General features: G+C 43.9%; 107 protein-coding genes and 5 pseudogenes (2 of these 112 cut by a window edge). 76 read left to right on the top strand and 36 right to left on the bottom strand.

What is annotated here, in order from left to right:
* Positions 1-58: the 5' end (the start) of a DUF2798 domain-containing protein gene (locus tag QWZ05_RS20680; protein ID WP_290300427.1), read on the bottom strand. Its footprint begins 434 nt before the window's first position; the window shows 58 of its 492 coding nt (coding positions 1-58); it begins with the start codon at positions 56-58; its stop codon lies beyond the left edge, outside the window.
* Between the two features lie 820 nt (positions 59-878).
* Between QWZ05_RS20680 and QWZ05_RS20675 the strand changes: the two genes are divergently transcribed.
* Complete coding sequence (locus tag QWZ05_RS20675; RefSeq protein WP_290300425.1) at positions 879-3,725, top strand: Ig-like domain-containing protein; 2,847 nt, start codon at positions 879-881, stop codon at positions 3,723-3,725.
* Between the two features lie 278 nt (positions 3,726-4,003).
* Positions 4,004-7,321 carry an Ig-like domain-containing protein gene (locus QWZ05_RS20670; RefSeq protein WP_290300423.1) on the top strand — a complete coding sequence of 1,106 codons (3,318 nt, stop codon included), beginning with the start codon at positions 4,004-4,006 and terminating at the stop codon, positions 7,319-7,321.
* A 219-nt stretch (positions 7,322-7,540) separates the two neighbouring features.
* Here QWZ05_RS20670 and QWZ05_RS20665 read toward each other — a convergent pair whose 3' ends face one another.
* On the bottom strand, positions 7,541-8,548 hold the full coding sequence (locus tag QWZ05_RS20665; protein WP_290300422.1) for a helix-turn-helix domain-containing protein: 1,008 nt from the start codon (positions 8,546-8,548) through the stop codon (positions 7,541-7,543).
* A gap of 89 nt (positions 8,549-8,637) precedes the next feature.
* On the bottom strand, positions 8,638-9,333 hold the full coding sequence (locus tag QWZ05_RS20660) for a pirin family protein (RefSeq protein WP_264877630.1): 696 nt from the start codon (positions 9,331-9,333) through the stop codon (positions 8,638-8,640).
* A gap of 226 nt (positions 9,334-9,559) precedes the next feature.
* Here QWZ05_RS20660 and QWZ05_RS20655 point away from each other — a divergent pair, with 226 nt between their 5' ends.
* The 3 genes from QWZ05_RS20655 to QWZ05_RS20645 all read left to right on the top strand — a co-directional run bounded on the left by QWZ05_RS20655 (position 9,560) and on the right by QWZ05_RS20645 (position 12,783).
* Complete coding sequence (locus tag QWZ05_RS20655) at positions 9,560-10,045, top strand: type II secretion system protein (RefSeq protein WP_290300420.1); 486 nt, start codon at positions 9,560-9,562, stop codon at positions 10,043-10,045.
* Between the two features lie 136 nt (positions 10,046-10,181).
* Complete coding sequence (locus tag QWZ05_RS20650; protein ID WP_264877628.1) at positions 10,182-11,558, top strand: DUF1254 domain-containing protein; 1,377 nt, start codon at positions 10,182-10,184, stop codon at positions 11,556-11,558.
* Between the two features lie 61 nt (positions 11,559-11,619).
* Positions 11,620-12,783 carry an OmpP1/FadL family transporter gene (locus QWZ05_RS20645; RefSeq protein WP_290300418.1) on the top strand — a complete coding sequence of 388 codons (1,164 nt, stop codon included), beginning with the start codon at positions 11,620-11,622 and terminating at the stop codon, positions 12,781-12,783.
* Between the two features lie 114 nt (positions 12,784-12,897).
* Here the strand turns inward: QWZ05_RS20645 and QWZ05_RS20640 are convergent, their stop codons facing one another.
* A complete protein-coding gene (locus QWZ05_RS20640) occupies positions 12,898-13,680 on the bottom strand; it encodes a hypothetical protein (RefSeq protein ID WP_264877626.1) in 783 nt (260 codons plus the stop codon).
* Positions 13,681-13,734: 54 nt separating this feature from the next.
* Positions 13,735-15,156, bottom strand: coding sequence for a DUF1254 domain-containing protein (locus QWZ05_RS20635; protein ID WP_290300415.1), 1,422 nt, complete (start codon positions 15,154-15,156; stop codon positions 13,735-13,737).
* Between the two features lie 226 nt (positions 15,157-15,382).
* On the opposite strand from QWZ05_RS20635, the pseudogene QWZ05_RS20630 reads away from it, so the two are divergent.
* Both QWZ05_RS20630 and QWZ05_RS22405 read left to right on the top strand, forming a co-directional pair.
* Positions 15,383-16,066, top strand: a pseudogene (locus QWZ05_RS20630) (endonuclease); the annotation flags it as partial.
* Positions 16,043-16,318, top strand: a complete 276-nt coding sequence (locus QWZ05_RS22405; RefSeq protein WP_435433663.1) for a sunset domain-containing protein — start codon at positions 16,043-16,045, stop codon at positions 16,316-16,318. The pseudogene QWZ05_RS20630 and the gene QWZ05_RS22405, both read left to right, overlap by 24 nt.
* A 63-nt stretch (positions 16,319-16,381) precedes the next feature.
* Here the strand turns inward: QWZ05_RS22405 and QWZ05_RS20625 are convergent, their stop codons facing one another.
* Complete coding sequence (locus tag QWZ05_RS20625; RefSeq protein WP_264877663.1) at positions 16,382-16,609, bottom strand: PTS sugar transporter subunit IIB; 228 nt, start codon at positions 16,607-16,609, stop codon at positions 16,382-16,384.
* A gap of 393 nt (positions 16,610-17,002) precedes the next feature.
* Here QWZ05_RS20625 and QWZ05_RS20620 point away from each other — a divergent pair, with 393 nt between their 5' ends.
* From QWZ05_RS20620 to QWZ05_RS20570, 11 genes are all read left to right on the top strand, one after another.
* Positions 17,003-18,499 (top strand): DUF1800 family protein, encoded by a 1,497-nt coding sequence (locus QWZ05_RS20620; protein ID WP_290300411.1) that lies wholly within the window; start codon positions 17,003-17,005, stop codon positions 18,497-18,499.
* A 5-nt stretch (positions 18,500-18,504) separates the two neighbouring features.
* Complete coding sequence (locus tag QWZ05_RS20615) at positions 18,505-20,262, top strand: DUF1501 domain-containing protein (protein WP_290300409.1); 1,758 nt, start codon at positions 18,505-18,507, stop codon at positions 20,260-20,262.
* Positions 20,263-20,571: 309 nt separating this feature from the next.
* Entirely contained in the window at positions 20,572-20,859 is a 288-nt protein-coding gene (locus QWZ05_RS20610) for a hypothetical protein (RefSeq protein WP_264877621.1), read from the top strand.
* Positions 20,860-21,363: 504 nt separating this feature from the next.
* Positions 21,364-22,737: a YjiH family protein gene (locus tag QWZ05_RS20605; protein WP_264877620.1), complete on the top strand. Its 1,374-nt coding sequence runs from the start codon at positions 21,364-21,366 to the stop codon at positions 22,735-22,737.
* Positions 22,738-23,090: 353 nt separating this feature from the next.
* A complete protein-coding gene (locus tag QWZ05_RS20600; protein ID WP_290300405.1) occupies positions 23,091-23,633 on the top strand; it encodes a helix-turn-helix transcriptional regulator in 543 nt (180 codons plus the stop codon).
* Positions 23,634-23,758: 125 nt separating this feature from the next.
* The gene (locus QWZ05_RS20595; protein WP_264877618.1) at positions 23,759-24,385 is read left to right on the top strand and encodes a spore coat protein U domain-containing protein; all 627 of its coding nucleotides are present in this window, start codon (positions 23,759-23,761) and stop codon (positions 24,383-24,385) included.
* A gap of 96 nt (positions 24,386-24,481) precedes the next feature.
* On the top strand, positions 24,482-25,156 hold the full coding sequence (locus tag QWZ05_RS20590; protein ID WP_290300402.1) for a fimbria/pilus periplasmic chaperone: 675 nt from the start codon (positions 24,482-24,484) through the stop codon (positions 25,154-25,156).
* 8 nt (positions 25,157-25,164) lie between these two features.
* Positions 25,165-27,606, top strand: a complete 2,442-nt coding sequence (locus tag QWZ05_RS20585; RefSeq protein WP_290300399.1) for a fimbria/pilus outer membrane usher protein — start codon at positions 25,165-25,167, stop codon at positions 27,604-27,606.
* A complete protein-coding gene (locus QWZ05_RS20580) occupies positions 27,575-28,450 on the top strand; it encodes a hypothetical protein (RefSeq protein ID WP_290300398.1) in 876 nt (291 codons plus the stop codon). The genes QWZ05_RS20585 and QWZ05_RS20580 overlap by 32 nt, the downstream gene beginning before the upstream one ends.
* A 243-nt stretch (positions 28,451-28,693) precedes the next feature.
* Entirely contained in the window at positions 28,694-28,975 is a 282-nt protein-coding gene (locus QWZ05_RS20575) for a hypothetical protein (protein ID WP_264877614.1), read from the top strand.
* A 10-nt stretch (positions 28,976-28,985) separates the two neighbouring features.
* Entirely contained in the window at positions 28,986-29,888 is a 903-nt protein-coding gene (locus QWZ05_RS20570) for a hypothetical protein (RefSeq protein WP_264877613.1), read from the top strand.
* Positions 29,889-29,953: 65 nt separating this feature from the next.
* On the opposite strand, the gene QWZ05_RS20565 is transcribed toward QWZ05_RS20570, so the two are convergent.
* Entirely contained in the window at positions 29,954-30,457 is a 504-nt protein-coding gene (locus QWZ05_RS20565; protein ID WP_290300395.1) for a hypothetical protein, read from the bottom strand.
* A 165-nt stretch (positions 30,458-30,622) separates the two neighbouring features.
* Between QWZ05_RS20565 and QWZ05_RS20560 the strand changes: the two genes are divergently transcribed.
* Together QWZ05_RS20560 and QWZ05_RS20555 are read left to right on the top strand one after the other, a co-directional pair.
* Entirely contained in the window at positions 30,623-32,509 is a 1,887-nt protein-coding gene (locus QWZ05_RS20560) for a methyl-accepting chemotaxis protein (RefSeq protein ID WP_290300846.1), read from the top strand.
* A 401-nt stretch (positions 32,510-32,910) separates the two neighbouring features.
* The gene (locus QWZ05_RS20555; RefSeq protein ID WP_264877611.1) at positions 32,911-33,363 is read left to right on the top strand and encodes an exoribonuclease R; all 453 of its coding nucleotides are present in this window, start codon (positions 32,911-32,913) and stop codon (positions 33,361-33,363) included.
* A gap of 65 nt (positions 33,364-33,428) precedes the next feature.
* Here the strand turns inward: QWZ05_RS20555 and QWZ05_RS20550 are convergent, their stop codons facing one another.
* The gene (locus QWZ05_RS20550; RefSeq protein ID WP_290300393.1) at positions 33,429-33,776 is read right to left on the bottom strand and encodes an NADH:ubiquinone oxidoreductase; all 348 of its coding nucleotides are present in this window, start codon (positions 33,774-33,776) and stop codon (positions 33,429-33,431) included.
* 398 nt (positions 33,777-34,174) lie between these two features.
* Between QWZ05_RS20550 and QWZ05_RS20545 the strand changes: the two genes are divergently transcribed.
* The 4 genes from QWZ05_RS20545 to QWZ05_RS20530 all read left to right on the top strand — a co-directional run bounded on the left by QWZ05_RS20545 (position 34,175) and on the right by QWZ05_RS20530 (position 37,692).
* Complete coding sequence (locus tag QWZ05_RS20545) at positions 34,175-34,360, top strand: hypothetical protein (protein WP_264877609.1); 186 nt, start codon at positions 34,175-34,177, stop codon at positions 34,358-34,360.
* Positions 34,361-34,515: 155 nt separating this feature from the next.
* A complete protein-coding gene (locus QWZ05_RS20540) occupies positions 34,516-35,367 on the top strand; it encodes a polysaccharide lyase family 7 protein (protein WP_264877608.1) in 852 nt (283 codons plus the stop codon).
* Positions 35,368-35,453: 86 nt separating this feature from the next.
* Positions 35,454-36,437: a polysaccharide lyase family 7 protein gene (locus QWZ05_RS20535; RefSeq protein ID WP_264877607.1), complete on the top strand. Its 984-nt coding sequence runs from the start codon at positions 35,454-35,456 to the stop codon at positions 36,435-36,437.
* 142 nt (positions 36,438-36,579) lie between these two features.
* The gene (locus QWZ05_RS20530) at positions 36,580-37,692 is read left to right on the top strand and encodes an OmpP1/FadL family transporter (protein ID WP_290300390.1); all 1,113 of its coding nucleotides are present in this window, start codon (positions 36,580-36,582) and stop codon (positions 37,690-37,692) included.
* Between the two features lie 60 nt (positions 37,693-37,752).
* Here the strand turns inward: QWZ05_RS20530 and QWZ05_RS20525 are convergent, their stop codons facing one another.
* Complete coding sequence (locus QWZ05_RS20525; RefSeq protein WP_290300388.1) at positions 37,753-39,294, bottom strand: bifunctional GNAT family N-acetyltransferase/carbon-nitrogen hydrolase family protein; 1,542 nt, start codon at positions 39,292-39,294, stop codon at positions 37,753-37,755.
* A 147-nt stretch (positions 39,295-39,441) separates the two neighbouring features.
* Here QWZ05_RS20525 and ggt point away from each other — a divergent pair, with 147 nt between their 5' ends.
* Positions 39,442-41,187 carry a gamma-glutamyltransferase gene (gene ggt / locus QWZ05_RS20520; protein WP_290300387.1) on the top strand — a complete coding sequence of 582 codons (1,746 nt, stop codon included), beginning with the start codon at positions 39,442-39,444 and terminating at the stop codon, positions 41,185-41,187.
* An 18-nt stretch (positions 41,188-41,205) separates the two neighbouring features.
* Here ggt and QWZ05_RS20515 read toward each other — a convergent pair whose 3' ends face one another.
* The gene (locus tag QWZ05_RS20515) at positions 41,206-41,943 is read right to left on the bottom strand and encodes an alpha/beta fold hydrolase (RefSeq protein ID WP_264877601.1); all 738 of its coding nucleotides are present in this window, start codon (positions 41,941-41,943) and stop codon (positions 41,206-41,208) included.
* A gap of 249 nt (positions 41,944-42,192) precedes the next feature.
* On the opposite strand from QWZ05_RS20515, the gene QWZ05_RS20510 reads away from it, so the two are divergent.
* Positions 42,193-43,059: an aspartate/glutamate racemase family protein gene (locus QWZ05_RS20510; protein ID WP_264877600.1), complete on the top strand. Its 867-nt coding sequence runs from the start codon at positions 42,193-42,195 to the stop codon at positions 43,057-43,059.
* 171 nt (positions 43,060-43,230) lie between these two features.
* Complete coding sequence (locus tag QWZ05_RS20505) at positions 43,231-43,449, top strand: hypothetical protein (RefSeq protein ID WP_264877598.1); 219 nt, start codon at positions 43,231-43,233, stop codon at positions 43,447-43,449.
* Between the two features lie 90 nt (positions 43,450-43,539).
* On the opposite strand, the gene QWZ05_RS20500 is transcribed toward QWZ05_RS20505, so the two are convergent.
* The 4 genes from QWZ05_RS20500 to QWZ05_RS20485 all read right to left on the bottom strand — a co-directional run bounded on the left by QWZ05_RS20500 (position 43,540) and on the right by QWZ05_RS20485 (position 46,770).
* The gene (locus tag QWZ05_RS20500; RefSeq protein WP_264877596.1) at positions 43,540-43,938 is read right to left on the bottom strand and encodes a glycine zipper family protein; all 399 of its coding nucleotides are present in this window, start codon (positions 43,936-43,938) and stop codon (positions 43,540-43,542) included.
* 141 nt (positions 43,939-44,079) lie between these two features.
* The gene (locus QWZ05_RS20495) at positions 44,080-45,453 is read right to left on the bottom strand and encodes a Na+/H+ antiporter NhaC family protein (RefSeq protein ID WP_264877595.1); all 1,374 of its coding nucleotides are present in this window, start codon (positions 45,451-45,453) and stop codon (positions 44,080-44,082) included.
* Between the two features lie 114 nt (positions 45,454-45,567).
* Positions 45,568-45,834 carry a hypothetical protein gene (locus tag QWZ05_RS20490; protein WP_264877594.1) on the bottom strand — a complete coding sequence of 89 codons (267 nt, stop codon included), beginning with the start codon at positions 45,832-45,834 and terminating at the stop codon, positions 45,568-45,570.
* Between the two features lie 3 nt (positions 45,835-45,837).
* On the bottom strand, positions 45,838-46,770 hold the full coding sequence (locus QWZ05_RS20485) for a LysR family transcriptional regulator (protein WP_290300382.1): 933 nt from the start codon (positions 46,768-46,770) through the stop codon (positions 45,838-45,840).
* 127 nt (positions 46,771-46,897) lie between these two features.
* Between QWZ05_RS20485 and QWZ05_RS22325 the strand changes: the two are divergent.
* The 3 genes and pseudogenes from QWZ05_RS22325 to QWZ05_RS20475 form a co-directional block, all read left to right on the top strand.
* Positions 46,898-47,233 (top strand): annotated as a pseudogene (locus QWZ05_RS22325) (DUF1254 domain-containing protein); the annotation flags it as partial.
* 387 nt (positions 47,234-47,620) lie between these two features.
* On the top strand, positions 47,621-47,929 hold the full coding sequence (locus QWZ05_RS22320; RefSeq protein ID WP_307726640.1) for a hypothetical protein: 309 nt from the start codon (positions 47,621-47,623) through the stop codon (positions 47,927-47,929).
* A 205-nt stretch (positions 47,930-48,134) separates the two neighbouring features.
* Positions 48,135-48,479, top strand: coding sequence for a DUF3332 domain-containing protein (locus QWZ05_RS20475; RefSeq protein ID WP_264877591.1), 345 nt, complete (start codon positions 48,135-48,137; stop codon positions 48,477-48,479).
* Positions 48,480-48,514: 35 nt separating this feature from the next.
* On the opposite strand, the gene QWZ05_RS20470 is transcribed toward QWZ05_RS20475, so the two are convergent.
* The 4 genes from QWZ05_RS20470 to QWZ05_RS20455 form a co-directional block, all read right to left on the bottom strand.
* Entirely contained in the window at positions 48,515-49,087 is a 573-nt protein-coding gene (locus tag QWZ05_RS20470; protein WP_264877590.1) for a thioesterase family protein, read from the bottom strand.
* A 95-nt stretch (positions 49,088-49,182) separates the two neighbouring features.
* Positions 49,183-50,061 (bottom strand): DMT family transporter, encoded by an 879-nt coding sequence (locus tag QWZ05_RS20465; protein WP_290300379.1) that lies wholly within the window; start codon positions 50,059-50,061, stop codon positions 49,183-49,185.
* A 99-nt stretch (positions 50,062-50,160) separates the two neighbouring features.
* Positions 50,161-51,330 (bottom strand): MerR family transcriptional regulator, encoded by a 1,170-nt coding sequence (locus tag QWZ05_RS20460; protein ID WP_290300377.1) that lies wholly within the window; start codon positions 51,328-51,330, stop codon positions 50,161-50,163.
* Between the two features lie 80 nt (positions 51,331-51,410).
* Positions 51,411-52,883, bottom strand: a complete 1,473-nt coding sequence (locus QWZ05_RS20455; protein WP_290300375.1) for a protein adenylyltransferase SelO — start codon at positions 52,881-52,883, stop codon at positions 51,411-51,413.
* A 289-nt stretch (positions 52,884-53,172) separates the two neighbouring features.
* On the opposite strand from QWZ05_RS20455, the gene QWZ05_RS20450 reads away from it, so the two are divergent.
* The 3 genes from QWZ05_RS20450 (at position 53,173) to QWZ05_RS20440 (ending at position 56,028) form a co-directional block, all read left to right on the top strand.
* Positions 53,173-53,763: a GNAT family N-acetyltransferase gene (locus tag QWZ05_RS20450; RefSeq protein WP_264877587.1), complete on the top strand. Its 591-nt coding sequence runs from the start codon at positions 53,173-53,175 to the stop codon at positions 53,761-53,763.
* A 220-nt stretch (positions 53,764-53,983) separates the two neighbouring features.
* Positions 53,984-55,399: a coniferyl aldehyde dehydrogenase gene (locus QWZ05_RS20445; protein ID WP_290300373.1), complete on the top strand. Its 1,416-nt coding sequence runs from the start codon at positions 53,984-53,986 to the stop codon at positions 55,397-55,399.
* Positions 55,400-55,635: 236 nt separating this feature from the next.
* Positions 55,636-56,028 (top strand): C40 family peptidase, encoded by a 393-nt coding sequence (locus QWZ05_RS20440; RefSeq protein WP_290300371.1) that lies wholly within the window; start codon positions 55,636-55,638, stop codon positions 56,026-56,028.
* 36 nt (positions 56,029-56,064) lie between these two features.
* Here the strand turns inward: QWZ05_RS20440 and QWZ05_RS20435 are convergent, their stop codons facing one another.
* On the bottom strand, positions 56,065-56,865 hold the full coding sequence (locus QWZ05_RS20435; protein ID WP_264877585.1) for a siderophore-interacting protein: 801 nt from the start codon (positions 56,863-56,865) through the stop codon (positions 56,065-56,067).
* A gap of 91 nt (positions 56,866-56,956) precedes the next feature.
* Here QWZ05_RS20435 and QWZ05_RS20430 point away from each other — a divergent pair, with 91 nt between their 5' ends.
* Entirely contained in the window at positions 56,957-57,379 is a 423-nt protein-coding gene (locus tag QWZ05_RS20430; RefSeq protein ID WP_264877584.1) for a MarR family winged helix-turn-helix transcriptional regulator, read from the top strand.
* A gap of 93 nt (positions 57,380-57,472) precedes the next feature.
* On the opposite strand, the gene QWZ05_RS20425 is transcribed toward QWZ05_RS20430, so the two are convergent.
* The 4 genes and pseudogenes from QWZ05_RS20425 to QWZ05_RS20410 form a co-directional block, all read right to left on the bottom strand.
* Complete coding sequence (locus QWZ05_RS20425; RefSeq protein WP_290300368.1) at positions 57,473-58,489, bottom strand: DUF1254 domain-containing protein; 1,017 nt, start codon at positions 58,487-58,489, stop codon at positions 57,473-57,475.
* Positions 58,490-58,642: 153 nt separating this feature from the next.
* Entirely contained in the window at positions 58,643-59,419 is a 777-nt protein-coding gene (locus tag QWZ05_RS20420; RefSeq protein WP_290300366.1) for a TSUP family transporter, read from the bottom strand.
* Between the two features lie 155 nt (positions 59,420-59,574).
* Positions 59,575-59,802 carry a hypothetical protein gene (locus QWZ05_RS20415; RefSeq protein ID WP_289961390.1) on the bottom strand — a complete coding sequence of 76 codons (228 nt, stop codon included), beginning with the start codon at positions 59,800-59,802 and terminating at the stop codon, positions 59,575-59,577.
* Positions 59,803-60,374: 572 nt separating this feature from the next.
* Positions 60,375-61,232 (bottom strand): annotated as a pseudogene (locus QWZ05_RS20410) (nuclear transport factor 2 family protein); the annotation flags it as partial.
* 98 nt (positions 61,233-61,330) lie between these two features.
* On the opposite strand from QWZ05_RS20410, the gene QWZ05_RS20405 reads away from it, so the two are divergent.
* From QWZ05_RS20405 to fdxB, 12 genes are all read left to right on the top strand, one after another.
* The gene (locus QWZ05_RS20405) at positions 61,331-62,368 is read left to right on the top strand and encodes a LysR family transcriptional regulator (protein ID WP_290300363.1); all 1,038 of its coding nucleotides are present in this window, start codon (positions 61,331-61,333) and stop codon (positions 62,366-62,368) included.
* Positions 62,369-62,477: 109 nt separating this feature from the next.
* A complete protein-coding gene (locus QWZ05_RS20400) occupies positions 62,478-62,882 on the top strand; it encodes a hypothetical protein (protein WP_264877577.1) in 405 nt (134 codons plus the stop codon).
* An 85-nt stretch (positions 62,883-62,967) separates the two neighbouring features.
* Positions 62,968-64,020: a hypothetical protein gene (locus QWZ05_RS20395; RefSeq protein ID WP_264877576.1), complete on the top strand. Its 1,053-nt coding sequence runs from the start codon at positions 62,968-62,970 to the stop codon at positions 64,018-64,020.
* Between the two features lie 190 nt (positions 64,021-64,210).
* Positions 64,211-65,092 carry a nitrogenase iron protein gene (gene nifH, locus QWZ05_RS20390; RefSeq protein WP_264877575.1) on the top strand — a complete coding sequence of 294 codons (882 nt, stop codon included), beginning with the start codon at positions 64,211-64,213 and terminating at the stop codon, positions 65,090-65,092.
* 48 nt (positions 65,093-65,140) lie between these two features.
* Positions 65,141-66,613 carry a nitrogenase molybdenum-iron protein alpha chain gene (gene nifD, locus QWZ05_RS20385; protein WP_264877574.1) on the top strand — a complete coding sequence of 491 codons (1,473 nt, stop codon included), beginning with the start codon at positions 65,141-65,143 and terminating at the stop codon, positions 66,611-66,613.
* Between the two features lie 68 nt (positions 66,614-66,681).
* Positions 66,682-68,253 (top strand): nitrogenase molybdenum-iron protein subunit beta, encoded by a 1,572-nt coding sequence (gene nifK, locus QWZ05_RS20380; RefSeq protein WP_264877573.1) that lies wholly within the window; start codon positions 66,682-66,684, stop codon positions 68,251-68,253.
* 57 nt (positions 68,254-68,310) lie between these two features.
* Positions 68,311-68,532 (top strand): putative nitrogen fixation protein NifT, encoded by a 222-nt coding sequence (nifT, locus tag QWZ05_RS20375; protein ID WP_264877572.1) that lies wholly within the window; start codon positions 68,311-68,313, stop codon positions 68,530-68,532.
* An 8-nt stretch (positions 68,533-68,540) separates the two neighbouring features.
* The gene (locus tag QWZ05_RS20370) at positions 68,541-69,197 is read left to right on the top strand and encodes a NifB/NifX family molybdenum-iron cluster-binding protein (RefSeq protein WP_290300358.1); all 657 of its coding nucleotides are present in this window, start codon (positions 68,541-68,543) and stop codon (positions 69,195-69,197) included.
* Between the two features lie 185 nt (positions 69,198-69,382).
* Positions 69,383-70,828 (top strand): nitrogenase iron-molybdenum cofactor biosynthesis protein NifE, encoded by a 1,446-nt coding sequence (gene nifE / locus QWZ05_RS20365; protein WP_264877570.1) that lies wholly within the window; start codon positions 69,383-69,385, stop codon positions 70,826-70,828.
* 3 nt (positions 70,829-70,831) lie between these two features.
* The gene (nifN, locus tag QWZ05_RS20360) at positions 70,832-72,187 is read left to right on the top strand and encodes a nitrogenase iron-molybdenum cofactor biosynthesis protein NifN (protein WP_264877569.1); all 1,356 of its coding nucleotides are present in this window, start codon (positions 70,832-70,834) and stop codon (positions 72,185-72,187) included.
* Positions 72,174-72,656, top strand: coding sequence for a NifB/NifX family molybdenum-iron cluster-binding protein (locus tag QWZ05_RS20355; protein WP_264877567.1), 483 nt, complete (start codon positions 72,174-72,176; stop codon positions 72,654-72,656). Before nifN ends, QWZ05_RS20355 begins: the two co-directional genes overlap by 14 nt.
* Positions 72,657-72,658: 2 nt before the next feature.
* Positions 72,659-72,925, top strand: a complete 267-nt coding sequence (gene fdxB / locus QWZ05_RS20350) for a ferredoxin III, nif-specific (RefSeq protein ID WP_264877566.1) — start codon at positions 72,659-72,661, stop codon at positions 72,923-72,925.
* Between the two features lie 41 nt (positions 72,926-72,966).
* Here the strand turns inward: fdxB and QWZ05_RS20345 are convergent, their stop codons facing one another.
* On the bottom strand, positions 72,967-74,178 hold the full coding sequence (locus tag QWZ05_RS20345; RefSeq protein ID WP_290300355.1) for an IS256 family transposase: 1,212 nt from the start codon (positions 74,176-74,178) through the stop codon (positions 72,967-72,969).
* 522 nt (positions 74,179-74,700) lie between these two features.
* Here QWZ05_RS20345 and QWZ05_RS20340 point away from each other — a divergent pair.
* A complete protein-coding gene (locus QWZ05_RS20340) occupies positions 74,701-75,660 on the top strand; it encodes a WD40/YVTN/BNR-like repeat-containing protein (protein WP_290300353.1) in 960 nt (319 codons plus the stop codon).
* Between the two features lie 285 nt (positions 75,661-75,945).
* Positions 75,946-77,487 carry a hypothetical protein gene (locus QWZ05_RS20335; protein WP_290300351.1) on the top strand — a complete coding sequence of 514 codons (1,542 nt, stop codon included), beginning with the start codon at positions 75,946-75,948 and terminating at the stop codon, positions 77,485-77,487.
* A 34-nt stretch (positions 77,488-77,521) separates the two neighbouring features.
* Here QWZ05_RS20335 and QWZ05_RS20330 read toward each other — a convergent pair.
* Positions 77,522-77,833, bottom strand: a pseudogene (locus tag QWZ05_RS20330) (integrase core domain-containing protein); the annotation flags it as partial.
* 418 nt (positions 77,834-78,251) lie between these two features.
* On the opposite strand from QWZ05_RS20330, the gene nifU reads away from it, so the two are divergent.
* The 9 genes from nifU to modC are packed head-to-tail and all read left to right on the top strand — an operon-like array spanning position 78,252 to position 85,671.
* Positions 78,252-79,106, top strand: a complete 855-nt coding sequence (gene nifU / locus QWZ05_RS20325) for a Fe-S cluster assembly protein NifU (protein WP_290300349.1) — start codon at positions 78,252-78,254, stop codon at positions 79,104-79,106.
* Positions 79,099-80,319, top strand: coding sequence for a cysteine desulfurase NifS (gene nifS, locus QWZ05_RS20320; RefSeq protein WP_290300347.1), 1,221 nt, complete (start codon positions 79,099-79,101; stop codon positions 80,317-80,319). Before nifU ends, nifS begins: the two co-directional genes overlap by 8 nt.
* A gap of 12 nt (positions 80,320-80,331) precedes the next feature.
* On the top strand, positions 80,332-81,486 hold the full coding sequence (nifV, locus tag QWZ05_RS20315; RefSeq protein ID WP_290300345.1) for a homocitrate synthase: 1,155 nt from the start codon (positions 80,332-80,334) through the stop codon (positions 81,484-81,486).
* Positions 81,477-81,764, top strand: a complete 288-nt coding sequence (locus QWZ05_RS20310; protein WP_290300343.1) for a hypothetical protein — start codon at positions 81,477-81,479, stop codon at positions 81,762-81,764. The genes nifV and QWZ05_RS20310 overlap by 10 nt, the downstream gene beginning before the upstream one ends.
* The gene (locus QWZ05_RS20305; protein ID WP_264877558.1) at positions 81,757-82,236 is read left to right on the top strand and encodes a nitrogen fixation protein NifZ; all 480 of its coding nucleotides are present in this window, start codon (positions 81,757-81,759) and stop codon (positions 82,234-82,236) included. Before QWZ05_RS20310 ends, QWZ05_RS20305 begins: the two co-directional genes overlap by 8 nt.
* 36 nt (positions 82,237-82,272) lie before the next feature.
* Positions 82,273-83,112: a peptidylprolyl isomerase gene (locus tag QWZ05_RS20300; protein ID WP_290300342.1), complete on the top strand. Its 840-nt coding sequence runs from the start codon at positions 82,273-82,275 to the stop codon at positions 83,110-83,112.
* Positions 83,113-83,151: 39 nt separating this feature from the next.
* Positions 83,152-83,916 carry a molybdate ABC transporter substrate-binding protein gene (gene modA, locus QWZ05_RS20295; protein WP_290300340.1) on the top strand — a complete coding sequence of 255 codons (765 nt, stop codon included), beginning with the start codon at positions 83,152-83,154 and terminating at the stop codon, positions 83,914-83,916.
* Between the two features lie 10 nt (positions 83,917-83,926).
* Complete coding sequence (gene modB / locus QWZ05_RS20290; RefSeq protein ID WP_290300338.1) at positions 83,927-84,601, top strand: molybdate ABC transporter permease subunit; 675 nt, start codon at positions 83,927-83,929, stop codon at positions 84,599-84,601.
* A complete protein-coding gene (gene modC, locus QWZ05_RS20285) occupies positions 84,601-85,671 on the top strand; it encodes a molybdenum ABC transporter ATP-binding protein (RefSeq protein WP_290300336.1) in 1,071 nt (356 codons plus the stop codon). The genes modB and modC overlap by 1 nt, the downstream gene beginning before the upstream one ends.
* Before the next feature lie 125 nt (positions 85,672-85,796).
* On the opposite strand, the gene QWZ05_RS20280 is transcribed toward modC, so the two are convergent.
* From QWZ05_RS20280 to nifL, 5 genes are all read right to left on the bottom strand, one after another.
* On the bottom strand, positions 85,797-86,309 hold the full coding sequence (locus QWZ05_RS20280) for a nitrogen fixation protein NifQ (RefSeq protein ID WP_290300334.1): 513 nt from the start codon (positions 86,307-86,309) through the stop codon (positions 85,797-85,799).
* A complete protein-coding gene (locus tag QWZ05_RS20275) occupies positions 86,296-86,568 on the bottom strand; it encodes a 4Fe-4S dicluster domain-containing protein (protein WP_264877551.1) in 273 nt (90 codons plus the stop codon). The genes QWZ05_RS20280 and QWZ05_RS20275 overlap by 14 nt, the downstream gene beginning before the upstream one ends.
* A gap of 6 nt (positions 86,569-86,574) precedes the next feature.
* The gene (gene nifB / locus QWZ05_RS20270) at positions 86,575-87,840 is read right to left on the bottom strand and encodes a nitrogenase cofactor biosynthesis protein NifB (protein ID WP_290300331.1); all 1,266 of its coding nucleotides are present in this window, start codon (positions 87,838-87,840) and stop codon (positions 86,575-86,577) included.
* Positions 87,841-87,994: 154 nt separating this feature from the next.
* The gene (nifA, locus tag QWZ05_RS20265; protein ID WP_264877549.1) at positions 87,995-89,599 is read right to left on the bottom strand and encodes a nif-specific transcriptional activator NifA; all 1,605 of its coding nucleotides are present in this window, start codon (positions 89,597-89,599) and stop codon (positions 87,995-87,997) included.
* A complete protein-coding gene (gene nifL / locus QWZ05_RS20260; RefSeq protein WP_290300328.1) occupies positions 89,599-91,077 on the bottom strand; it encodes a nitrogen fixation negative regulator NifL in 1,479 nt (492 codons plus the stop codon). The genes nifA and nifL overlap by 1 nt, the downstream gene beginning before the upstream one ends.
* Before the next feature lie 277 nt (positions 91,078-91,354).
* On the opposite strand from nifL, the gene rsxA reads away from it, so the two are divergent.
* The 10 genes from rsxA to QWZ05_RS20210 all read left to right on the top strand — a co-directional run bounded on the left by rsxA (position 91,355) and on the right by QWZ05_RS20210 (position 100,104).
* Entirely contained in the window at positions 91,355-91,927 is a 573-nt protein-coding gene (gene rsxA, locus QWZ05_RS20255; RefSeq protein ID WP_264877547.1) for an electron transport complex subunit RsxA, read from the top strand.
* Between the two features lie 24 nt (positions 91,928-91,951).
* Entirely contained in the window at positions 91,952-92,473 is a 522-nt protein-coding gene (locus QWZ05_RS20250; protein ID WP_264877546.1) for an RnfABCDGE type electron transport complex subunit B, read from the top strand.
* Positions 92,474-92,476: 3 nt separating this feature from the next.
* On the top strand, positions 92,477-93,979 hold the full coding sequence (gene rsxC, locus QWZ05_RS20245; protein ID WP_290300327.1) for an electron transport complex subunit RsxC: 1,503 nt from the start codon (positions 92,477-92,479) through the stop codon (positions 93,977-93,979).
* Complete coding sequence (locus QWZ05_RS20240) at positions 93,976-94,959, top strand: RnfABCDGE type electron transport complex subunit D (protein WP_290300326.1); 984 nt, start codon at positions 93,976-93,978, stop codon at positions 94,957-94,959. The genes rsxC and QWZ05_RS20240 overlap by 4 nt, the downstream gene beginning before the upstream one ends.
* A 1-nt stretch (position 94,960) precedes the next feature.
* Entirely contained in the window at positions 94,961-95,602 is a 642-nt protein-coding gene (locus QWZ05_RS20235; protein WP_290300325.1) for an RnfABCDGE type electron transport complex subunit G, read from the top strand.
* Positions 95,595-96,281 (top strand): electron transport complex subunit E, encoded by a 687-nt coding sequence (locus tag QWZ05_RS20230; RefSeq protein ID WP_290300323.1) that lies wholly within the window; start codon positions 95,595-95,597, stop codon positions 96,279-96,281. The genes QWZ05_RS20235 and QWZ05_RS20230 overlap by 8 nt, the downstream gene beginning before the upstream one ends.
* Positions 96,271-96,513, top strand: coding sequence for an RnfH family protein (locus QWZ05_RS20225; protein WP_264877541.1), 243 nt, complete (start codon positions 96,271-96,273; stop codon positions 96,511-96,513). The genes QWZ05_RS20230 and QWZ05_RS20225 overlap by 11 nt, the downstream gene beginning before the upstream one ends.
* Positions 96,514-96,702: 189 nt before the next feature.
* Complete coding sequence (locus tag QWZ05_RS20220; RefSeq protein WP_290300321.1) at positions 96,703-97,236, top strand: flavodoxin; 534 nt, start codon at positions 96,703-96,705, stop codon at positions 97,234-97,236.
* A gap of 230 nt (positions 97,237-97,466) precedes the next feature.
* Positions 97,467-98,942 carry an NAD-dependent succinate-semialdehyde dehydrogenase gene (locus QWZ05_RS20215; RefSeq protein WP_290300319.1) on the top strand — a complete coding sequence of 492 codons (1,476 nt, stop codon included), beginning with the start codon at positions 97,467-97,469 and terminating at the stop codon, positions 98,940-98,942.
* 184 nt (positions 98,943-99,126) lie between these two features.
* Positions 99,127-100,104, top strand: coding sequence for a bile acid:sodium symporter family protein (locus QWZ05_RS20210; RefSeq protein WP_290300317.1), 978 nt, complete (start codon positions 99,127-99,129; stop codon positions 100,102-100,104).
* 169 nt (positions 100,105-100,273) lie between these two features.
* On the opposite strand, the gene QWZ05_RS20205 is transcribed toward QWZ05_RS20210, so the two are convergent.
* On the bottom strand, positions 100,274-100,723 hold the full coding sequence (locus QWZ05_RS20205; RefSeq protein ID WP_290300314.1) for a tellurite resistance TerB family protein: 450 nt from the start codon (positions 100,721-100,723) through the stop codon (positions 100,274-100,276).
* A gap of 185 nt (positions 100,724-100,908) precedes the next feature.
* On the opposite strand from QWZ05_RS20205, the gene QWZ05_RS20200 reads away from it, so the two are divergent.
* Complete coding sequence (locus tag QWZ05_RS20200; protein ID WP_290300312.1) at positions 100,909-101,433, top strand: glycine zipper 2TM domain-containing protein; 525 nt, start codon at positions 100,909-100,911, stop codon at positions 101,431-101,433.
* Between the two features lie 82 nt (positions 101,434-101,515).
* On the opposite strand, the gene QWZ05_RS20195 is transcribed toward QWZ05_RS20200, so the two are convergent.
* The 4 genes from QWZ05_RS20195 to QWZ05_RS20180 all read right to left on the bottom strand — a co-directional run bounded on the left by QWZ05_RS20195 (position 101,516) and on the right by QWZ05_RS20180 (position 105,838).
* Positions 101,516-102,820, bottom strand: a complete 1,305-nt coding sequence (locus QWZ05_RS20195; protein WP_290300309.1) for a TRAP transporter large permease — start codon at positions 102,818-102,820, stop codon at positions 101,516-101,518.
* Between the two features lie 5 nt (positions 102,821-102,825).
* Entirely contained in the window at positions 102,826-103,323 is a 498-nt protein-coding gene (locus tag QWZ05_RS20190) for a TRAP transporter small permease (protein ID WP_290300307.1), read from the bottom strand.
* A 76-nt stretch (positions 103,324-103,399) separates the two neighbouring features.
* Positions 103,400-104,359: a TRAP transporter substrate-binding protein gene (locus QWZ05_RS20185; protein ID WP_289961342.1), complete on the bottom strand. Its 960-nt coding sequence runs from the start codon at positions 104,357-104,359 to the stop codon at positions 103,400-103,402.
* A gap of 495 nt (positions 104,360-104,854) precedes the next feature.
* A complete protein-coding gene (locus QWZ05_RS20180) occupies positions 104,855-105,838 on the bottom strand; it encodes a zinc-dependent alcohol dehydrogenase family protein (protein WP_290300304.1) in 984 nt (327 codons plus the stop codon).
* A gap of 260 nt (positions 105,839-106,098) precedes the next feature.
* On the opposite strand from QWZ05_RS20180, the gene QWZ05_RS20175 reads away from it, so the two are divergent.
* Both QWZ05_RS20175 and QWZ05_RS20170 read left to right on the top strand, forming a co-directional pair.
* Complete coding sequence (locus tag QWZ05_RS20175) at positions 106,099-106,419, top strand: hypothetical protein (protein ID WP_264877526.1); 321 nt, start codon at positions 106,099-106,101, stop codon at positions 106,417-106,419.
* Between the two features lie 126 nt (positions 106,420-106,545).
* Positions 106,546-106,906, top strand: a pseudogene (locus tag QWZ05_RS20170) (transposase domain-containing protein); the annotation flags it as partial.
* A 47-nt stretch (positions 106,907-106,953) separates the two neighbouring features.
* On the opposite strand, the gene QWZ05_RS20165 reads toward QWZ05_RS20170, so the two are convergent.
* Complete coding sequence (locus tag QWZ05_RS20165; protein ID WP_290300303.1) at positions 106,954-107,628, bottom strand: hypothetical protein; 675 nt, start codon at positions 107,626-107,628, stop codon at positions 106,954-106,956.
* A 524-nt stretch (positions 107,629-108,152) separates the two neighbouring features.
* Here QWZ05_RS20165 and QWZ05_RS20160 point away from each other — a divergent pair.
* The 6 genes from QWZ05_RS20160 to QWZ05_RS20135 form a co-directional block, all read left to right on the top strand.
* Positions 108,153-109,103: a hypothetical protein gene (locus QWZ05_RS20160; protein WP_290300301.1), complete on the top strand. Its 951-nt coding sequence runs from the start codon at positions 108,153-108,155 to the stop codon at positions 109,101-109,103.
* A 910-nt stretch (positions 109,104-110,013) separates the two neighbouring features.
* A complete protein-coding gene (locus QWZ05_RS20155) occupies positions 110,014-112,050 on the top strand; it encodes a hypothetical protein (protein WP_290300299.1) in 2,037 nt (678 codons plus the stop codon).
* Between the two features lie 2 nt (positions 112,051-112,052).
* Positions 112,053-112,763: an OmpA family protein gene (locus tag QWZ05_RS20150; protein ID WP_290300297.1), complete on the top strand. Its 711-nt coding sequence runs from the start codon at positions 112,053-112,055 to the stop codon at positions 112,761-112,763.
* Between the two features lies 1 nt (position 112,764).
* On the top strand, positions 112,765-113,850 hold the full coding sequence (locus QWZ05_RS20145) for an HNH endonuclease (RefSeq protein WP_290300294.1): 1,086 nt from the start codon (positions 112,765-112,767) through the stop codon (positions 113,848-113,850).
* Positions 113,850-114,194: a hypothetical protein gene (locus QWZ05_RS20140; protein ID WP_239921122.1), complete on the top strand. Its 345-nt coding sequence runs from the start codon at positions 113,850-113,852 to the stop codon at positions 114,192-114,194. Before QWZ05_RS20145 ends, QWZ05_RS20140 begins: the two co-directional genes overlap by 1 nt.
* Before the next feature lie 2 nt (positions 114,195-114,196).
* Positions 114,197-115,343 carry the 5' portion of a chemotaxis protein gene (locus tag QWZ05_RS20135; RefSeq protein ID WP_290300291.1) on the top strand. 920 nt of this gene lie beyond the right edge of the window, so 1,147 of the gene's 2,067 nt are visible here — the first part of the coding sequence; it begins with the start codon at positions 114,197-114,199; its stop codon lies beyond the right edge, outside the window.

Genomic DNA, 115,343 nt, shown 5'->3' with positions numbered 1-115,343 from the left:
GGACTGGTGTCTTATTCGGCGCCTCACTTGACGGTGATGGCATAGTTACTTCATTCATAGTCAAAGTTCGCCTCTTATTTAGTTGATATTGTCTACTATAGTTATTGTGGTTGTTATTGTCAACTAAATCCATGTTGGTTTGATCTTGTTGAAGAAACCACAAAGGTAAAAAGGCGATGTTTGTAGGGCTTTTCTGGTGTAAGACTGACCTTGGCGACTTAACAGGATAGCTGAGCAGAAGGCTATTTATGCCGGAGAATAAAACGCTGGATTACACTTCAAATTATCACTCAAAAATATACGGGAACTTATTATTGGGTTAGAGCTAAATAGCATATGCGTTCATGATTTGAAATATCTAGATTTGTATGAGTGTAAATTATTGATAGTGTTTATCTTGAATGGAAATCTTGCAAGCTACAATCTATTGCTTAAATGTTTTAGTGTCGTATCTTATTGCTAATTAATTTCCTTTCTTGCTTTATTGGTGGAGATTTAAATTATTTTATTCACCACGATAAACGCTCTTCTTTTTTACCATTGGTTTGTTAAGTTGCTGTTTTTACGCATTGTTATATAAGTAACAGAGAGAAATTGTGGCACAGATCACGCTAACGCGCGTCGAGGATGAACCAGCATCACATTTTGATTCTTTAAATCATCCAATTTATTGTGGTTAAATATTTTTATCGTTGAGTGCATATTAATACACTATGTGTTTGCAAATGCTATATGTGCGTAAATGACGGCTGTCTAAATTAATAAATAATTAATAAATTCTTTTTCGGTTAGATTTGGTGAGTTATTTGGTTACTAACCTATCTTCAGGTTGTTCTGAACTCATCAAACTCAATTTATACATACATTTGGAGTAAAATATGCGCAAGCTAAGTAAGTTGAGCAAAGCATTGTTAATTGCTGGCTTTAGTATGTCTCCACTGGCGATTGCCGTAGCGGATTCGGTAGAGATCGGTGTAGAGGCAAGTGAAAGCCAGTGGTGGAGTACTTACAAAGTTGAGTTCACAAACTCAGATTCAGGTTCGATTGAACTGAGGGATGCCTTTGTTGAATTTGTTCTGCCATCAAAGACAAACAGCGTGCAGTGGAGTGGTGTTGGCCTGAGTTATGCCAATACGATATTAACACATGAAACCACCTCTGAGGGTGTATTGCACCGTGTTGAGTTTGGTTTTGATGAAGGCAACTGGGTAAACAGCGAGCTTCTGTCTGGTAACAGCTTCGCACTTACTTTTGGTTATGATGGTCAAGTAGACAATCTAGAGGCTTTTGAGCAGAGCATTAAATTTAACGGTGAAGGCGGTGAAACACCAGCTCCGACACCAGGTATCGAACTGTCCATCATTGCCCCAAGCAATGGGCAAACTTTGACAGCCAATGAAGCGACTATGATTGAAACATCAATCAAGGGAGAGGCTGCGACGAAAGTAGAGTTCTGGGTCAGTAACAGCAAACTGGGCACTCATCAAGTTCACGAAGAAGAGACTCATTACTCACAATCTTGGACTCCAAATGAGCTCGGTGATACAACGATTACGGTAATTGTGTTCGATGAAGACAATAAGCAATTAGAGCAGCAGTCAGTCTCTGTTCTAGTTGAACCTGAACAAGATTTTGAAGCACCAGAAGTTCGGTTTATCACACCAGGAGAGGGTGATGTCTTTAAGAAGACCGAAACGATTTCTATCTCGGTAGATGCATCGGATGTGGATGGTGATTTAGCAACAGTTGTCGTTAAAGCCAACAATGTTATGGTTTGTGAATTCGATGATGAGGATGTTGCTCCGTTTAACTGTGATTGGCAGTCAACACAAGCAGGTAGTGTGACATTAGATGCTGTGGCAACAGATGAGCAAAATCTGTCTGCTACAGCGAGTGTGCAAATCACCGTAACCGAAACCAGTAATAGTTGTGGTGATGTAGCTCAATATCAAGATGGCATTAACTACCAGTTAGGTGATCGAGTTTCAAACATAGGTGAGGTTTTCTCATGTACACAACCAGGTTGGTGTGGTGATCCAGTATGGACGCCAGGCACTGGCCATCCAAATTACCCAGAAGCATGGAAAGATGCATGGCAGACTGAGGGGGTTTGTGATCCAAATGAGTTACCAGAAGTCGATTTGATCAGCCCAGCTAATGGTGATCGTCTCTCTCCAAATCAAGCGTTTGAAGTGATTGTTGAAGCTTCAGATGCAGACGGTGAAATTGTTAAAGTAGAAGCCCTCCTAAATGGTGATGTTGTTAAAACAGTCACTGAGCCAACAGAGGGTAATACCTACAAACTAGAGATCCCTGCTCAAGTCGAAGGCGCATACGAGCTTGTGACAGTTGCTTATGATGATAAAAATGCATCATCGGCGACTAAGCCGATCACGCTTGCGGTGACTGACAAGGATTTAGCTATTGGTCTAACTTCACCCGTTGATGGTTCTTCTTTCACCCAAGGCCGGAGTATCAAGCTTACTGCAGAAGCACATAGCTTTGTCGGTGAGATGAAGTCTGTAACCTTTATGGTGAATGATGAAGCGTTAGCGACTGTTGATGAAGCGCCGTTTGAATATGATTGGATTGGTGCACAAATTGGCACACATGAAATCATTGCTGCAGGAACGAATACAGAGGGCGATACTCAACAAACGCCCGTATCGACAATTAAGGTTACAGAGCCAAAAGAAGACCTAGACTTACGAAACAATCCAGATCGTAATGTAACTTACTTAACTTCTTGGGGTATCACAGATATTGAAGATCTGCATAACTCTCAGGGAGACGCGTACTTCTTATCATTTGGTGGTTGGGATGCTAACGGTAATGCATTCGTCACGGATAGCATGATTGAACCACACTACGAGCCTAGTTGGATGGCTCCAGGTTATCAATCATGGACAACACTTAAGCACAAACATCCAAATAAAACGATAATGATCGCTTTTGGTGGTGCAACTCATGAGAGTATTTGGTCCCACATGGGTACTGATGCTCAACGTGAGGCCATTGCAGATAGCCTAATTGATATGATGAACACACCATATCCAGTGTATTTGAAAAACCTCAAACCAGAAGAGATGGTTGGTGAATGCTTGGAGACAGATTACCAAGGCAACTGTGATTATACTAAATATCAACTCGCAGGCTATGTGAGCATTGACGGTGTAGACTTTGACTATGAAACAACACCTCGTTTAACAGAACAAGATAATCGTAATCTTGAAGCATTGATTGAAAAAATTCGTGCCAAAATTGGTATGAGTAAGATTATCTCGCTAACGACTTATCACGTAGGCGCAGATCCTGTTGAGTGTGAAAATCCAGCGGTCTTTGAGAATTGCTCATTCATCGAGGATGATCGCTCAGCCCACCACGGTGAAGTCATTTCACTTCTACAAAACACCAAAGATACCGTCGACTTCTTCAACGTGATGGCATACGACGCGGGTGAAAACTTCCTCTATGACGTTGCGATGGCGAATTACGCAGAGCATGTTGGTGACCCAACTAAGGTCGTTTTGGGGGCAACTATCAATAGCCAATGGAAGCCTGGCGGCAGCTTCGTTGAAACACGTGAGAACAACATTGAGCGTGCTCGTTGGCAGAAAGAACAAGGTTACGGAGGTTTCTTTATCTGGACTCTTGGTTCGAATAACCAAGGCCTGAGTATGCAAGAGCAAGTAGAGTATTTTAATGAGATGATCTCTTATAACTAATTAAAATTATTCAAAATAAAGAACCTAAAAATAGTTTAAACCATCATCATTAGCCTCGGCTTTCTATGTTGATAATATTGAGTGATGGTTTTTCTAGTTTTAAACAGTCAGCGATTAGGCTTCCAAGCAAGTACCCCATGAATCAGTGTTAGCTACGGTGAAGTGAATATGAGCAAGTCTGGTATAGACAAATGGTTAAGGCAGCTGACGCCAGAACAAAAAGAGACCCAAGAACTTAAAGCGGATGAATATAAAAATGACATTAAGGAAAAATTATAATGCGTAAAGTTAGACGATTAACTGCGGCCATTGCTGGTATCTTACTCAGCAGTCAATTGTACGCAGCGGAACCCTATGACAGCGGCAAAGCATACTCTGGCGGGACTCAAGTTACACTGAATGGCAAACTCTATGAAGCCAAATGGTATGCAAATCCAGGTCAAAGACCAGATGCGGAATACGCTAACGAATGGGATAGTCCGTGGAAGTTGGTTGGTGACTCTGAACCAGGTCCAGGTCCAGGTCCCGAGCCAGGCGATGTGATCCCATTTATCCCGGGTGAGACTCGAGTTAATAATGGCGATATGGTGATTTTCAATGGTGAGTGTTTTATCGCGAAAAATAACCCTGGCACATGGGAAACCCCAGTAGCAAACTCATATTTCTGGGATATTACTGAGTGTCCAGATGATGGAGAGAAGCCAGAGCTGCCACCTGAAATTGATTTATCGCTTCTTTCTCCAACGTCAGGTCAGATCGTTCAAGTTGGAGAGTCTTTGACAATTCAGGCTAAAGTGACTGGTCAAGGTGCTGAAACCGTCGAGTTCTGGGTCAACAACACTAAATTAGTGGAGCAAAAATTCGACTCAAGTAAAGAAATCTATACTCAAAACTGGTCTTCTGGTGTTGCTGGTCAGAAGCCAGTTACAGTGCGAGTGGTGGATACAAATGGCAAAACCATTGAAGAGCAATCCGTAACAATTAAGGTTGAAGCTGAGAATATTGACCCTGGTGAGCCTGTACTTGAGGTATCGATCCTTGCTCCGACCGCGGGTCAGGTTGTGAAAGTTGACGAGACCATCGCAATCCAAGCGGAGATTAAAGGGGAAGGGGCAGACCAAGTCGAGTTTTGGGTCGATAATGATAAAGTGCTAGTACAGCCATTTTCGCCTGAGCAGACGTTGTATACTCAAGATTGGCTCGCAGCCTCAGAAGGCCAGAAGACGGTTCGTGTGCTTGTTGTGGATGAGCATGGGCAAGAGATAGAGCAACAGTCAGTAAAAATTACCGTTGAAGAAGATCAAATTTTACCACCACCTGGTGATATTTGTGACGAATACAATGTGTACCCGAATTGGACTCAAGGTAACCATGCGCTGGGTGGCGACATCATGGTTCATGATAATGTTGCGTATAAGGCCAAATGGTGGACGTCATCTACGCCAGGAAGTGATGAATCTTGGGAATTACACCTAAACTGTGATGACACTGATCCAGGTACGCCTCCAGGGACAACGCCAAATCTAGAGTTACCAAATCCACTCGATCCATTGCGCCTTGAGGTTCAAGGTTGGCCGAATGAATTTGTTGTGGCCAGTCCATCAACTTCTGCCCCTGCAACACTGAGTATTGACACGATTGATGCAGAGGCACTGTCTGACACAGCTGAACTTACTAAAGCTTTTGTTGAGATGATTAACCAAGCTGAAGAGGCGGATTCAGAGTCGATCATTATTCGCAGTGATGTACTTGATATGCTCAATAGCGGCGAAGAATTGGGCGTCATCACAGTGAAGCAAGCTTTGATCGAAGCTGTGGATGAAACAGGAAGCCGAATTGATTTTGATGATATCCAAGCACTCACTGATGATGCGCAGGGCTGGACACAAGCTTACCAGCTAATTCTTTCGACATTGGCACCAGATACGACTATTGGCTGGCAGTTAAGTATCGGTGAGTTTGTGTATGAGACTTATTCTGGTCGCCGCGCAGTATGGAATTCTGCGTCGGGTGAGACTGCTGAGCTGTTGCAAAAACTTGAACTTTTCAATGCAGAGTCTGAGAGTAAAGCAAACTTTATTGCCTTTACGAAATCAGGCGAAACACCTGCACTAAGTGCAGAGCAATGGCACAATGCATTGGAGTACGTCAAGCAAGTCTCTGACTTCGTTCGCATTCCAGTGATGCTGAATGACATGCCTACCGATCAAACATCTCAATACTTCATGGGTGAGAGAGCAGGCGAAAGACAGATCCGTAAAGCCGCGCATAGCAACGTTTTTGCATTACTCTTTGATACAGATAGCGCGGAATTGGACGCTAAGATAGAGAGCTACCAAGAGGCAAAAGTCCCTCTTTACTACAATGGTGAAGATCTTTATGAAGGACCTTTGACTACTATTGAAGAGCTCAACCAACAGCTAATTGCTGCTGAAGATGTGATGAACAATGAGGCATTCTTGTTCCAAGCCCCAGATCTCTCTTGGATCCCATCGACGGTATATAAGTGGAGTGATTTCTTAGATGGTCTCAATGCTATGCATAACGTGGGTGTGGCAGACAACAAGTTCTGGCTTATCGATGAAAATGCCGATGAAGAGACCAACATCAAATATGCTAAAGTAGCGATAGCTGCTTTCCTAGCACAAAGTATGCAAGAGACGATTCGTTACAATGCGTGTGATGAAAATAACTGGGATGAAATTCGTTGGGGGGCTCCAACCAACTATCCAATGTCAGCGAGTTGTGGCCAGTTAGGGCAGAAGTATGCTGATTATGGTTTCAACCCAGTCAGTGGCTTAGACCATGCTTACTCTTGCCCACGTAATGATAAGATGGAAGTCACAGCTATGACCCATGCTAAATGGTATGGCGCTCCCGCTCCAATTTTCGCTGCACCAGATGCGGTTTTGGAAGAGCAAGGCTTGTTAGTCAATGGTCATGTTGGCCGTTGGGATGTCTCTAGCCCATGGTGCAACCCTGCTGAACAACCAGAAGAATTTGATGGTTCAAAACAAGCTTGGGAACGTGAAGAGTGTCAAATCTACGAAGATCAAAAGTCGGGTCAATTTATCTGGGATGGCAGTAGCCAAGAAAGTGTCCAAGGCTGTGGCTGGTGGGGACGTGGTGTAATCCAAACTACAGGTCGTCAGAACTTTGGTACGCTTAACCACTACTTGGGACGCTCGCATATCGATCCAGATACGATTGGTCAAACCATCGATGGTGTAACGGTAGAGGCGCCACCGGAGAATCCACTGTACTCAGATCTTGATTTTTGTTCAAACCCTGGGCTTATCTGCAGCTCAGAGGAGAACAAAGAGATCAAATGGATTGCAGGTTTGTTTTACTGGACGACCTCGGTACAAGACTACCCAGATGAAAGTGGTAACTACCCAGGTTGGGATTATCACAATGAGCTGAAGAGCTATGTCGATGGAGGTATGATTGGTACCCAATTTATCGATGACGTATCTGGTATCGTCAACCGTGGCTGTCCAGATTTGACGTGTGAGACAGGTGAGGTGCACAATGTGGAAGAGCGCAGAGCCAACTTTGTGAAAGTACTCCAACTATTAGGACTCAACCCTCAATAATTGACTCTCAATTGTTGTCTTATAAAGCCAGTCAGGTCTGTTGACTGGCTATTTTAGGATAGGGTATGCGATATATTAAAAAGTCGGCAACAGCTGAAAACTTGAAAGCTATCATTCAGCACTACCGCACTGATTACATTGCAGGGTCTGCTGTTGCTGTAATTATCTAAAAAAGGGTGTGACAATGTCACACCCTTTTTTAGATACGTGCTCAGAATGTTAACGGCTAAGATTTAATACTGTTCTACGATAGATCTTAGGTGTTAAGCCGCTAATCCGTTTAAAAGCCCGGGAAAAGTGCGCGATATCAGAAAAACCAAGCTGGGTAGAGATATGCGTTAGTGTTTGCTCCTGCTCCATCATTTCCACTGCCGCAGTAAACACCAAATTATCTTTAATGTTTCTAAAATTGGTTTTCTCTTCCTTCAAGCGTCTTTGAAGTGTTCGTGGACTCATTTTCAACAGGCCTGCAGCATATTCCAGAGTGACATCCTGCTGTTTAATATACGGGAGTAGAGCAGTGAAGACACGATCAGTAAAGTTGGAATGCCAAGTGACCAGTGGTGGCTTGTTTGCAGAGTCGTCTCTCGTAATGTTAGGCGTCATTTCAAGAATGTGTTCCTCGATTAAAACTTCAATGCGATGGTTGGAGACAATATACTGTGGAGAGCCTCCAATTACCGCACGGTGTAAAGCAATATCATGAGACTGTACTTTGATGTACTTCGGTTGCCAGTCAGTTTTGGTCATCGTTCGGATAAGTTCAATGATATACATTATTGCGTAGACTTCAGACCAGACAAACGGCAGTGAGTCTTCATAGTGGCGCATACACCAATACCAACTTCGACCGTGTTGAGTTTCCAGCCCAACGTTAGCTGCGGTTGAATCGTATTGATAAACCTGTTTCGTGAGTTCTAGTGCATCGCGAATGGTTGCGCATTGCGAAAACTCATAGATCAGTCTAGGGATTGCTTTCAGACGAATTGCGGTTTTGAGTAGCTCGTTAAACTGAGTCATTCCTAACTGGTTACCCAATAGGTAAATCAGTTTTTTAACGGGTGCTTGTGGTACAAACTCTTGGTCTAAATCAAACAAATCAGCAGGTAGTCCCGACTCTTTTATGGCCGAGTGAGCATCCTGGTGATACTCACGAAAAAGCTCGAGCAAGATACGAGCATAGCCCGACTTAATTAAAGGAGCGATAGGGTCTTGATGCTGAGTCATATTGTGTTAACCATGATAAGCGTCTGAATTAATATACTATTTAGACTAGTCTAACGATGACGTTTGATCTACCGTTGTCGCCCCTGCAACTACGGTAGATCAAATACAAGTGCCAGCACGGTTTGCTGGGAGTTGTTTAGCACTTTAATACTTTGTTGGTCAGTTACTTTTAGACCATCACCTGGCATAAGTTTATGACCCTCTACGTCCAACACACCTTCTATCTGGTGTACGTAGAGAGAGCGCTGGTGGTCAAGGTCAAGGGTTAACTCTTGTTGAGGTAACAAAACCAATTGATGCAATGATGCATCTTGATAAATCTGAAAGCTCTGATTCTCACCACTCGGTGTTGCTATGGTGGTGACTCCCGGATTTTTACCGAAATTCTCTTGCTGATAACGAGGCTCAGAGTTAATTCGGTTAGGTTCAACCCAGATTTGCAGAAAGCGCAACGGTTCGGTGGACGATGCGTTAAATTCGCTATGATAGATACCCGAGCCCGCAGACATCAGTTGAAACTCACCAGCCTTAATAGTTTTGGTATTACCCTCGCTGTCTTTGTGTTCTATCGTGCCTTCTAATATGAAGCTGATGATCTCCATATTTCGGTGACCATGGGTCTCAAAGCCTGCATGGGGCGCAACGATATCATCATTGATAACTCTCAATGCTGAAAAGCCCATGTTATCAGGGTCATAATAACTACCGAACGAAAAGCTGTGTTTGCTTTCAAGCCAACTAAATGAGGCCAAACCGCGATCTTCGGATTTTCGTACACTTAACATTGGTAATGTCCTCGACTGTTTGTTTGACCTTAGATTAATTAATGCTCATGACTAGGTTAAGCAGAACGATTTGAGGGAATTGTTCAAAAATCTTGAATGACAATGAGGCAGGAGCTCGCTTTCCCTCTATTGATGATATAAATGTAAATATCTGTTAACATTTGACGGCATCATTGGGTATCTAATGAGTACACAAATTCGATTTAGCAAAGGATTCACAAGAGAAATGGAAAAACAGCGCGGTTTTACGCTCATCGAGCTGATTGTCATTATTACAATTTTGGCCATTCTTTCAGTTGTAGCATTACCACGGTTTCTGAACCTGCAAAAAGACAGTCGTGAGAGAGTGATCGAGCAAATTGAGGTTAGTGTTGAAACCGCCAACGATCTCATCAATATGAAAGCACAATTGCCGAGTTATTCGACACAGGCAGTACCTAATCGTGATGATTTGCTAGATATAGACCTTGATGGTGATGGCGTGTTTGATATCCGCTTGAAGTGGGGGTTTTTAGACAACACTGATATTCAAAAGCGTATCACATTGGACGATAGCTTTGTGATCGAAGAAGAGGGTTATGAAAAAACCTATGTCGGATATGACTTTGACCAGGATGGGCAGGCAAGTGATGACCGCTGTTATTTTTTGTACACCCAAGCAGAGAGCTCTACAACACCACCAGTTTATAGCCGAGAGCTGACCGGTTGTTAGATATTGTAGCTGTATTAATTTACACAAAGCAGTATTAAGAATCGTAATAAACGATATAGAAACTGTTCGATTTTCGCAGCCTCAGTGCTCCGATACCCTTGTGACTGTTCTTAAATCACTCATAAGGGTATCGAACATGAACAAATCCATTCTTGCTCTTTCTATTCTTTCCACCGTAGCACTCCCATTATCTGCACAAATGACACCGTCAGCTGAAGAGGAGTTGGCATACAATTTGGGCTTACAAGCGTTTATCTATGGTACTGGACCTTTGACTGTTGCTGCTGTGCGTCAAACCTCAACGTCCGTTGACACTCCAATGGATAATGCAATGGCACCCCTTAACCAAATGGGGAAGACACGTCAGTTGTCTGGGCCTCAAGATCGTATTGTCCCTACAGTTAACAACGACACACTGTATTCTCAGGCGCATTATGATCTCGATTTATCTGGGCCAATGGTGATAGAGATGCCGGAAACGAATGATCGCTATTATATCGTACAGTTGCTGGATGCCTACTCTGACTCCATTACTGATCTGCATGCAGGGAATATGGGACGCTCAGGCAGTAAAGTACTTTTGGTCAATAAAGACTGGAACGGTGAAGTACCAGAAGGTATTGATCATGTGGTTGAGTCAAGAACACCAATGGTTTGGTTGATTCATCGAACTGGCGTGTTTGGTCCGAAAGATATTGAAGAGGCCATCAATGTAAATGAAGCGTTTGTGACCTACCCAGTATCCGAACTCGGTAAAAAACGAGAGTCTCTGAAGCTGGCTAAATCTACAGGACGTATTCCCGCAATGGCTAGGCCATCAGGCCTTGATTGGTATGCGGTTATCGATCATGAGTTGCGCAAAAATCCATTACCAGAAGCCCAAGCAATGGTGGAGCAGTTTGAGTATATTGGGATTGGCGGTGATACGCCTTTTGATCCAGACACCTTAAGTGAAGCCCAAAAGAGGGGCATGCTCCGTGCTTTGGACTCTGCGCAGCTGATTATTCAATATGCAGGGCGCGATATTGGTACAACCAACAATGGTTGGTCGATGATGTTTAAAGGTGGCAAATATGGTAACGATTACTTAAGCCGTGCCAGTATCAATCTTCGTGCGGCAGGCCTCAATGTACCTGAACGCGCACTATATCCAAACCGCTACACCGACAGTGAAGGCATACAGCTCAACGGTGCCAATGAATATCGAATGGTCATGCCAGCAGATGCACCCGCAAAAGCTTTTTGGTCGTTGACCATGTATGACGCGAAACACTTGTTCATGGTTGAAAATGAGATTGATCGTTACTCTGTGTCTACCAACCGAAAAGATGAGCTGATTTACGCTGAGGACGGCACGCTCCCAATCTGTATTCAACATGAAAAACCAGGTGATGAAAGTTGCAACTGGCTTCCAGCACCAAAAGATGATTTTTACTTACACCTACGTCTCTATGAGCCAACGCAATCAGTATTGAGTAATCAATATCCGTTGCCGCAAGTGATAAAACAGTAATGCCTTTTATGCGCCTTATCGAGGCGCTCATTTTTATTAAAAGAAACATCTGGAGAGTGCAATGGCACCCGTCTACTTTCGAAACTGCGCAGTTGCGTGTGCAGTTATTTCTCAATATGGATTTGCAGCAGGAACATTAGTTTCTGAGATGAGTCACCTTAATGTCGGCACGGCTGGTGCGGGTACAGCTGCGCTAGCTCAAGGAGCTTCGACAGCGTATGCGAACCCAGCAGCAATGGGGTTGTTAAAAGAAAAACATTTTGCCCTTAACTTGGCGACGATGGCGCTTGATATTCAATACAGTGATAACCGAAATGAGCTCATGGATAGTGATAATGCAGGAGGCGTGCAGCCATATGGCTCAATATATTCAGTCACTCCGTTAGGCAATCGCTTTGCGTTAGGTATTGCTCTCGCCGCAACAGGTGGTAGCGGATTAGATTATGGTAATGAGTATGCTGGGCGATTAGGCTTAAATGACCTGTCACTAAGTGTAATGCAGCTTAACCCCTCGTTAAGCTACCGTTTGAATGAAAAGTGGCATATTGGGCTTGGTGTACAAATTGATAGAGCGCAGTTTGAGCAGAGTTTTTTAGCCAATCAAGCTGAAATTGAGTCGAGCTCTTATGCGTTTGGTTACAATATAGGCGCGACGTATCAAATCGACAAAGCCCAACGCTTAGGTGTAACCTACCGCTCGAAGATGGAGCATCAACTTGATGGCAAACTAAGCCTTTTGAACCAAGAGGGTGAGACAAGTATAGGGTTACTTAATGCCGCGCGTATGGAGGTGTCAGGCCTCCATCATTGGGTAGAGCCCTTCACTCTATTGTGGAGTATTGGTCAGGAGTACTGGAGCGAGAATGAGGCGACAGTGATTGAGTTTGGTCATCGAACGGTGACTAAAACCAGACAGTTTGATGATGTGTGGTTTGCCTCGCTGGGTGGCCAAGTTGCCTTGAGCGACAGGCTTTCCTTGGAAATGGGGGTAGGGTATGTAAGCTCACCTTTGGATGACCCAAGCTTACAATCGTCGGATCTGCCAGTAGATAGCCAAATGAAGTATAGCGCAGGGGCGCAATATCGATTATCTAGAACGACTGACCTTAAGGCCTATTACAGTTATGTCGATTACGGTAGCCCTAAGATCGACAAAGGCTTGATGAACGGCAGTTTTGATAATCATAACCAGTTCTTCGGCGTTGAAATCGACTATAAGTTCTGATCAAAAAAGAGGGCACCAGAGGATAAACTCCGTGTGCCCCTGTTAAATAGCAGTACCAATCGGACAGGTAATTATTAAAGCGCAAACACAAAGGACTTCGCTGTGGTTAATTGTCTACAGCTGGTAGTTGAACTCAATTCGATGGTCTCCATCAGAGAAATCGGTGTTTTCTGTCCAGTTTGCAAAATAACGGACATTGGCTCTCGGTGTAATTTGATACGAGACAGCAAACTCATGTGTTAACACACTGTCGACATTCTCAAAGCCATGCTCCTTGTATGTGTCTGAACCCGATAAAGTGGTCATATACATTGGGTTGTAGTTGATCCAGATATTGTCGGAGAGCTCAATTTTTGTGTAAGTACCTACCAAACCAAATGTGCCAGGAAACGAATAACCACTGACAATATCACCGTCATCGCCCATCACGTTATTACCAAATGCGACGCCAGCACCCGCAAGAGGGTAGAGCTGTAAAGGCCCTATTTTGGGTAGTGCTTGGATAAAGCTGTAGGAAGCAGAGCCAAACTCACTGTTTAGGTCATAGCTTAGATCGAGCTGCGTACCGCGACCGTTTTTGAGGTTAGCGCTGAAGTTTCTTAGGCGAAATGAATCGACACTGTCATTCAGGCGGCTTTCATCGTTATGCCAGCCAAAGGTTTCTCCACCGATACCTTTTATCTCGAGCACGTTCATACCCGCCACATTGTCTTTACCAGTATCGTAGGTTTTGCCTACCTTCAGATTTAGACCTTTGTCGGTAATGCCACCACCTACTTGAGTGAACACGGCTAGTGGGTCAGACATATCTTGAACTTCGTTGCTTTCAGCATAAGCAGCTTGAACAGACAATAGACATGCTGCTCCAATTGATGAAAAATAGAGAGATTTATTCATGATTTACCTTCGATTTTTATGCTGGCGCAGGAGTCACGCCAGCATGAATAGGGGTTATTGAGCTTGTAGACCAGGCACTGTCCAGTCCATGTTAAGAACCTCTTTCCCAGGAATATAAAGGCGTGTTAGAACGTAGAATCGGCCATCGGGGGTAGGTAGCCAATTGTCTTTCATCGCTGCGTCTTTAGGCGCTTGATGAGAAAGGTGCAGCGTGAAAGAGCCATCACGGTTTTTCTCAAGATCAGAGAGATTATTGATGTTGTAGCGCTTGATAGGATTATCCACTAGCATCTTTGTTTTAGCGTCGTAAACCGTCACTGACCAAAACGCGCCTACAGGCGGCTCGCCATCAAATGTCATCGTGTAGTCTTGTTCACCATTGAGAGGCTGACCGTTAGCATCCGTGGCCGCCATCGGGTAGATAGCTTCTTTAGGACCTTGACCACCGAGATAAGGGTGAGCGATCAACGAACGCATAGAGTTGTCATCCCCAAAAGCATCGAGTGCAAAGGTGTAAACCCAGCCGTCCTTCATCTCAAGGTTGGCAGGATTCGCTTGCTGAGCCATTACGATCTGTTGTCCGTCTCTAATGGCGCGAACGAGTTCTGCTTTTGCCGCATCAGACAGGGAGTCTGAGTCGAATCCGTCTTTAGTTAGGCCAATTTTTTTAAACTGACCAGCCATCGCTTTTTGACGTTCATCGAGTGGGTTATCAGAAAGGTAAGTGGCTAATTCGTGATAAAAGCGAAGAGGATCATTGGCATCACCGGCACGAGGGGATAGTTCTGGTTGAGTAGATGTAGGTTTGCCTGAGATATATTCACTCAAAGGCGTCAGGGTGTATTCGTCTTGGACAGCATGCGCGTTGGCGTAATTGTTGTCGTCTAACACCTGAGTTCGGCCCCAAAGCCACACTTTACTTGTTGGGGCTTCAATGATGTTGAGCTCACGTGGAATATCACCATCTGCGTCCCAGCCTGGTGGCACAATGAGGAATTGCTTTTCAAGGCTACCGGTTTCGCGTGTACCGACATACTGGAAAAGGTTATGCCACATATCAAACATGTTGATCACGTAGTAACGATCGGAAACTTCAGGGACTTCTAGTACAAAGGGTTCTTGGCTTAAATCCAATACTGCACTTGAGTATAAGGTGTCACGGTTTGCCGTTGGCATATCGGTGTCTGCTGGGGTGCTCAATCTTCGAGCATGACCAAATTCGTTAAGCGGTGCTCGATAGCTGGTGTCAGCTTGCGGTTTTGATACATCAGTATACTGACGACTGATTTGCTCCATACGAACTAATGTGGAGCCCCATAGATAAGCACTCAAACCTAAGTTGTAAGTTTCACTGTGCAGCGCCTGCTGGATAGGTGTTATCGGGGTGTTTCCAGTGCTTGCTAACGCATTCGGAACCGTGATGCTGGTGGCTAGCGCGATTGAAAGTGCGAGGGTAGTTATTGGGCGAGTATTCATAGGTACCTCCTTTAGTTTGAGGTCAATATACTGAAAACTCGATTTAGGGTGTTTTATAGCGTCTATTAAGAATTTTAATACGCTTAAAATCAGAAAATAGAACCGTGAAGCTAGTCGCAAATACTAAACTGCTATATCATTCGCTCTATCAATAGAGCAGTGAGTGCTCGAGCCCAAATTCAGGGTGAAATTAGAGCTAGAAGCTCGTTATGTATTAGGTTGTTACATGTCTTTTCGATGGTTTTTGTCCGTTTCTTTTCTGATCTTTGCCTCTGGTTTGCATGCGGCACCAAACAATTTCAGTCATGCTAAAGTTCTGGCGAAACAGAACGTCTATTTCGACCAAACGCAAAACGGGACGTTCTATTGTGGATGTCAGTATGAGTTTACCGGGCGCAGTGGCGGCAGAGTGGATTTGCAAAGTTGTGGTTATGAAGTTCGCAAGAATGAAACACGAGCACAACGTATCGAATGGGAACACATTGTTCCAGCATCAAACTTCGGACGTGCACGCCAGTGCTGGCAAGACGGTGGTCGTAAAAACTGTGTGCGCAATGACCCTGTATTTGCAGTGATGGAAGCGGACATGCATAACTTAACCCCCTCGATTGGTGAAGTTAATGGCGATCGCTCAAACTTTAATTTCAGTCAGTTTAATCAACGCGCCAGTCTGTACGGACAATGTGAATTCAAGGTCGATTTTAAAAATCGTCTCGCCGAACCGAGGGATGAGGTGAAGGGCCAGATTGCACGCGTCTATTTCTATATGTTTGACCGGTACGGCTTAAACATGTCGACGTCACAACAGCGGATCTTAATGCAATGGCATAACCGTTTTCCTGTTTCACCATGGGAAGTGGAGCGAGATAAACGAATCGCGCAACAGATGGGTCACAGTAACCCTTTTGTTACCGGTGAACGAGTGTGGAAGTTGGGGCATCAGAATAGCCGAGAAGGGCTAATGGATGCTTACAGAGCCCAAAGTGTTCCGATGAACTTCAACGTACGTTTTGTTAGAGGGAATAAAAACTCAAAGGTGTATCATCTACCGGAAGGTTGCCCAAGCTATAATCAAATTAGCGAAAAAAACATCGCTCTATTTAGCTCAGAGCAGAAGGCAATTGAGGCGGGTTATCGCCGAGCAGGCAACTGCCGTAACTAATCTAGAGTCAATTAAAGCTGAGTGCTACGGCTTGCAGAAAGTGATGGATATTGATCGTAACTTTTAGTTCAAAGAGACGAGCCTCGATTCGATGACTTGAGAATAGAGGTTAGCTTTGAAACCATAAACAATATGCACGTTTTTTTCATCTAGCACTATCACACCGTATGCTCCTGTCTGCTGCAATTGTTGGCGATCGACGAACTCAGTTGTAATCAGCTCCAACCTTAATCGTGATGCACAAGCATCAGTCTCCAGAATATTCTCGACGCCACCAATGGCTTCGAGAATCGATTCTACCTGCTGCTCGATATCAACTGTTTGAGTAGTTCAATAAGCATGAATGTTAATTTCTTTGTAGATTTGGTTAGAGATATTAAACCAAACGCAAATCTATCATCACGCACTCACAGTGCGATGTGTGAAAACTACATAATAATGACCCTATCTTAATGTAAAATTAACATTTCATATACTTGTTAATATTTAAAATTCTTGGTTTACATTTTGTTACTAGAGTATTTTTGCTAGCTATTTGTGATGTTAAGTCAATAGTTTACGGTGATTTTGCGGTTAGTTGTATGATTATTGGAAGCGTGACGACGACATCATGATATAACCATTAATCGATAGGTGTTTATCAGTATATTTCCCTGCGAAACCTAAAGTTAGCAAGGAAAACGTATGCAGACGTTAAACAATAAGAGAGTTCAACAACTCCTATTACAAGCCACTATGGGCTTTAAAAGCAGTGATGTCGAAAGAGTACAAGAAGAGGGCAGTATTGAATCTTGGATAGATTCTCAAGTCGAACACTGGCGCACCTCACTCGTCAATCGTCAAAATGAGATGCAGAAGCTGCACGATGAAGAGAAGTGGACAGATGTCCACTTTAATGTTGCGTATACCGACATGCTGATCAACAGAAACGATATTCTTAGGCATCGTGTTAGTTATGTCCTGACTCAACTCTTCGTAGTAAGCAAAAATGACCCCGAATTAAAACGTGGTGAGCGACGTATCGCGTTTTCGCAATACTATGACATCCTCTCACAGCATTGTTTTGGTGATTTTGAAGCGCTTCTTTTCCATATGGCGACATCACCCGTTATGGGACAATATTTAACTTATCTCAACAACGATCATATTGAGGGCGTAGCGCCTGATGAGAATTTTGCACGTGAGTTAATGCAGCTGTTCACCATCGGCCCAGCGATGTTGAACAACGATGGAACCATCATGACAGATGATTTAGGTCGTCCAGTGCCGTCTTACTCTCAACAAGATATAGAAGAGGGGGCGAAAGTGATGACAGGATGGGGGCTACATAATGATGATTGGCTCAGGCCAATGCGTGAGAAAGACGATGCACACAATCTCGATAAGAAAACAATTTTAGGTAAAGAGATCTATGCTGGTGGCAGCGCCGAAGAAGACTTAAAATCCTATATTCGAATCTTGTGTGAGCACGATAATATCGCTCCTTTCGTTGCAAAGTTCTTTATTCAAAAAATGGTGTCATCGAACCCGTCGAAAGACTTTGTGCAACGAGTGAGTAATGCGTTTCGAAGCAGCGATTTGAATATGACTGTATTGCTCAAAGCCATATTAACTGATCACGAAGCAAGTTATAGTCGTGAAGATGCCACCGATGGGCTCATACGTGATCCACTGATTGTGCTTTCACACGCCTTTCGTGCGCTTAACCTCACCCTGAAACCACAATACGCCATGTTACCGAATGCCTATTCTTGGCATGACAGAAGAACCATTATGCATGGACCAAGCGTATTTTATTACTATCAGCCAGAAGAGGCGCCTAACGATCCTCGTTTCACAGGCTTAGCAGCTCCCGAGTTCAAACTTTATAACTGGGATGACATCTACCACTACTTCCGACAAGTGACCGATCTAGCGGTACGCCTTGAGTCTCAAAGTGGTTCCAGTGCATATATGAATCGACCGGCCATTGAACGTCATTTCGCAGATAAAGACAATACCAATAGCATTCACAATTTAATCAATGAGCTAGATAAGCATTTGTTTGCAAAGTCGATGAGCGAAAAGACCAAGGACATTATTTATGAATTTGTTTCACGAGCAAATCGAAATAACGACAATGTGTTGCGTGCGCTTATTACGCAACTCATTCTATCACCAGAATTTATGACTCAGGGGTAACAGCTATGAAGCTTTCAAGACGATCTTTTCTTAAAGGCGGCGTATCGGCTGCGGGTGTAACAGCGCTTAATTTAACAAGTCCAGCCGCACATGCGTTGACCTCGCGCTGTGACAATACGATGCCTTATAAGGCCCTAGTCGGTATTAATTTAGGTGGTGGTAATGATGGATTTAACTGCTTTGTACCAAAAAATAGTGCCAAGTACGATGATTATAAGACGCTGCGCACATCACTAGCTTTTGAGCGAAATGAATTATTGGAATTGAACCTAAGTGATCAGCAATTGGAGCTCGCTCTTTCACCAGAGATAGAAGCGATCAAATGGCTGTTTGATGAAGGGAAAGGGCTACCCGTTTTGAACGTAGGCCCTTTGATGAAAGAGAGAACAGAAAATGTCGATATTGATACCTTGAAGCCAGTACATATTTTCTCTCACAATCATCAAAGTGCAGTGACTCAGACACATACGGCAGACACCATCACCAACCAAGGTTGGGGGGGGTTATCAGCACATTTACTAGAAAATGCATTTAGTTTAGAAGAGCTTACCCCTATTTTCGAAATGGGCTCTCAAACGGTTTGGACTAACAGTATTCCAAAATCCGCAAACCGTATCGGTACGAAAATGCCAAATGATATGCCGTTGAAAGATCTTGGTTCAGAGCTTTATGACGCATTTCGCCGAGACTACATGACACAAGGTTCGATCTATAAAGAATACTATGCTGAGCAATGCTATGAAGCCCAAGATAAGTTCGATGAGTTCGAGCAAATTTTTGCTGACACCCGAGATTTTGGTTTCGACGAAGATTCTTCAATAGGTCAGCAGTTACGTGTCATCTTATTATTATTACTTAATAGAGATAAATTCCAACAGCCTGCACAATTTTTCTCTGCCACACTTGGTGGATTTGACACTCACAGTGCACAAAAAGTAAACCAAGGTGAACTACTTAGAGAGCTAGCCTCACAGCTCTCTGTATTCTATCAGCGTCTTGATGAGTTTGGTCTAACAGAGTCAGTGACTACGTTTACTTTCTCGGAGTTTGGCCGCACGCTAGAGCCGAATGGCTCAGGGACAGACCACGGTTGGGGTAACTGTCATTTTGTGCTGGGTGGAGATGTACACGGAGGGCGAATTCTCGGTGATTGGCCAAACCTTGCTCCAGGGAGCGATGATTTGCTGAGCCGTGGACGTGTCGTGCCAACGATGAGTGTCGATCTATTTCATGCATCACTGCTGAAGTGGATGGGGGTGCATGAGACAGGTTTAGAGACACTGTTTCCCTCTTTGAAGGATTTTGATCAAAAGTCTCTGCCAATATTCCGCAATTGTGACTCCGGTAATGACTCAAAACTTACCATTTCTGGTGCGACAGCTAGTGGAGAAAATGCCAATGGAATTGACAAAATCGAACATGGAATCGATGGTGACTTCAATACTAAATGGTCAGCGAAAGGGGTAGGTACAATTTACACCGTTGAGTTGAATAAACAATCAACAGTTCATGCACTGAAGTTTGCGCAGGCACAAGGCGATGTACGCAAATATTTCATCGATATTGAAACGAGTATAGATGGCAGTCACTATGAATATCTTATGGCAGTGACAACCGAAGGTATTAGTAGTGATCTGGTTGAATATTCTGTTGGGTCGGTTGAAGCTAAATATATTCGCTTCATTTGTAATGGTAACACCGATACAAATATTTCTCTGCGAGAATGGAATAACTTCCGACACATCGAGGTGTGGGGCAGGTAGCTAGAGCTGAATACTGTAAAACAGAGTCGATATTTCGGCTCTGTTTTTTTTAAAGTCGCAAAGCTTCAGCGAAACTAAATTGAATCAATAGCATTAATTACCAAAGTCTACCAAGTTTTCCTAGGTCAAAAAGCGTCAAATCTTCTCAAGCCTGATTGCGCGCAAACCTGTGTTTGTTATTGTTCAAAAGCGGTTTATCTTGTTTAGGCCACGTAATAACCTAGCCCACTTGTTAAATTTGCCGACCATTGGATGCCGAAATATGCAATCAAAATGGACTGGTAATATACGGGTTATCAAGAATCGATTATGAGGCTAATTGTAGTCATCGCCTTGCTCATTTTTGTCACTGGAGCATGGTTTTTAAACCGCGGAATGTTGTTTGCTAAGTCTATTGCTTACATCACGATATGGAACGAATACAAACATCTCGGCAAAACTCCCCAACCAGATGTTGTGAACTCTGAAGTGCGTAAGCTCTGGCAAGATAAACCAGCTAAAGATGCAATGATAAAAAACGCAGAACAAGCTCGCCGCAAAGGGCACTCTACGTCAGAAGTGATTAAGGCTGCACGTTATATCGGCTGTAGCCAATAAGATACTAAGCATCCGCCACTCGTATGTAAACTATGAGTTGAACATTTTATCCAAATACCAAGTGAAACTCTGGCTCAAGAAGTTTTCTTATTCTATAACTTGCCTTTATAGTCAAACTGACAAGCGTCTATTATCTGCCCCCCTTCAACCTTCGTTGAGTAGGCATTATAAATGCCTATTCCGATGCACACTGTCTGTGACTCTACCAACTATCCTGATGATAGACCTTTGTGTCAAAAGGTCACGTTGCTGAAACATGATGCAGAATACGGTTTAGATATTTCGCTGTGATGCATCTACTAGATTATCCACGACAGAACCTGCTACTGAGTGTATGAAACCTAGTGTGTCACACTGAGATAGCGGGTAGGGTTGGTTTTAAATTCACTAATTTTGCATATTTACCGGCTAAAACTATTGACTAATGAGTTGACTGAATTACAATGCACTCAAAGTGAAATTAAATGCTAGTTTTAAGCATAAATAGTCATCATGAGGTTGTAGATGAGCGATACACTAACAATAGAGACAAAACAGAACACAACGAGAAATGTTCTGATGTTTGCCATTCCATCCCTACTTGGGTTGTTCTTTTTCTTGGCGCCGTTAAGCATTGATGGCAATTTTACTTTCCCACTTGCTTTGATGGCAAAGGGTGTAAAGGCTGTTCTTGGCGATGCGATCTTACCAACGGTAACTGCGATCATCTGCTTCTCGGCGTTGGTTACTTTGGTTGCAAATGTGATTAGACCGAAGTTTGTAAACAACTCAGAGCTACTGACTCGTTTGTTTGTATTATCCCCAATATGGGTTGTGGTTAGAGTGCTTGGTGCGGTGTTCACTTTGCTGGCTCTCCATCAAGTGGGCCCGGAGTTTATTTGGAGTGGCGACACTGGTGGTCTAGTACTAAACGATTTGCTACCTTCATTGTTCGTGACTTTTTTCTTCGCAGGCCTGCTTCTCCCTTTGTTACTCAACTTTGGCTTGCTTGAACTGCTTGGTACGTTGCTGAGCAAACTGATGCGCCCAGTATTTCGTCTTCCTGGTAGAGCAGCGATTGACTGCATGTCATCATGGTTAGGCGACGGTACGGTTGGCGTACTGCTGACAAGTAAGCAATATGAGCAGAAAAAATATACCGCAAGAGAAGCAGCAGTAGTCGCAACGATGTTCTCACCGGTTGGTATCTCATTTTCACTGGTGGTTTTGACGCAGGTTGGTCTTGAAAACTATTTCGTACCTTTCTATCTAACGATCTGTTTATCTGGAGTGATTGCGGCAATGGTGATTCAGTTCTTGCCGCCATTGAGCTACAAAGCTGACACATACATCGATGGAACCAAGCCAGAGTTAAATGATGAGCTTGTTCCTGACGGGCAATCAACAGTAGGTTACGGCTATCAACTTGCGATCGCACGAGCAAGTAAAGTTAAAAGTCTCTCAGCAGTTGCTAAAGAAGGCTTACATAGTGCGCTGGACATGATGTTTGGAGTGTTGCCAGTGGTGATGGCTGTGGGTACCGTTGGTCTAGTTATCGCAGAAACGACGCCACTATTTACTTGGCTTGGTGCACCATTCGTTCCTGTGCTCGATCTTCTTAATCTACCAGAAGCAGCAGCGGCGGCTGAAACGGTGATGGTTGGCTTTACCGATATGTATGTACCCTCAATCATTGCAGCATCAACGATTGATAGTGACTTAACCAAGTTTGTTGTGGCGGCACTTTCAATTACGCAGTTAATCTTTATGTCTGAGACCGGCGCGGTAATTTTATCAAGTAAGATCCCGGTAAACATTCTAGAGCTAATGGCGATTTTTGTATTGCGTACGCTGGTAACACTGCCAATTATTGCGCTGTGTGGTCATCTGATTTTCTAAATCACTTTCATTACAACTCAGCCCTTAACAAACACTTAGGGCTGAGTTAGTTTCAAACCGCTCAAAATCAATTCAATCCGTAAAACTACTGCATCAAAATTGACCTAGATTAACAGTTCAATAAATGAACAATCAAAGTCACTCAAAAGTATGATCCCACCGACATATAGAGCCTGCCTTTTAGCCTACTGTTTGACATATCTTGTTACATTTATAGGCATGAATGCAGAAGGTGGTGAGATCATATGGCAAATTTCTATCCAAGACTTTCAACTATCACGATACTTTCTACGAATCGCTCTTATTCTCGAGTAATTGCTGAGCTCCTTGTACTCGCTATTCCGGGAATAAATGTGCAAACGGACAGTTCTTATTCGAATCTTGATTTTTCATCTGATCAACTTTGTGTACTGCTTGATGTTCAAACCATGCCAAACCCTGTACGACACGGAATACGTCCAAAAGATTTCAAGGCCAATTGGATCGCCGTCAATATCAAACCGCATGATGCAAACTCCATGCAGTGGGTAGAGGAGGGCTATTCTGGAATCATCCACTCAGGTTTAGGGTTAGAGTTGCTGCCTAGAGCTGTGTCTGTGGTTCTGTCTGGTGATGTTTGGTATCCAAGGGCATTGCTGACTGAGATTGTCAAACGTTATCAAGATCAGGGTCTCTGCCCGGATATGATGGCGACCAAACTTGCTGATGAATATGCACTAACCCGTAAAGAACATGAAGTGTGCAAGCTGATGCTGCATGGTTTAAGCAATACGCAAATTGCCAATAAATCGAATGTCAGTATTAACACAGTCAAGACGCATACATCTAAGGTGTTGAATAAACTACGTATACACTCTAGACATGAACTGATGTCTTTGGCGATAAGTGGGGACTAGTCACCCGTATATCACCCTATAAATAGACAATTTGTCATCCTTGCTAGTGAGGTCTGACCAGTAATTAGCCCCTACTATAACAGTGCAAGACAAGAGTCATGCAATAATAAAACGAGGGATTGATTATGAAAAAACTAGTACTAGCAACAGTCGTCGCTTCTGTCGCATGTGGTGCAGCAGCAGATCCTAAATTCCATAAAGCCATCAATTTTGCCGCTTTATCTGATTATGATACTAAGACCATTGAAGTGTCAGGTGTCGTGCCTCAACGCTGCCTATTGCGTATTGGTAAATACGGCACAGTGAAGCTTGATGAAGTACTTCAAAATGCCAAAATGTCAGCAGATGACGTATCCGCTAACATGAACGAAAAAGTGCGTATCGCTAACTTACGTGCTTGGTGTAACTATGGTAAGAGCTTAGACATTTCATTCTCTTCTGAGAATGGTGGATTGCAGCGCGATCGCGGTCATCAAAAAATTGCTTATAACCTATCTACAGACGCAATGGCCTCTGTATTTAGTACTGGGCAAGCTCAGAATGTAACAGCATTTTCAGTTAATGGTTGGGACGCAGGTCAGAAACACCTAACTAACACTTTGGAAAGAATTCCACTTTACATTCAACCAGAGAAAGCAGGCTTTGCTACAGCCGGTACTTACAGCGATACGATTACAGTAACGTTGGAAGCAGCATGTAATTGTGGTGGTAATGGCGGCCATGGCGGTGGTCATGGTGGTGGCGGTCACTAATGCCGTGACTATTCGTTAGTTGTGAAGGTATGTGCTCAAGTCACATACCTTCATCATAAATGTGATTTCAATGGTGTTGCTTCTAAGGACAGAATAATGAAAAGAACGAATGTGCTACTTCTTATGATTCTCACTTCATTTTTTGCTAATGCTTACGAAGTGAGCCCCATTTATCAATTACTTGAGACTGTTGGGGATAAGTCTCAGTCAACTTATACCATCAAGAACATTGAACATGAAGATATCGTGGTGGAAGTGTTCGTTTATGGGGTGGAAATTATCAATGGTGAAGAGCTACTCACTTCAGCGGATAAAGAATTTCTAGTGCTTCCCCCTCAAGCAAAGGTTAAAGCGGGTGGGTATCAAAAATTTAGAATACGTTACCTTTCAGCCCAAGCATTAGATCAAACTAAACCATATCGAGTTATTTTCAAACAGATAAAACTGAACAAGCCATTGCAGGATGTTAGCGAAGTGGAAATGCTTATTGATTTTTCTACGCTCGCGTACGTTTCCCCTCCAAAGACAGAAGCAAAACCCATCGCTTGGATTGAAAATGATCAGTTGGTCATCCGAAACCAAGGTCAGCGGGTGCTAGATCTCGGACAGATGACGTTCGAATTTAAAACAGAGAAAGGCAATGAATCTACAACGTGGGAACGATTTGCTAATCAAGCTGGGTTATATCTACTTCCTGGTTATAACGCCATCTTAAGCCTTGATGGTGAGCTGTCAAATGCACAAGCTGTTGAGATAGATTATCAGCCTTAGGAGGCGATATGAGAACGTCATGGATCAAGTTAAAAAGTATCGTTTTGGTGCTGTCTATGATCTTCTCAGCACCTTCAAAGCTTGCTGCGCAAGAGTGGTTATTTCCGTTGCCACTCTATTTGGGGACATTACCACTAGGGGATGTTCAGGCGTACTCTGATGGCGTTGAAGTCTCTGCCATATCAAAACCATCGATTGAACCAATGCTTCAACAGATTTTAACCGAAGCGGCATACAGAAGATTTGAGCACCTAGGTGAAAAAATGACGGTTGAGCAACTAGATGCAATAGGTGTTAACGTTGTTATGAATGCATCTGACTTGAGCTTAATCATGTCGATTGATAGCGAGGCCGCTCGCGAGCAACAGATCTCATTTAACAATGAATATCAAAAACCAATATACAGCCAAGCGGGATTTTTAGCATGGCATAACATCTTCAATTTTTCGACAGACTATCAAGCCAACGACAGTTATGACAACAGTGATAACTATCTAGGTGAGTGGATAACCAGCGGTAATATTGGCGGCGTTAGAGGATTAAATTTTGAAACTTCTGGCTATGCTTCAACGGGATCATTGACGGATTCTTCTTTTTACCGAGGCGATGCAAAACTTTATGTGGATAACCCAGATAGGCCGTGGCGTGTTTCAATGGGAGATGTTAGCTTGCAAAGCATTGGCCATATTCCAAGTGTTGAGTTGGGAGGTTTAGCTTGGGAGCGTCTATACAGTGAAATACAGCCGACTCGCAATATACAAAACGGCGGCACACAAGCCATAACCCTGAATGAAAGTGCGGAATTAGAGGTGTATGTCAATGATATCTTCGTTTCAGAGTTTCGTCTTCCACCAGGCCGTTACCTACTCGACGACCTTCCACTGGATGCAGGTAGTAATGATATTCGTATTGAAATCCGTTATGTATCAGGACGTACAGATACCATCGTTTATAGTCAGTTTTTTAATGCTCGGCTACTTCGCGAGGGCATATCAGACTTTGGGGTGTATGCTGGGCTCGTGTCTTCAATAGAGGATGACAAGTATGAATATGATCAAAATCAAACGGTGGGTAGTGCGTTCTATGAATATGGTGTAACAGATTATCTCACTGTGGGTGCAAATGGGGTCTATCATCCGGATGGAAATCGAGCGGGTGCCGTCGTTACTTTAGGCACTGATTGGGGCAATATCGGTTTAAGAGCATCTTCTAGCTACAACAAACAACAAAGTGAGCAAGGCGGCATTGTGAGCCTTGATTATGCGCATCAAATATGGGGTGCTGATAGTTATGGATTACCCAACTTTCGCTTAAGTGCTGAATATCAAACAGATTACAATGCAATACCTTGGGGTGATGTAGAACTAGACTCTGGTTACAGCGTCACTTCTAGTTATCTGTTCGATCTCTCATTGAATACCGATCTAAACTTCAATGGCTCTTATGAGAGTTTCGATGGCAATGAGGATAAGTGGTATGTTTCCGGTGAACTCGGTTGGCAATTGGATGATTGGAGTATATCGGGTGGCGTCGAGCACGAAGAAGACCCTAATGAAGACCTGTCGGATACGCGTTTTATCTTCTCAGTCGCATGGAGTTGGTCGTCAGAAACGTCCGACCACAGTGCGAACGTATCATACAGTTCGACGACAGAGAAGTTGCGTGCGCGCTACCAGAAGTCCTCTAATGAGTTTGTTGGCAGTTATGGCTATCGACTTACTGCCGAGGGTGACGAAGATACCCAAACTTACAGTGGGTTAACGAATTACGTCGGAAATCGTTTTAATGCTGAGGCGGAATATGGCTTCACCCATGAGGAAGACAATAACAGTCATGACGTCTCGGCACGAATAAGTACAGCACTTTCTGTCGTGGATAGCAATGTTGGCTGGGGGCGTCCATATTCAGGCTCAGTTGCCATCATCAATGTTCACCGCTCTTTAGACGCTGATGTGTATGTTAATGCGCTAGCGGACGATGAGCCGGAATCCATCTCGACAAGGGCGATAAGTAACCTCGCGAGCTTGGATGGTGGTCATGTTGAAGCTGAAGTGTTTGTTTCATCACCTGATGCACCAATCGGATATAACTTGGGCCCAAGTGCACACAGTGTTACTGCTGGCAGTGTGACTGGGCATGTCATTCAAGTTGGCTCAGAAGCTTCGAAAACCATTATCGGTACTTTTACTGACTCTGAAGGCGTACCGATAGAGTTGCAGCAAGGGCGGGTTGAGAATGAAGACATGACGGTCTCATTTTTTACCAATAAAGCGGGTCGCTTTGTACTTGAAGGGATCGCAGCAGGAGACTATCAAGTGTGGTTGGATGGATTTGATGAGCCTGTTGGCATACTCACAATTCAAGACGACGATACTAATTTAGTTTACCTACCCACAATTAAATTGGAGGGGGTGGAACATGATGATGAATTACCTAAAGACCTTATTTAACCTAATTACATGGGCAATAATATTACTGGCGATTCCGGCGGTGACTTCAGCATCTGAATGTGATGGCAATTGGACTATCAATATCGATACGTTAGGGGTGGAGTACCGCGAAGATAAATCCGGCTATATCCCTGCTTACATCAATTTAAGTCGTGATATTAGAAATTGTCGCTACCCATATCTATCACTCTCTATCGATGGTAAGAAACTAAGTCAAGTGCAATCAACACGGGCGAAACTTGATGTAGAGTTTCTAGACCGTAATTTTAGGCATCTCAACTATGTCGTTAATGAAGGTTATCGCCTAAAGCTTGAAAACTCTGCACAAACCAAGTTTTGGATAAAGCTTAGAGACGCACGTATGGCACCTTCTTCAAACTACGCAGCAAATGTTAATGCGACACTGAAGCTAAGTGGCAAGCCGGATGAAAAAACCACGCGTTTGAACCTCTTTATCCCGCCATTTGTGTTCTTTGTGTTAGACCCTATTCGCTCGCAAAATATACGAGGGTTAGGTGATCACTACGCAATGGACCTAGGTACTTTAAACAAAGGGGATGAACACAAGGCCTTCTTCTATCTACTGTCCAACGCCAATGTCGATGTCACCGTTGAACGTGAGTATGGAGAGCTAAAACACAACAAGAAACGTAATGTCGCTATCGATTATCAGCTTTGGTTCGATGGCAAACCAGTAAATAATAAGCTGAATTATTCAATTCAAAACCAGCGAATGCTGATGCTCGATCATATCCCGATGCGCTTGGTCGTCGGAGAGACCGATTTTGCCTATGCGGGTACGTACAGAGATGTGATTCGAGTTGAGGTGAAAGCGCGGTATTAGTATTGAACTGCAACAAAAGCACTCGCATATCCGAGTGCTTTTTTAGTTTATATTGCCAAAATATAAACAAAACAACGAAGTAAAAGCTGCATTCAACATGTGCTACATGCAAATGATGTAATACAAGATATTATTTGTGAGACCACTTCCAGCAAATTTTTGTCTCAAGGTTGAGATGTTGCCTTGATGTAAGTTATTTTTTTCTAGCACTTTGCGTGCAAGTAATCATTAAGAGGTAAATCAATGAAATACGTAGGATTAGGTATGCTCATTGTTCTGCTTGCTGGTTGTGGAAGTGACTCTGGTGATAGCCCTATAGGAGACAATGTTGTTTCTGGTGATGACTTTAAAAAGGACTCAGAAACGGTTGTTGACTCAGATACGGGTATTACATATGAGCAAATCATCGTGGACGCAAACTCCGACACCACAATTAGTTTAAAAGACAGTGAAGTCTTTTCTTTAACATCAGGCGATGAGTATTCTGAAAAGCTTGTTGTTCAAGGGAATCTAACAATAAAATAAAGGATTTATAATGAATAAAAATATTATTGCGTTGGCTATTCTATCAACCGTCAGTACAGGGGTTTTCGCTAGTAATGCTGTTTTAAATGTTGAAGGTCAGATTCAGATCAACGGTGTGACAGTAATTGGTTCTGATGGCAAAGTGGCTGCTAGTGCACTGCCTGAAAGTAATACTGTGGTTATCGATTTGGATACTTACTCGGCAGCTAATGGTAAATACACGTTTGAATATTATCGTGACCGTTACATGACAGATGATGGTTCAGGCTGGGTTACGTTTGAAACAGTGTGTACCGAGACAGATAACTTCATTTCTGATACAGAGTACGAGTTTAGTTCAAAGTGTGTCGATCAAGATGGTTTCGTGTCAATGAATTATTCAGAGATCTGGAAAGATAATGGAGACGGTACCGAGACAATAACCTGGGTAAATACCTATGAAGGTCAAGAAACTCGAGAGTCTCAGGTTAGAAAAATTGATGTATTATCTGAATATGCATCACAAGTAGTTTTAGGTCAGACAACTGCTTATAGTGAACATGCAACGATACTTGAAGATGAGGGTATATGGTACGAAGCCGGAGATAATTGGTTCTTTGCTCGTACAAAGTCGGTTGTTTCCCTAATCGAATCTGTTACTTTGGGCGAGAATACATTTAACGATTGTATATTGGTTCAGCGCGATGGGTACTGGAATGGTGCATCATCTTTGGACATACATTGTGCAAACATTGGTCTTGTTGCAAAAACAATAGACCGTGAGTATGCGATGGAATACAAGTTAGTCAGTTATGAACAAGCGCAGTCCAACACTGTTCGTGCACAGTCATTGAACGAAGGTGTGTATTCTAAAGAAGTCTTAAGTGAACGAGCGCGAAATCATTCAGCAAAACAGCTAAACGCTAATAAGTAATTTAACTTATGGGAGTAATACAGAGGCTTGAGCTAAGTCTCTGTATTGACGTTTTAATATCACTCTTACCGCCAGTCATCATCAAAACTACTTGAAAAACTATCATCATCAAACATCGATGAAGTGTCATCTGTCGACATAAAATCATCTTCAAAAGGGTCTGAAAGCGAGCTTTCAAAAGGGTCATCTGAGTTGTCGAAACCGTATGGATTTCCTTGCACATCGAGGCCGCCAATTCCGCCAACCATAGGTAGGCCGGTTGCTGGGTTGATAGAATTGTCATCGTCAAAAGACAGGGTTTCTGTATCGAGTGAGTTTGAAACTTCATCCTCGTCATTAAATATTGAAGAACTTAATGTTGAGTACAGACTTGATGACTGTTGAGATGGTGAGTTTAGATCAACACTATTGTCATCTGGCAAAGTTGAGTCTATTCCAGCTTGTTCGCCGCCATTCAAGTTCCCTAGATTAGCGAGAAACAATCCAGCGAGGCCACCGACAAACGCCCCTCCGATGCCAAGTAAAGAGCCCAATGCAACACCGATGATCACTGCGACGAGACTTCCCATAATGACCCCTTCTGATTCACAGCCTTATCTTTAGCCAATTATAGACCGAGTTGATGTAAAGTTTCTTTGAAACAATTTAATACAAATACCGTTGAAGTCGTTTTGTTAAGGTGTGGTATAAGACCGCGATAACACTATTGAATACATTTGTTGGCTAAAATTCATATGCTAAATAACCTCTCTTTCAAGAACAAACTGGCAATCTCTGCCAGCCTTTCGCTTATTTTAGGTATTGCCGTGTTGGAAGTGGTTAACTTTCAGAATGCGATCCATAACCTTAATCAGACTACGACTGAACAAATAAGAAACAGTATTGGTGCCTATAACCGATATGTGGCGGATTGGTTTGCTTCAAAAGGTCGAGCTCTAGAAGCATTACCTGCAACAACCGACTCAAGGACAGCGCAAAGTCATTTGGAACAAGTTCGGGATTCGGGCGATTTTGACAATGTCTTTTTAGCCTTTAGCGATGGCTCTCAAGTGAATGCTAATGGTGTACAACTGCCTGTTGGTAACAACGACCCGAGAGAGTGGGGGTGGTATATCAACGCAGAGTTAGCGCCAACCAGTGTGTTTATCGATGAGCCAACAGTAGCTGCAGCAACAGGGGCAAATGTTGTTTCGATGGGAAAATGGGTAACAATCGCTGATGGCCATGCGGTGATTGGTGCGGATGTTGAAATTCAAGATATTGTTCAAGGCTTGCAGGGTATCGACTTACCGATTGAGGGGGAGGCGTTTATTTCGAACACTAAAGGGAATGTCTTTGTACATAACGATACCTCTTTGTTGAATCAATCCGTACGAAAGTTAGGACTCAATTACCAGACGATTTCACATATTTCTCAAACCTCTGGACACAGATTACTTGAAAATGAGATGGGTCAACAGTTGGTCGTGGTGCAAGCCATCCCCAATACAGAGCTCTTTACCGTGGTTATCTTGGATCATCAAACGCTTCTTGCACCTTTGAAAGCATCATTAAGCAAACAGATACTGGCGATATTACTTGTTATTGCGGGATGTATTGCAGTGTTCAATGTCGTATGCGCACGCCTTCTAAAACCATTGAAAAATGTGGAAACGGCTCTCAAAGAAATAGCAAGTGGTGAAGGGGATCTAACGCAGCGTTTGAAAGTAGAATCTAACGATGAAATTGGTCAAGTAGCAAAACGCTTTAACCAGTTTATGGACACGCTTCAGGTCATTATTCAACATGTGAGAAATGAAGCGGATATCTTGTCTCACAACTCGATTGATAGTTCATCACGAGCGAGCGATGCGGCCAACGTGCTCTCCGCCCAACAGCAAGAAGTCGCTATGATTGCCACCGCTGTCACTCAGATGTCTTCTGCGACGAAAGAAATAGCACTGCATGCAGATAGCACCGCAGAGGCTGCGTTGTCATCGACTGAAAATACGCAAAGTGGTCAACAGCTAGTGGTGCAAACAAAAGAATCAATTCACAACTTAGCACAAGAGTTGGAAGAGGCGAATCGAGTGATTTCTGACCTTGATGTGTATGCCAATGACATCTCAAATGTATTATTGACGATTAGAGAAATTGCAGAGCAAACAAACCTGCTTGCACTCAACGCAGCGATAGAAGCAGCTCGCGCTGGTTCACAAGGGCGTGGTTTTTCGGTTGTTGCTGATGAAGTGAGAGTTTTGTCTCAACGTACCCATAGTTCAACTGAAGAGATAAAAGCGACAATTGAAACATTACAAAAGACCACCAAAAAGGCGGTTGGTTTAATGGGTTCAAGCTCTCAGCTTGCCGATAACTCGGTTAAACACGCAGAGGATGCATCTTTTGCGATTAGTGATATCAAGGGAAGTGTTGAGTTAATCAGCGATATGGCTACCCAAATCGCCACCGCGGCACAAGAGCAAAGCCAAGTTACGCAAGACATCAACCAAAATGTTCACACTCTAAAAATGGGGACAGATAACTTGGCCAATGTCGCGACCAACGCACTGAATGAATCGAAAGAGTTGACTCAACAATCAAAAGCACTCAGCCAAAAGGTTGGGGTGTTTAAGTTGGGCTAGATACTTTCGTGTGATTGGGCACCATTATCGTGTGTTTCATTGTGATAAGCTTAAAGTCCGCAATGAAATACCGATGGGTGAATGATGTTGAAAAGAAGACTTTTTGAAAGTGTTACCGATGTGCTGATCATTGTTTGTTTGCTGTTTATGATCGATTTTGTCACACGAATTTTTTCTTTTAACCTCCTTGCGATGACAGGGGATGAAGTCAAAGATATGGTCGTAACCTGCTTGGTAAGCTGGGTGTTAATCTTTTCCGGTTTGGTTCGATACCTACGTCATCTTGCACTTGGTTTTATCCGAGAGGAATGAACGGTTGATTGATCTGCGGTTCTAAATTTGACTGTGCCTTTAGTTTGTCATTAAATGCCCACAAGTTTTTTTGATTTGAGCAAACAACGATGCTTCGTGATTATACATACCCATGTCTTACTGAGATGCCACGCCATGAGTTGGAGGAGTTCGCGTTAAGAATGATCTCCCGAATGGTACCAGAAGATACGATGAGTGAGCTCTTTACATTTGAGCAAGAAGAGGTCGATAGCGAAGAGCGAATGATGTCTGCCAAGCTCGATGCGACACTGCGAATGACCGCAATCGCATTAAGTGAGATTCAGCAAGCCTTTGATGATTCGGATAACGCAAATCAAAACAGCGAACGAATGACCCGCTTAGTGTTGTGGCACTTTTACGCGGTTTCTTTCAATCTAGAGCGAGCCATCCCATTACAAACTCATTGCGAAGAAGTCGAAAAGCTACTTCCACAACGACCTCAAGATGCATTTGGCTGGGTTAAGGTACTCACAGAGCTACTGCACAGATATGCAAAGATCAGTTCAGACTTGAATGACTAGCTTTTAGAAAATGAAAAATGGGCCAGAGAGCATATGCTTTCTGGCCCATTTTTTTATTCGGATGATTACGCCATACCATCAATGCTTGGTCGCGCTTTGCGGCGGCGATACCAGTAGATCGTTGCGCCAATTGATGTGTAAAAATAGGCCATTACTGCGACTAGTGGTGATGAAGCAAGATCAGTAAGGAAAGTGACTGACAGTCCAAGCGATGTGATCATCAGTTTAGTCATTAACCCTAGGAAAAGTAGGCCGAGAGCAAACTCTGGTACTTTAGTCGGACGAAATGCCACCCAGTAGCAAGCGGTAAGTGACAGTAGCGCGATCACTGATCCAGCAGCAAAAGCATCAGCGTGTTCGATAGAAGTAAAGCCAAAAAGGGTAAGACAAACTAACGCGATAGCAATTTTCATTATAAAACCTCGAATAGGTACAACCCGCATCCATACACGAAAGTGTTATTCATTCAACGGATGTTATTGTCTATTTATTGCACATAAATGCAAGCAAAGATTTCAAAAATAGAGATCAAATTAACACCATTAGAGTGGCGGTTGAATGATTTTAACTCTTTGATAACAATGGGTGTTGATATGTTAAACAAATGATCTAGTTCAAGCTGATCTATTTGCCGCAAATCTAACGGATTAACGAAAGTTAATTGTTGCCTGTAGCTTAAATTAAGCTCTAATAAGTTATACAGAGAACAGAGTCTAGTGATTGACGCTAAATGACCTATCAACCCAGAAAGATTGATTTACCCTTCAGGTCAATTTTTGCTTCTAAATTGAAAGTTATTTAGGTCAACCCCATGAAAGATGCCCACACACACACACAAGAGCATGAAGTCGTCCATGAATGGATCAGAGAATCACGAGAAAAAGAACGACACGAAGCACGCTTAGAAGCGGAGAAACGAAAGAATACCAAGCTCACAGCGTTAGAAAATTTTCTAAGAGATTGGAAAAAGAAGCCAAATCCTGAGCTATTGAAGTAGTGATCCTAGGCAGAATCCCTGCACTCAAACTGTGTCAATACAATGTCAAACTTAGCTAAAGCGCACGAAAATCGCTAGCCGTATTTCCATTCATCAGCTTGCTATGTCTAAATCTCTCTAGATCTATAATAATACAAATAAGTTAAGGTTAACTAATGAAGAACTTTCTACCCTCTGCACTTTTACTAGCGGTTTCGTCGTCTGCTTTTGCTAACATCGAATTTTCTAACCATGATGGAACGCTTGGTGAGCCCTCAACCTACACACAATTTCAAGATATTTTAGCCACTTCTAAGTTACAAATATCTGATCCTGATGGAAAGCGCAGCAACAAAGTTGAAGTGGCTGAAAATAGTGACTTTTCCGGAATAGTTAATGACTACTTCTATGTAGATAAAGACACAGAAGCGCTGGTCTTTAAGATGAAAAATGATCATCTAAGAAATGAACTTCGTGTGCATGAAAACTTTCGTACCGATCTAGAAAATGAATTCCACACACTTTCTGCAGAGGTAGTGATTGTTGACCCTGAGCGCTCTATGCAGGAGTCTGATTCGAAGCAAGATGAAATTACTTTCTTGCAGGTTCATAACAAAGGCCTAGATCAAGCCGGTACACATAATGTGCCTCATCCGTTGTTGCGTGTTGTTTGGAAGCGAGATTCAGCCGGTATCAAGGGTCACTTTTGGGCAATAGTGAAGAACAATGCCGTTATTTGTAAGGGGCTTTATGCAGAAAAGCATGGCGACAAAGCGATGTGTCAATCTAACGAAGCTTATAAGCACTATGACCTTGGTAAAGCACCATCGAAAGACATCACAGACTTTGATATCACTGTTGGCAACAAGTTATTAGCGATTGATGTCAATGGCCAACGTTTAGTCGAGCACGATATCGATTACTGGCGTCATCTGCTGACTTTCTATAAGGCTGGAGTGTACAATCAGTTTACTCACGGTATGAGTGAAGCACACTTTTATAAGCTTGATTACACAGTGAGCGACTAAATTCACTAGATATTTAAAGGGGCTGCTCGTAAAGGCTCAACGGCGTGGCCCCGTCTTTCTATTACTCATCCTATTTGGAGATATTAATGATTAAAGCATTACCAGCGCTAGCGGTATGCAGTGTAATGATCGCGCCTGCGTTTAGTGCTGCTAACGATCAACATTCATTTGATTTTAGCCCTTGGAAAATTACTATTCCTGATAGTCAGGTTGACTATTACGGTAAAGGTAAAGCATCGACGGCAGCCGAGTTATTGCCTGTCCAGTGTCGTGATTCAAGAGAAGTGTTGGGCCATTCAAGCCGAATTTCAGGTAGCAATGATGTTGTCTATTTTGAGGTTACAGAGGGTCGTGCTCATTTTCGGGCCGATATGGGTCGTGGTGTAACAACAGAGAACTCTAACTATATTCGCAGTGAACTACGCGAACTGTTTAATGTTAAAAGCCAAGATAAGAATCCGTGCTCGACGTCTACTGATAAAACGTCGTGGTTTATAAACGATGTCTCCACTGGGACAAAAAAGCATACGTTGTCATCTACGCTCAGAATTGATGAGTACCCGGACCGTGAAGTAACAAATGAAATGCCAAAAGTAGTCGTTGGTCAAGTTCATGGTTGGCAAGTTAAGCAGGCGTTAGTGAAAGTGCAATGGGAAGGGAATGACAAACCTGTTCGCGTTATTCTCAATCAAGATTTTTTCTTAGATAACAAATCATGCAGTAGCGATTTAGCACCATCGACTGGTTGTGAACAATGGCCGTTTAGTGTTGAGATGGGCCTCTACGAGGCGGGTTCTGATTGGACTTATGACATTACTGTAGATGATAAAGGCATCTATCTGATGACCAATGATGCTGAAGGTGGAAACAAAGTAGAGCGAGTTCTTCCTTGGGGCGAAACATTCGAAGATCGTGATGGTCGCAATGTCACACTTTCAAATCAGTGGGTTGAAGGCTCCATCGCTTACTATTTTAAAGCTGGGATCTATCCTCAGTTTAGGCCTAATAAAAAGTTTGAAGGTCAGCTGTTTGACGTCAGTTTCTCTAAGATTGAGCTGACTCACAAATAGGATTCTTGTCGTGATTAAACAGGCGTAAGATGACTTATCCATGTCATGGAATTGTTAGTTTCTAGTTTACTCATGATAAATATGAACACAGTTTGTTTGGTGCGTGGTAGCATGCGCCAACTTTAACTCCTGGCTAACTACTATGCCTTCTTCGAAACAGTTTGTTGTCGTTTCTCTGTCTTTTATACCCAATATTATAGTTTCTAACGTCTATGCAACTGGCCTCAACTTTTGGGAGTCATCGACGACTAACAGCGCACTTGCTAGTGCTAATGGGGCAAAAGCAGTTGATGCTAGCATTCTTGCTACAGCGCCGTCGAGTATGACACAGCTAACAAACACCACGTTGACAGCCAATGTAACCCGTTATCAAGTAGATACTGACTACAGTATATTGGGCAATGAAAGCCAATATTCAAAATCAGATCCAATACCCGCGGGTTTTCTCGTTACACCGATCAATGAAAATTGGTCGTTTGGATTAGCGATGTATAGTCGCACTGCTGCTGATATATCAGTGCCGGAAATCTTTTTTATCGATGAAGTTCGTGTGCGCCCTGTAGTTGTTTCCTTTGCGCCGAGTGTGGCCTATCAGTGGGGTAATATCAGTATTGCTATGACTGCGGAATATTTATACGCGGACTATCTCTTTGAACGAAACGACTGCAATATTTTAGGGAAGTGTCATTGGGAAGAGACAAAAGGTGATACGGATGGATGGAGCGGCGCTGTCAGTGCAACCTGGCTGGTGAATGATATGCTTTCAATCGCTGCAACTCATCGTTTAGAAAGTGAGTTTGGCGACGAAAATATTGGCTTTGATTTGCCCTCCATTACCAGCGTATATGCAAGCGTGGAACTGATTGAAGGAATAAACTGGCATAGCAGCTACAGTCTATCCCGCTGGAAGGGTAAGAGTATCCAGTATGCTGATTACTCAGATTTTATTGGCTTATTAAAAGGCTCAAGACATAGCAACCGGTATGCGACATCTGTAGAGTATCGTATAGGGAATCTCAGTTTTATGGCCGGTGTGAGCTTAGATCAAGCGATTGATGCATTTGGTGGTGATGACGTGCGTTATCGACTTGGTGCAGGGTATGATTTTGGTCAAAATTTGAGAGTTGATGTCGGCGGTTTTGTAGAAAAATACGCAACCAAAGAGCTCAATGAAAAGCTTGGTTCGTACATTGCTAGTGTTAACGTCCAAAATTCCGGCTACGGTGTCAGTCTAGGTCTGACCTACCAATTTTGATGCAACATAAATAAGATTCGCTTATCAATAATGATAAGCGAATCTTATTATTGGTGTGGGTTACTTCATTAGCTTATCAGGTTTGATGAACGTCCCATAGATATCAGTGCGGCGGTGTTTGAGATTGGTAACCGAACCTTCAGTGTTGAGCTGTTTCAACTTTGTTAGGTCAACATCAGCAAAAATGATCATCTCAGTATTAGCGTTGGCTTCTGTGAGTGTCGCATCGTGAGGGAAATAGATATCGGAGGGTGAAAATACTGCAGACTGAGCATATTGAATATCGACGTTATCTACACGAGGTAAGTTGCCAACGCTGCCACCAATGGCAACATAGCACTCGTTTTCGATTGCTCGAGCTTGAGAGCAAATTCGCACACGCTGATAACCGTTTTTGGTGTCTGTCCAGAACGGCACAAAGATGATTTGAACGTCTTGCTCTGCCATCATACGACCGAGCTCAGGAAACTCACTGTCATAACAGATTAAGATACCAACTCGACCGGCATCAGTATCAAAGACTTTAACTTTATCTCCACCATCGATAACCCAATCTTTTTCTTCATGCGGCGTAATGTGAATTTTGTATTGTTCGTCTATTTGACCGTCACGATGCAGTAAGTAGGCAACATTGTAGAGCTTTCCATCTTCAAAAACAGGTACGCTGCCGGCAATAATATTGATGTTATAGGTGACAGCCATTTGAGAAAATCGAGCTTTTATATCTTCACTAAAACTAGCGAGAAAGCGTATTGCTTCAACAGAGTTTTGCCCGGATTGTAAGCCCATTAAAGGCGCGTTAAAAAACTCAGGGAATAGGGCGAAATCGGCCTTGTAATTGGAAAGCGAAGTAACGAAAAACTCAGCCTGATCCATTAAATCATCTAAATCTCTCACTGCACGCATTTGCCATTGAATAACACCAATGCGAATCAGTGTTTTTTCTATGTCATGTACTGATTGAATGTCTTCTTCATAAAAGAAGTTATCCCACTCTAACAGCGTGGCGTATCCTTTCGATGCGTCATCTTCTGGCAAATAATTACGCATTAAGCGTTTCACATCGAAATCATTCGCGAGCTGAAAGGAGAGAATGGGGTCATGTAGTTGACGTCGTTTAACTTGGTCGATGTACTCTGTCACAGAGAGTTTATCAGCGAAGTTATGGTAATTTGGAATGCGCCCGCCCGCCAATATGGCCTTGAAATTCTTATTACGGCATAGCTCTTTTCTCGCATCATAAAGGCGTCGCCCGAGGCGTAAACCTCGATAATCAGGGTGGACAAATACATCCAGACCATACATAGCGTCACCCGAACGCTGGTTCTGAATCACATTTTGTTCAGTGATGATATCGGTATAAAAGTGAGGAAGAGAAAAACGGTTGTAATCAACCTTAATAGTGAGTGCCGCACCGACAATTTTGTCGTTATCGACAATGCAGATTTGCCCATCAGGGAACTGGTGTATCAAGTCCATTATGGTGATACGAGGCCAAGCACCGCCCACATCGGGGAATACCAAATCCATCAATTCTGCTAGCTGAGGATAATCCTTGGCCTCAATTGTCCTTAAAGAGAGTTTTGGCGTGTTACTGTCCATACATAGGTGTCCTTGTTATGCACTACAGTCAGCATGGCATAAATGTGCCCCAACTGAAATGGGCAAAAGTCACTGTTTATATTCAATTTGTGTATAAACTAGTGTAGTGGCATTCAAAACATTCCGCCGAAAATCAAAGGAACGACAATGACAAAATTAACGCTTTCGATTATTTGTACTGCAATGGTGAGCTGTGCGGTAAATGCGAATCCACAAACCTCAGATTCCGTTGCCCCAGAATCCACCACTCAGGTTACAGAGAAACAAGCGGTGACCGCTAAGGAGTTTATGGTTGTTGCAGCTCATCCAGAGGCGGTAAAAGCCGGTTATGATGTACTGAAACGGGGTGGAACAGCAGTAGATGCAATGGTCACAGTACAAACCGTTCTAGGCTTGGTCGAACCCCAATCATCAGGTATCGGAGGTGGCGGTTTTGTTGTCTATTATGACGCGACCGCTGATCATCTGACAACGTTTGATGGCCGAGAAACCGCCCCACTGTCGGCAACGCCTGAGCTGTTTTTGGATGACCACGGGCAGCCGCTTAAATTCTTTGATGCTGTCGTAGGAGGCCGCTCTGTTGCGACCCCAGGGACAGTGATGTTGATGGCCTCTATGCATGAGCGTTACGGGAAGCAGGCGTGGAGCGAGCTTTTTGCTCCGGCAATAGAGTTAGCTAATAATGGCTTTGTGGTTTCTCAACGTATGGCTGCCTCAATAGAGCGTGACAAGTCGTATCTCAGTCGTTATCCAGCAACAAAAAACTACTTTATGGATGAGAACGGTGACCCGCTAAAAGAAGGACACCTCCTCATCAATGCTGCCTACGCAAACACATTAGAAGTGATTGCCACAGACGGGCAAGAAGCCTTCTATCATGGTCAGATAGCCAAAGATATTGTTAATACAGTCACTGCAGTGAAAGACAACCCCGGAAAACTATCGCTTAATGATTTTGCTACCTACAAAGTCGTCGAAAGAGATGTAGTGTGCTCACCTTACCGCCAGTTTGATATTTGCGGTATGGGGCCGCCAAGCTCAGGAGCGCTTACTGTAAGCCAAATATTGGGTATGGTTGAACACTTTGATATGGCATCGTTGGGCCCTAAAAGTGCAGAGGCGTGGCAAATTATCGGTGACGCTTCACGATTAGCGTTTGCTGACCGCGGGCGCTACATAGCCGATACTGATTACGTTCCGATGCCACAAGGGCTTCTCGAAAAAAGCTATCTCACACAAAGAGCTGACTTAATAAAACCAGGACAAGCACTTAAACAGGTTGAGCCTGGAAAGCCAAGTTGGGATAAACCTGTCGAACAAGCTGATGATCAGTCGATTGAGCTGCCTAGCACGACACACATCGTTATTGCTGACAAATATGGTAACGTTTTGTCTATGACGAGTACCGTTGAAAATGGCTTTGGGTCGAGATTGATGAGTAATGGTTTTATTCTAAACAATGAGCTGACAGATTTTTCGTTTGCGACTCATCAAGATGGCTATCCCATCGCAAACCGTGTTGAACCGGGCAAGCGCCCGCGTTCATCTATGGCTCCAACAATAGTCATGAAGGCGGGTAAACCATACATGGCAGTAGGCTCTCCTGGCGGTTCTCAAATTATTGGCTATGTGACCAAAACGCTTATCGCTCACCTTGATTGGCAACTGAATATTCAGGATGCGATAGACTATCCCAATATGGTCAACCGATTTGGTCAATTTGATATCGAGCAAGGTAGCGCCGCGGAAACCATGGAGTCAGAGCTCAAGAAACTGGGCTATGATGTGAACAAGCGTGACTTGAACTCTGGACTGCACGGGATTGTATTTACGGATGAATATATGATTGGCGGTGCAGACCCTCGCAGAGAAGGCATCGTAATGGGGGAATAATTAACGACATATTCACGGTCAATGCTCGAATTGACCATTGAGCAAAAAGTGTATGACCTGATGTATGACTTGCTCATCGTGTGGCATTGCCATATGCCCAACCTCTAACTCTATGAAATCGGTCATATTGGCCAGTTGAGTTGACTCTACGGAAACTAGCCCATCATTTGGCCCATTAAATAAGTGATTAGTGACGATATAATGCGATGTACCTGCAATGATGCCCAATGAATAATCCGGGGTAGGTAGTTGCTGAGAAAACCCTTGGTCATCACTGGTAAGAGAGCGAGGAACTTCGCCGACGATGCCCGCATACCAACGGTTCGCGTGTTTGTCAGCCAGTGGACTACCGTGATTAGGCGTTCCAATCATAACAACCCGACCCAGCTTTTGTTTTGTTGCTTGATTGTCAGGGGCATTGAGGTAGGCTCGTGATAACAATCCTCCCAAAGAGTGGCCAACGAAATGAACGTGTTTAGTCTCTTTTGCACATTGATCCACTTGGTGGTCGACACTCTCAAGAACATCCCCAAACGTCGCCCAAACTGATGAATAATCGACCATACATGCAGAGAAACCAGCGGCCATAACGCCTTGTTTGACCGCATTCATATTTCGTTCGCTTTTACTCAAGCCGTGAATAATCACTACTGTCTGATCGGCGTATTGGGTATTTATCGGTGGTGGTGTTGAACAGCCAATGAGAGCGACCAAGATAGATAATGTTGCGATACAGCGGATCAATGTTGCTCTCAATGGCAGACCTGTTTTTTGCGTAAATAGGTAATGGTTAGCTTAACAATTTACACATTGCTATAAAAGATCTTGTCACAGAACTGTCATATAACTTTTGAGGTGGATTGACACAAACAAAATTCCAGCTTTAGGCAGTTTAGATTGTGAGCAGCCCTTTTAGTGTGGATCAAGTCCATCAACGATGATTTATAGATTATCGTTTGACGTATTAAATTATCTCTCGAACACAACATAAGAGAGTAATGCGTTATGAAAAAAGTAAGATTTGGCGTAATCGGTAATATGGGTCCAGAAGCTGACGCATTGTTCCAAGACATTGTAGCGAAGATGGAAATCGAGCATGGCGCGTTAAAAGACCAAGATCACATGGGCATGATCGTGGTGAAAAACCCTGACATTCCTGATCGTTCAGAAGCGATCAATGAAGGTGGTAAAGACCCAGTGCCTGAAATGGTGAAGTCTGCGAAACTACTTGAGCAAGTGAACGTTCAGTTTGCAGTGATGACATGTAATACGGCGCACTACTTTAGAGAACGAGTGCAAGCGAAAACAGATGTGTATATCGTTGATATGTTGAAAACCACCGTAGATCGCATCAAAGCCGAAAACCCAGAATCTGTGGTAGGCATTCTATGTACTAACGGTACGTACAATTCTGGTATCTACGATACCTATTTACAGCAAGAAAATCTGGTTTTCGTTAAGCCAGACAGTTATGCGCAAGAGCATTATGTGCATAGTGCAATATATGGTGAAACGACGGGTGAAAAAACTGCTTGCGGACAGGCGATTCGAGAAACAAATGGTATTAAATCAGGCGAATTTGAACGTAACGCTGAACTGCTAAGCAAAGCAATCGAAAGGTTTCAAACACAAGGTGTGACTAGTGTGATTCTTGGTTGCACTGAGCTACCTCTCGTTCGCAATATCTTGCAGCAAAAATTCCCAGATATTCAATTTATTGACCCAATGGAAGCGGTCGCTGATCGTGTCGTATGTTTATACAAACAGGCAGAAGAGCGTACAGAAATCGATGATCGTGAAGGGCTGCTTCAAGACCCTATGGATGTACATACCGATCAGGAAATTGTTGATTACATTGTCAGCAGAGCATAGTGGATACAGATAAATGCCACTGGGATTGGTTGATAATTGAGCTAGATCAGATGAGTGGTGAATAGTCATTCATGCTGGTGAAATAATGTGCTATCAAGATAATGAGTGCTGAGTTACATAACTAGGCTTCTTCAAGCAGGGAAGCGTCATGGAAAAGGGAGACAAAGCCGTATGTACACCAAGAAATTGAATGATAAGCAGATTCGCCAAATGATGATGGAACATCCTGGCCTGTTCACCGGCATGATCTCAACACACTACCACTATGTTGATCGTGTACGCCAAGAGATGGCTCTGTATGAATATCAAGCCAATCCCTTGTCTGCCGAGCAACTTATCACTGGGTATCTATCGTTTAGAGAGCAGTGCGAGTCTATGCCCGAAGTCTAAGGGGCTTGAGTAGTGTTAAGGGGCATCTTTCAATGCCCCTTAAATTTTTATGTTACTCTAACTTCTATGTTTTCGTCACGTGACATTAAATCAGTTGAGTACACGGTATCCACGTCCAATCATGCAATTACGCATCACAGCTTGTACTTCGTAATCGTGCTCAGCCGCGTGTTCACGTTTCTCTGAACCATGTTTAAGTACACCACCAATCACCCCAATACCTGCGCCAACTTTTGCACCCTTTGAGCCACTCCCCCCAGCAATTGCGCTGCCAGCTGCGCCTAACGCCGCACCTTTTGCAGTGGATCCGACAACATCGTGCCCAAGACTATCTGTTTGTTTCATCTCTGATTGTTGACTTAATTGCTGACATTCATACAGGTCGGCGTGGTACTGAGTTTGGTCAACATTTTTGGTGTCAACGATGACGTTGGCGTATGTGGTTGCGCTAAAGAGTGCGATTGCACCGAGGATAAGTGCGGGTTTCATAGACTTCTATCCACTGTTTGATGAGAAAGTGGTGAGGTTAACGCTCTTTTATGTGGGGAATAAATCGTTTAAGCAGGATGGGATCATGCAATAAAAGTAAGGCTCCAATTGGAGCCTTACTGAGAGTCATTACGATAGGGACTATTGTTGAACTTGAGCGTCAGGTAGGATTTCAGCCTCACGCTTTCTTACGAAAATGGTGACTATTGCCGACACCGCTAATGCGAAGCAGTAATAAGAGTTTGAAATAACCATCAGTGGCGATAATCCAAATACTGAGCCAAGCAGCAGCACTTGAGCGCCGTAGGGTAGCACTCCCTGTATAACACAAGAGAAAATATCTAACATACTCGCTGCACGTTTTGGCGCTACGCCATTCTCATCGGCAAGCTCACGAGCCACACCGCCAGAAACGATAATCGCGACCGTATTGTTCGCAGTACACGTATTTACCATGGATACGAGACCTGCAATACCCAGCTCACTAGCACGACTGTTTGCTTGTGCATTGTGATTTGACCCAAACTTACGGATGGCGCGTCCAACAAGATCTGTCAGGAAGGCTAAGCCACCTTGACGACGCATTAATTCACTTAAGCCACCGATAAGCATTGAGAGCAAGAAAATTTCCTGCATGCTGCCAAAGCCAGCGTAGATGTCTTGAGCAAATTGAGTGACTGAATACGTTTCGACAGAGGTTAGGCTGACACCACCAGCAAATAGAATACCGATAGTTAATACCACAAACACATTTACGCCACAGACAGCAAGCACCAAAATAGTGAGATATGGCATGACTTTAAGCCACTCGATAGCTTCAGTTGCAGGCACTTGTGTTGCGCTGCTATTGAGGGCGAAAATAATCAGAGCCACAAACGCAGCAGGAAGCGCAATTTTTATGTTTTCTTTAAACTTATCGCGCATTTCACAGCCTTGGGAGCGAGTCGCGGCAATAGTGGTGTCTGAGATGATCGATAAGTTGTCGCCAAACATTGCGCCACTCAACACAACACCTGCTGTGAGGGGAAGGCTCATTCCCGCAGATTCAGAAATGCCGAGGGCTACGGGAGCAACCGCTGCTATTGTTCCCATTGATGTGCCCATCGCAGTCGCAATAAAGGCCGAGATAAGGAAGATTCCCGGTAAGATCAAGCTTGTTGGAATTGCAGATAATCCCAAGTTGACCGTTGCATCTACACCGCCAGAAGCTTTAGCTACTGTGGCAAATGCACCAGCAAGTAGATAGATCATACACATTGCAACGATGTCTGGATGACCAACGCCTTTTAAGAATTGTTCAATCGCGCGGTTTAGTTTCTCTTTACTGAGAAGCAAAGCGAGCACAACAGCAGGCAGAACCGCAATAGGGGCTGGCAATTGATAAAACGCGAAATCGACACCCTGAAGAGTGAGGTAAGCGCCAACACCAATAAATAGGGCAAGGAAAGCGAACAAGGGCAGTAGAGCGATAGCTGACGGGCTAATCGAAGATGATTTATTTTCTTGAGATGACATGGAACACAGTAGACATAAACAATTTGCGTGCAGACTACTTATCTTAACTGGACTTGTCAACGTCTAGACGTCTAAATGTCCGTTTTGGTATTTGTGTTTACTAAAGCGTAATGACTATTTCACGCGCATCAGTCTGTGCTTGATGACATCGAGATCAAAGATACAGACCTGCGAAGGGCGCATATTGCTTACACGATCGATCATCTCTTGATTGTAACCTTTGTTTATCATCCATTGGTATGGCGCTTCAAAACTATCTTCGTTGACGATGAACGACTCACCTTTATGTGGTCCATCGAAGACGTTTACAACCCAGACGCGACCCTGAAAATCGAGCAGCTGGTTTATAGCGGTAGTGAGTTTAGTGAGTAATCGGCGCATGATTTATAACGTCTCTATCGATAGAAATGTACGTTCAACACAGCTCTGCAGCCATGACATCTTAGGGTTGTTTCTGTGTTTGCGTCCAACTGCAATACCTATTTGACCATCGGGCATGTTTGGCATTGGCGGTAAATCGACAAAAGCAAAATCGTTTGATAATGAGTTCACAAGCAGCTTAGAGCAAGGAAAGAGTATATCGCTCTCCTTGACGATAGCCAAAAGACTATGGAGGTAGCTAGACCTTACCTTAACGTCTGCTTTTATGCCTAGGCTTTCGATCACTCGTGGAGCGAGTGGTAACAATTCATTCCAGTCTGGCACGACTAAACTCGCTAATTGTATTTCAGTCGCTAGGGTTTCATCTAACATTTTGTTTGCCAGCTTATGGCCGGAGCGACAAACCAATACGAATCCGTCTTGCGCAATACGCTTTTGATAAACTTGTTTAGAAAGGTTAAGTGGGTAGTAATTAATACCGATATCTACATCACCCGAAATAAGTTGTTCTATGGTTTGGTCTTGCCAAGCACTGATATTAATTTTGATATTTGGCGCTTCTTTTAACAGCATGTGAGTAAGGGGCGCGGAGAAAGTGTTCGCAATGAACCCATTAATCGCAATATTTACAGACGCATCAAGAGTCGCGAGGTCAAGCTCTGATCTAGGCTCTATCGCCGTCTCAAGCTGACCAAGAATGGGCAGCAGTAGTGATTTTAACTCATCAAGCCTTGCCGTGGGCTCAAGACCGTGTTGAGAGCGAATGAATAGCTCATCGTTAAAATGCTCGCGTAATTTTTGCAGTGAGCGACTAATTGAAGGTTGACTCGTGAACAAAGCTTCCGCTGCTTTACGTGTGTTTTGAGTCTCTATGAGAACCATCAGCACTTTCAATAAATTGAGGTCTAGCTTTTTGAAGTTTGGTTGCAATGACATAGGTTCCTCTGGTTCAGATATTCACATTTTGAATATCTTGATTTCAGTTACTCTATTGGAGAATAGCATAGGGGATGCCGCATAATCACTTCATCGACAAGAAATCGAAACAAAAGTGAGAACCTCCATGAAAAAGACATTGTTAACAACCCTACTAATGACATCGACGGTAGCAATTGCAGCGGACTATGACCACGCACCGGTAGGCAACGTAACTTGGGAAAACTATCATCAAGCTGAATCTGATTGGAACTTCCTTGGTCTACAAGAGAAAGTTGGGGTTAATGAGTGGTTGCATGCAGAGGCTGTATCACCTGAGGCTCAAACAGTGATTCGCTCGAATCGTGATGTGATGTACTCAACGATGATAGTGGATGTGTCGGAGGGAGCAACTTTTCATGTTCCAGCAGAGAACAACGATTACTTCCAAATTATACACATTATGGATGAAAACCACCTAGTTCACGCGGTTGTTCGCCGTGGTGAAACACTGACGTTGACAGCGGATGATTTAACAACGGGCACACACGTTCATGTACTCGCTAGAACACGAATTGCTGAATCTATTGAAGATACTAAGCGCCGACAATCACTATTATCGATCAAGGCGAACTCATCAAAGCCTTATCAAGGGAAAGGCTTCGACGCCGATGATGTTGTTGGTTATCGCTTGAAACTGATTAACAACGTAATGAAACATGGCGCACCGATTGAGGGTCTAAAAGGTTTTGGTGCAACGCTTGAAGATGTTGAAGATCATCACTTCAAGTATGTGACTGCGTTCGGCTATGCAGGTTTGCCGGCAACAACAGCACAATACTTAGAGCGAGTACCGGGACAAGGTGAAACAATGTGCCAGGAATGGACCATTCCAACACCTAATCTAGATGTTGAAGGGCGTGGTGGTTACTTCTCACTAACGACGTATGGCGCAGATGGATGGATTGATTCAGAGCGTTTCTATACTTCTGGTGAGTCGATGCGTGATAACGGTGATGGCACAGTTTCAATGACATTTAACTGCGGCAGTGGCGAAGTGTACGACTTTGAAGTGTCAGAAGGTTGGGCGGGGGTTCTGCGTCTATACGAACCAGTCAATGTGCAAGAGACACTAGATTACATGGAAACACTTCGCGGGATTCAAATTAAGCCGCTGTAAATTGAGTAACGAGTAATTGCTGAGTGCAGATTGATTTATAGCAAATGGAATTGCGCTAGGCCTTGGGTCTAGCGCTTTTCTTTGCACTCTAGAAAGCATTCCATTTGGGAATGCACGATATAACATCCACTTTATTTTTTCTTGTTTCAGAGTGCTTTAACTTCTTGCTCCCGAAACGAATTCCAATTAATCATTAAGGTATGAAATGAAATACAAACTTTTAGTAGCAGCATTAGGCACTTTGTTTCTAGCGGGTTGTGCAGGCCAAAGTATCGCCACAAAGAAAACGATGGAGCTCAACATGAAGCCAGTAGATAACCGTTACGCACGCGCAGGCTTAACAGTATTAATGTCACCGATTTACGTCCTGGCTGCTGGCGCTGACTTTTTTGTCCTAAACGGAATTGAGTTCTGGACTGGCACTAACCCAATTACAGGTCAACCTTCCATTTATGACACATCAACAGATACATGGATGGATATCAATGACAGCCTTCCTGAAGAGGTGCGTGACGCGGCGTTAAAAGAACAGGCAATCACCATTCAGTAATATTTACATTAACAGGATATCGTATAGCACGGAGGCTATACGGATGGCTGTTGCACTGTCAGCGAATCATCTAGCTCTATTGTGGTTGGAGGCCATGGTCGGTGCAATTCAGAGTCAATCCATTCTTGCACCCATTTTGGAATATCGATATGGTCGAAGCTTGAATGCGAAGCATCAATGACGTCTTGTGGTGGAACAACACCTTGATTAGATGTCACTCCAGCACGAATCAAAACTGATGAACAAGGCTGCCCTTTTACCCACATTGATTGTTCGAGATAGAGCCATTTATCATCTGTTGCCACACATTGAGTGCGCATTGTAATTTTATCGAACATTTTGACGCGTTTGCGATAACGCACAGAACTCCCCGCAACGACAAGCCCCCACCGTTGACGCTTGAGTGTTTTCATTAATCCACACTTGATGCCAAGTGCAGTGCGTCCTAAATCATACAAGGTAAGAATACGGCCATTATTCATTTCCATAAACATATCGATGTCCCAAGGGTGACAATAGAAGTCGATCTCATCTTGATGGGAGTAGGATACGCTAGGCTGCTTACGCGCATTAAACATGGTTTTGGCAAGGCGAAAGAAAGGGTACATTGAAAATTTCTCTCTTGTTAAATTATTGTTATATCGACTTTCACCTTAAGAAAATTTAGCCAATAAGGCAACCTCAAATCATAATACTGGTCCGATTACTGCTGCCACATCACTAAAATGGCTGCACAAGCAATCAAACACAAAGCGATACCTTCGTTTCTTTTTAGTTTTTGCTTTAACCAGAAGTATGAAATCAACGCCATAAACACAATTTCAATTTGTCCCAAGGTCTTGACGTAAGGTACTGCTTGTAATGCCATGGCACTAAACCATCCCAGAGAGCCCAGAACACTTGTTAAGCTTGTCATAACGATAAGTTTTGGTTTTTTCCTCATTTCATTAAGGGTGTCTCGTTCTTTAAGAGCGATATAAGAACATATCACGAGTGTTTGCAGTGTAATTACTAACAATAACACCCATGCCGCACTGTGAGGAAAGGGGGCGGATAACTCTATACTCGCTTCTCTTACCCATAGTGAGGTTAGGGCAAAGGCTGTGCTGCATAAAATCCCAAGAGCCAAAGTGACAACAGAAAGGCTTCGCCACCCAGATGAACAACTAAGAAGTAACACCGCAACTGTGCCAAGGATCACACCAACCCAACCAGTGAATGAAAGTGCTGTTCCGAAGAATATCACACCTAACAGTGCAGACATCGGTGCCTCACACTTTGCGAGGCCTGCGCCTATGGCGTAGTTTTGTTGCTTGAACAATAAAACCATCAGACCTGTAGCGACAATCTGCATGGCCGAGGCTGCCGAGACGTAAAATGCGAAAACAAGAGTAAAATTTGGGATGGTAGTAGGAAAAATTTGGTAAAGAAAGACTAGGTAGGCCAGTGCGATTGGGCTGGCAAAGATAAATCTTGATAGTGTTGTACCTGCAACACTCAAGCTTGAGCTCAATTGACTTTGAAACGCGTTTCGCCATGATTGGCATAATGCTGCGAGAACGGTAAAAGCAATCCAAGTCATTGATATGTGCATCCAATTATTACGACTAAACAATACCTTAGATTACACTATAACCAAAATAGGGAAAGCAGAAGCTTTCCCTATTGACTGAGGTTATTCTCAAACTTTCAGAATAAAAAACTCATAGCCAAACTGGTCACCCTGGTGCTGCTTGTAGATTTCAATTTCATGTTGAATATCCTTAAGCGCTTGTGAATCAGGCATTGTTGGTGTAAGTGCTTTAACTTTTTCTTCTACAGGTTGCCAATAGTTTCTCCATGACTCTTGCGCAATCGTAAAGTGGTCGAGAACTTGGTATCCCTGCTTTTGTGCTTGTGCGAGCCTTGTCTCGAGGCTTTGCATAGATGGGTACTCACTTTTCCAGAACTTAGTGAATGGTGATTGAGGGTTGTCTGTTAGCCACACGAGATCGCTAACAACAAGATAACCGCCGGCTTTAATGAACGGTTTCCACGCAGCAAGAGCGGCTTCAAACCCCATGATATATACACAACCTTCAGCCCAGAGTAGGTCAAAACTGTTCGCTGCAAACGGAAGCGAAGTCATTGATGCGCAGACAGGAGATATGCGGTCTTGAATCTGAGTCGTCGCCAATTTGCTTTTGAGCTTGTCGATGGCGACAGGTTCATTGTCTACTGCTGTAATGTGGGCACTCGTGTTGTCAGCAAGTGTCATTGTGGTCAGTCCTTTACCACTGCCGATTTCGAGAATCTTTTTCCCGGTGTTAGGAATGAGATTGAGCGCTTTAAGTGTCTCGCTATCGCTCCCTGGTCCCCAGCGTTCGAGATCTTCAAACACTGTCATAAAGTCGTTCATATATTCATCATGCGTATTCATGTCTTTCGATAACCATTTCACCCTTAGGGCGTCTTTTTCGTTAAAACCTTGTTGAAGCAACCAATCCATATGCGCATCGGGTGCGATTTGGCTCATGGATTCGTGTAATTGCTTTTGGGAGTGCTCTCCGAGTAGGCCAGAAATCAAGGTATGTGCTTGACGTTTCTGTTCAATCTCTTGGGCTAATGTATCAAGTCGGGCTTGCAGTGTGTCTCGCTCTAACGTGCCATTTAGACAGGCTTGACACTCTTTGAGTGTGAGCCCTCCTGTATGGAGTTTTTGAAGCAACAATAAACGCTGCACGTCGTCTTCACTGTATCTTCGATAGCCGTTGTCCAGCCGTTTACCTTGGATCAAGCCAATCTTTTCATAGTAGAGAAGGGTGGTGCGTGACACATTTACCCGTTTAGCCAGTTCTGAAATTAGGTACATTGTGAAGGACTTCTGCTCGCTTTGATGATGTCAGAATAAAGTATAAAGCACTAGACAGGTCAACGATTCTATTAACAAATTTACGAAGAACAACTGATTTCGATGTCTTGTGCCCAAGCGGGCGGCAGGTCAGCGTAATTGTTGTAGTCAGGGTGTTCATCAAATGGCTTTTTCAGCAACATTATTAACGTGTCTATTTCGCAGTAGTCACCTTGCTCAGCCTTGTCTATCGCGATTTGGGCAAGGTAGTTTCTTAGAATATATTTCGGGTTAACTTGGCGCATGGCGTGGCAGCGAGTATCGGTCGTGATGACCTTACCTTCACCATTAATCTCTTTTTCACAGCGACGTAGATAGCGCATTAACCACTCTTGTGCTTTTGCTCTGTCCACAAAAAGGTCAATCACAGGTTGCTCACCTAAGAGATCCAACTCACTAAGCGAGCGCATGAAGCGCGTGTAGTCTGTGTGGTGTTGATTCAGCAAATTGAACATCTCATCAAAGAGCTCGCTATCGCCTTCCAAGCACAGAGTTAACCCCAACTTTTTACGCATTTTATTGCTGAATATCGCACCCAACTTGGCTTGATATTGCTCAAGCTCGGCTTCAATTAGATGATGCTCGATTAAAGGAGAGAGGGCGTAGCCAAGTGCTGATAAGTTCCAGAAAGTGATGCTGGGCTGCATTTTAAAAGAGTAGCGCCCTTGATAATCGGAATGATTAGGGATGTAGTTATTGTCGTAGCCATCCATAAACCCGTACGGGCCATAATCAAAGGTTTGACCGAGTATCGACATATTGTCGGTGTTCATTACTCCATGGGTGAAACCGATGGCTTGCCAACTCGCTACCATCTCGACTGTCGCATCAATGATGTGTTGAAATAGGGAGAGATAAGGGTGGTTTGTGTGTTTGGCTTGAGGCCAATACCAATCTATGCACTTATCAGCAAGGAGCTTTAGGTGGTCATGCTGCTGTTGATAGAAAAAGTGTTCAAAATGACCGAATCGAATATGGGTTTGTGTGGTTCGTAGCAACATGGCACCAAACTCTGACTTTTCTCGGTAAACGACCGTATCGCCCGCAAACATGCCGAGAGCTCGAGTCGTCGGTATACCAAGTCCTACCATTGCCTCGCTGCCAAGATACTCACGAATCGTTGAACGCAAAACCGCACGGCCGTCTCCCATTCTCGAATAAGGTGTTAACCCAGCACCTTTAAGGTGTAAGTCGTGTTTAACGCCGTGTTGATCGCTAAGCTCGCCCAGCAATAGGCCGCGTCCATCCCCTAGTTCAGGATTATAAATACCAAATTGATGCCCTGCATATTTCATCGCCAGTGAAGGGTGCTTGGGAGATATCAGTTCGCCAAAAAGGTACTGTTTGAGTTCACCGCTTGGCGGGTGCCCAGGCAAGCCGAATTCTTTGGCATGCTCACTGTTCCAAGTCACCCACCGACTGTTCGCCAACGGCTGTGGGTTTAATTGAGAATAAAAGGCATCAGGAAAGTCCAAATAGCGGTGAGACAAGGTCAACGGGAAACTCATAAACATCCTTTGTTATGTTCGCTTTAAAGTCACAGTAGCACAGTTTTTTATCCTAAACATATGCTGAGGCCTAGCAGACGCTTTCAGCTGGTGGCGTCGTCTAGATTCTCTCTAGAAGGGATTTGTTACATATTCTTACAGCTGAAATCACATAAACCAATGCCGTTTCTGAACGAATTTTGACCGCCTTCACTGTCGAGAAAAAGGCCGATTGCGAGCGTGTGGAATTAGCAATAGTCTTTTTTCAAAGGTTTGTTTTTACGAGTTTTTTAATCAAAGCAGCAAAGGTGAATTTATGTTGAGTAGCTTAAAAGATCTTTATGGGCGAATATTTATCAACCATGCAAAAACACCGTTACCAACCCCTGAGTCACGGCGCAAAAAAGCGCCGATAGCAAAGGGTATTACACTGCTAGAACCTGAAGATATTAGTTGGGTTGTCAGTGAAATCATCAATGAGTCTGGGCACGGTCACTTTAATAAGCAATTTTTGTTGCCTGTTACTCATGACAACTTAAGAAAGCAGATCTTTACCACGATAGACAAGGGCTACTTTGACTTGGAGGGGGAACGCATCAACGCTGCTATCTTTGGAAAGTACATCAATGGAAAAATCGTAGGCTTCATGTGGGTGCAACAAACGACTCAACTTGAATACGAGATAGCGATGATGGGAGTCGATAGGCAGTATCGACGTCAGGGAATCGCGACTGAGTTTATGAGCAAGGTGCTCGAAGATATTGTACCTGTGACAGGTAAATCAGTGGCAAAAATCAGCCTCTATACCGCATCACAAAACATGCTGACACTAGTTAGAAGTGTTGGATTCAAGAAAGCTAAGAATCAACCAGAAAAACAACGGACTTTACTTGTTAGAACGGTGTGATTGAACCTTGTCACAGGTTTGCTCAAGGGCTTGAGTGGACCTGTGACTACCCACTACCTGCAGCTACAACGTGGTGACTGTTTTTGATAGTCTGTTTTTAATAATCTGTGATTAACACATGCGCCTTTCTGTTATTTAGCCATTTAAACTGTGCTACATTGGGAGCAATAACTCTAAATTTATGTTTGGCTTTGGAAAATAACGAGAAAGGATTGGTGCTATGAATGCGATAACAGAGATTGATACGGATTTACTGTTAAAACAATCATTTGAAGACTTACAAACGCATTTTAAAGCCGCACCATCTGTTTCTTTTGAGGACCGAGTTGAGCATTTAAAAGTAGTAAAAAAGAGTCTAATCGACCATCGCAGTGAATTAATTGCTGCGTTAAGTGAAGACTTTGGCTGTCGTACAGAATTTGATAGTTCAATAGCAGACATTATGCCCGCCGTTGCACAAGTTAACTACACGTTAAAGCACTTGAAACGCTGGCTGAAACCAAGCAAACGCAGTGCTGGGCTTATGTTTATGCCGAGTAAAGTTGCGGTGGAGTATCAACCTTTAGGCGTGATAGGTATCATCGCGCCTTGGAATTTTCCAGTGATACTCAGTGTTGGTCCTATCGTCACGGCTCTCGCAGCGGGCAATCGCGTCATGCTAAAGCTCAGTGAGTTTACCCCTAAAACCAACCAAGTAATCAAAAAACTGCTAGCGGTCTTGCCACAACATATTGTTGTGATAGAGGGAGAGGCCGATGTAGCGGCGCAATTTAGTGCTTTACCATTCGATCATTTACTCTTCACTGGCTCAACACAAGTTGGGCGTTATGTTGCTCAGGCTGCGGCGCCCAATTTGACACCGATTACGTTGGAACTTGGTGGAAAGTCGCCAGTGATTGTCGCTGACGATAGCGAACTTGATGTTGCAGTGGACGCTATCTTGTTTGGTAAGTGCCTTAATGCCGGTCAAATTTGCGTGTCTCCAGATTATGCTTTTGTGCCAGAACGAAAGGTCGAACAGTTTGTTAGCCGATTCTTCGAGCGACTTGATGCATTATACCCAGAGCTCGAACACGAAGGTGGGTATACTCAGATCATCAATCAGCGTCAATACGACCGACTGATGGGTCTCCTTAAAGATGCGAAAGAAAAAGGGGCTCAAATCACAACGAAAGAGCTGACAACGCATCAGGGTTCGCGTTTGATTGTTCCTCATCTTGTTACGGAAGTTTCTGAAGATATGGCACTAATGCAAGACGAGATATTTGGCCCTATTTTGCCAATCAAACCTTATACTGAGATGCAAGACGTACTGGACTACGTCAACAGTAAAGACCGACCATTGGCGCTGTACATTATGAGTAAAGATGAATCGTTGATTAAGCATATTGTGAGCCACACGCACAGTGGTGGAGTGGGGATCAATGAGACAGTTTTCCATGTGGGTGCAGAAGACGCGCCGTTCGGTGGTGTTGGTCCATCTGGTATGGGGCATTATCATGGTATAGAGGGCTTCCATACCTTCAGTCATGCGAAAACCGTATTTCACACTCCTGCTTGGCTCGGGCGAATTAAGCTGTTACTTAAGTCAAAAAAAACAATGATTAGCATGATGGGGCGCTTATTTATCCGGTAAAGGCATATTATTCGGAATAAATGCAATTGCAGGCTATGCTTATTGATGTCTAAATAATGAACATGGAGAGCATAGCCTTGGTTTTGAACTGTAAAGCTGGTTTGTTAAAGTCTTCAAACCGATTGAAGCGACTGATTCCGTTTAGCCTCATCCTTCTCTCCACCGCGTGCTCTTCATCGGCTCCTACGGTAAACACTACTCCTATAACGCCAGTCCAATACTCTTCGTTTACACAAATGATCGCGTTTGCCAGAAATTATCTTGGTACGGATTACAAATGGGGCGGCAATACACCTAACGGATTTGATTGCTCGGGGTTTATTAAGTATGTCTACAATGAGTTTGACATTGAAATACCACGTACGACTTCACAGTACCCTTTACTCTACGCTAATCGAGTTGATTTTGATGACGCCAAAGTTGGCGATCTGATTATTTTTACTGGCACCGACCCTAAGGTTCGTAAACCGGGACATGCTGGGATCATCACCCAAGTAGGCGAGGGGCAATTACATTTCATACACAGCTCATCCTCGAAAAAACACTATGGCGTAACAGAAACCAATTACTTTAAAAGTGGCTACCCCAAACGCTACTTATCGATTGTACGAATGAACAAGGAGTCATAATGGCAGAGCCCTTTGGCTCTGCCTTAAGGCAGGTTTTTAGTCTTTCTGGCTAAACGCTTCTGCGTCCTCTTTTTTTAGCACCTTGTGCCCATCTTCCGTGACACCGTCTTTCCAATAACTACTGAAATAGCAATGACTGCGCTCAAGCTCAAAATGGTCTGAGATATGACGACGAATCGCTCTCATTTGTGAAAACTCACAAGCGCACCAAACACCAGCTTGATTGTGCGGAAGGGAGATGGAATCAACAGCACTCCTTAGCGCAGGTTGATGTGGGCTAGCCACTAGCCAGTGCAACTGCATTCCCTTAGGAGCGTCGATTTCTCCTTCAAGTGCTTGCCTATCTGTATTATCGGATACCTGGATATAAATATCGCCGCTTGGTTTTGCTGACAACTGTGCGACGGTTGCTGAAAGCGCGGGAAGGGAAGTCATATCGGCAAACATGACATAGTGGCTGAGATCAAAAGGAACGGTGTCACTATGACCAGGGCCTCCTATTTTTATCGTGTCACCAACTTGGGCGTTTGCAGCCCATTTGCTCGCAACGCCACTCGACTGTTCGCTATCGTGAAGGACAAAATCGACATCTAACGTTTGGTTCATTGGGTCAAAATGACGAATCGTGTAGGTTCTCATTATTGGTCGCTGACCTTCACCAAGCTCGCCAATTTCAGCTGAGCCATTTTGAGAAAAGATAAGTTTAATGTAGTCACCGGTACAATCTTCCGGCATCCGAGCTAAGTCTTCACCAGAAAAGCGAATTCGAAGATAATTGTTACTGAGTTTACTCGTAGCAATAACCGTCAATGATTTAGGTACCATTTTTCTTTTCATCGTTTCTCTCCTCGTGTACACTTTATTTGTTGATTTTGTCAACTATAGTTAATTTAGATGATAATGTAAACTATTTAATGGGAGAGCGGCAGTGTCACAAGCGACGACTTTGGAAGGATTATTCGGTTTAGCGCATGCAGTTAAGCGTGAGATGCACAGTCAAATAGAGCAGTTAGGCCTTGCGATTACTCCGATGCATATGCGCGTACTAAAAGTGATAGCAAAGAAGCAGCAATGTACTGCTAATGATATCGTTCAGTTTCTACATCGCGATAAAGCTCAAGTTACAAGACTACTAAAGCTATTGTTAGATGAGGCGTTACTTGAAAAGGCACCAAACCCAGCAGACAAGCGAAGTGCCTTTCTGCATGTAACAACTAAAGGACAACAGCTTGTCGCGCAAATTGCAGAAGTTGAGCGGGCACTGATTGGTAAAATGACCAAAGATTTGTGCGACTCTGAACTTGAACAGTATCAGACCATAGCGAACAAGATGCGACAGAACCTTAGCTAGCACTATGTTTTGGTTTGAAATCACAGATGAATAAAAGAATCCCCACAAAGCGGTGACAATGTGGGGCATGAACATGGTTAGAAACTGTTTATATTACTGAATGGTGATGCCCGAGATAATTGGGTCGTCATTCGCTTCCATTATTTTCGGGTTCACGCCATAGTGACGGCTTGTGAAGGTATAGTCGTTACCTTTGGTATCGATGTTGTTGATTGCAGAATCCCCACAGTTAAAGGAAATCGTTATTGTGCCATCGGCATTTTTCTCCCAAGAGTTAGAGCTGATATGATGCACACCTTCCATCAAGTATTTGTCTCCATCATATGCAGTAACCGAGGTGAAGAATCGGTTTTCAGGATCTTCAAATGTTGTTCTGTAACAGGTATCAGCACGCATTTTTGAGCTGTTCGCATATTTATTTCCGACCATTGCTTCAGGACTAGCGCCACCCCAACCAGCTGCATTCTCAAGGTTCCACTGGTGCAAGTTTGTGACCTTGTCACTTGTTCGTGGGAACGTGTAGGTAAACTTGTCCATACTGTTTACCTCTTGGGTGTATTTCTTTACCCACTGCTCAACGTTTTCATAGTCATAAGGCTGTACTTGATAGCTCGTCGCGAAGTTGAAGTCCTTAATGTTCACTTTATCGAGACTTGTTTTTGCAGCATCGATACCGTGTTCAGTGCCAGAGCGATAGATTAAAAAGGCAAACTCTGACTCAACGGGTAATGAATATTTCCCGTCTTCAACAACATAGTGTTGACCATGACCACGCTCGGTGATGACTTGAACCGCCATGTAGTTGTCTGTTTCAGGGATAGAGAAGCTTACCTCACCGTCTACAGCTTCAACAATTGCAACGCCATAGAGTGTGTCATCATTCATTTGCACTGTCGGTGCAGCTTTACCGCGAGGTGGCAGGCCCTGCATTTTTACAAACTCGTTCGTCGCCCCTTTATTTGCCCAGTTGCGGTAGTTCCTTGCTGTTTCAGCGTGCGAAAAGTTTTCTTTTGTTACTTCGATTATGTTTGCTTGCTCCGATGCGACCGCAGAGCCAGCGAAGAGTGTGCTGGTGATTAACGCAAGTGTTGAAAATTTTAGTGCTTTCATAAAAATCTCTCTAAGTCATCTACAGTTGTGTTCACATAGACAAGCGCAACATTCAGTGTTTGTTGGCGCTCTTTGCTTGCCTTGTGAAATGATAGTAGCGACTTTATGGTATGCTTAGAAATGATACATATTCATCACTGATATGCATGAAGATTATATGAACGCTAACCATTCTGGATGCTGCTGAAGCAGCAGTTTAATCGCCATGATCATCGACATGACAACTACCAGTGGGCGAATGAACTTCTTACCCTTAGATATCACGACTTTGGCACCAAACCTTGCGCCAATAAAACCACCGACAGCCATAACAAGGCCTAGCTCCCAAACCGGTAAGCCTGCGAAAATAAAAAACAATAAAGCAGCGATGTTGGAAGTGAAGTTGAGCACTTTCGTTTTTGCGGTGGCATTAATGATAGAGAGCTGTGCAATTGCGACAAAGCAGATTGTAAAGATAGAGCCAGTACCTGGCCCAAAGAAGCCATCATAAAACCCAACGCCAGTGCCGACAGTAAAAGCAAACATGCTTTCAGAAAGCTTGGGTGTACCTCGTTCTTCGTCAACTTGTGGTGCGAACAAAAAATACAAAGAAACACCCAACAACAGCAGTGGGATAAGGCTAGTCAAAATACCGGCATCAATATACTGAACGAGCTTTGCGCCGATTGCAGAACCAACGAAGGTACACGCAATAGCAAGCCGCATCTCTTTGAGATTAACAATACCTCGACGTACAAAATAAAGTGTAGCTGAAAAGCTGCCAAACGTGCCTTGAAGCTTGTTGGTGGCAAGCGCTTGTGTAGGAGGAACACCAACAGCCAGCAGGGCTGGTAGTGTGAGAAGACCGCCACCACCTGCCATTGCATCAATAAAACCCGCAAGACCTGCAACCAAAAAGAGGATCGTTAAGATCTCGAAAGTGACTTCCATTGTGACTACTCAAAAATACATAAAAGAGAGACAGTGTAGCGATGTTTTACTCAAAACTAAGTAAAATTCGAGTGAGAAACGTGTTTAGACAATCGATTGCGTAATTAGTGAGCGATGATGGCTCATCGCTCAATTGAAAGGGGCGGACAAGCTAACTAAAAGTGGAGCTCAGGTGTTGTCTTGCAAGAGTCCTTAAAACTCATGTAACCAGCAAGCAGCTGCTCTGCATTTTCTGGGTTTGTCTTCTGCTCGAAAAGTGCCATTTCTTGGCGGACAATGCTGATGTAATAGTTGTGCGATGATGCGACCATACCAGGGAAAAGCTGTGGCTTTGCCGTCATCATTTCATGAATGATTTGATCGTTAATACTGTTACTATGCATGACTATATTCCTCTTCCGTGATTCTTCTAGCCTTTAAACAACGTTACGTTGTATTGATAGTGATACCACAATTTTGCAAAGAGGCAAAACATTTAAGTGGCAATATGGTTGATTCGCAGAGCTGTTTGATTAAGGTTTGACCAGTGCGTTATACTCTCGCACCAGCAGATATCGAAACTTTTGCTCATAGTGATAGGTTAAGTCTTGTGCAGAAGAGAATGTTGAGTAGTTTAGAAACAGAGCTAGGGCACAATGACTGTGCCCTGAAGGTTATCAACTTAATGCGCATATCGGCGCATTATCATTGTCGCCCCATCTGCATGATTCATGAACTCTGCCGCTGCTGGAGCATTCATAAATGAAGCCATAGAGGCATCTGCGTCCTCAAATGATGCCCAGTGCACAATCACACGCCAGTAACCTTCATCACTCATGCCCGATTCACGCGAAATAAAGCCAGGTTGCTTTGATACATGTGTTTGTTCAACGGCGAGGTCGATAGGCTCAAATTGTTGACCAGTAACGCCATCACTCAAGTTAAATGTCGCAACCTCAATCACATAGTCATGCTGAAAACCAAACTTACCGTTGCTGTTTTTCCATTGGTCTTGGCTTGGGATAGCTTCAATGGTGTCCCAGTGCTCAACGATTTTTCCTGCATCAATACGGAACAAGTCATAGAAGGAAGTAGGTTTCCCCATAAATGTCCCCTCACTGACCGAAAGTACGAAATTGCCTTCGCCGAGTATTTTGTGGTTTTTGCTGTAAACCATCGGCGTTCCGGCATCGGCAAGAGCTTGAAGAGCAGCTCCAAGTCCGTCTAGGCCGTCTGCAACCATGGTATTATGTTGCAGATAATCTTCTGGTTTAGCCCCGATAAACATGTCGATTTTCGACATATCACCATTAACAAGAATCGTATCAACAAAATCTGCCACCAGCGCTTTATTTTCTTCCGTTTTATCTAGGTCAGTGATTTCTGTTGCGCCGTCAAATTGGGTTCTACCGCTTGGGTTAGGTTGAGCGACAGGCTGTAGGTTATCCCAATGCTCTACGATCTTTCCTTCCTCGAAACGGAAAATATCAAACCCTGATTTAGGGCCAAAAAAGTCGTATTGAGTGTGTAGAAATACGTAGTCACCATCTTGCGCTGCACGAAGCACTTTAGCTTTTGCTGAGCCTTCTGGCAGTGCACTCAACACCTCGCCAAAACCTGCAAGTCCATCAGACACCGCAAGATTGTGTTGTATGTATTTTTCGGGGTTGATGTACTGTATCGCATTCTGGTCGCCAGTTTCGATACTGGAGATAACGGCAATGGCCTTGTCTTTGTTAGAAAGGGAATCGTCGGCCAGTGGTGTAGTGCTAAAGAGGCCAAAACAGCTAATAGCAAGCAATGAGGTACAAACGCGCTTAGAGGTAAGTTGCATAGCGAAAACTCCTTATTGAGTAGTGCACTAAGCGTAGCTGAGTTATTTATTTTGACTATACTCCTTGATGAAACACGCTGTTAACTAGATGGAACGCTATGGACGACATTGCAAATCATAAGGCATTAATCTGTGTTGCGGAAACTGGCTCTTTAGGAGGAGCTTCAGAGCAATTAGGTAAATCGAAAGTTATGATTTCTAGAGCGATCAAAACACTAGAAGATGAGTTGGGGTTTCGTTTACTCGACCGCAATGCTAAGGGTTCAAAACTCACCGCCAAAGGCAGTGCTTATGTGGAGACTTGCCGTCCGGTCATACAGCAAGTTGATAGTGCTTTAAATGCGATGGCACTGAATAAAGGGCAGTTTATCTGTGATACCGACGACCAACAAATTCCACTCAAGTTGTCGAGCCCAAATACATTTGGCTCTATTGTCCTCAGTGAGGTTATCGCAGATTTTCAAAAAGCACATAGCCATTATCGGCTTGAGTTAGTGACAGACGAGCAGTTTCAGGACATCTTTGATCACAAACTGGATATTTCCATACGCGCCCACCTCTCGTCAGACTCAATCCATGACAATCTTATCTCACGTCCGTTAATCAAATTACCCTTCTTTTTATGTTGTACTCCCGATTACTTAACGCGTTATTTATCGAAGACAGTGACCTCAGCGAACGGCATGATTGCCGAGAGAGATGTTATTTCAGACAACATTGTTAGGATAAAAAATATCGGTATCGACGAGTGGTTTGCAGAGACCCCTTTTGTAGCGTGGTCCTACCTCGGACAGCATGAGAGTGTAATGATTGATAGTGAAAGCCAACGTAAAGTTACCCCTGCGAACGTCACATTTATTAGTAATAATTCGATATCGTGTACAAATTATCTCATGGCTTCTGAGGGTTTTGCATTCCTACCATTACACGTCATTAGACAGGCGTTAAATGAGGGTAAACTTATCATCGTTACTCTTGAACCGATCAAGTTTGAAGTGGATTTACGCATCACTTATATGAATGCACAAGGTAGGCAATCGGCAACCAACCGCTTTGTCGAATTCTTGATGCAGCACTCTACGATAACTACGCTTCGACAAGAGATTCAAAACTTGTATATCAAACTTAAATTATAACATTGCAGTGAATTGTTAAATCAACGACATATGTGAGACATGCAGCAAATTTCTTGGCGCTCGAATGTCCTACACTAAATGTATAGCCACAAACAAAAGGAGTCTCGCCATGAACAAGAAGTTAGCGGGGATAAGTATGTTTGTCGCAGGGTTTTTAGCTCTCTACAGCGGTTTTATATTCAGCGCTGAATTTTTAGGGATGACTGAGCTAAGAAATGCGATGTTGTGTCAGTGGCTACTGGTGATGGGTATGATGATGTTGCCATGGTCACAGAACGGCTTAGATGGCTTTCTCGGTTTTGCGCTCGGGACAGCCGTTGGAGTGATGTGCTTTTTCTTTTTTACCAACTTGCTCAAAATCTACAACGTTCCACCGAATACTGACCTGATTAAGGTGCTGATTTCTACCTTTGGTGTTGGGGTATTTGCTCAAGCAGCAATGGTGGCAGCACGCTTATTTGATGAGAAGTTCGTTCTGTTTAGCGGTTTTTTAATCATCAAACAACAGAAGTAACATCCACAACAGCTCAAGACGGTTTATCATTCATCGGTTACACTTACTCTAATTCGCTGATTGCAAGATGTATTAGAGGCAAACCATGCAAGTGTCAAAAAAAGAGGGGCGCATCATTGATGATGCCCTCACGCAGTGGAAAGAGCAGGGTGTTCTCTCTCAAGAAGAATTCGAACGCCTAAACCGGGCTTACAGTGTGAGTTCTTTCGATTGGAAGCAGCTAGCCAAATACTCATTTTATTTTGCCATCCTGTCTATTGTTGTTTCCGTGATTATCGCCATTGGTGATGAGTGGCTAATCGCCCTTTTTCAAAAGGTCTTTTCAGCACCAGATATTGCTAAGTGTGGGTTCTTTATCGCTTGTTCTATGGTGTTTTACACCCTAGGACTTCGCAGTCGGAGTGCGCAGCCACACAAAGTGTTTAGTAATGAAGCTATTATGCTCGTTGGCATACTTGCGAATGCAGTTGCGATACATTTTCTTGGTGAGGTTTTCTCAATTGAAGACACGACCTATCTGATGGCTTTCGCTACGGTAAATTACGCGGTGTTAGGCATATTGATGCCATCTCATATTGTCTGGGGCTTTAGTTTATTGTCGGTGGGGTTGTGGTTTATCTTTGAAGCGTCAGGGCCTTTTGGTTTGGGTGAGTATTTCTTAGGCGTCAATGTGCCTATTCGATTTGCCCTGCTTGGGACGGCAATGACCGCTGGTGGATATGCTTTGTTTGCGAAAAAACCTGAGCACCTTGGGTTTTACGTCACAACTAAACTGATTGGCCTTGCTTATCTGTTTATCGCACTCTGGGTGGTGTCATTAGTTGGCAATCACGTCAGTTTGGTTGAATGGGAGAAAGTATCTCAGTTCTCACTCATTCATTGGTCTATCTTGCTAACGGTGGTGTCACTTTATGCCATCTATCATGGTGTGCGTTTTAAAGATGATATTGTGAAAGTGTATGGTTTGACGTTCTTCTTTATTAATCTTTACACGCGTTACTTTGAATACTTCTGGCAAGACATGCACAAAGCCTTGTTTTTCGCCATTTTGGCTCTTAGTTTCTGGTTTTTTGGCAGTCGTGCGGAAAAAATCTATCAAGTCAGCCTTTCTTCCTCATCCTCCTCTGAAGCTCGTTAACGCTTACCTATTTCCCAGTTATTGTTGGCCGTTATTGCCGACAATAACTGTTGTAAAGCTGACAAACAGCAAGCAATTGTCTTCATTGTTAATGATTGTTTGTTCTTAACTAACTGATTTTTATCGATTAAGTGTTTGGTGTGGTTTTCGCATACAAGTCCATGAGTCTAATTTAAAAAGGAGCTAGACCATGGCAATTCGTCAATGTGCAATATACGGCAAAGGTGGCATCGGCAAGTCCACTACAACTCAAAACTTAGTGGCAGCGTTAGCAGAAGCCGGCAAGAAAGTCATGATTATCGGTTGTGACCCTAAAGCGGATTCAACGCGCTTAATTCTTCACTCTAAAGCACAAAACACCATTATGGAGATGGCTGCTGAAGCGGGTTCTGTAGAAGATATCGAGCTTGAAGACGTTTTAAAAACAGGTTTCGGTGATGTTCGTTGTGTTGAATCGGGCGGCCCAGAGCCAGGTGTAGGCTGTGCAGGTCGTGGGGTTATCACGGCTATCAACTTTCTTGAAGAAGAAGGCGCTTATGAAGAAGACCTAGACTTCGTTTTTTATGATGTTCTTGGTGACGTGGTGTGTGGTGGTTTTGCAATGCCGATTCGTGAGAATAAGGCGCAAGAAATCTACATCGTGTGCTCTGGTGAGATGATGGCGATGTACGCTGCAAACAACATCTCTAAAGGTATCTGTAAATACGCGACTTCAGGCGGTGTGCGCTTAGCAGGCTTGATCTGTAACTCTCGTAATACTGACCGTGAAGATGAGCTGATTGAAGCACTGGCTGCCAAGATTGGTACACAGATGATCCACTTCGTTCCGCGTGACAATATTGTTCAACGTGCAGAGATTCGTCGAATGACGGTGATTGAATATGATCCGACTTGTAATCAGGCTGGTGAGTATCGCACGCTAGCGAAGAAAATTATCGATAATGAGTTATTTGTTATCCCTAACCCTGTCTCTATGGATGAGCTTGAAGAGCTGCTTATGGAGTTTGGCATCATTGATGAAGAAGATGAGACCATCATTGGCCAGACAGCAAGTCAAGAGGCTGCAGCCTAGCTTGCTTTAGTGAAATTCGAGTGTTCATAGAATAATTTGGAGGCAGGGATGTCGATGAATAAACAAGATACTCAGGCGATTATCGATGAAATATTGGAAGTCTATCCTGAAGTAGCACGAGAGGATCGTAAAAAGCACCTAATGGTGAATGATCCTGAGTCTGAAAGCTCAAAGTGTATTACCAGTAACCGGAAATCCTTACCGGGTGTTATGACGGTAAGGGGGTGTTCTTATGCGGGCTCTAAAGGTGTGGTTTGGGGTCCTGTCAAAGATATGGTTCATATCTCCCATGGTCCAGTTGGTTGTGGTCAATACTCAAGAGCAGGTCGCCGCAACTACTACACAGGCACAACGGGTGTAGACACCTTTGGCACCATTAACTTCACCACTGACTTTCAAGAGCGAGATATCGTTTTTGGTGGTGATAAGAAGCTGGCATCCGCCATCGATGAAGTTGAAGCACTGTTTCCTTTGGTCAAAGGCTATTCGATTCAATCGGAATGTCCGGTAGGACTGATCGGTGATGATATTGAGGCCGTTGCAAAGACCAAAACAGAAGAGCTGGGTAAAACGGTCGTTCCGGTTCGATGTGAAGGCTTCCGTGGTGTGTCACAGTCATTAGGACACCATATCGCCAACGATACCATCCGCGATCATGTGCTGAGTAAGTCAGATCAAGTTGAGTTTGAAACCACGGATTACGACGTAGCCATCATCGGTGACTACAACATCGGTGGTGACGCATGGTCATCACGTATCATTCTGGAAGACATGGGGCTGCGCGTTGTTGCTCAATGGTCGGGTGACGGCACGCTATCTGAAATGGAAAACACGCCAAAAGTGAAGCTTAACCTTGTTCACTGTTACCGTTCGATGAACTACATCGTTCGATACATGGAAGAGAAGCATGGTGTGCCTTGGGTTGAATACAACCTGTTTGGCCCAACCAAAATTGAAGAGTCAATGCGCAAGATTGCGGCGATGTTTGATGAAAGGATTCAAGCAAAAACAGAAGAGGTTATCGCGCGCTATAAAGCAGAGTGGCAGGCGGTTGTTGATAAATATCGTCCGCGACTCGAAGGCAAGAAGGTCATGCTCTATGTAGGCGGACTAAGGCCACGACATATCATTGGAGCATATGAAGATCTTGGAATGGAAATCGTGGGGGCAGGTTATGAGTTTGCTCATAACGACGACTATGTGAAAACCGTTCCTGAGCTCAATGACGCCACCTTGCTGTTTGATGATGCATCGGAGTTTGAGTTGGAGGAGTTTGTTAAAAAACTAAACCCGGACTTAATTGGTTCAGGCGTCAAAGAGAAGTACGTTTTCCAAAAAATGGGCTTCCCGTTCCGTCAGATGCACAGTTGGGACTATTCAGGCCCTTATCATGGTGTCGATGGCTTTGCGATTTTCGCACGTGATATGGATTTGACTCTGAATAACCCTTGCTGGAACAAGATGCAACCGCCATGGCTTAAGCCAACTGAAAAAGAAACAGAGTTGGCGAAAACTGCCTAATGCAGTCCGTCATACAAACATTTACCGAGCCACTGTTCACAGATGAGTGACAGGGTAGGAGAAGAGTTATGACTCAAAATATCGATGAGATTAAACCGGGTTTTCCGCTGTTTAGCGAATCCGATTATCAAACTATGTTAGCCAAGAAACGTGCTAACTTTGAGCAAGGGGTTGACCCCGAGAAAGTCAAAGAGGTGTTTGAATGGACTACCTCGAAAGAGTACGCCAAGCTCAACTTTGAACGCAAACACATTACTATTGACCCTGCTAAAGCATGTCAGCCACTTGGCAGCGTACTGTGTGCGTTAGGTTTTGAAAAAACGTTGCCGTATGTACATGGTTCACAAGGGTGCGTGGCCTATTTTCGTACCTATTTTAATCGCCATTTTAAAGAGCCCGTTGCTTGTGTCTCCGATTCGATGACAGAAGATGCAGCGGTATTCGGTGGGCAAGATAATATGTTTTATGGCCTACAGAACTCTTACGCCCTATACAAGCCAGAAATGATCGCGGTCTCTACCACCTGTATGGCAGAAGTTATTGGTGATGACCTAAACGCCTTTATCGGCAACGCAAAAGACAAAGGCTTTATTCCTAAAGACGTTCCCACTCCTTTTGCCCATACGCCTAGCTTTGTAGGTAGCCACTTAAACGGGTGGGATGCAATGCTAGAAGGCGTGTTACGCCACTTTACCCTCGCGAATAAAGACGAGCATAAGCCGGGCAGCGTTAACAAACTCAATATTGTTCCGGGCTTTGAAACCTATCTTGGTAACTACCGAGTCATCAAACGCATGCTGACGCAAATGGGCGTTGAATTTAGCATGCTAAGTGATCCTTCCGAAGTGTTGGATACGCCGGCTGATGGCGAATATCGCATGTATGCGGGGGGAACAACCATTGATGAGGTGAAACAGGCACCCAATGCGAAGGCGACGTTGTTCTTGCAGCCCGAACAGAGTGTGAAAAGTAAAAAGTTCATTAAAACGACGTGGGAGCAGGATATTCCAGAGATCAATATGCCAATGGGTTTGGATTGGACGGATGATTTTCTGATGAAAGTATCAGAGCTAACTGGCCAACCGATACCTGAGGAGTTGGCCAAAGAGCGTGGCCGCCTTGTCGACATGATGACGGATTCACATACTTGGCTACATGGCGTGAGTGTTTCATTGTATGGCGACACCGATTATTTAATGGGAATGGTGAAATTCCTAACGGAACTGGGCTGTGACGTGAAACATATTCTGTGTCACAACGGGACCAAACGTTGGCGCAAGAAAATGGAGGCCCAGTGTGCTGAGTCGCCATACTCGCAAAATGCACAGGTGTTTGTCGGTAAAGACTTGTGGCACTTCCGCTCACTGATGTTTACTGAAAAGCCAGACATCATGATCGGCAACTCATACGGTAAGTTTATCGAGCGAGACACACTGGCAAAAGGCGCCGAGTTTGAAGTGCCTTTGGTGCGCATTGGCTTCCCTATCTTTGACCGTCATCATTTACATCGTGAGACAACACTAGGGTATGAGGGAGCGCAATACATTCTGAAGACCTTAGTCAATGAAATCTTAACCAAACTCGACCGAGATACGAACCAATTAGGTGTCACGGACTACGGTTTTGATTTAGTTCGATAGTACTTCAGGGGCCTCGCATAGAGGCCCTTAGCTCGTGCCACAATAGGGAGTGTTAACATGGCAAACGTAATGATTCAGTACACCGAGCAAGGCGTGCTTTCTTTGTATTTGGCTAAAAAGGATTTAGAGGAACATGTAACTAAATTGGAGTTCGATTTGGATGATAAGTGGGGCGGGGAGATAGAACTCGCAAACGGAGCAATCTATTTTATTGATCCGATGGAGCAGAGACCCAAGTTACCCATCTCGATCAGAGCAAAACGGTTACGCGCGGCATAGGAGGCGATATGCAATCACAATTACCTATCAGTGAGAGCAGCGTGAAAAAGCTGGCAACGGCAATGGCAGCACTGGAATACTCGGACAGTAAGCTATTTCTGCAGTTAATCAGCTCCAACGTGAATGGTGACATCAACGCCAGAAGCTTGGCTTCCTTCACTCCGAAACGCTGGCGCGCAATGTTAACGGTGCTTGGCCAATCCTTTTCTCGTAAACAAATCGATCGCGCTTATGCAGCGATAACGTCTGGCCTTGATGATGAAAACGTTGGTGAGTTTGTGCTTGAGTTCCCTTTAGACAGCAACAAGCTTGTCGTCGCGTTCGCCTCTAATTCTGGTGAGCGCTTAGATGGGCATTTCGGGTCATGCATACGTTTACTCATTTATCACGTGAGCAAGGTTGAAAAGCGGCTTGTTGAGGTGAAGGAGATCGACAGTGATGCCAAAGGTGAGTTAAGAACTCAGCACTTAGTCAGTTTAATCAACGAGTGCGATCTCGTGTTTGCGTTATCGATCGGTGGTGCGGCGGCAGCCAAAATCACTAGGGCAGGGATTCATCCAATCAAAGCGAAAGCGCCAATCGATATTCACGACAAAATAGCAGAAATACAATCCGCGATAGACAAAGGGGTTGCGCCTTGGTTGAGTCAAAGATTAACAGCTTAACGCAAAGTACCGACAGTAGAAATGCCAGCATTTGCTGGCATTTTTGTGTGTGAAGATTGTCGTAAAGCGAACAAACTGTTCAGCTAGAAAATACGAACTGTATTTATCTGTCTGTTTTTATTGGGTATTTATTTGGGTTCAATTATTGCAATCTTGCTCTTACAAATAGCAGTTTGGAGCAAATGATGAAAAGAAGTGACATTGCTGAGCTACAAAACGAACCTGCTTGCGAGCACAATGCAGGCAACAAAAGTGGCTGTTCTCGTCCAACACCAGGGATGACTGCCGGTGGCTGCTCATTTGATGGGGCACAGATAAGTTTGCTTCCCATTGCTGATGTGGGCCACTTAGTTCACGGGCCGATAGCGTGCGCCGGTAACAGTTGGAATAACCGAGGGACTAAAGCAACAAGTTCTGACCTGTTTCGGTTCGGGTTTACCACCGACCTCAATGAACAAGATGTTATTATGGGACGCGCTGAAAAGCGTCTGTTGCATGCGATCAAAGCGCTTATTGAACGGTATGCCCCCCCCGCAGTCTTTGTTTATGTCACCTGTGTTCCGTCACTTGAAGGTAATGACGTTGATGCGATCTGTACACTGGCTGAGAGCAAGTGGCAACGTCCGGTGATCTGTGTCGATGCTGCAGGCTTTTACGGCAACAAAAACTTGGGTAATAGGATTGCTGGTGAAGTCATGGTAGAGAAAGTGGTCGGCACTGCCGAGCCACCGACCAAACCACGGATGTTGCACGACCCATCTAGAGCAGTTCATGACGTCGTTCTTATTGGTGAATACAACATCGCTGGGGAGTTTTGGCATGTTACGCCGCTTTTTGAAGAGTTGGGGATTAGAGTGCTCTGTTGCCTAGCCGGTGATACCCAGTTTCATCAAATTCAGACGATGCACAGAGCCGATGCTGCGATGGTGGTGTGTTCTCGTGCCCAAATTAATGTAGCAAGAAAGCTCGAACAGAAATGGGATATTCCGTGGTTTGAAGGCAGCTTCTATGGCATAGAAGACACATCGATGGCGCTTAGAGAGTTTGCTCGTTTATTGGGTGACCCAAAACTTACTGCTCATGCTGAGCAGGTGATTTGCAGAGAAGAGCGAGCCACAAGAGAGGCATTACAGCCTTATAAACAGATCTTGCAGGGCAAAAAGGCGCTGTTATACACCGGTGGCGTGAAGTCTTGGTCAGTCGTATCGGCTCTCCAAGAGTTGGGTATTGAAGTTGTCGCGACAGGCACCAAAAAATCGACCTCAGATGATAAAGCGAGAATTAAAGCCATCATGGGCGATGACGCTTTGATGCTTAATGAAGGAGGAGCACGCTCGCTTTTAGACACGGCGTATCAATACAAAGCCGATGTGATGATCGCTGGGGGGAGAAACATGTATACCGCCATAAAAGCCAAGATACCTTTTTTAGATATCAATCAAGAACGCGAACATGCTTATGCTGGTTACAAAGGCATGGTGACACTCGCAAAAGAGTTAGTCAGAACCATTGAAAGTCCGGTATGGGCGCTGTCTAAGCGTCAGCCTCCTTGGCATACCAAAGCCTCAGATACGCTGTGCGCTTTTCCCGAAACAAAAGAACTGCCCGTGCTTACTGTGTTGGAGGATTAAGAGATGACAAGTCCATACATTCAAAATGACGCTTTGGTGACAAAGCCATTAAAAACCAGCCCTGCAACCGGGGCAGCCCTGGCGACGATGGGGTTTACTGGCGCGATTCCTTTGATTCATGGCTCACAAGGCTGTAGTGCATTTAGCAAAGTGTTTTTGATTTCACACTTTAGGGAGCCTTTTCCTATTCAAAACAGTGCTATTGACCAGGTGGCGGCGGTAATGGGAACCGATGAGAACCTAACAGAGGCGCTAAAGAACATTTGCCAGCGACAAAATCCACAAGTGCTCACCGTTCTTACTTCTGGCTTAGTCGAGATGCAAGGCTGTGATATTTGGAGAGTGATTAAGGATTTTAAACATCAAAACCCTGAGTTTGAGTCTGTTCAGATTGTCCCAGTCTCGACGCCAGATTTTAAAGGGACGATGGAAACAGGGTTTGCCAAAACCATTGATGTGATTGTTAAGCAGTGTTGCGACCCGTCACCACCGGTTACTCATCCATCGCAAGTGAATGTGCTGTGCTCAGTATCAACGACGGCCGCAGATATAGAGCTGATTGAACGTTATTTAACGGCATTTGATCTAACACCCCTATTTATCCCCAATATCGCCACATCTCTTGATGGTCATCTAGAGGAGAGCGATTATCACTCTACTTCAACCGGTGGCACGTCAATTGAACAAATTATAAAGACCTCAAGTAGTGGTTTCACTTTGGTGCTTGGTGAGTCACTTCAAGGCACAGCCCAATGGCTAGAAAAGCGCTTTGCGATTCCATGGAGATCGATCTCGATGGGAATGCAGGGAACGGATGACCTGGTTGACTACTTAACCCAATACACCCTAAAACCTGTACCTAATTGGATTGAGCGTGCGCGTTCTCGACTCCAAGACGCGATGTTGGATACGCACTTTGTTCTTACCCATAGTGAGGTGGCATTAGCCGCAGAACCAGATTTGGCTTTTGGTCTAGTTAATATCTTCGATGAAGTCGGGATGCGGATTCAAAAGATAGTTACTACTCATGCCCAGCATGATGGGCTAAAAAAGCTATCTCATCCACTTGCAGTAGGGGACATGTCTCTGCTTGACGATAGTGCCTTGTCTGTTGATCTGCTATTTGGTAACTCTCATCTAAATAAACTCAACCCTTCATCTGCTGCATTTATTAAAGTGGGCTTTCCTTGCAATGATGTTTATGGGAACAGCGAACAGTGTTTCGTTGGCTATGAAGGGATGAGATCCCAACTGTTTAGGATGGCGAATGCTCTTATGGATAGTGATAAGGCTGAGGTAACACCGCATGTCAGCATTTACAGCTTCACAAACGAGGAGGTGGTGAATGATTGTGCGTAAGCTGCATGTTGAGACCAATCAGCCCAACATCGATTCGATGATCAAAGTGGCGTTTGCAACAAACGACCGCCGGCATGTCAATCAGCATTTTGGTCAAGCCAAATCGTTTATAGTTTATTCACTCAATGAAACTCAGTATCAACTCATTGATGCCATTGATTTCTCAGAAAAGAGTCGAGGTCACAGTCAGTTGGCAGAACGTACGTCAGTGCTGGTGGATTGTGATGCGGTTTATTTCAATCAGTGCGGTACGACAGCATTAAAGCAGCTCCTCGTATTAAAGACCGTTCCGGTCAAAGTGGAAGAGGGCGAATCTATCCAGTCTTGTTTAATGGATTTAATGAGAGATATGAAAGAAAAGAGAGAGGGTTGGCTCAATAAACGAATCTCAATGAGAAACAGTGACCAAGAGAATCAACAAGAGTATTTAGATTCTCTATTAGATGAACCGTGGAATTCAATGGAGTGATTATGACAACAATGGGGTTAACGAAAGGTGGGCAATCTTGGCACCCGAGGTATATAGAAAAACTTGATGAATCGACCTGTATTGGCTGTGGACGATGCTACAACGTGTGTTCAAGAGATGTCTTTGATTTAAAAGAGTCAGAAATGGAGGATGATTACGGAGATGATCAACTGATGATGGTGATGACCATTAAAGATGATAGTGACTGTATTGGTTGTCAGTCTTGCGCCAAAGTGTGTAGCAAGAAATGCCATACATTCTCAGCTTAGTGTCATTAAGGAGGCTGTAACAGATTCTGTGTAACTGCCGTTTAGTTAATGTGTTTCTCCAGGCGTTCCTCGAACTCGATAATAAACCGACTCATAGCTTGGCGCCAGTTTTGAATAGGCATTGTCCATTTCTTACTGGCGTCTTTGATTGCTAGATATACCATTTTGGTTGCGGCCTCATCATTCGGGAAGATCTTACGCTTTTTAAGTGCCTTGCGGATCACGCTATTGAGGGACTCAATTGCATTGGTCGTGTAAATAGCTCTACGAATATCTTCTGGGTAGCTAAAAAGGGTGTTGAGATTTTGCCAGTGATTGCGCCAAGACTTGGAGATTTGCGGATACTGGCTATCCCAGACTTCACCAAAGCGCTCCAGTTCAAGTAGAGCCTCATCTTCGGTAGCAGAGCGATACACTCGCTTCAGGTCGGATGTGACCGCCTTGTAGTCCTTCCAAGACACATACTTCAATGAGTTCCGCACCATATGGACGATGCAAAGCTGAATATGTGTTTGCGGGAAGACGGTGTTGATCGCATCGGGAAAACCCTTCAAGCCATCGACACAAGCGATAAGAATATCTTCAACGCCACGTTGATTGAGTTCGGTTAGAACGCTCAGCCAAAACTTAGCCCCCTCATTTTCGGCTATCCACATGCCCATGAGTTCTTTCTGACCATCGGTGTTAATGCCTAAAGCAAGGAAGATCGATTTATTGATAATGCGTTTGTCTTGGCGGATTTTGACCACAATGCAGTCGAGGTAAACGATAGGATAGATGGCATCAAGCGGTCTAGATTGCCACTCCACGATTTCCTCCATCACTGCATTTGTGACGCGCGAAACTAGGCTGGGTGATATCTCTGCTCCGTACCACTCGTCAAAAGCATTCACTATATCGCGTGTGCTCATGCCCTGCGCATAAAGCCACAAGATCTTGTCATCCATAGAGGTAAATCGTGTTTGATGCTTTTTGACTAACTTGGGGTCAAAAGAACCAAGACGGTCGCGAGGGGTATCGAGTTCAAATTCGCCGTCTTCTGTTTTTACACGCTTGGTGCTCTTTCCATTACGGCTATTTTGGGATTTTGAGGGTTTGTGCTTTTCGTAGCCAAGATGCTCTTCCATTTCAGCGTTGAGCGCCGCCTCAACAGTGATCTTTTTGAGCATCTGGCTGAACTCAGTTAAGTCATCGGGAGTTTTAATTCCCTTTGCAGCTTCTTTAGCAAAAGCTTCAAGTGCTTTCTTATCCATGTGCCTATCCTTAGCCATTAAGGCTTTAAGTTTAGACAGTTACACAGAATTTAGGACAGTCTCTCATTAAGTGGATTAGTCGGGACGCAATCTGTCACTTTTCAACTCAAGGTTTAATCAGAACTGACAGATTGCAAGCTCATGTCTGCCCCATTCCACGTTTGGGCTAGTGCCTCTGTAACGAAGGCTACAATTACTTTTCCTTACTTTTACTTATGTCTCGTGTGTCTGCTGTATCAGATATTTACCACACAGCGACAACTGGATTGTAATAATTGACAGTAAATTGTCCAATTGTCGTTAACGAAGGGTTTGTTAGGTAAATAAGTTTGAAGTGAGTTCTGGTGTTATCTTTCCGTTGCTGTTATTTGTCTGTTTAATAATGATTTTTTACAGATTAAAACTACTACTCATCTGATTAAACGTTATTATTTTGCCTTTGAATGGAGCAATAGTTCCGTAGTCATACCTTTGAGGTAGTTTGTGAAAAATAGTTATTTAGCAATAACGACAGCGGTAGTAATGATGTTAGTCGGGTGCACTGAAGATGATGCTAACGCATACCATAGATATAGGGACTGGAACACAGTTCGAGGAGTTAGCTTAGATAATGCATCGGAGTTCAAGTTCACTTACGATGTAGTTAATGATTACATGTATGTAATTTCACGAACACCTAGTAACATTGGTAGCCATCTCTACAGAGAAGAAACTTACCACACTCCAGAAGGGGCTATTAGTTTTGATTCAGATACAGTGAACCAAGATTGCGACTGGTCTGAAGGTAGTTGTGATGGTAGACAACGATTTGAATTAGCAAACACGAGTGGCGATATAATTATTGCGTACCATAGTGCAAGTGTAGATGGGGGACAAAGTTGGTTTAGAGACCCACTTCACACGAACGCATTCGGTGATGAGCAATATGTCGTTGCAGGAACAACCTATGAGAGTCGTGACTTCGGTCGAACCTGGCTAACAATGCCAATGGCTTTGGATGCTGAATACCGATTTTTCAATGGAGAAGACGTTTATGCAGGAACTGTAACAAACCAGGACTCCACCTCTTTTTGGATCACTACGGATAAAGGTAATAACTGGGAAGAGCACACTGAGGTATCAGGCATACCAACTATGCATCCTCTAGGCGACCTTATTGCACTGTTTGACAAGGACGAATCTGTTATCTATTACAGCGAAGATCTTGCCACAACTTGGCAAGTTATAGATATTGAGGGTATTGAGCTAAAGTCTCTGTGGACAGACGGTAATAAACTATATTTCCTTGGTGAAAATAATGTTCGATATGCGTCCATTTTAGATGATGGCATGCTTAGTGATCTAGTTCAGCTTGGAAGTACGTTTGACCATTTTGACGGAATTAATGGTGAACCGGTAGTGACCAAATCTATGGAATTCATGAAAGAGATGACTTTCGTCACATTTGCCAATACAAGAGTTGGGATTGCTAACCCAAAATAGAGAGCTTCGGCACTTCGTAACTCAGAAGTGCCCCTTTTCATCAAGTTAGGGCTCCTATCTGTCACACTCTAAGGATAGATATTTGTCCTACTTTATCATTATGCGTTTAGAAGGCCTGCCGAATCGATATCTAAGTACCACAAATTCGGCGTGTTAGATTAATGTATGATAACAGTTTCAATGTGTAATTATTAGTCAATCGGTTTGCTCACGAGTGTAATGTCACAAAATGTACGCCTTGCTTAATTTATGATTGCTGGCTTAATAACTATAATGAGCAAAATAATGAAAATTCAATATGTTAAGCACTCAATTGTTGCACTTGCAGTAACATCAATTATTGTCGGTTGTGGTGGTGGTGGTGGTGGTGGTGATGGCGGCGGTGATTCAAACTACAAGCAGATAAAATCAAATACAAAGGGCGCTACTGCATTTGCCTTTGTTACAGATAGCGCATCATACTCTGATGAAGTTTCTATCGATGCTATGTCAACCCGCAACGGCGAGCCTTCGCTCACAACGGTCAGTGGTTCTTGTGATGACTTAGTGAAGGTTACTGAAGTTGAGATTGAAGACCCTGATTCACCAGACTCAGAAAACCCTGAATTCATCACTGAAAAAGTGTTTTCTGAGTCTGATAGCAATAACTGTTCTATTAATGAGGTGGTTCCAATGTCAGAGCACCTTATTTTAAGAGGAAACTTTTACCAATTAGCCGATGCTACAGGTAAGGAGATTCATCACTGTTTACTTGTTGCTTTACCATTAGATGAGGCGAATGGCCTTGGTGAGTGTCTTGTCTATGATACCCCAACTGATTATGGATCGTACATTGATGGTGTTAATGTAACTGGAGATGGTAAGGGCTTGCAGATTATGTACCACCATACACCTGATCTTGATAACAATCCTTTAATTTATTTACCTACACTGGCTTACTGGGATAATAACGGCAAGGTCGAAACTCTCTATCAGCAACCGACTGAAGGTGGAGCATCTCCTATTCATACAGCTTGGTCATATGATGGAAGCGAGCATTACTTCACAAAGAATTTTGATGGTCCTAACTCATGGGTTAACCCAGCTCACATTAATTGCTCTGGTTCTTCATGTGGCGGTCTTGGAATTGATCGTGATTATTATGCACCATACCACCACTCTCATCGACTGCATGAGAAATTTGTACAATCTGGAGAGTTTGTAATTACTAACCTGAAAGGCTTGGATAATTCAGGTGAAATAGGGTCGGTAGTGCTTAACACTAAGTACATGATGCCCTTTTCTCTTACTGAGTTTAGCCTGAATGGCGTTGCTGGTAGTTTAAGTGTTCTTCAACGGCACGAAATTCAACATCAAGATGCTGAAAATATATATTTTTCAGGTGATTTTGATGTAGATTATGGTGCAGAGGGCACAGTATACGGTGGCTTTTTCAAGGTCGCAAAAGCAGACTTAAGTACAAACTTCATCCCGATGGAGCAAATGTTTACCTTCAGTGAATATAGCAAGGTGTACGAGTCTATTGTCGGTGAAACTAACTATGTATTCTTGGAAGGTGGTACTGGGGGTAACATGACTCTCTCTTACTACGATATTGACAGCCTTGAACATGTTCCTGATAACATTCTAGAGCGGCCAGAGCTCGTAAACTTTGATACCTTTGAGATTCGTCAGTATGTAAGTGGCGTGAAGATTATTGCCTCTAACTTCTTTGGTGAGTCAGCTGAGCTATTCTTTGATCAAGTGACTGGTGAGATCACTAAAGATCCAATTGACCGTCAAGAGATTGGTGGGACGATTCCGCTTTACCCGACATCAGGTATTTAACTTAGTGTCTCGTCCTAAAATACGTTGACGATTTTTAGTGAGCCAGTAACGCAAGTTGCTGGCTTTTTTCATGCATCTTATTTGGTGTATTCATACCTAGGCTGAGATGCGGCCTCATTTCGTTATAAGTATATATCGATTCTTCAACAAGCCTTTTTAACTCGTTAAGATCTTTGCACTGAGTAATCAAAAACTCTTGCTTAAGGATTCCATTGACCCGCTCAGCTAATGAGTTTTGATAACAGTCATTCCCATCCGTCATTGATGGAGTTATACCATGCTTTTTAAGCTTCTCTTGATAGAGGCTAGAGCAATATTGAAGCCCTCTATCCGAGTGATGGATTGCCGCATGACGATTGTAGTGGATAAGTGAAATTGGCCACTAAACTAGAGGTTTGGCCTACCCTAAATAATCCTTGATTTGCTAATTTTATAACTCAGAAATGTCCAGAAGTAATTTTGGCGGCGCAATGAGCAGTCCCTGTGCGACTAGGTCACACTTCACTATCAAAGATGTCAGATCGTGTATGAGTCAGTACACATTAAGCCATGAACGAACAACGCGCCGACAAAGGCGCGTTGTTCGTTTTAAAACAGACAATTGTCATTGTCGCTTTTAGAACAATGTGTGTAACTTCCACTTGAATACAAAATGATTTGGATTTTAAGTTGTTGTATTAATTGGGTAATTTTTTGTTGTGTGATTTGGTTCGCACTTTGCATTTCCTTCTACAGTATTGAATGCAGCTGCCAAGGGGGATTCTATGTGGGGCTATTCAGAAAAGGTAAAGGAACATTTTTTTTCACCACATAATGCAAAAGTTGTCGAGGATGCAAATGCCATTGGCGAAGTTGGGTCATTGAGTTGCGGTGACGCACTGAGTTTAACGCTAAAGGTCAATGAAAAAACAGAAGTGATTGAGGATGCCGGATTTCAAACATTTGGGTGTGGCAGTGCGATTGCTTCCTCTTCCGCTTTAACCACTTTGATCATCGGCAAAACGTTGGAGCAGGCCTCTGAATTAACTAACCAAGATATTGCGGATTATCTAGACGGATTACCACCGGAAAAAATGCACTGCTCGGTAATGGGGATGGAAGCGTTTGAGGCGGCGGTAGCGAATTTCCGTGGTGAGAGCCTGACGGATCATCATGAAGAAGGTGAGCTGATTTGTAAGTGCTTTGCTATTGATGATGTATTGATCAAAAAAGTGGTGAGTGAAAACAGCCTCACCACGCTTGAAGAGGTGATCAATTACACCAAAGCGGGCGGGGCGTGTACCACCTGCCATGAAAAAATCGAGTATGTGCTTGAAGAGTGCTTAGTTGCAAGTAAAACCCCTTCAAATAAAGAGAAGGTTGCGGACGAAAAAGCTGTTATTGAACAAGTTTTATCAAAGATGCGCCCTTCAATTCAAGCCGATGGCGGCGATGTTCAGTTTGTTGAGCTAGAGGATGATCTACTGTTTATTTCGTTAACGGGAGCGTGCACTGGTTGCGGTATGTCGGGTATGACCTTGCAAGCGATTGAGTCCAAAGTCAGTGCGAAATTGAATAGATCGATAACCGTCTATCCGGTGCAAGTGGAATCTGAAAGCTTGGAGGTGCAACATGGATAATTCGTCAGAGATCTTTTGTTATTTAGATAATAATGCAACCACGAAAGTTGACCCTTGCGTTCTTGAGACCATGTTGCCCTATTTGAGTGAAATTTATGGTAATCCGTCGTCGATTCATCAGTTCGGTGACAAGGTGGGGCGAGCTATTAATCACGCACGTTCTCAGGTAGCCGCGTTAATTGGTGCAGAGTTTGATTCTGAAATCGTGTTCACAGGATCGGCAACTGAAGCCACTGCGACTGCGATTCTATCAGCATTAGAAGCGAACCCAGAGAGAAAAGAGGTCGTGACATCGGTTGTTGAACATCCAGCGACACTGGCGCTTTGTCAGCATCTAGAGCGTAAAGGTTATCAAGTTCATTGGATAGGTGTTAACGCACAAGGTCGATTAGACATGAGGCAACTTAGCTACGCATTAAGTGAGCGTGTTGCAGTTGTCTCTCTCATGTGGGCCAACAATGAAACCGGCACATTATTCCCAATAGAACGAGTCGCTAAAATGGCTAAATCTTTCGGGGCACAGGTCCACGTCGATGCGGTGCAAGTGACCGGGAAAATGGCGTATAACGTCAGCAAGACGCATATCGATATGCTCTCATTATCTGCGCATAAGTTTCATGGGCCAAAAGGCGTTGGAACTTTGTACATCAAGCGTGGAACACGTTTTCGCCCGCTTCTAAGAGGTGGTCATCAAGAGCGCGGGCGAAGGGCGGGTACCGAGAATACGGCATCCGTCATCGGCATGGGTAAGGCCGCTGAGATTGCCCAAAAAGCGATTGAAGATAGCTCATCCCGAATAGAGATCTTAAGAGATCGCTTAGAAAGTGCATTACTCAACAAAATTCCGAATTGTTTTGTGACAGGGGATGTCGCTAACCGAGTACCGAACACTACAAATATCGCGTTTGAATTTGTCGAGGGAGAGGCTTTGTTGTTGCTACTTAACCAAGTTGGTATCGCCACGTCTTCGGGGTCTGCATGTACGTCCGGGGCTTTAGAGCCCTCACATGTGATGAAGGCGATGAACATCCCTCTCACTGCTGCTCACGGGACACTGCGCTTCTCTTTGTCTAAGTACACATCTGAAGAAGAAATTCAGCATGTTATCGATAAGCTTCCGGCCATCGTTGAGCGTCTGCGTCTTCTCTCACCATATTGGGATAACGCAACAGGGCAGCAGGCTCAAGTTGATTTCGAACCGGTATATGCATAGTCGGAGGTATAAATGGAAAACACAGTGTTACCCCCAGAAGTGATCGTCAACGATACCACATTGCGTGATGGTGAGCAGAGCCCAGGTGTCGCTTTTAAAGGTGAAGAAAAAGTACAGATAGCTCAGGCGCTGTATAAGGCTGGGGTTGATATCATTGAGGTTGGTATCCCTGCTATGGGTATGGCTGAGCAAGCATCGATTCAACAGGTAAGGCAGGCATTACCAGAGGCGAGCTTGATGGTCTGGTGTCGAATGAAGCACTCTGATCTAGACGCTTGTGTTTCTCTTGATGTCGATTGGATAAATATCTCTGTTCCAGCCTCTCGTCAACACCGGTTACACAAATTGAGCATCACACTGTCTGAAATGCTGGATAAGATGACGGTACTGATTCGTACCGCCTGCAAGAAAGGCTTCAAAGTGAGTATCGGCCTTGAAGATGCGTCGCGGGCAGAGCATTGGGAACTGGTGAAAATTGCAGAGCATGCCAGTAAAGTCGGCGCGCTGCGCTTGCGCTACGCAGATACGCTTGGGATCCTTGACCCGTTTACGACATTCGAGAATATCTCTCGTCTTGTTGCACACACCGATATGCAGGTAGAGGCTCACCCGCATAATGACCTTGGGCTTGCGACGGCAAATGCGATAGCGGCGATTGCTGCCGGGGCAAAGTCGATTAATACCACAGTTATGGGGTTAGGTGAGCGAGCGGGCAATGCGCCTTTAGAAGAGGTGTCCGTCGCTCTTTCAGTGTTGAATAAAGGTAACACCGGCATCAATTTAACGGCTTTGCCGGGATTGTGTTCGTTGATTAATCGATGCTCAGGTATTGAAACCCCCGCACAAAAGTCGATTGTCGGCGACAAAGTCTTTACTCATGAGTCAGGTATTCATGTCGATGGATTGCTTAAACATCAAGATAATTATCAATCGTTTGCACCTAGCCTTATTGGTCGGCACCACCAACTTGTACTGGGTAAGCATTCTGGATGGCATTCACTTTCTACTCAGCTTCATCATATGGGCATATCCATTGATCGTCATCATCATCAACCGATGTTGGCCGCCCTTACTCATTGGAGTGAAACGCATAAGCGAATCCCGACAGAGAAAGACATTCGAGGGCTGTATTCTCAGGTTGTTTGCGAGGGGCTTTCATGTCTGTAGAGCTAGAATCCAAAATCAGCAGTTTCACTGATATCGAGGAATACTATGATTTTTTCGGCTTGAAGGCCGCCCTGAAGCTAGGCGCGAAACGACTGGTTTTGTTGCGTCATTTTCACAATGAGCTTGAGAAGCTGACAACACGTGATTACTGCCACTTCCAAAGAGCGTTTATTAAGGCTCACAGCAAAGTGTTAAAGGGAGTAGCTATGCCGCAAAAACTTTCAAAGTGCCATGAGTGTTCAGCCTGTGATAGTGAACAAGGAGAGTTTGATGTATAGAGAAGCACGATTTGAAATTGGTGATGAAGTGAGGGTTTCACGAACTATTCGAAACGACGGAACGTTTTCTCATGCCATGCCTAAAGGGGAGGTACTTGTCTCTTCGGGTTCAACAGGCTTTGTTAGAAGCTTGGGGTATTTTTTACAGAATCAAATTATCTATCGCGTCTACTTTCCAGACGTAGATCGAGAGGTCGGGGTGAGAAGCAACGAGTTACTCTCGGCGAGCTTGGAGTGGGAGCCCAATCCTTATCACCTCAAGCAGAAGGTGCGCTTGACCACCAGTTTAGGTCATAACGGTCAATTGTTGGCCAAGAAAGGCGATGTGGTAGAGATTGTCAAAATGGAGCGGGACTTAGCAAAGGGGCATGTGAATTTTATGGTGCTCGTCAATGCCCATTGGGTTTGGCTGCGTAATGCCGCTTTAGAAGAGATTACGTCCCCTGTGAAGCAAGCAACTGTCGTTGAGTGAGCCTTTGGAGGGTAAAGTATGGAGAACTATCAGCAAATGGATACAAGTGCATTAACGCTGAAGTATCAGCGCATGAAGTTGTCGAATGAGCGTTTTAATGTAAACCCTCAAGAGCTAACGAAAAATGAACAACGATATGTCGATGATCTCGCAGCCAAAACAGTCACGATACAGCAACGGATCTGTGCCTCTGATGAGGCCGTTCCAATTCACATCGATGAGCAGGCCATCAATGAAGCGATGGCGATGCTGGTGGAGCAGTGTGGGGACATTTACCAGTTTCAACTGACGCTGCAAAAACATCAGTTGTCTGAAAAAGAGATGCGTGAGGTGCTAAAAACCGAGCTGCTTTGCGAAGCAGTTTTGGATGCAGTAAGCCAAGATCTTCCTCCGCTATTAGAGCAAGACGCAAAAGACTACTATCGCAGGAATATCGAAAAATTCTCTCGCGCACGAACCTGGAAAGTAAGCCAAATCCTTATCACCATAAACGATGATTTTGCAGAAAATGGTTTCGTTGAGGCCAAGCGTCGAGCTAACGATTTATATCAAACACTTTCGGTAGATAATTTTTCTCAATCTGCGTTGCGTCACTCAGAATGTCCAAGTGCGATGGAAGGAGGTAACTTGGGTTGGTGTGAGCAAGGCAAGCTCTTTCAAGAAATCGAATCGGTATTACAATGGCTGCCTAAGCAGTGTGTCAGTGCGCCCATTCAGTCAGAGATTGGTTTCCATATCATTGTTTGTCATGACGAAAAACCGCAGAGAACCGCCACATTCAAAGAGGCATATGAGTCGATAGAAGAGCTTCACACCAAGCGAGCGCGTCAATACGTCCAGAAACAGTGGCTACAGAGTCTTACCCCGCGAACTTGATGGGCAAATGGATGATTTGATAGACAAGGAATAAGTCGTATGAAGTTAAGAATACATATCATTTTGTTACTGGCTTTGCAGAGTGCCGTCTCACCCAGTGTCTTTGCACAGGACACCATCACCATTGCCGTTGCCAACAACTTTTACCGTCCAATGATTGAACTTGCCGAGCGGTTTGAGCAACAAAGTGGTATCACAGTCAATATTTCTACTGGAAGCAGCGGCCAACTGGCCACACAGATTCTTCATGGCGCACCCTTTGACCTGTTTTTCTCGGCGGACCAAAAGAGACCCTCTCTACTGGTTCAAGAGGGAAAAGCGCATGGACAAGTGACGTATGCCCAAGGCGTGTTAGTGCTTTGGATACACAGTGGTGCAAAGTGGGAAGCGCCACCGACGCAAGCAACTCCTCTAACTTTAAATGGTAAAGTAGCGATTGCTGACCCAAAGCTGGCACCATACGGAGAGGCTGCGGTGGAGTCTCTAAATTTCTACAACAGCTATCAGGATGTTCATTCAAAAGCGCTATATGGTAAAGGTCTCAATGCAACCTACCAATATGCCGCGACTGGCAATGCCCAATACGCTTTCCTCGCTTCTTCACAACTCAAAGGTGAGGGCAACCAATTAGATGGATCAGTCTGGCTTGTACCGCAAGAGAGTTACTCTGAAATCAAACAGGATGTGGTTTATGTCTCGGCGAGTCCAAATCTAGCACTGGCAGAGCAGTTTATTCTGTATTTGCACCACGAGCAGTCTCGCAGCTTAATTGAGCGTTATGGCTACAACGTCACGATGGAGTAGGAGGAGAGTTATGTTTGATTGGCAAGTAGTTAGCCTCACTCTAAAGTTAGCGACAGTTGTGACTATCGGGCTACTCATTACTGCCGTGCCATTGGCGTGGTGGCTGTCACAAACCCAGTCTCGTTTAAAAAATGTGGTCGCGAGTTTAACTACATTGCCAATGGTGCTGCCTCCCACGGTATTGGGTTTCTATTTGTTGGTGTGCTTTAGTCCAAATACTCTGGTAGGAAGTGGCTTACAATCGGTCGGTATTGGACCGTTACCATTCAGTTTCTCTGGTATTGCTCTTGCGTGCTTGATCCACTCTCTGCCTTTTGTTGTCCAACCATTAGTCAATGGATTTGAGTCTTTGGGTAAAGCGCCTTTTGAGGTAGCGGCAACCCTTGGTTGCTCTCCGGTTCAGGTGTTCTATCGAGTTGCGTTACCCCTCGCGTGGCCAAGTATTTTTTCATCCGCCATATTAGGTTTTTGTCATACCTTGGGGGAGTTTGGCATAGTGTTGATGATTGGCGGCAACATTCCAGGTTCGACACGTGTGATGTCAGTGGAAATATACAACTTGGTAGAATCAATGCAGTTTGAGCAGGCGCATCAGTTGTCTGCCATGCTGTTGGGTTTCTCATTTGTCGCACTGCTACTTGCCTTTGGGTTGAATCACTTTGCTATGCACAAAGGAAGGGTGTAGTGATACATATCGATTGCCAAACGACACTAGGAAGCCTAGTTTTTGATTTGAATTTTAAGATCGCATCGCAAGGAGTAACGGTATTATTTGGTCCGTCTGGTTGCGGTAAGACAACCACACTGCGAACCCTTGCTGGTCTGACTAAGCTGCCAAACTGTCAGGTTAAGTTCCATGACGAGCTATGGCAATCTAAAGACGGCGCAAGCTTTTTACCTCCCCATAAACGCAACCTTGGTTACGTGTTTCAACATCCCTCTCTGTTTCAACATTTAAACGTAGAGCAAAATATTAAATTTGGGTTACGGGGTAACGAAAGTCAATCCGCATCAGTCGAGGTCATAGGTCGTTTGGTTGAGTTGCTAGGCTTGAAGCCACTGCTCTCACGTGCAGTTCATCGCTTGTCTGGAGGCGAGCAGCAACGGGTCGCTATCGCTCGAGCTCTTGTCGTTCAGCCAAGGCTACTATTAATGGACGAACCCTTATCAGCACTCGATGAGGCGAGGAAGCAGGAGATAATGCCGTATTTAGAGAGCATGACCCAAAACCTTTCAATCCCGATTGTCTATGTCACACACAGCTTGAGCGAAGTCAGTCGATTGGCAGATGAAGTTGTTGTGTTAGAAGACGGTAAAATCGCCAGTCAAGGTGAGTTACAGTCGTGTCTTGCACCAATGAGTTACCACTATGATGCGCATGCGGTACGTTCTGTTATCGAGCTCAATATTGTCGAGCATTCCTATGATGGTATGACTTTGCTCTCGGATGGCACTACTCAGCTTTGGGTTAGCCAGATAAAAGCGCCTTTAGGGAGTTTAACGCGTTGCGAAATCCTAGCGAGCGATGTCAGTATTGGCACTTCACCAATGCTAGAGTCATCCATTATTAATGCCTTGCCCGCCCGAATTTTGGCTGTCGAATCAACAGGAAACCCAGCGGAGGTATTGATAAAGATGACGACAGAATCAAAACAAACGCTTTATTCGATGATCACACAGCGTTCAGTTAACCGGCTCAATCTTACTCCGGGCAAGAGTGTATGGGCCTATATCAAAGCAGTAGCGATAGGCTAAGTACGACAGAGAAAAAGAAAAAAGTCTAATAACTGACAGTGGTTCGCATGGGTTGCGCTTATATCAGAGCAACCCAGCGATTAGACCTGCCCTAAGTGGGTTTGACGTGATGGTTTATCAATCGCTTAAGCGGCAAAGCATTCATTAAAGCTGCTGCACTCGAGACAGTTTGGCGCTTTGCATACATAGTCCCCGTGTTGATCACAAAGCTTTTTGTAGAAGAATCGTTTCCAACGCATGTTGAGATTGTTTTGCTGAAAGAGCGTCGGAAAGTAGGTCTCGATTAATTGACTCAATACTTGTCGTGAAGGCAGCCCTAACGTTTTCCACAGGTGAGAGGGCATCAGACACCCTGCAGAGATGACCAATGCCATTTCAGTGCTATAAACAAGTTCACCATCACTATGCTTGATCAGCAAGTCAATGAGATCATTTTGCTCAGAACGTCTAGCGCTAACAATATCGTTAAATAGCAACTCGATTTCATGATTTGTCGAGGGGGCAGCAGGATAACCGATATCTAAAGCCAGCTTTTCGAACTGGCTAAAATCAAGGCCCAAATACGGAAGTGATGAATGACCTTGTTCATGACCGTTGAACAGTGTCTGCCATATCGCTTTTTCTCTAGCAATGTGCATGATGAGCCTCTTTGATATCAATGTGAGGCGTCAAACTGCCTGTTGCGTTTATTGGAGAGCCGTTGAGGCTGATGGCTTGTTCGACGGGACAGATCTCCCCACACTGAGGCTTATCGAATTGCCCATTACATTGATTGCAGCGTGTCGTGTGAACTCGAAAATTAGGATGCTGCTCTTGATCATATGCAATGGCGCGATTTGGGCAGACGTTATAACAGGCAAAGCAACCGACACATTTTTGATTAATCTCTACTGACATACTGGCTTATCCTTTTTCGACTTTGACTGCATGTTGCTCTGTATACTCAATATTCTGTGCAAGTACTTTGAGCGCTTGCTCACTAGACATAAAAGCAAAATCAACGTTAGGACGAATGCCTGCTTGCTCGAGTTGCTGCCATGGTGTGTGGCCGATCCTGGTACACAGTAACTCTTTGCAATCGTGGATCGCTTCGATCGGGGAGATCTGGTCACAATGGCTTGCACCTTGGCAGTATTTGTCTATGCTGCGTGTCTCAACAAAACGAATTTCATTCGGCGTTAAGTCATAAATCGAAAGTTGCGTCGCATGGCCAAAGTGCGTATCAATCACTTCACTGCCGGTATTGGCAACAGCGACACGATAATTTGCTCGCTCAGTTTTCGATGAGCAAGGCGAGTCGATAGTGCCAACTGCGTCTGCTCTGCACTGCTGGCAATGAGTCATCTGCGGCATATGCAGGACTGAAGATTCTCTTGCTAGAGCCAACTCATCCTCACTTGGCTCTCGATAGTGGTTCAGGCCATAAAAGGTGCCATGCTCTGGCTGGGCAATAAGCGGCATGATGTTATGAATAAACCCACCGTACTCCTTCAATGTCTGCGATAGCGTTTGGATGTGATGATCATTGACGCCGGGTATCAGCACAGTATTGACCTTCACTAGCATATTGGCTGCACTTGCCAGTTTTAACCCTTTGAGTTGCTGTTCAATCAAAATCTTTCCAGCTTCTAATCCTTTAATTCGTTTATGCTCCCAGAAGATCCAAGGGTAAATTTTTGCTGCAATTTTGGGGTCAACAGTATTAATCGTGATGGTGAGATGATTGACACCGACTGCAGCGAGTTCTTCCACGTAGCTTGGCAGTGCTAAGCCGTTAGTTGAAATACAGAGTTGTACTTTAGGGTCAGCTTCTTTAATCAATTTAAGTGTCTGGAAGGTCTGCTTTGGATTGGCTAGAGCATCGCCGGGCCCTGCAATACCAACGACAGTGAGATTGTCCATTCGTTGCTTGATAATGTGAAAACGAGTAAGTGCGTCCATCGGCTGCAAAAGGTGGCTGACTACACCCGGTCGAGATTCATTACTGCAATCGAATTTGCGATTGCAGTAATTACATTGAATGTTGCAAGCTGGGGCAACCGGCAGGTGGATACGAGCGTATTGGCTCGCATTTTTTGAATAGCATGGATGCTGCGCAATACGCTCTTGAGTTGATTGCCCAATAAAGTGCGTCACATTAGACGGCACCGAGTGAGTTAATGACTCCATTTTGTATCCTTGTTCATTCCTTTATAAGAACACATTTGCAAACACTATGCCTTGACTTATTTATGCTCATTTAATTTAAGCTATTGTTTTATATTAATTAAATGGTCGAAAGATTACAGGCGCCACAGCAATTGTCGCAAAGTCGACGTAGTTGTTATATCTGCTTCATTTCAATGTTCATCGTTTGTATGCGATAAGCAATCTGTCTCGGGGTCATATTGAGCAATCTCGCTGCTTTCGCTTTGACCCATCCAGATTGTTCGAGTGCATTGATGACCCGTTTTCGTTCATTTTCATCCATTTCTAGATTGATACCGCCATAACCGTTATTGCGGTCGGTGTGACAGGGTGAAAATGGTGCCGGGTTGTTCACTGAACTTGATTGGCTCGGCATAAAGGCGGCGGTTAATAGTGATTGGGAGTTGTTCAATCGAATTAGAGAACCATCTATATCTCCAGTCGCACTCAACACTGCAGCGCGTTCAATCGTATTCTCTAGCTCGCGGACATTGCCCGGCCAGTGATAGCTCATTAACATTGACATGGCTTGTTCGTTCACGGCTAACTCTCGTTTTTGAATGCCAGAGAGCTTATCCAAGATAAACTCGGTGAGAGCAGGGATATCATCAATTCGATCACGCAAAGGGGGCAGGAAAATAGGCATAACGTTTAATCGATAGTAGATATCTTCGCGGAAATTACCGTCAATCACCTCTTGCTCTAGGTGTCTATTGGTTGCTGCGATGACTCGCACATCGACAGAAATGGGTTCTGTACCACCGACTCGGTCAAAGGTTTTTTCTTGCAAGACGCGCAGGAGTTTGGCTTGAAAAGAGGGGCTTGTTTCACCTATTTCATCGAGAAAGATGGTGCCACCATCTGCCAGTTCAAAGCGTCCTTTTCGCTGCTTAACAGCGCCAGTGAATGCGCCTTTTTCATGGCCAAATAGTTCAGACTCTAAAAGGTTATCCGGCAGTGCGGCGCAGTTAAGCTTCACAAATGGTTGATTAGCTCTCGGTGAGTTGTAATGAATCGCATTGGCGATCACCTCTTTACCTGTACCTGACTCACCACGGATAAGAATGGTGGAATCCCAACGGGAGACAAGCCGAACTTGGTCAAAGATCTCTCTCATCACTTTTGTTCGACCAACAAGCGAAGACATGCCGTAATCTTTACGAACTTTTCTCTTCAGTCCATCGCGCTCTTTTTCCAAACGTTGTTGTTTTACCGCTACATTGTGCGCCAATTGAATGTTGACCGTCAGTAGGTTAGCAATCATTTCAAGTAACTTGTGTAGAGCACTTAGGTCGAGCTCATTATCAGTGTTTGGTTGGGCACATAACACGCCGATCACATCTCTATTGACGCTTTTTAAAGGGACACAGATAAACGGCTTGGCGTAGTCGTAAATCGCTAACTTATCAGCGAAACGAGGATCGTTGCCGAGGTTGGGTAACACGATAGAGCCACCATTTTCCATTACTGATCCAACCAGGCCTTCACCTTGTTTGTAGGTGATGGTTTTTAGGCTGGTGTTTGATGTGTAGTCAGGTGCGTGAACCGACTCAATGATCATAATGTTCTTTTCTTTGTCCAAGATGGTCACCAACCCACCAGAAAGGTGACACTCTTCGTGCAGAACTTTCATCACCGAGGCAAGCGTTTGTCGGTAGTCAAGGCTTTGGTTAAGTAAAGTTGATACACGATAGAGGGCAGACAAGAGTAGATCTGTCGTAATGATTGGAATCTTATGCATTACTTGGCCTCCTTACAGTTGGAAGGCAGTGAGATAACGAATTTTGCGCCACTGAGAGCCATACTAGGCTCAATAACAAGCATACCCTCGTGGTCGTTAATGACTTGCTGAACAATGGATAAACCCATGCCACGACATCGATCAGTATTCAAAGGGTTATTGGTGTAAAACGGCTGAAAAACGCGATTGTAATCAGAGCTTGCTATGCCATTTCCCGAGTCCTCAATACTAATGCAAATTGAGCCTTCTATGGTGTAGCTGCGGATAATAATTTGACGATGTTGTGCTTTGACTCGGTTAATCTCCTCGATCGCATTGTCTATCAGCTGTATTAGGGCAAGTGTGAGCCGAGAAGGGTGAGCATTGCATGACGTCAGGTTAGGGTGTAAGTCGAGATCAATGTGAATATAGTGCTCAATCAGCGCTTGCGACGAGATAGAGCACGCATCTTTAATGATCTCGTTGATATTGGTGTTTTGTAGAGGCTCGGCATGACGTTCAGGAATGTGCGTTTGTATAAACTTCAAAGCCGTATAAGCTTCCTCTATTGCGCCTTTCATCATTTCTAGGCCGCTACAATTATGGTTTCGGCTGGAGAGGATTTTTACTGCTGAATCCAACATATTGACGGGTGCCTGAAATTTATGAATCGTTCCCATCAAGACTTCTTGAATACTATGGACGTGCTTACTGTCGTTAATATTGAGTTTTAAGTGATTCAGGCGTTGGTTTTCGAGCAAGCGCCGCTCATTCGTTCGCTCGGTGATATTGATTACCGCATGAGCAAATTTCGTGTCGACAAAGTAGTGATTTGTTGATGTGTTGGCAAGTTGAACAGGATCGATAACACAATCAAAACTGCGCTGATCATGGTTAACATCAATCTGAAGTTTTTCGCAGCAAAGCTCACTGATAGAAACATTTTGTTTTATTGTAGGCAGGATAAAGTCATCAAAATACGCGTTGCCAACTTTGCGCGTGAACCCTTTATTACTAAATACGATATTGAAATCGGTATCAATAACAACAATCGCTAAAGAGGTAATATTTAATATACGCTCGAATATAAATTGATTGTTCTCTTCATTCTTATGAGAACTAATGGTCTGGCTAATATCGTTAATCTTTGAGTAATAGCCGATGATATCGCCTTCTTTTATTGGGGTAATCGTGAGATCGGCAATATAGGGTTCGCCGGATTTTTTACGATTAAGTAAATTGCCTCGCCATTCTCGGCCCGAAGATATCGTGCGCCATAACTGCTGGTACACCTCCCTTGGCGTGTGACGATTTGAGAATATGGAGCAGTTTTTGCCTATGAGCTCATTCTCGTCATAGCCTGTTAGGTCCTCTGCAGCAGCATTACAGGTGACGATTTGCCCCTTTTCATCGGTTATGACGATGGCGTTTTCATTTCGCTCAAACTGTTGAGTGGGGTTTGATTGGTTTTGCTCAAAATAGCGATTGAGTATATTCATAAACAGCCACTTTTCTGGTTTAAAAAAGGGTTACTGCATGAACTGTTCCTATATTTCAGTATGAGAATGGCGAGCAAATATATTGCATTGTCTATTGATACAAATCAATTTGCATACAATGATTGTACGTTTTATGCCAAATTGTCTGTTCATTTGAACGTTCAAAACCGTTAGAAAATGAGCTTGAATGGTGCACATGCCTTATTTTGCGGCAGATTAACCTGCTTGGCATTCATTGTGCAATTTCCTGTGTGGGAATGACACTTTGAGGAATGTTATGGACAGTTGGCTAGTATTTTTAGGCGCTGCGTTTGTGAATAACGTGGTTCTTGCCAAATTTTTAGGGCTTTGCCCATTTATGGGGGTGTCGAAGAACATTGCGAGTGCGCTCGGTATGGGATTGGCGACGACATTTGTAATTACTGTCGCAGCCATCGCTTCGTGGGTTATTGAGCGATACGTATTGGTGCCACTAGGTATTGAAGTGCTGCGTACGATCGCGTTTATCGTTGTTATTGCGTCGGTTGTGCAGTTTACAGAACTCTACGTTCAAAAAAATAGCCCTAGCATGTATCAAGCTCTCGGTGTTTTCCTTCCTTTGATAACCACTAATTGTGCTGTGCTTGGCGTTTCGCTGCTGGTGGTTCAGCAAAAGATGTCCTTGCTGACCTCGATTTTATTTAGCTTAGGTTCTTCGTTGGGGTTCACTTTAGTTATCGTGCTTTTCGCTGGTATTCGTTCGCAATTATCTCTCAGTAAAGTACCAGAGTCGATTCAAGGAAACCCCATCGCATTCATCACAGCAGGTGTACTTTCCATGGCCTTTATGGGCTTTTCAGGTATGGCGTAATTGTTTCAACAATAGGGTAGGCATATGGCTGTAATCATATTTGCGGCAATGGGTATTGGATTGGGTCTGTTGCTGGGTGTCGCTTCACGAGTGTTTTTAGTACCGGGTGATCCGTTGGTTGATCGTATCGAGTCATTGATGCCGGGAGGGCAGTGTGGCCAGTGTGGCAAAGCAGGGTGTCGTCAAGCGGCAGAAGCCATGGTCAAAGGGGAGCTTGCTCCCAATGAATGTCCTCCCGGCGGAAGCGCCTTGTCAGCAGACATTGCAAAGATTTTGGGTGTGTCGTTATCTGGCTCTGAAGAGTCTGTGCCTAGCTTGGCTGCGATTAATGAAACGCAATGTACAGGGTGTACTCGCTGCAATAAAGCGTGTCCTTTTGATGCAATTGTTGGGGCAACCAAGCAGATACATGTGGTGATCAAAGATACGTGTACAGGCTGCGCTCTTTGTGTCAATGCTTGCCCAGAGCAATGTATCGAACTCAATACTCAGGCTCAATCTCCGGCGAATTGGGTTTGGCCGAAGCCTATTTTAGAAAGGAGTTAATCAATGGCGAGTGCAAGCACAGTAAAAACGTGGATTGGTCGCCCCTTTTCTGGCGGTGTTCATCCAGAGGACTTTAAGTCACTAACCAACAAACAGGTTGCGAAAATACCGTATTTTCAGCCAGATAAAGTGTACCTACCACTGTTATTGTCAAACGGAATTCTACTCAAGCCATTGGTCAATGTGGGACAGGAGGTCAAAAAGGGGCAACTTCTCGCGATAGGCATTTCAAACAGTCAGCCGCCGCTCCACTCTCCGGTAAACGGTATTGTTGAAAAAATTGCCCCTTACATTGCTCATCATCCGTCGAAAGCGCGTCTTGATACTATTCACATCAAGTGCTTTAAAGATCAAACTTGGTCAAGCAAATTTAAGTCGCGTTCTGTTGTGGGTTTGTCTTCATCTGAGGTGATTCAATATATTCAAGAAGCGGGTATTGTTGGTTTGGGCGGTGCGGGCTTTCCTACCTCTATGAAGGCCCATTTTGCTAAGCAGGCGAACGTGGATACCTTGGTCATTAATGGCGGTGAATGTGAGCCTTATATTACTTGTGACGACTTGGTCATGCGCTTGTATTGCAATGAAGTGATCGCAGGAATTCGCTTATTAATGGTGGCGACAGGGGCAAAGAGAGCGATAGTCGGTATCGAGAACAATAAGTTAGAAAGCTATGAACTGATGCGTTCAGCGGCAAGTGACGATGACAATATTGCCATAGAATTAGTGCCAACACTTTACCCTATGGGCTCTGAGCGTCATCTGATCAAGACGCTAACCAGAAAGACAGTACCAACAGGTAAGCTATCGACAGATATTGGGATTGTGGTCAATAACATTGCGACGGCAAGAGCAGTGTATCATGCGGTCAGATACTCAAGACCATTAGTCACAAGGGTAATCACGGTATCGGGTTTAGGCATTGAAAGCCCGAGAAACGTCGAAATCCCGCTAGGTACACGAGTCAAAGACCTAATTGGTTATTGCGGCGGTCTCAAAATGGATTGTGAACGCCTGATATTTGGTGGCCCAATGATGGGGCAGGTCATCTCTGATCTTGATATTCCAATTACCAAAACCGTCAATGCGTTACTTGCATTAACGAGTGAAGAGATTGGGAGTGATGAGCAACAAGACTGTATTCGTTGTGGCCAGTGTGTCAGAGCGTGTCCTATGGGGCTGATGCCATTCAAAATGCGCGCGGCAAGTGAGTCTTCTGATTATGACTTAGTTGAGCGGTTGGGAATAAACCAGTGTCTTTCATGTGGTGCTTGTAGCTATATATGTCCCTCTCGAGTCGCACTGGTTCAGTTTTTCCAGCATGCGAAAGGCATACTCACACAGCGTCGTATGAGCTCGATGCGTCAAGAAAAAGCTAAAAAGCTGGCAGAAATGAAAACAATTCGCTTAGCGAAAGAGGCTGAAGCGAAAAAAGCAGCCAAAGCTGCGAAAAAACGTAAACGCTCGCGCAGAACAAACAGTGAGCCAATGGTTGAGGTGGATGGATGATCAATTTTAAACCGCAGATAGGCCCGTATGCGCATTCCAATAATTCGACTACAACTATTATGTACCATGTCGTACTCGCTTTAATGCCAGCAGTATGTGTGGCAGGCCTTAGGTTTGGGCCCTCAGCGATTCGTGTCGTTATCGCTTGTGTTGTTGCGGCTGTGCTCGCTGAAGTAGTGTGTCTTAGTTTACAGCGCAAACCGCTCAGGAATGCACTAGATGGCTCAGCGATTCTGACAGGTCTTATCTTGGCATTAAGCTTACCAGCGCATTTCCAAACGGAACTGTGTGTGCTCGGTGCTCTGTTTTGTATCGTAGTGGGAAAACAGGCGTACGGCGGCCTTGGGCAAAATATATTTAACCCCGCTATGCTGGGAAGGGTGTTTTTACTTATCTGCTTTCCTGTCCAGATGACCGATTGGAGTGCGCCATATGCAGGAGAGGTACAATCGGCAGCAGAATGGTTGTCTTATGATGGCGTAAGCGCGGCGACAGTATTAAGTCGTTCTATTTCGACGCCCACAATTAATGAGCTATTGACGGGAAAAATGTCAGGCAGCATAGGTGAAGTTCACAGCATTTGGTTGTTATTGGGCGGGATTTATCTGCTATACCGTAGAATTGTCACACCTGCGATCCCTTTATGCTTTTTCATAGGCCTACTGTTTCCAGCGTTAGTCGCTAACCTATTTCAACCCGAACAGTTTCTTGCTCCACACATTCATATGTTTAGTGGCGCTGCAGTATTGTGTGCGTTTTTTATCGCAACGGATATGGTGACGTCTCCTTCAAGTACGAAAGGTCAAATGATTTATGGCTTGTTGTGTGGCGGGCTAGTTTGGTTGATTAGAGAAGTAGGAAGCTACCCAGAGGGTGTAGCTTTCGCAGTGCTCATTGTTAATGCAGTCAGCCCGCTTATCGATCACTATATTCAACCTAAGCGTTTTGGCTCATCAAAGCAATTTGTTGAGGAGAAATAGTATGTTGGCGAAGATTCAGTCCTACCTTTCTTCCGAAATTAAACAGGAAATTCATAAAGACTTGCTCGGTGCTCAAGGTCTAATGCTGGGCTGTGCATGTGCGGTTTCTGCCTTCCTTCTATTGGCGATAAATCAATATACAAGTCCCATCATTCAGTTCAATGAAACACAAAAGAGTCTTGCTCTAATGGCTGAAGTTGTCCCAAAAGGAAAAATATCCCCCGATGTATTGCAGCAAGCGACAACATACGAAGTGGAAGGGGTCAGTTACCAGTTTGTTACTGTAAACGGAGCAACAGGCAAACCAGAGTATCAGGTGATCACTGCCAAGACTGCTGGCTATAGTGGTGACATTCAATTTATCGTTGGTGTGTCGTTGTCCGGTGAAATTACTAACGTCAGAGTACTCAGCCACACAGAGACACCGGGGCTTGGCGATAAAATTGAATTGGACAAGTCCGATTGGGTGTTGGGTTTTAACCGTCGTTCTCTTGAAAATACTGCAATTTGGCAAGTGCAAAAGGATGGAGGGGATTTTGAACAATTTTCTGGAGCCACGATAACGCCAAGAGCGGTGGTTAAAGGAGTGCACTTAGCACTTCAAGCTCAGCAAGAGATAAACCAAGGGGGCAAAGATGAGTGACCCGATAAAAACAAAAGAGCTAGTAAAGAATGGTCTGTGGACTAACAATATTGTACTAGCGCAACTTTTAGCCCTTTGCCCATTACTTGCTGTCACCAATGGGGCAACTAATGGGCTCGGTTTGGGCTTAGCCACCACATTTGTCATGGTGGCGGCTAACTTTTTGACGTCATTATCCCGCCACTACATCAGCCGTGCGATACGTATCCCTATGAATATTTTGATCATAGCCACGCTCGTTACGATGACAGACCTAATATTGCACGCGTACCTAGCCGCACTGCATCAAGTGTTAGGCCTGTTTATTCCTTTGATTGTAACTAACTGCGCCATTCTCGGACGGGTAGAAGCCTTCGCTACCAAGCAGACCTCGATGAAATCGGTGGTTGATGGTGCATCCATGGGTATTGGTTTTACCTGGGTCTTAGTCGTTTTGGGCGGCATTCGTGAAATTCTTGGTACAGGTAAAGTGTTCGATAATGCTGCACTATTACTTGGTCCTCACTTTGCGTTTTTAGAAACCACCGTCGTTAACAATTTTGATGGCTTGCTCATCTCAATACTGCCACCAGGTGGTTTTTTTGTTCTGGGCGGCATGCTGTGTATCAAGCAGAAATTTGCATTAATGATCTCACCGCGTAAAACAAATTTATCAGAGGGAGCGTCCTATGAAAGTTAGTGTTATCTATGCAGATATTCATCAGCAAGTATGGTTAGACACTGAAGTCGAACCTGAAGCTACACTACTCAACGCAATTTCAACGTGTGGGATATTACGCCTGTTCCCTGAAATTGACTTGCACCAACAGAAAGTTGGGGTGTTTGGAAAAATACGCTCGCTTGATAGTCATGTCGATGAGGGAGATCGTGTTGAGATCTACCGGGCTGTAACTATTATTGACGAGGAATAACTGCTATCAACAAAGAATGACGACCATCGACAGAGAATTGTCTGAAAGCGTACAAAGTGTCGCCTAGTAGTGCAGATAAGTAACTTATCTTATTGAAAAGTAGTAAGGAATAACAATTGCAGGAAGGTTAAGTCACGACTTTTTGGTGACGGAAAGAATAGCTAAACATGATCATACAGGGAGTAGACTATGGCTAAAGTAGGAATATTTTTTGGAACGGATACAGGCAGTACACGTAAAATTGCCAAAATGATCTATCAAAAGCTTGGGGATGCGGCGGACAAGCCTCTAAATATCAACCGTGTTGATGCGGCGACCATCAAGGGGTATGACTTATTGGTATTAGGGACTCCGACATTAGGCGAAGGGGAGTTACCGGGTTTGGATACAGAGTGTGAAGCAGAAAGCTGGGCAGAGTTTCTTGATGCAAATGAGTCTTTGGACCTATCAGGAAAAAAAGTGGCTCTGTTTGGCCTTGGTGATCAAGTAGGTTATCCCGATGAGTTTGTTGATGGGTTGGGTGAGCTCTATGATTACATCGCCGATTGTGGAGCAGATTTTGTCGGCCGGTGGCCAATAGAGGGATATAGCTTTAACTCTTCAGAAGCGGTAGATGGTGATGAGTTTGTTGGTTTAGTCATAGACAAAGACAACCAAGCTTCAATGAGTGAGGAACGTGTTGCTCACTGGGTTGAACAAATTTACGCAGAATTTGCTCTGTAAGTTGATAGTGCAAGGCATATCAATCGTGCTTTAAAAGCTAGGTCATACTGCTTTATAAGACGATACCTTTTCATAAGGAAAGACAGTTTTGAGGCCAATCACATAGAACGAATACTGATGTGATTGGCCTTTTGTCTTTCATGCAAAACTTCTATAACTGTCAACTTAATCTCAGAAAAACCTAAGTATATTGTTCTTTATCATCATGTTAGGACGAAAAGGTTGTTGAGATGAAACTTCGTGATAGTCAGTTGCTCAAAGATAGGTGTTATATCGGGGGAAAGTGGGTTTCGTCGAATAGACAGAACGACCAATCAGGTGATAGTCCGCGTCACACCTCTGTGATAAACCCTTCTACACAACAGCTTGTGGGGACGGTTCCAAACCTAGGTGCGAATGAAGCTAGTGAAGCGGTCACGTGCGCTCATGCAGCCTTTGTCGAATGGAAAGAAACGACAGCAGAGAAAAAATCACAGGTACTCAAAGCCTGGTATGAGCAAATTATTGAGCACACCGATGACCTTGCGACCATATTAACCAGTGAGCAAGGTAAGCCGTTTAACGAAGCAAGGGGGGAGATCGCTTACGCAGCAAGCTTTGTTCTCTGGTATAGCGAAGAAGCGAAACGAGCGTATGGCGAGACTATCCCCAGTCATAAACCGGATGGTAGAATCTTAGTCACTAAGCAGCCTATCGGAGTTGTGGCTGCGATTACGCCTTGGAATTTTCCAGCCGCGATGATCACGAGAAAGTGTGCACCGGCCTTTGCCGCTGGTTGTGCTGTGGTATTAAAACCCGCGCCAGAAACACCATTGACCGCACTGGCTTTAGCTGAACTTGCACATCGAGCAGGGATCCCCGCCGGTCTGTTTAATGTGATTACAGGTGATGCCTTAGCGATTGGTGGTGAGCTGACGTCTAATAAACTCGTGAGAAAAGTGTCATTTACCGGATCTACTCACGTAGGCAAGATTTTGATGAACCAGTCCGCATCTTCCATAAAAAAAATGGCCTTGGAGCTCGGTGGTAACGCGCCATTCATCGTGTTTGATGACGCTGATATCGATGCCGCAGTTGAAGGCGCGATGATCGCGAAATTTAGAAATGCCGGCCAAACCTGTGTCTGTGCAAACCGTCTCTATATTCATGATTCAGTTTATGATGAATTTACCCAAAAGCTCACCGACCGAGTGAAACAGTTGGTTGTTGGGGATGGGTTTGAGAGTGGTGTTGACATAGGACCTTTGATCAACCAACAAGCGGTGAGAAAAGTCGCTTCACATCTTAATGATGCATTAAATAAAGGGGCAGTTCAGCATTGTGGTGAAATCACAGAAGAGTGCTTGTTTGTTCAGCCTATCGTATTGTCCGAAATGAGTGATGAAATGTTAGTGGCGAACGAAGAGACCTTCGGCCCAATGGCACCGATATTTCGATTTAGTGATGAAGATGAGGTTATCCAACGAGCCAACAATAGTGACTCTGGCCTTGCGGCTTACGTTTATACCGCATCTTTAGGCAGAGCATGGCGTATGGGGGAAGCATTGGAAACCGGGATGGTCGGTATTAATGAAGGCTTGATATCAACAGCAGCGGCTCCTTTTGGTGGTGTTAAAGAGTCGGGCCTAGGTCGGGAAGGGTCTAAGTTTGGTCTGGATGAGTTTATGGAACTCAAATACCTATTCATGGGTGGGCTTGATAAATAGCACGTTTGTTCAAAATGGTCATTTTAGGCCAGGTTTGGTTTGCCGTTGAATGACGGTTTACCAAAGCGCTTTTGTCGGGCACTATTTAATTGAACGTTAATCTAAGAGGTTATCTCGCCGATAACCTCGTAAAAACAGTAGATTAGACACACTATATTATCTAGTTTCTAACGCGAGATGCATTTTGGACATAATTAACAAATTAAAACAACAGTGGTTTATTCTTGGAATGATAGCAGCGATATTGCTGTCGTTGTTTTCTTCACCCGTAGGAGCGAGCGGGGGATGGTTGCATCTCGATATCATTACCTCACTAGGTATCGCTCTGGTGTTTTTACTGCATGGTTTGAATTTATCGCGCAAAGATATAGCCGCGGGGATGACGAACTGGAAGTTACACGGATTTATTCAAGCGACGACTTTTGTTGTCTATCCTTTGCTATGGCTATTGTTTGGCAATGTGATGCTCGCCTATATGCCCGCCGCATTGGCGATTGGTTTTTGTTACTTGTTTGTACTGCCGAGCACCATCTCGTCTTCAGTTGCGATGACGAGTATTGCCAAAGGCAATGTGCCTGGCGCGATCTTTAACGCTTCATTGTCGAGTATTTTAGGGGTGTTTATTACCCCGCTGTTGGTGTTTCTGTTTGTCGGCGTTGAGGGGGAAAGCGGTGATGCAATCGCGACAATTCTATCAGTGGCGAAGTTACTCGTTTTGCCAATGGTGATAGGGCAGTTGTTGAGGCCGGTGCTTAAATCATGGCTTGAACAGAATAAACAGATCATTAATAAGATTGATAAACTTGTTATTATTGCCATTGTTTATAATGTCTTTTGTGACTCGGTTGAGAGTAATATCTGGTCACAATTTTCGCTGTCCTTGTTACTCACCTCAGTATTGTTATGTAGCGTGATTTTGCTCCTCATGGTACATCTTGTTCAGTTCACCGCGAAGAAGGTGAACTTTGCGAGAAAGGACGAAATTGCAGCCGTTTTTTGCGGCACTAAAAAGACCTTGGCAGCAGGCGTCCCAATGGCAAAAGTGATTTTTGCAAGCGACCCATCTCTCGGTATGATCCTTCTACCGATCATGCTTTATCATCCAATTCAGATATTCTATTGTGCAGTGTTAGCAGAGCGATATGCCAAAAATCGTATTTAGAATTCTACGTTCATATTAAACATCGAGCGCAAATGAACGGATTTTATCCGTTTAAATCGATACCTAGACCATTTCTCAGTGCAAACTGTACCAGTTCGGTAAGTGTGTCTAAATCAAGGAGTTCATGATTGCATGAAAAATCGTTACATTGGAATCACTGCCAATAGCATTATTTGTCACCAAGCACCGACAATTTAGCTCGTATAAATTCAGAGTGGTCAACATAAAGCAGCTCTGCTGTTTTTCGAATCACAGCATCTTCGAGAGGGTCTATCTCTCCGTCTGCGTTGGCCACCTCCCACATTGATTTAATCAAAGTAAAACGTGTCTCTTGGCTCAATTCACGCAGTTGAGTCGTAAACTCGTAAAGTGATGAGGCGTCTTTTACTTTTGCCTCCGCTTCAGCAAGAAGTTGTGTTGTCTGCACTTCATCTAAACCCAATAAGGTAGTGATGAGATGTTGCTTAGCTTCCCGTTCAGCATCATCAATTTGGTGGTCTGCACCCGCTACTTCTGTGAGTAAGCAGGCGATGGCTAGATTGGGGTTTTGTATGGTACTGCCAGATAAGTCATTTCCATCCAGCAGGTGTTTGAAGAGCGAAGTGATAGCGTTGAACATAGGGTTACCCAATAATTTATCTCTATGTTCATAGATACGTCCAAAGTGGGAAAAGTTCAATGTTGAAGTAGCAAGTTTGTCCGATTTACCCAAGGCTGACACAATATTGATATTCATCTGATGAATGAAATATTCAGGTCTCTATTATTGCGCTCACAAAATAGAACCTGATTATGGGCATAAAAATGAATATCAAAGCGATTGCTTTAGCAGTGACTACCGCATTAACACTTTCTGCATGTAAAGACGATACTCCGGTAACGCCGGATGTAGCGACAGAGGCCAAAATCACGCTAGTGGAGGCTGTTACCGAAGCGGTGAAAACACCTCATGAAGTGTGTCACGATGTTGTTGTGACAACACAGGCAGAAGTGAAAGATGAAAACAAACTTCTCGGTACAGTGGGTGGGGCAGCCGCTGGCGCAGCATTGGGCAATCAAGTGGGCGGTGGTTCCGGTAAAGTGGTTGCGACTGCTGCTGGCACTATTGCAGGTGCAATGACAGGGCGTAAAATCCAAGAGAATGCGCAGAAGAATGATGTGATCACTACGACTGAACGTCAATGCGCAACTGAATATACAACGTCAGCGAAAGTTGTCGGTTACGATGTCACTTATGAAATTGCGGGAACCCCTACAACAGTACGCATGGTGAATAAGCCAGAGGGTACTAGCTTTCCCATTAAAGACGGTGAAGTGGTTATTCGTTAGTCACTATCAATAAGACCGTAATAACGTAAAAAACGCCCTTCAAATTGAAGGGCGTTTTAGCATATAAGGAGCGGGTGACTACTTAGTTAATCAAGCCAAAAGCGCGTGGCAATGCTAGGCTGATTTCTGGAACGAATGTGATCAATAGAAGAGTGACAATCAATACTGCGCAGAAAGGCAGTATGGATTTAATCACGCTCTCTATCTTCGCCCCGCTAACACTACACCCAACGAAAAGTGCAGTACCTACCGGTGGGGTTGCAATACCGATACACAGGTTAAAGATGATCATCATTGCGAAGTGAATTGGGTGCATACCGAGCTGTGTTGCGATAGGCATGAAGATCGGGGTGAAAATCAGTACCGCAGGTGTTAAGTCCATGAACATGCCGACAATCAACAGGATAATATTCATCAAGATAAAGATGATGATAGGGTTATCCGAAATAGACAGCATCCATTCACTGATTAAATTTGGTAAGCCAGTAAATGCCATTGCCCATGACATGATGGTTGAAGCACCAATCAGGAACAGCATAATACCTGTAATTTCAGCGGTTTCTACACAGATTGTGCGCATCTCTTTGAAACCTAACGTGCGATAACAAAGAGACAGAAAGAACGCGTAAAGCACAGCAATACACGCGCCTTCTGTTGCGGTAAATATCCCCCCGATAATACCGCCAATCACCACAATAACGAGACCTAGACTTGGCGTTGCTCTCCATGTGATGTTCAAAATTTCATGAGGTGTTTTTGGCTCAGAAATAGTGCGGTAGCCTTTTTTCTTAGCAATCATGTAAGCCACAACCATACAGCTAAGGCCCATCAAAATCCCCGGCACATAGCCAGCGATGAAGAGTGCTGCAATCGATGTACCGCCACTGACCACAGAGAAAACAATCAATGAATTACTCGGCGGGATTAACAAACCTGCAGGGCAGGAAGCTACGTTAACCGATGTTGAGAATGCTTTGTCATAACCTTCTTTCTCAAGCTCTGGTTCAAGGGTTTTACCCACCGCTGCAGCTGCAGCAACAGCAGAGCCCGATACCGAACCGAACAGCATGTTGGCAATCACGTTTACGTGAGAAAGCGAACCAGGCATGCGTCCAACCAACAGTTTGGCGAAGTCAACCAAACGAGTTGCAATACCCCCGCGGTTCATAATATTGCCAGCCAAAATAAAGAACGGAATAGCGAGCAAACTGAAACTGTCGATGCCAGTTACGATCTTTTGTCCTGCTGTCATAAAGGCGACATCATTAGGCAGAATTGTACACATAATCACAAGTGAAGACATCGCAATCGCGATAGCAATAGGAATGCTCAGGCTGATCATGAGCATGAAAAGGCATAAAAGCCAAAAGCCGATTGATATATCCATGTCAATTATCCTTGTTTGGCTGAATGTTCATCTGCAAACATATCAATGGTGTTCAGTACCAGATAAATCAGCATTAGCGTGCCCGATAGAGGCAAAATGAAGTAAACATAAGCCATCGGTATCTGGAGTGCAGGAGACGATTGCAGCATCGTACGGCCAATCAGTTGCATGCCGCCTTTGATCATCGCTAAATAGATAAAGGTAAAAGACACTAAGTGGATCAGTAGGTGACAGTATTTGCGATATTTAGCCTTAATCGACCCAATGAAAAGAGTAATCGCAAGGTGTCCGTTTTTACCGAATAGATAGCTTGCACCAAATAGACCAAACCAAATCATGGTGTATCGAGCAAGCTCATCGGTGAATGAACTGGGATCATTAAGGACATAACGACTGAATACCTGCCATGTCACGGTGACAACCAGTGTGATAATGGCGAAACCGCAAAACGTTAAAATGGCTTTATCCAGTAGTGTTCTTAGAAATTTGAAAAATGAATGCATTGAGACTCCTTAAACTGCGACCCAATAGATAAGCCCCACCCAAAAGAGTGGGGCAAAGTCAGCGTTAAAAGGTGGGTTACATTTTTTGGATAGCGTCGATGTAGTAACCCAGAGTTGGGTCCTGCTCGGCACTGTCGATCATAGGCTGAACTTTCGCGCGGAACTTGCTCTTGTCGACTTCAACGAATTTCACGTCAAGCGTCTTAGCTATTTCCTTATTCTTGCCATCAATTTCAGCCCAGATTTTGATCTCTTCTTCCATTGATTCAGCGGCCGCTTCTTTCACGATTTGGCGCTGTTCGTCAGTTAGACCATTCCATGTGTTCTCAGAGATCATGATTAAATCTGGCGTCATCATGTGCTCGTTCATCGAGTAGTATTTAGCCACTTCAGAGTGCTTCATTTCGACTAGACTGGAGATATTGTTCTCAGCCGCATCGATAACACCTTGTTGTAGGGCGGTATAAACCTCTGTAAATGGCACAGGCGTTGCTCGCGCTCCTAATAGTCGAACCATTTCCATCATGGTTGGAGACTCGGGTACACGGATTTTTAACCCTGCTAAATCTTCAGGCGTTTCAATAGGTTTTGAGCTGTAGAAGCTGCGAGAACCTGAATCATAAAGTGTCAAACCCACAAAGCCTTTACCTTCACTTGATTGAAGCAGCTTTTCAGCGGCTTCACTGCGCATAAAGGTGTGCATGTGGTCAGCATCTCTAAACAGGAACGGAATTGAGATCGCTTTATAAGTCGGCTCAAATGATTCTGCTAGCGAACCGTTGATTTTTGCCATATCAATCGCACCAGTGACAACTTGCTCTGCTTGGTCACGCTCAGATCCTAGCATGCCATTAGGGAAGATTCTTACGTTCATTTCACCGTTTGATTTTTCACTGACTTTTTCAGCGAAAATCTCCATGCCGGCATGTGCAGCACTTTCCAGGTTCATTGCGTGGCCGAGAGTCAGTGTCTTTGCCTGAGCACCAAAAGCCATTAATACAGAAGCAGCGGCAAGGGTAAGGAACTTGTGTTTCATGTCATTCTCCATAAATTAATAATCCATAGATGAACATGTAAGCGGGGGCAGATTTGCAAATACCGATATTGTCGTGATTAGTTCATGAATAAACATGAGGTATGCAAATGTGTTTTAGCCAACGTATTGTCATCTCGGATTGATTATTCGACGTGTATATTTGTAATACAATGCTACAAGAATACATATGTGCTTTAGAGCACATCTCCCTAGTGACTGTGTGAGTGTTTTGTGAGCATATTCAACTGATGGATTAATTCTGTGAAACTAAGTCTCAAATTTGGTAGTGATTTTGCTAGTAATCATCTACTAAGCTGAATTTAATATTGATAATTAAGAGTTAGTCAGATGAAGTGACTGTATCTGGTGGTGTATTTCTGTCAGTTGCAGGTAGATATTTTGACTCAGTGTTGGAGGTGTAGTTTGATGAGTAGACGAAGAACGACAACAAAATGTCGCCGTTCAGTCATTGGATGATTATCTTTACCCAAGAATTTAGTTTTCAACAACAACTTTGCCGGTCGCTTTACCAGAGGATAAGCGGTGATAGGCTTCTCCAATATCCGTTAACTTGTAGTCAACTTCATCCATCACAGGAGAGAGTTGTCCGTTTTCAGCAAGTTTGGCTACTTCAGTGAGAATATTATGATGTTCTTCTTTGCGTACGCCGTTAATCATTTGAATCAGCATAAAAACAACGTGTAATGACAAGCCTTTAAAATGCACCAAGGATAGGTCTATCTCAAGCATGGATACGGTTGATGCCACATGACCATTGAGTTTCGCTGCTTCGAATGACTTGAGCATGTTTTCTCCGCCCACTGAGTCAAAAATAACATCAAAGCCGCCTTCCGCATACTTGGACACATAGTCTGCAACCGCTTCTTCGCGATAATTTATGGCGGTAGCACCGAGAAGTTGCATGAGCGCCATATGCTCATGGCGACCGACGGTGGCATAAACATCAGCGCCCCAAGCTTTAGCTATTTGTACCGCAATGCTGCCCACACCACCACCGCCACCATGGACTAATACCTTTTGTCCTGCAGACACTTGCGCTCGACTCAGCCCTTCATAGGCTGTAATCGCGACAAGAGGTAAGGCAGCTGCCTCTTTCATAGATAAATTAGATGGTTTGTGAGCGATGAGACGAGTGTCAGCTGGCATATACTCCGCAAGCGACCCTTGCAGTTCGCCCAATCCGCCAGCACAACCATAGACTTCATCACCCACTTTAAACTCAGTAACATCATCGGCAATACTTTCTATAGTACCTGCAAAATCCATCCCCAGAATAGCAGGCAGGGCCGGTGAGAAGGGGAGTGCGGTGCCTAGTTGCTTGATCATGGTATCCACGGTGTTGACACTGGAAGCGGCAACTTTTACTAAGACCTCGCCTGATTTAAGTGACGGTTTGGCAACGTCCTCAAGCTCGAAATTTGCCTGTTCACCATACTCATTAAGTATCATCGCTTTCATTCTATATCCTTATCTCTCTGGGACTGCTGGTGGTTTTTCTGAAGTATAGACCTGATTACGAGCAATATGACCGGGCAGGGTTTTGTTGCCGATAATAATTGAAGGTGAATATTAGTAAGAGGTAGCTCCATTCTCTCGGAGTCAATGCACCATTTCGTTGTGTGAGTTCTTATTATTAACCGTCGTTAAATGGCCATTTTTCATATCTCAAACGTCCATAATGCACTCATACCAACCAACGAAATATAGGAAACACCATTATGAAAAAATTACTACTGACTGCAGCTATCGTCATTGGCTCAATAGGCCCTGCCCAAGCTGACGTGTTCAGTGATGCAGTAAAAACAGGTGCGAATGCCGGTGCAGCGGAATATTGTCTTGATCGTCATGCTGGAGATAATAAGTCTAAGTGGCGTTTACTGAAGGTCAAAACAACCAAAGCGTACGGTTATCTGAATAGTAAAGAACGTACAAAAGCACTAGTCGCTCGCAAAGCTGCGGAAGATGGTGAATATTTGGGGGATAAGCTGAACGGCAAGCGCTGTGATTCGTTACGAAAAATGATGTATGTAAAATACTAGCTCAGTAGAGCGTTTGGATAATCTAAGGATTGTAAGTACCTCGTAGAGTGGTGGTTTCATAATGGTCTGGCCACGAACATCATTAGGAAGTGGTGTTTGGTGCTGAAACTGTCAAGTCTCAGAAACTTGGAGAAGAACATCAGCAAGTGCCCCAAAGATAGCTTAACCTACAAGGCCATCAACTATACGCTTAACCAATGGTCGAAACTGGTGGTTTACTCAGTTCATCATGAACTGCGTATCAGTAATATCATGGCTGAAAATGCTATCCGTCCGTCCGTTCGTGGTCGGTCGTAAGGCTTGGCTGTTCGCCGATACCTCACAAGGTGCCAAAGCGAGTGCTGTCTGCTACAGCTTGGTTGAAACTGCTAAGTTGAACGGACTAGAGCCATACAGCTACCTACATACCCTTCTTACTCAGCTACCCTACGTTGAAAATCTTGAACAAATAGAAGCACTACTACCTTGGAACTTGGCTAAATACTAGATCGTTGTGGTTAGCGATTAGTTATGCTGAGTAATGAGCGCTTACGTTTAAGCTGGGTAAACATTCCTAAAATACCCTCTCGAAGACCATTTTCCAGGCTCAGTTACGGGATCCCACGAAGTCACAACAACCGGCTTACCGATAAGTGATTGAGCTTGCTTAGTCACATCACCATTCTTGTCAAAAGTCGATGTTTTCATATACCACTTCATACCGTCAGCCAATCTCAGTTCAGTACACGAAGAGCCGTAATGTATAACGTCCGTTCTGACTGAGAGCAGTGTGTTGGGTGAGGTAACGTTTACGGTGTTATTTGCACCTGCTTTCAATCGCTCTGATTCAATTTGCTGTTTCAAAATCATGTTTTCCTTTTTTAGTTCTCTATTCTCTTTTCTAAGCAGATCTATTTCTTCCTGTGCTCGCTGAACTGCTAGTTCTGATTGCGATTGAATTTTAGCAATCTGTTCGCTCGATTTATTAGCTGATAAAGCCAAAACTAATTCAGCATGCGAGCAGAGCTTTCCTTCTTTGTATCTAGGGTGAAAAGCCAACAAGTCTTCGACAGACAGTTCGCCTGCTTTTCTCAGTGACTTCATCACTTCTGACAAATAGAACTCGGTATTTCCGTCGTTTCTCCATGCGGTTACCAGTCGAAATTCTTCATTGTCTTTGAGCACAACGAAGGTTGCTTGTTCAACCCTATCCGTATCAGGGAGGGTCATAGTTCCTTTAAACTTCCACCGGTTGTTTTGCTGCCTTGAGTTGTCGGCAGCACTTTCGCGCTTTAACGTTAATATCTGGTCAGTAGCAAAGGAAAAACCGAAACGCAGGGGAAACGAGTCTAAATTGCAGTGTTCTTTATGTTTAACGAGAACGTTAAGTACTGAAGGAAACATAGAAGCAGCCGTGACGTATAAAAAAGCAAATTTTGATTGATCTAACGCGTAATGTCTATCTATTCGTTGTCACTGCAAGCATGGGCGCAATCTGCCTCTACAAACAGGTAGGTTTGGTGTTACTGTGTCACTTTGTAAGCTTGGGAACTCTGGGGGCTAGCTCTGTATCGCTCATCGGATAGTAGAGACAATTACGGGTCAGAAATTGACCTAAGGACAATGTGAGCCAGAAATGGTGAATGGCATTGGTAATTCTGCCGCAAAAGTTAACAAGCTTATGAACAACTAACGTCAAAAGCTCTAACCTACAATGCGTCTCATCAACTATCCGAAGGTGAAGCATCCCCATCATGTGCAAGTTATCCAGCTACAGCAAATACCAAAAACGTGTCATCAAATTCTTAAACGACCATTTGGGCACAGAGACGCCATTCAGTTATGAGAGAACACAGACAAACCACCTCAAAGTATTGATTGAAGGTGTACCTAAACCAATATTTACAGGCTCAACACCCTCAGATAGTAAGACAATCAACAACTTTATGGCTGAAGTGAAGCGTGAAATAAGAGCAAGCAAAGTAGAAATGCCAGAATCCGTTCAGAAACCTAAGCCTCGACTCCCATTTCAGCTATCAAATGATAAACTCATCCAAGGCTGCGTGAAGTCTTTGCGTACTCGCGTTGAGATTCTAAAGTCACAGGAAGAGAGTCTAGTTCTAGAAACACAAAGCGTGGATAGTATTAACCCCGCTCGAATTGATACAGTGCAGCACTCCGTGGCTTTAGCACTACAATCGAGAAAGCAGGGCGCTTACTTAAAACGCAAAGAGCTAAAAGAGATCGAGGATAATGTAATGAGACATCTCATCTTTATGCTCCCGACAGCCGCTTATTATGCCGAGTTACTAGAAAGCAAAGCCAAGTACCAACAAAAAACAGTGACTCCTCTGCCAGTTGAAACAGTGATGACTGGCGAAGATATTGAAGAGTTTCGAGCAACAAACATTGTTAAGCTCAATGATGATAAAACTCTTGTCAATGATCATAAGCCTAAACTAGACAGCATTAGTAACTCAAATGCCGTTTCGTCTGACTCAGCCAGTGAACTAATGGCGATGTCATCAAGCAATCGAGTGGCGCTGCTCCGTAACTTGTCAAAAGCACAGGCTCTAACATTGATTGACGACATCAACCAAGCATTGGCGCTAAATCGTGAAGAAGACATTGAAGCGGTAGTTGGCCTGATTCGTGACAAAGAGTTACCGCTTGAGGCGATTATTTCACGGCTGGAAGCTGCATAATGTTATTGTTTGCCGGCCCAATGGCATAATACAGTCGCTTGGGTCGGCAGGAGTGAAAAATGGGGACAGTCAAGAGCATGAAGGTGCTGCCCAAACAACAACGATGAAACCTTGTTGCAATTTATCACATCCTAGTGTTACTGATTATCAACAAGCTTCAAATACGTTTGTATATAGGTGAAAACTGAGTGGGCTGCTACGTCAAACGTTGATATTCTGTGCTAATGAAAACTAACTAACTTATGTCATTTCAATCATTAAAACTATTTTTGTGGTTAATTAATTACTCTAAATCCATTAAAGCAGATGCTAAAGAAGCGACTAACTTTAATCTGAAAGCAACAAAGAGAACATAAGTAATTTGTTTTCTAATGGCGTTTATTAATTAAATTAGATACTTTGTTGGCTGGTTTTTGTTGCGTTGGTTTCCATATGGTGATTTAATTTGAATTGCTATTTACTCTATAAGCATATGATGTATTTCTCATTTAGAGTAAGCATGAATGGTGATTATTCTTGTAGACATTCAGGGAGCGTAACATCACTAGGTGAAATAGTCTGGCTATTGCTAGGAATATCGATTATTCCATATGGAATAGTCGCCTAACTTACAATATTATCATTATGAGTTTGACAATAACGAGTTTATTGAAGGCTGCACAATGAATAAACTAGTAACTTCTCTGACATTACAACGTTTTTGGGCACTCTTTGTTTGTTGGGGGCTATATCATTGAAATTATGGCATTAATTGAAAAATCACATGGAAGTTGTGAACTTGTCGCGAAATGACAAGTAACTAAAGCTCAAAGACGACTAAAATACTACAGATAATTTTATTGTACCAAGTACGCATTAATGTATGGTGTGCGTAAACTTCGTACAGGAAAAGGTTTACAAACAAAAAATCATGACCGAACAACTAGCTTCATTCATCGCCTCCTTTACTGCTGAATCTATTTCAAATGCTTTTATCTATTTGATTATTGGACTTTTATTAGGTTCAATTACTTTAGCTTTGGCTGGTAAAGCACCCAGATTCACCGCTAGCACAACTAATATCCTCACGTCTTTAGGAATATTGGGAACTTTTGCAGGAATCGTGGTTGGGTTAATGGACTTTGACCCTAAAAACATTGATGGAAGTATTGAGTTGTTGCTAGGTGGTCTGAAAACAGCGTTTCTTACTAGTCTAGCTGGGATGGCAGGCTCCATTTTTTACAAAGCTGCACTTGGACTAATTCCACAAAGAGAACAAGAGGCTAGTCAGTCTGTTGGCCCGGAAGAAATCTTCTCGGTAATGTCTGAACAACTAAAAGCATCGAACGATCAACTTAATGCGTCAAATGAACTCCTTTCTGCAATCAAGGGGGATGAAGATTCATCTTTGACATCGCAAATTAAGAAGTTGCGAATAGACATTAGTGATGGACAACGTGTTTTAAAGGATCAGTTTGACCAAACAACTGAGCGACATGAAAAGTTCCAGCATACTTTATGGCAGAAAATGGATGAATTTGGCGAGTTGCTTTCAAAATCTGCGACTGAGCAAGTAATCAACGCACTTAAAGAAGTGATTGTTGACTTCAACGAAAAGTTAACCGAGCAATTTGGTGAAAACTTCAAGCGCCTTGATGAATCAGTTAAGAAACTTGTAGTTTGGCAAGAGAACTATCGAATTCAGTTGGAAGATATGGCAACAAAATACCAGTTGGGTGTAGATGCTATTTCATCAACAGAGAAGTCAGTTGCCAACATTAATGAGCGTGCTGAGTCAATTCCAGTAACGATGGAGAAATTGCATCAAGTGATGGAGCTTGGGCATGGTCAGGTAACTGAACTAGAGCAGCGTCTAGAAGCCTTCAAAGACCTACGTGACAAAGCTGTGGAGGCTATGCCACAGATTCGAGAACAGATGGATAGCACTATGAGTGTTATCGGAGATTCAGTTAAAGCAGCTTCAACACATTACGAATCAATGCTAAATGAGTCACAAACTATCATTGACAACTTCAGCTCATCAGCTAGTGAGAGTGTTGATGTTATGCGCACTAATTTGGAAGAAGGCGCGAACAAGCTAGCTCAAGAGTTAACGTCTAGTGCTGAGCAAATTAGTCATCAGTTAACAGATGCAAGTAAAGAGTTTTCGCAAGTAACCGAAAGTGGTGTTGAAGGTATTAAAGATAGCTTCGAGGCAGGCGTTAAGAGAATCGCTGAAGATCTTGATGCTACGACAAAAGAGATCTCAACGACATTAACAAACTCCTCAAGTGAACTCGCATCCACCACAGAAGAAAGCATGAACCTGATGAGAAGTAATCTAGAGTCAGGCGCACAGGATATTTCAACGCAACTACGAGACAGTGCCCAAGATATTGGGGGCAAGCTTGCAGAAGCCTCGTCTGATATCCAAGAACAAGTTGGCACTGCTACAGGTGGTCTGAGCAATGTTACTAATCACCTAACAGATACGACAGAACAGATTCGTCAACATCTTGAAGATTCAATTACAGAACTTAATGGTCAATTACGAGTCTTAGTTGCAGATATTAAAGATGACTCGAAAGAAACAGGCCGCGTGTTGAAAGAAGCGAACCAAGACTTGCTAGCGAGCACAAAAGAGATCCAAAACGAAACCACGGCGGCCATAACAAAACTGCAGGACCGACTGGAGACCACTTTAGAAGAGGTATTCCAAGTTCAAGCACAGGCCGTGCGACGTACTTTTGATAGTTTGGAAGACCAGATCACAGACTCCGTAGGCAAGACCGGAAGCGCAGTCGAGAAGCAAGTAGAAGTACTTGATATTCAAATGCAGCAGGAAATCAATCGCACTATGAATGAGATGGGCGAAGCCTTAGCGACGATTACCCAGCAGTTTACAAGAGACTACCAAAAGTTGGTTAGAGAAATGTCCAATGTAGTCAATGCGGGAGCGGCTGCGTAACCATGGAAAAGCTATTTGGTAAGACAAGCGTCAAAGAGAGTGGAGGCGAACACTGGATGTCCGTCTCTGATCTAATGGCTGGCCTAATGATGGTGTTCCTGTTCATCTCTGTTGCACTAATGAGAGATGCAATGATTGAACGGGATAAGATTAAGGAAGTCGCTGAAACCTATCAACAAACGCAGCAAGCTATTTACTTGGCTCTTCTAGAGGAGTTCTCTAAAGATTTGGATACATGGGGAGCGGAAATTGACCGCGACACGTTAAGTGTGAACTTCACAGCTCCTGAGGTTTTATTTGCTAACGGTAAGGCCATCTTAACGGACCAGTTTCAAACTATACTGATTGATTTTTTTCCTCGTTACCTTGCTGTACTCGAAAAATATCAGCCGATAATTCAGGAAATTAAGATTGAAGGACATACCTCAAGTCGTTGGAATACTGGGTCTTCTGACTACGAGGCGTACTTCAACAACATGAGACTATCTCAGTCCCGAACAAGAGCTGTGCTTGGTTATGTGATGGCTTTAGAGCCAGTTAAAAACAAACACTACGACTGGGTGAAGGGCAACGTTGCAGCGGTAGGGTATTCATCTTCAAAGTTGACCTATGATAAGCAAGGTATTGAAGATGAGCAGCGTTCTCGTCGAGTTTCTTTCCGTGTAATAACAAACGCAGAACAACAAATACTCAAGATTTTGGGAGCAGAATAGAATGAAGCTGACTCTCAATCTAGGGTCACTATTGACTGCAATAAACGTCATGCAACCCGAAAAAAAGGGTTCATTTAACCTTGTTTATGAAGAAACGAACATCGCAAAAGTCGATAAGGAACTCGAGCAGGGTAAAGATGTAGAACTCAAAGATGTAGAAATCGAATCTGGTCTTCTGAGCTACAAGGGCAGACACGTAACGCTTTATATCAAAGCGAACGGATCAAGTGCTCGATTTCACGTGTCAGATTGTAAGACCCTGCAGTCTATGAGAGCCAATGGACGCTTTGAAAGATATGTTGTAACTAATAACACGTCAGGAGAGTTTATCGTTGATTCGGGTTACGGAGAAACCAAGGCACGGCTTAAGGTCTGCCAGAATTGCTTGAGAAAACTCAACTATAAAGGATGTAATTCGTCTAACAACATGCGCTCAATAGTTGCTGACTTTGATATGGCGGAGTTTTTTGCAACATATAGCTCTTTTTTTCCTCACATGCCAGCAAGAGATGCTGAGACAGCGCAGACAGGATACACCGAAGATTGGGCAAAGATATCGTCGCATTATCGTGTAGATAGAAACTTTGAATGTGAGGACTGCAAGGTCAATTTACGTTCGAACCGAGCTCTATTGCATGTACATCATATAAATGGGGTGAAATCGGATAATCGCGACAAGAACCTACGGGCTCTGTGTATCGATTGTCATAGCAAACAACCAAAACACCAGCATATGGTCTTGAGCCATCGCGAAAGACAATTGATTAACGATCTTCGCAAGGATCAAGGTCTATTGGATGATCTTGGTGGATGGCAAGAGCTTTTTGAGTTATCAGACCCAGGCGTGCATGGTGTTTTACATGCCTGTCGCGAAGTACACGTTTCGCTACCAGAAGTTAACTACTATGTGAAGGATACTCTGGGTGATATAGCTTCTCGTATTGAGCTAGCTTGGCCTAAACGTCGATTTGGCGTAGCGATTTCACCAAATGATATCAATGATGCACTGAAACAAGGTTGGCAAGTAATAACAGTAAATGAGTTTCTGAGTGATTACAGAAGCCTGGCTCACACGTTGAGGCATTGATGATGAAGATGAGATTGGATCAAGTATTGGAGCGAATTATTTCAGTCAACCACGCTTGGAAGCTATCCAAAGAGGAGTTTGGAGCCGACTTCATTGCTACAAATTCCTTGAGAGATACAAAGTCATCACTTCAGGCAACGCTTCTCAGGGAGTTTCCAGAAGAGGTCTATCTGCGAGTAGCCTCTGATAGTGATGATCACGAAGAAGCTTTGTACAGCGTACGGCTCAGAGACAAAGTACTAGTAAATGGTGTAGTTCGAGAAGATGCTGAGCACCTACCAGCACGCATTGCAGAACAGATTTTTACTTCAAGTGAAATAAGTAAGTTTTTAAGGAATAGTTAAATATGCTAGACAGCGTCGCAATCATATCGGGTGATGGGGTAACAGATATTATCATCATCACAACGTTAGCTTTGTTCTTCTTTTTCGCAGTGCGTGAAATAAAGGCTACTTGGGGGGCAATCTCGCAGCTTAAAGCTATCGCCGGCCTTAAAAACAATCATTCTTCAGACCTAGTAGAGCCTGAAAGCTTATCGGAGCCTCAACTTAAATGGTTGGCTGAACACCTAGTTTATACGCCTACCGAAAATGGTCTGAAAATAGAGAGCAAAGCGGGGCTTTGGTTAACGAAGTCACCTCTGTCTCATATGCTTCCATCTTGTGATTCGACCCGCTACAAGTTGGTTCCTGCTCTCTTAACCAGCATAGGCATCACTGGTACGTTTCTAGGGATCACGCTTGGCTTAAGTCAGTTCAGTATGGCTGGAGATTCCAAAGCGTTGCTGAGCTCTGCTGCTGAGCTCTTGGAAGGTATGAAAACAGCTTTTTACACTTCTCTAGCTGGTTTAAGTAGCTCAGCCGTGTTTATGGCTTTAATGAAAATGTCTTCAAGCCGTCTTTCTAAAGCTCAAGGAGCATTCTTAAAAGCTATTTCAAGTCAATACTTCGAGGCGAGCCCAGTCCATTATCTGAAGAACATGTCGAATGAAGGGCAGCAGGAAGTGGTTGCCGCGCAGTTGCGTTCTGCTTCAGCTATCGAAAGCATGAGCCAACAGTTTAGGGATACTGCCGCTTCCCTTAATAACCTAGGTGACTCATTCGATGGCAATGCAATAGCGGAGAAAGTATCTGAGGCAGTCAGGGGATCAATCGAAGACCAGCTTACGCCTGCAATGCAAGCGATAAGAGGAGAACTCTCTGCTCTTAGAGACATCAAAGAGCAATCACAAAAAGAGCTAGTTGAGTTGCTCGTGGATAAGATGAAATCAGAGTTGATTGACCCTGTATCAGAAGAGCTTAAGAAAACAAGTGAAGCAGTCTCTCAGAGTAATGAAGTTTCCGCTCAGCTTAATGCTAATGTTGAGAAAGTGGTGACCAGCACTGCGCAAACTGTAGAGACAATCAACGAGTTCCAGAAAGATACAATGGACAAGTTGCAACAGTTTGCTGAATCACTAAAGCAAATTCTCGCGAGCTTTAAAGACGACACTC

Origin of the sequence: Vibrio agarivorans (assembly GCF_030409635.1) — a bacterium.
In the GTDB taxonomy this organism is placed as follows: domain Bacteria; phylum Pseudomonadota; class Gammaproteobacteria; order Enterobacterales; family Vibrionaceae; genus Vibrio; species Vibrio agarivorans.
Note: the sequence above shows the minus strand (reverse complement) of the source record. Positions and strands in the feature narration are given on the sequence as shown.

What these genes read in the sequence shown, in the direction of transcription:
- QWZ05_RS20345 (WP_290300355.1), bottom strand. Translation starts at nt 74,178, where the DNA reads ATGGATAAGAAAGCACTTGAAGCTTTTGCTAAAGAAGCTGCAAAGGGA.
- QWZ05_RS20165 (WP_290300303.1), bottom strand. Translation starts at nt 107,628, where the DNA reads ATGACCCTCCCTGATACGGATAGGGTTGAACAAGCAACCTTCGTTGTG.
- QWZ05_RS20620 (WP_290300411.1), top strand. Translation starts at nt 17,003, where the DNA reads ATGCAGACGTTAAACAATAAGAGAGTTCAACAACTCCTATTACAAGCC.
- QWZ05_RS20595 (WP_264877618.1), top strand. Translation starts at nt 23,759, where the DNA reads ATGAAAAAACTAGTACTAGCAACAGTCGTCGCTTCTGTCGCATGTGGT.
- nifE (WP_264877570.1), top strand. Translation starts at nt 69,383, where the DNA reads ATGAAAAGAAGTGACATTGCTGAGCTACAAAACGAACCTGCTTGCGAG.
- QWZ05_RS20185 (WP_289961342.1), bottom strand. Translation starts at nt 104,359, where the DNA reads ATGAAACACAAGTTCCTTACCCTTGCCGCTGCTTCTGTATTAATGGCT.
- QWZ05_RS20665 (WP_290300422.1), bottom strand. Translation starts at nt 8,548, where the DNA reads ATGACTCAGCATCAAGACCCTATCGCTCCTTTAATTAAGTCGGGCTAT.
- QWZ05_RS20200 (WP_290300312.1), top strand. Translation starts at nt 100,909, where the DNA reads ATGAATATCAAAGCGATTGCTTTAGCAGTGACTACCGCATTAACACTT.
- QWZ05_RS20230 (WP_290300323.1), top strand. Translation starts at nt 95,595, where the DNA reads ATGAGTGACCCGATAAAAACAAAAGAGCTAGTAAAGAATGGTCTGTGG.
- nifT (WP_264877572.1), top strand. Translation starts at nt 68,311, where the DNA reads ATGGCAAACGTAATGATTCAGTACACCGAGCAAGGCGTGCTTTCTTTG.
- QWZ05_RS20655 (WP_290300420.1), top strand. Translation starts at nt 9,560, where the DNA reads ATGGAAAAACAGCGCGGTTTTACGCTCATCGAGCTGATTGTCATTATT.
- QWZ05_RS20280 (WP_290300334.1), bottom strand. Translation starts at nt 86,309, where the DNA reads ATGCACATTGCTAGAGAAAAAGCGATATGGCAGACACTGTTCAACGGT.
- QWZ05_RS22320 (WP_307726640.1), top strand. Translation starts at nt 47,621, where the DNA reads ATGTGCCAGGAATGGACCATTCCAACACCTAATCTAGATGTTGAAGGG.
- nifV (WP_290300345.1), top strand. Translation starts at nt 80,332, where the DNA reads ATGGAAAACACAGTGTTACCCCCAGAAGTGATCGTCAACGATACCACA.
- QWZ05_RS20300 (WP_290300342.1), top strand. Translation starts at nt 82,273, where the DNA reads ATGGATACAAGTGCATTAACGCTGAAGTATCAGCGCATGAAGTTGTCG.
- QWZ05_RS20445 (WP_290300373.1), top strand. Translation starts at nt 53,984, where the DNA reads ATGAATGCGATAACAGAGATTGATACGGATTTACTGTTAAAACAATCA.
- QWZ05_RS20575 (WP_264877614.1), top strand. Translation starts at nt 28,694, where the DNA reads ATGAAATACGTAGGATTAGGTATGCTCATTGTTCTGCTTGCTGGTTGT.
- QWZ05_RS20180 (WP_290300304.1), bottom strand. Translation starts at nt 105,838, where the DNA reads ATGAAAGCGATGATACTTAATGAGTATGGTGAACAGGCAAATTTCGAG.
- QWZ05_RS20485 (WP_290300382.1), bottom strand. Translation starts at nt 46,770, where the DNA reads ATGTCATTGCAACCAAACTTCAAAAAGCTAGACCTCAATTTATTGAAA.
- QWZ05_RS20405 (WP_290300363.1), top strand. Translation starts at nt 61,331, where the DNA reads ATGGACGACATTGCAAATCATAAGGCATTAATCTGTGTTGCGGAAACT.
- QWZ05_RS20670 (WP_290300423.1), top strand. Translation starts at nt 4,004, where the DNA reads ATGCGTAAAGTTAGACGATTAACTGCGGCCATTGCTGGTATCTTACTC.
- QWZ05_RS20395 (WP_264877576.1), top strand. Translation starts at nt 62,968, where the DNA reads ATGCAAGTGTCAAAAAAAGAGGGGCGCATCATTGATGATGCCCTCACG.
- QWZ05_RS20335 (WP_290300351.1), top strand. Translation starts at nt 75,946, where the DNA reads ATGAAAATTCAATATGTTAAGCACTCAATTGTTGCACTTGCAGTAACA.
- QWZ05_RS20615 (WP_290300409.1), top strand. Translation starts at nt 18,505, where the DNA reads ATGAAGCTTTCAAGACGATCTTTTCTTAAAGGCGGCGTATCGGCTGCG.
- QWZ05_RS20240 (WP_290300326.1), top strand. Translation starts at nt 93,976, where the DNA reads ATGATCAATTTTAAACCGCAGATAGGCCCGTATGCGCATTCCAATAAT.
- QWZ05_RS20585 (WP_290300399.1), top strand. Translation starts at nt 25,165, where the DNA reads ATGAGAACGTCATGGATCAAGTTAAAAAGTATCGTTTTGGTGCTGTCT.
- rsxA (WP_264877547.1), top strand. Translation starts at nt 91,355, where the DNA reads ATGGACAGTTGGCTAGTATTTTTAGGCGCTGCGTTTGTGAATAACGTG.
- QWZ05_RS20450 (WP_264877587.1), top strand. Translation starts at nt 53,173, where the DNA reads ATGTTGAGTAGCTTAAAAGATCTTTATGGGCGAATATTTATCAACCAT.
- QWZ05_RS20535 (WP_264877607.1), top strand. Translation starts at nt 35,454, where the DNA reads ATGATTAAAGCATTACCAGCGCTAGCGGTATGCAGTGTAATGATCGCG.
- QWZ05_RS20640 (WP_264877626.1), bottom strand. Translation starts at nt 13,680, where the DNA reads ATGAATAAATCTCTCTATTTTTCATCAATTGGAGCAGCATGTCTATTG.
- modA (WP_290300340.1), top strand. Translation starts at nt 83,152, where the DNA reads ATGAAGTTAAGAATACATATCATTTTGTTACTGGCTTTGCAGAGTGCC.
- QWZ05_RS20635 (WP_290300415.1), bottom strand. Translation starts at nt 15,156, where the DNA reads ATGAATACTCGCCCAATAACTACCCTCGCACTTTCAATCGCGCTAGCC.
- nifH (WP_264877575.1), top strand. Translation starts at nt 64,211, where the DNA reads ATGGCAATTCGTCAATGTGCAATATACGGCAAAGGTGGCATCGGCAAG.
- QWZ05_RS20195 (WP_290300309.1), bottom strand. Translation starts at nt 102,820, where the DNA reads ATGGATATATCAATCGGCTTTTGGCTTTTATGCCTTTTCATGCTCATG.
- nifL (WP_290300328.1), bottom strand. Translation starts at nt 91,077, where the DNA reads ATGAATATACTCAATCGCTATTTTGAGCAAAACCAATCAAACCCCACT.
- QWZ05_RS20400 (WP_264877577.1), top strand. Translation starts at nt 62,478, where the DNA reads ATGAACAAGAAGTTAGCGGGGATAAGTATGTTTGTCGCAGGGTTTTTA.
- QWZ05_RS20660 (WP_264877630.1), bottom strand. Translation starts at nt 9,333, where the DNA reads ATGTTAAGTGTACGAAAATCCGAAGATCGCGGTTTGGCCTCATTTAGT.
- QWZ05_RS20340 (WP_290300353.1), top strand. Translation starts at nt 74,701, where the DNA reads ATGATGTTAGTCGGGTGCACTGAAGATGATGCTAACGCATACCATAGA.
- QWZ05_RS20440 (WP_290300371.1), top strand. Translation starts at nt 55,636, where the DNA reads ATGATCGCGTTTGCCAGAAATTATCTTGGTACGGATTACAAATGGGGC.
- nifD (WP_264877574.1), top strand. Translation starts at nt 65,141, where the DNA reads ATGTCGATGAATAAACAAGATACTCAGGCGATTATCGATGAAATATTG.
- QWZ05_RS20460 (WP_290300377.1), bottom strand. Translation starts at nt 51,330, where the DNA reads ATGTACCTAATTTCAGAACTGGCTAAACGGGTAAATGTGTCACGCACC.
- QWZ05_RS20470 (WP_264877590.1), bottom strand. Translation starts at nt 49,087, where the DNA reads ATGTACCCTTTCTTTCGCCTTGCCAAAACCATGTTTAATGCGCGTAAG.
- QWZ05_RS20415 (WP_289961390.1), bottom strand. Translation starts at nt 59,802, where the DNA reads ATGCATAGTAACAGTATTAACGATCAAATCATTCATGAAATGATGACG.
- QWZ05_RS20465 (WP_290300379.1), bottom strand. Translation starts at nt 50,061, where the DNA reads ATGACTTGGATTGCTTTTACCGTTCTCGCAGCATTATGCCAATCATGG.
- QWZ05_RS20435 (WP_264877585.1), bottom strand. Translation starts at nt 56,865, where the DNA reads ATGAAAAGAAAAATGGTACCTAAATCATTGACGGTTATTGCTACGAGT.
- QWZ05_RS20675 (WP_290300425.1), top strand. Translation starts at nt 879, where the DNA reads ATGCGCAAGCTAAGTAAGTTGAGCAAAGCATTGTTAATTGCTGGCTTT.
- QWZ05_RS20525 (WP_290300388.1), bottom strand. Translation starts at nt 39,294, where the DNA reads ATGGACAGTAACACGCCAAAACTCTCTTTAAGGACAATTGAGGCCAAG.
- QWZ05_RS20160 (WP_290300301.1), top strand. Translation starts at nt 108,153, where the DNA reads ATGTGCAAGTTATCCAGCTACAGCAAATACCAAAAACGTGTCATCAAA.
- QWZ05_RS20650 (WP_264877628.1), top strand. Translation starts at nt 10,182, where the DNA reads ATGAACAAATCCATTCTTGCTCTTTCTATTCTTTCCACCGTAGCACTC.
- QWZ05_RS20220 (WP_290300321.1), top strand. Translation starts at nt 96,703, where the DNA reads ATGGCTAAAGTAGGAATATTTTTTGGAACGGATACAGGCAGTACACGT.
- QWZ05_RS20370 (WP_290300358.1), top strand. Translation starts at nt 68,541, where the DNA reads ATGCAATCACAATTACCTATCAGTGAGAGCAGCGTGAAAAAGCTGGCA.
- QWZ05_RS20305 (WP_264877558.1), top strand. Translation starts at nt 81,757, where the DNA reads ATGTATAGAGAAGCACGATTTGAAATTGGTGATGAAGTGAGGGTTTCA.
- nifN (WP_264877569.1), top strand. Translation starts at nt 70,832, where the DNA reads ATGACAAGTCCATACATTCAAAATGACGCTTTGGTGACAAAGCCATTA.
- QWZ05_RS20580 (WP_290300398.1), top strand. Translation starts at nt 27,575, where the DNA reads ATGATGATGAATTACCTAAAGACCTTATTTAACCTAATTACATGGGCA.
- QWZ05_RS20530 (WP_290300390.1), top strand. Translation starts at nt 36,580, where the DNA reads ATGCCTTCTTCGAAACAGTTTGTTGTCGTTTCTCTGTCTTTTATACCC.
- QWZ05_RS20190 (WP_290300307.1), bottom strand. Translation starts at nt 103,323, where the DNA reads ATGCATTCATTTTTCAAATTTCTAAGAACACTACTGGATAAAGCCATT.
- QWZ05_RS20420 (WP_290300366.1), bottom strand. Translation starts at nt 59,419, where the DNA reads ATGGAAGTCACTTTCGAGATCTTAACGATCCTCTTTTTGGTTGCAGGT.
- QWZ05_RS20605 (WP_264877620.1), top strand. Translation starts at nt 21,364, where the DNA reads ATGAGCGATACACTAACAATAGAGACAAAACAGAACACAACGAGAAAT.
- QWZ05_RS20545 (WP_264877609.1), top strand. Translation starts at nt 34,175, where the DNA reads ATGAAAGATGCCCACACACACACACAAGAGCATGAAGTCGTCCATGAA.
- QWZ05_RS20250 (WP_264877546.1), top strand. Translation starts at nt 91,952, where the DNA reads ATGGCTGTAATCATATTTGCGGCAATGGGTATTGGATTGGGTCTGTTG.
- nifU (WP_290300349.1), top strand. Translation starts at nt 78,252, where the DNA reads ATGTGGGGCTATTCAGAAAAGGTAAAGGAACATTTTTTTTCACCACAT.
- QWZ05_RS20475 (WP_264877591.1), top strand. Translation starts at nt 48,135, where the DNA reads ATGAAATACAAACTTTTAGTAGCAGCATTAGGCACTTTGTTTCTAGCG.
- QWZ05_RS20175 (WP_264877526.1), top strand. Translation starts at nt 106,099, where the DNA reads ATGAAAAAATTACTACTGACTGCAGCTATCGTCATTGGCTCAATAGGC.
- QWZ05_RS20355 (WP_264877567.1), top strand. Translation starts at nt 72,174, where the DNA reads ATGATTGTGCGTAAGCTGCATGTTGAGACCAATCAGCCCAACATCGAT.
- QWZ05_RS20590 (WP_290300402.1), top strand. Translation starts at nt 24,482, where the DNA reads ATGAAAAGAACGAATGTGCTACTTCTTATGATTCTCACTTCATTTTTT.
- QWZ05_RS20645 (WP_290300418.1), top strand. Translation starts at nt 11,620, where the DNA reads ATGGCACCCGTCTACTTTCGAAACTGCGCAGTTGCGTGTGCAGTTATT.
- QWZ05_RS20565 (WP_290300395.1), bottom strand. Translation starts at nt 30,457, where the DNA reads ATGGGAAGTCTCGTCGCAGTGATCATCGGTGTTGCATTGGGCTCTTTA.
- QWZ05_RS20235 (WP_290300325.1), top strand. Translation starts at nt 94,961, where the DNA reads ATGTTGGCGAAGATTCAGTCCTACCTTTCTTCCGAAATTAAACAGGAA.
- QWZ05_RS20205 (WP_290300314.1), bottom strand. Translation starts at nt 100,723, where the DNA reads ATGTTCAACGCTATCACTTCGCTCTTCAAACACCTGCTGGATGGAAAT.
- nifS (WP_290300347.1), top strand. Translation starts at nt 79,099, where the DNA reads ATGGATAATTCGTCAGAGATCTTTTGTTATTTAGATAATAATGCAACC.
- QWZ05_RS20500 (WP_264877596.1), bottom strand. Translation starts at nt 43,938, where the DNA reads ATGAAACCCGCACTTATCCTCGGTGCAATCGCACTCTTTAGCGCAACC.
- QWZ05_RS20455 (WP_290300375.1), bottom strand. Translation starts at nt 52,883, where the DNA reads ATGTTTATGAGTTTCCCGTTGACCTTGTCTCACCGCTATTTGGACTTT.
- nifA (WP_264877549.1), bottom strand. Translation starts at nt 89,599, where the DNA reads ATGCATAAGATTCCAATCATTACGACAGATCTACTCTTGTCTGCCCTC.
- nifB (WP_290300331.1), bottom strand. Translation starts at nt 87,840, where the DNA reads ATGGAGTCATTAACTCACTCGGTGCCGTCTAATGTGACGCACTTTATT.
- QWZ05_RS20275 (WP_264877551.1), bottom strand. Translation starts at nt 86,568, where the DNA reads ATGTCAGTAGAGATTAATCAAAAATGTGTCGGTTGCTTTGCCTGTTAT.
- QWZ05_RS20540 (WP_264877608.1), top strand. Translation starts at nt 34,516, where the DNA reads ATGAAGAACTTTCTACCCTCTGCACTTTTACTAGCGGTTTCGTCGTCT.
- QWZ05_RS20310 (WP_290300343.1), top strand. Translation starts at nt 81,477, where the DNA reads ATGTCTGTAGAGCTAGAATCCAAAATCAGCAGTTTCACTGATATCGAG.
- modB (WP_290300338.1), top strand. Translation starts at nt 83,927, where the DNA reads ATGTTTGATTGGCAAGTAGTTAGCCTCACTCTAAAGTTAGCGACAGTT.
- QWZ05_RS20155 (WP_290300299.1), top strand. Translation starts at nt 110,014, where the DNA reads ATGACCGAACAACTAGCTTCATTCATCGCCTCCTTTACTGCTGAATCT.
- QWZ05_RS20145 (WP_290300294.1), top strand. Translation starts at nt 112,765, where the DNA reads ATGAAGCTGACTCTCAATCTAGGGTCACTATTGACTGCAATAAACGTC.
- QWZ05_RS20215 (WP_290300319.1), top strand. Translation starts at nt 97,467, where the DNA reads ATGAAACTTCGTGATAGTCAGTTGCTCAAAGATAGGTGTTATATCGGG.
- QWZ05_RS20550 (WP_290300393.1), bottom strand. Translation starts at nt 33,776, where the DNA reads ATGAAAATTGCTATCGCGTTAGTTTGTCTTACCCTTTTTGGCTTTACT.
- QWZ05_RS20570 (WP_264877613.1), top strand. Translation starts at nt 28,986, where the DNA reads ATGAATAAAAATATTATTGCGTTGGCTATTCTATCAACCGTCAGTACA.
- QWZ05_RS20150 (WP_290300297.1), top strand. Translation starts at nt 112,053, where the DNA reads ATGGAAAAGCTATTTGGTAAGACAAGCGTCAAAGAGAGTGGAGGCGAA.
- nifK (WP_264877573.1), top strand. Translation starts at nt 66,682, where the DNA reads ATGACTCAAAATATCGATGAGATTAAACCGGGTTTTCCGCTGTTTAGC.
- QWZ05_RS22405 (WP_435433663.1), top strand. Translation starts at nt 16,043, where the DNA reads ATGGGTCACAGTAACCCTTTTGTTACCGGTGAACGAGTGTGGAAGTTG.
- fdxB (WP_264877566.1), top strand. Translation starts at nt 72,659, where the DNA reads ATGACAACAATGGGGTTAACGAAAGGTGGGCAATCTTGGCACCCGAGG.
- ggt (WP_290300387.1), top strand. Translation starts at nt 39,442, where the DNA reads ATGACAAAATTAACGCTTTCGATTATTTGTACTGCAATGGTGAGCTGT.
- QWZ05_RS20505 (WP_264877598.1), top strand. Translation starts at nt 43,231, where the DNA reads ATGTACACCAAGAAATTGAATGATAAGCAGATTCGCCAAATGATGATG.
- QWZ05_RS20495 (WP_264877595.1), bottom strand. Translation starts at nt 45,453, where the DNA reads ATGTCATCTCAAGAAAATAAATCATCTTCGATTAGCCCGTCAGCTATC.
- QWZ05_RS20560 (WP_290300846.1), top strand. Translation starts at nt 30,623, where the DNA reads ATGCTAAATAACCTCTCTTTCAAGAACAAACTGGCAATCTCTGCCAGC.
- rsxC (WP_290300327.1), top strand. Translation starts at nt 92,477, where the DNA reads ATGGCGAGTGCAAGCACAGTAAAAACGTGGATTGGTCGCCCCTTTTCT.
- QWZ05_RS20140 (WP_239921122.1), top strand. Translation starts at nt 113,850, where the DNA reads ATGATGAAGATGAGATTGGATCAAGTATTGGAGCGAATTATTTCAGTC.
- QWZ05_RS20510 (WP_264877600.1), top strand. Translation starts at nt 42,193, where the DNA reads ATGAAAAAAGTAAGATTTGGCGTAATCGGTAATATGGGTCCAGAAGCT.
- QWZ05_RS20225 (WP_264877541.1), top strand. Translation starts at nt 96,271, where the DNA reads ATGAAAGTTAGTGTTATCTATGCAGATATTCATCAGCAAGTATGGTTA.
- QWZ05_RS20425 (WP_290300368.1), bottom strand. Translation starts at nt 58,489, where the DNA reads ATGAAAGCACTAAAATTTTCAACACTTGCGTTAATCACCAGCACACTC.
- QWZ05_RS20490 (WP_264877594.1), bottom strand. Translation starts at nt 45,834, where the DNA reads ATGCGCCGATTACTCACTAAACTCACTACCGCTATAAACCAGCTGCTC.
- QWZ05_RS20610 (WP_264877621.1), top strand. Translation starts at nt 20,572, where the DNA reads ATGAGGCTAATTGTAGTCATCGCCTTGCTCATTTTTGTCACTGGAGCA.
- QWZ05_RS20555 (WP_264877611.1), top strand. Translation starts at nt 32,911, where the DNA reads ATGCTTCGTGATTATACATACCCATGTCTTACTGAGATGCCACGCCAT.